Origin of the sequence: Corynebacterium sp. KPL4035, from assembly GCF_037908325.1 — a bacterium.
GTDB classification, from domain to species: Bacteria; Actinomycetota; Actinomycetes; order Mycobacteriales; family Mycobacteriaceae; genus Corynebacterium; species Corynebacterium kefirresidentii.
Genome location: NZ_JBBMGF010000003.1, coordinates 1 through 112,694, shown reverse-complemented (window position 1 = coordinate 112,694; position 112,694 = coordinate 1). Strand labels below are relative to the sequence as shown.

Sequence of the window (112,694 nt, the reverse complement as noted above, 5' to 3'; positions counted from 1 at the left end):
TCGCACCACCGACCCATACTTCCTCGGCCGGTTGGAAGATGACTCGAATACCCAGCGGCAGGGCGTGGACGCGCTGAAAATCCGCCAATGCGCAAGCCAAGCCGAGGGCCACGGTGGTGTGTACATCGTGGCCGCAAGCATGCATCTTGCCGGGCACCTCAGAGGTATATTCCAGGCCGGTGACCTCGGTAACTGGCAGGGCATCAATATCCGCGCGGAAAGCTAATCGGCCCAATTCCGTATCGGGGCCAATATCTACCATGAGGCCGGTCTGTGGGAAGCGCTGGGGCTCCAGACCGTAGTCCTGCAGGATAGAAGCTAGGAAGTTGGTGGTTTCTACCTCTTGATTCGCGGTTTCCGGGTGACGGTGGATATGGCGCCGCCACGCGATGACCTCCGCACGGTGGGCATTGAACCACTCGTTGATGAATTCCGAGATCATCCGCGTGCCTTCCCTGTTGTTGAAATACGTCTGGGTGCAAAGTCTACAACTAGACCATGCGGTTCAGTAACTCAGGTAGTGATGCGGGGTGCGTTAGGTCAAGGCCCCGTTCCACGTAGCGGCAAACCGCCGCCGGTCCACATAGCCCTGTGGGAAGGGCGCGACATCCTCGGCGGCCGCCACCGCGGAGTCAGCTAAGTGCCCTTCCACCACGTCCCCACCGGCTGGCAGCAATACCGCCGGCGGGATCTCTAGGGCTAGGGCCAGCTTATATACCGTAGAAAGCTGCGGGTCGGCCATGGCATGCACGCCATTTTCATTGCGCTCCAAATTGGAAATTTGGCTGCGGGAGACCCCAGAAATCTCCGCGAGCGCCTGTTGCGAAATCCCCCTACGTTTCCGCACCCGCCGCAATTGTTGTGAAAAACCGTGGCCATAACTCGACCACATTAAATGAATGAAACTCATATACTCCCCCTGGAAAGTGCGGTCGCCTTTCCAGGGAGAACACTACCTTAAAGGTCGATATTGCGCGGGCCGTAGAGGCGGTCGCCAGCATCGCCCAAGCCCGGCACGATATAAGCATCTTCGTTCAGGGAAGGATCGATGGCGGCGGTAACCAAACGTACCGGCAGGCCGGATTCGGCCAGCGCATCCACGCCCGGCTGTGCCGAGACCATGCAAATGGCGGTGATATCGGTGGCGCCGCGGTCAGCAAGTAGGCGCAATGCGTGCAGCAGAGAACCACCGGTAGCCAGCATCGGATCCACCACAAACACAGTGCGGCCGGTGAGATCTTCCGGCAGTGCTTCCAGGTACGGCACCGGTTCGTGCGTCTCTTCATTGCGGGCCATGCCGATAAAGCCGACCTGTGCATCCGGAATCATGGACAGGGCCGGATCCACCATGCCCAGCCCGGCGCGGATAATTGGCACGATAATGGGCGGGTCTTGTAGGCGGGTTCCCTGGGCGGTAGAAACCGGAGTAGCGCAGTCGAAGTTCTCCACGGCAAGGTCGCGGGATGCTTCGTACACGAGCATGGCGCCCAAGTCTTTTAAAGCGGCGCGGAAGGCGGAGTTATCGCTGCGCGCATCGCGCATGAGTGTCAGGCGGGCGGCGGCTAGCGGGTGGTCTACTACGTGGATGTCCATGACCACCACTTTAAACTTTTTGGGAACCAAATGGGCCATTGGGCAGTCCAATAGGGCATGAGACCTTTCACGATCGATACCGACTATGCCCGCCACCTTGCCCGCGACCTGCATGCCCAGTCCCAAGGGGAGAATCCGCCCCATCCCGTTTTGCCTGAAGATTCCGCTTTCACTGCTTTTAATGAGGCCGTGCATGCCGCGCTCGATAATGTGGGCGCGCGCATGAGCGTGCTGCGCAACGATATGGGGCAGGTAGCCCACTCCGGTTTCCGCATGTCGCGCGAGGCAGAAGATACCGATGCCGCGCTAGGCCAGCATCTTGGGGCGGCGATGTAGATGCTCGATACCGCGCTCAAGCAGATCGCCACCATGCAACCGGCGCAGCTTCCGGAGGTAGAGCTTCCCCGCGTGCCTGACCTTTCAGCCGCCGCGCCTTTGGCAGCCATCGCCCACGGCAATCCCGCTCCTTTACTCGAGTCAGCGAAAAACATCGACCTCGATAAGGAAACCATCTCGGCTGCGCTCGGCCAGGCCCGCACCTTAGTGACAGGCACCATCCGGGATCTGGTGGGCATCGCGACACAATTGCTGCGCCAGGGACTTCCCACCGCGCTGGGTCTTCTTTCGCTGGATCCGTCCACGCGTGCCGCCGCCATGGCCAAGCTGCGCGCGCTTGTCTCCCAGCACCTGGGCATGGCTACTGCTCGCGTGCAACGCCTGATTGGTGATCTCAGCGCCGCCGCTCAATCTTTACAACCGGTGGCGCAGCGGCCGGTGCACTCCGCGCTTGCCGACGCCCCCGCGCACCCCACCAGCTCCCCACATCCCACTACCCTTCCGGAACAACCTGCGGCAGGCGCTGGAGCCGACGCCACGGCACACGAAGCGCACTCTCCCTCGCCCACACCAGAGCCCGCGGCCGAAGGTGGTTCTGCCGCCGGTCAGGCTGCCGTCGCCGCCGCGAAGAGCCAAGTGGGCCAGCCCTATGTATGGGGAGGTACCGGAAACGGCGGCTTTGATTGTTCGGGGCTTACCCAATGGGCCTACTCCCAGGCCGGGGTGGAGTTACCGCGCACTGCGGACCAGCAAGCCATCGGTCAGCAGGTCAGCGCGGATCAATTGCAGCCCGGTGACCTGGTGGTCTGGGATGGGCACGTAGCAATGTATTCCGGCAATGGCGAAATAGTAGAGGCTGGAGATCCGGTGCAAACCAACCCGCTGCGCACTACAAATATGGGCATGCAATTCAAAGAATTTTGGCGCCCCACGGCCTAAGGCCGATGCGCTCTCGCGCGGTACTTGAGGCGTTGGGTAGACTAAAACGCCATGAGCACCCGCGCAATTGTACCTGTAAAGCTCTCGCTAACCGAGGGCGATTTTTATACCCTCTGGGCACCCAAGTGGCGCCAAAGTGGCTCCGAGTGGCAGGCCTTTCTAGGCGATGATGAGGCTGTCTTAGCTTTTAACTCGCCGGCCGAGCTGCTGTGCTTCGTGGAGTCTGGCACCAAGCACGATTTGCTGGATCACCCGCAGTGGGACCAGTTTGCCGGCCGCGATGCCGACCGCGTTACCCCAGCCGGGCGCGATGAGTATGACCTCATCGGCATGCCGGAGGCACTGGCTGGTCGCCCGAGCCACCAGAACGTGTCCACCGTGGCCCGCAACCTGGAGATTGCCTCCGCGCTTGCTGACGTCGCCGGTGCAGAACACACCACCATCTTCTTCGCTTCCCACTCCATTCTGCGCAATGTCTCCCGCGGCGCCGACCACTACTCCGGCGAGCAGGGCATGAGCGAGTGGTCCGGCGTGGGCCACGTCATCGCCGGCAATTGGAAGGGAGTCATCGAGGATCTGGATCAGCACGTTCGCGTGGTCTCCACCGATGACTTTGACGCGGCCAAGGTTTCCGATGCCAAGGAGCGCATCTCTTCTGCTGCCGCCGCCTCCGCCGCTGCGGCCAAGGAAGCCGAGGAAAAGCGCAAGGCCGCCGCCGAGGCAGCCGACCCGTACGATAATTCCCCGTGGGCCGCCGCCGGCATCGATCCCATCAAGATCACCGCACAATCCAAGTCCGTCTACACCTTGCGCACCTACCTGGACGGCAAGCCCATTTTCTTGGGCAAGTGGGGAGAGATCTTCACCTTCGATTCCCCGAAGACCTTGGTGCGCTGGATCATGGACAACGATGACCACGACCTAGCCCGCGTATCCACCTGGGAAGAGGTTGTCTCCGCTGCCAACGCCGGCGAATTGGAGGTACAGGTCCACCCGGATAACCAGTACTCTTTCAATGGCATTGTGCGCGATATCGAAAAGGGCCCAGAGGCCGTCGATTCTGATCAGATGGCGCGTTGCTACGAAGTATGCGCCGATGCCGCCGACTGGGCGGGCGACGATTCCATTAACTCCTATATGCTGGCCAACCCCCGCCTGCAGGACTACTTGGGCTACATGCTCGGCTCTACCGAGCACGCCGGCTATGTGCCGTCCAAGCCATACAACGAGCACGCCGAGTCCTGGAAGGGCTTGGAAGACATGCTCATCAAGCGCTTCTCCAAGTTCTAAACCAGCACGGTCTGCGCCGCCTTATCTTTCCCGCATCTCATAGCAGGTAGGAGGAGAAAGGGCGGCCTTTCTGCGTTTAGTGGCCCCGTACTTCTTTTTCTTGGCGTCGGCTCCGGTCGCGCATGTATTTATCGAAAAGCAACCATGCGATAAACGAGCCGAGTCCGACGACGGACCGGCCTAGAGTTCCTATTCCAAAGACCCCGCCCAGTATCAGGCCGAGCACAATAAGGCTGGCAAAAAATACGACCCACGACACGTGCGTGTTGTAGTTCATCGCTTGACCTCCCCCAGTATGTGACTCTAAAGGTGGCGGCGGAGGTGGTCAATGAGGGCGTCGATAAGCTCACGCGATTGCGGGGCCTTGGGTTTAATTTGGTCAAACCCGTGGTAGGCGCCGGCCCACACGTCCAAAGTGGTTTCCACGCCAGCCGCGTCGAGGGCTCGAGCAAAGGCGACGGATTCATCGCAGAAGAGGTCGATGCCACCGACTCCGATCCAGGTCGGCGGCAGGCCGGAGAGATCGCCGCGCGTGGCCGGCGAAGCATAGCGCGGCAGGTCAACATCCAGGTGATCGTTTCCCAGGTACATGGACCACGCGCCGCGGTTCGAGCCGGCCGTCCAAATGAATTGGCCCACCGCGCCGGACTTATCCGTGGTGCGGTGATCGAGCATGGGATAGACCAATCCGAGCGCGCGGACCGGGTGCCCCTCGTCGAAGGCACGTTGAACCAAGCCTGCGGCGAGTCCGCCGCCTGCGCTATCACCGGCGACGGCGATGCGCGAGGTATCCCCGCCCAAGGTATCGCCGTGTTCTTGTACCCAACGCAGCGCGGCATAGCATTCATGATGGTCTGCTGGAAACGGCTCCTGGGTGGACTTGTGGTAGCGCGGGGCTACCACGATGGCGCCCAACTCGGCCGCCATGCGAGCATTTTGCGGGTCATACATAGCAGGCCCACCGATGAGATGGCCGCCGCCGTGCGTCCACACCACCACGGGGCGCGGTCCTGATGCGGCTGCCCCTGCGGTAGCGCCGCGTGGGGTAAGTACGCGGGCGCTAAAAGCGTGGCCATCGAAGGAGGCGGAAAACTCCGTAATGTCCACCGCATGCCGGATTGGTCGAGAAAAGTCGATGGTGGCGAAGAAGCGGCTGGCGTGGGCAAAGGTGGCGTCGGGAAGCACATGCATCGGCAGATATAAAACCGGGCTGCGCAACCCCGGTGCCACCTCGCGCAGGTACGGCCGGCGGCTTAGCCCATACGCCACCGCCCCCGCGGCCGCGGCAACCCCGGTTAGGGCTGCCCCGGCCTTGAGAACTCGCGGTATGTGCATTTAGAAGTCGCGCAGGATGCGCTGTGCCAACGGCTCGGAAGATGCCGGGTTCTGACCGGTATAGAGGTTGCGGTCCACAATCACGTTCGGGGACATGGGATCGGTTTCCTGGTAATCCGCGCCGAGCTCACGCAGGCGGGTCTCCAGCGCCCACTTAGCGGCGGCAACCATCTCCTCGCCTTCCTCTGCATTGCTAAAGGCGGTCATCTTGTAGCCCTTGAACGGCCAGTTCTCGTTATCCACTGCCAGCATCGCTGCCGGGGCATGGCAGACCAAGCCGAGGGCGCGGCCAGAATCCATGCGAGCCTGCAAGAGCTTAGCGGAATCCTGGTCATAGGCCAGATCCTCCATTGGACCGTGGCCACCTGGGTAGAAGATGAGGTCATAGTTTTCCTCATTGACATCGGCCAGGTTCATCGGGTTCTCAAGCGCTACGCCCAACTCTGCCAGGTAGTTCTCCTGTGCCTCACGCACGTTGTCTGGCAGTACCTCCAGGCTGTACTCGTCTACGACCGGAGCCTTCGCACCCGGGGTGGCGAAGTGGATATCCCAGCCCGCGCCCTGGAAGACGCGGTGCGGGGCAATAAGCTCCTCGGCCCAATAACCGGTCGGGCGCTTGGTGCCATCGGCCAGGGTCCATTCCTCAGCGGCGGTAACAACAAAAAGTACAGAAGTCATGTAATTCTCCTTTAATCGTTTCTACTCTTCAGCGGCGTCTGCCGCATCAGCGAGGGATTCCTCCGTGTCCGGGCCAGCAAGCTCCGGATCAGATAATTCCTCGTATGCTGGCAGGATAACCGTTTCTAGCAGATGCTGCCGTAATTCCTGGTCAGCGAAGGAATTCTCTACCGCTTTGACGGTGAGATCGAAAAATTCCTCCAGCCCATACCCGAAGGCCTCGCTTAGCGTGAGGAACTGCTTGGTCAGCGTGGTATCACCAGAGGAAATGGTGCAGGTAAAGCCCAGTTGCTGCAGCAGTGGCAGCGGGTGGTCATTGAGGTCCTCGGTTTCCTCAAGGGGAGTAAAGACGAGCGGGATGTGACGGTCGCGGATGTATCCAGAGGCCTGGCCGGGCACAATGCCCTCAATATTCGCGCTGAAGTCATCGATCATATTGACCGGATGGATCAGGCGATTCACGCCTGCCTGGGCGGCACGTTCTACTTCTGCGAAGTCTTCTCCCACCTGGATCTGGGTGGGCAGGTAAGCCGCACGAAAATCTGCGGCCCCGCTCGCTTGGCCCTGCGGCAGGCTATAACCCACCACGGGGGCATCATCAGGCACTGCTTCCTCTGGGGCCGAGCCAGCGAGGACAAGGCGGGAGTCAAGACCAGCGATGCAGGCGGCTGCGGCGGCCTCCACCACAGCGGCAGCGTCGAGGCCAAGCTCTGCGGGGTCTAGGTGCACCTCTGCGTAGACTACGCCGTCGGCAGCCAAAGCTTCATAGCGCGCACGGAGAGCGGCTGTGAGTTCTTCCGGCGAACCAGCCGGGGCGGTAATGGTTTCAAAAAGGGATACCTTAGGCAGCTGCGCCACCACGTCGGCGGCGGAGTCCTTATTTTCTGGGCTAATTAAAGGCGCGTCATGCATGCGTCCCATCGTAGGCACGGGCCTAAGATGTGTCATGTCATGAAAAGAATTCTCGCTAGTTCTCTCACCGCCGTCTTGCTGAGCGGCCCACCGCTCGCGCTGGCGGAAGCGCCGACTACTCCTACCACCACGCGAACCACTGCCCCGGATACCGATAGGTGCCCCCACGCCGAGCGGCCGGAAAAGGCCACTACCACCTCGGAGCGGCTCGCCCCCGGGCAAGCCTCTCCCACCCCGCTGCCGCCGGTGGATAGCGATGAGGCCTGTGGCACTACCCTGCCTGCGGGGTTCCATGTGGACAAGGATGTAGTGGCCGCAGCATGGATGGTCTCCGATATCGATACCGGCGAGATTATCGCGATGAAGGACCCTAACGGCCGTTACCGGCCGGCCTCTATCATTAAGGCGCTGCTGGCGCTCGTGGTCATCGACGAACTGGATCTGCACAAGAAAGTCGAGGTAGGCGAAGAATCTGCACAGATTGACGGCTCTGCGGTGGGCATCGGTCCCGGTGGCAAGTACACGGTGGAGCAGCTCCTTGAGGGCTTGCTCATGGCTTCCGGCAACGATGCCGCGCACGCGCTGGCACAGGAATTGGGCGGCGACGAGGTCACTTTGCGCAAGGTCAATGACAAGGCGGCCGAGATTGGCACGAATTCCACCTTTGCGGCCAGCTATTCCGGGCTCGACGCCCCGGGGATGTCTACCTCGGCCGAGGATATTTCCCGCATTTACCGCGCGGCCTTCCATAACCCGACCTTTGCGCGCATTGTCGATACGGAGTCCGTGGATTTTCCCGGCTGGGGCGACTTTGATGGCTACCAATTAGGAAACGATAACGGTCTTTTCCTCAACGATCCGGACGGCATTGGTGGCAAGACGGGTTTTACCGATGATGCGCACCATACCTTCGTCGGTGCGCTCGATCGCCATGGTCGGCGCTTGCAGGCGGTCCTGCTCGATACCACCGTGGAGCACGGCCCGCGTGCCTGGGAACAGGCCCAAAAGCTTTTGTACGAGGCCTATAAGGTTTCCCCTGGGGATGGCGTAGGCCAGCTGCTTGCCGACGCCGACTCTCCTGCCTCCCCCGCACCCACACCTGCGCCCGATACCCAGGCACAATCTGCAAACTCCTCTTTAGCTGGGGTGCAGGGGTGGCTTGGCTGGGTCATCGCTGGCGCTGTAGCTTTGCTGGCTATTTGCGTGGGTGCTTTTTCACTACTTCGGCGTTAGCCCACTCATCGTGGGAGCCGCGGCGGTTATTTTTCTCCGTAATGGTGAAGGTGTGCACGCCGGCACCCACCCAGCTGGCGAAGGTACCAGGTCCCGGCACAATATTGACTAGGCGCCACCACTGACGCTTTGCGGACTGGGTGAGGCTAAGCCGCTCTTTGGTATCGACATCGCGCACTGTGTAGCCCATCAGCAGCTTGGCCGGGCTGGCGCCGAGCCAACACTCAGTGCCCAAAACGTAGAGCAGCAAAATGATGGCACCACCGATAAACGTCGAGAGCTCATCCACACCACCAGAAAGCAGCGCGCCGCCGAAGCTACCGCTGATGAGTGAGAAAAAGAATAGGTCCAAAATGGCCATTCCGATGCGCGCATCTTGACCGGCGCGCTGACTGATTTCAGGCGCTGGGTGTTGTAGCAGCGGTGCGGGGACGGCCGCGTTCGCCGTTGCCGGCGGGAATGGATTGTGCTGCGGGGCAAAGGGGTTGCGTGAATACGGCGACCCGTAAGGGCTAGCAGTCTGCGCAAATCGTGGTTCTTGGTGCGCTTGGTACCCCGGTCCTGCCGCCTGACCAGACTGAAAAAACTGAGCCTGCTGCGACTGCTGCGGCTGCTGCTGTTGCTGCGGCCGCGGGCTCCACTGGCCTATCGCGCCCAGCTGTCCCAAGTCACCCCACGTGGGGCGCAGACCCGCCTCACACGCCTTATCGTATTCCGCGCGCTTCGCAGCAGACCCCAAGACGCTGGCGGCGATGCGGAGCTGCGCACGCCGCGGGTCCTCGATGTCTTGACCTTGCTGCTCTAGCGACAAATCCTTGGACTCCAGTAAAACTAAGAGTTCCCGCTCGCCATCGCGGCGGTCTAGTCCCCACTCTTCATAAAGATTCGGTGCGATGTCATTGGCGTTCATAATGTTCTATCTTAAAGCCGAATAGCAGCGGCGTCCTCACCCCTTAGGAGGAGATTTACTTGCGGCGCAGCAAGCTAAACGCACCCACGGCCGCAGCACCCAAAGCAGCACCAATGCCAAAGGTCGCGCCTGCCGGTGCGCCCTCCTTGACCTCATTGCGCACGCGAATAACGGCTGGCTCTGGGACGGGCGGGTGCGCAAACTTCAGGGACTCGGCGGTGGTGGCGGTCCACGCAGAGATATACAGCACCACGCGCCAAATCAGGTACATGACCACCATGAGCACGATGACCGGACCGAAGACCGCGCCGGCCGGGCTGCCGGTAGCAGAAGACATGATGACCGTAGACAGCTGCTTGAGCAGCTCGAAAGCCACCGCACCGATGGCCGCACCGATGAGGCCAGATTTTTTCGGCACCTTGGTGCGCGGCAGGATCATAATCATCCACCACATGACGATGAAGTTAGCCAAGAGGCCCACTGCCAAGCCGACAAAGAAAATCACAAAATCCATGCCCGGGAAGGACTCGATGCCGACCTTCTCAAAAATCTTCTGGGTAAGACCAGAGGAACCGGCGGCAGTCACGCCAAAGGCGATGAGGAACGCCAGGATCAGGCCGATGAGACCTACCAAGTCAGAAAGCTTCTTCTTCAGGAAGGAACCGCCTTCGTTGGCGTCGATGCCCCACATAGCCGAGATGCCGATGCGCAGGTTATTCATCCAGCCCAGTCCGGACCACAGGGTGGTCAAACCACCGATACCAAACATGGCCCCGCGCTGCTCAATGGCCGTATCGAGAATCTCGTTGACCGTATCGCCCATATCGCCATCTAGCGAGCTGGTGATCTGGGACTGCAAGTCATTGAGCAAGTCCTCGCGATTAGCCAAGACGGCGGCGACGGTAGCCACGATCAGCATCGCGAGCGGGAAGATAGACAGCACCGAGTAATAGGTGATGCCGGCGGCAAATTGGTTTCCGCCTTCTGCACCATAGCGCTCGTTCATGCGCATCAGATGATCAACGAATCCGGACTTGGCGCGGATCTTATCTACCGCACCGGGATCGTCGGCATTGGCGCGTTCGATGCCGTAGTGGTCCGTCTTCTTCGAGGAGGATTGCGTGGTGGTAGGCACGTGCTTCCCTTCTTGCTCGCACAGTATTTATCCCACCTAGAGTAACTGGCAAATGCCCTGTTGTCCCTTTGTGGGGTGGAGCGCGGGGGAAGCAGCCTCCGGCTACTTGCGCCGGCGGGGAAGGAAGCCGACCTTTTCATAGACGTCGTCGACAAGCGGCTGGGCAATTTCTTGCGCCGTCTCTGCGCCCTTGGCCAGGATGCGCTCGAGCTCGCCGCGATCCGCCATCAGCTCATCAAAGCGTGCCTTGAGCGGAGTGGTAAATTCCTGCAGCGCATCTGCGGTATCGACCTTGAGGTGGCCATAGCCCTGGTCGGCGTACTTCTCCACCAAGGAATCGATGGATTCACCGGTCAGCGCGGACTGGATGACCAATAGGTTAGACACACCCGGCTGATTTTCGCGGTCAAAGGCTACCGAACCCAAGTCATCCGTCACGGCGGACTTAATGCGCTTAGCCGAGGTCTTCGGCGCATCCAAGAGGTTGACCAAACCCTTGGGGTTGGCTCCGGACTTAGACATCTTGGAGGTCGGCTCCTGCAGGTCATAAATCTTGGCCGCGCCCTCTGGGATAAACGGCTCGGGCACCTTGAAGGTATCGCCGTACTTATTGTTGAAGCGCTCGGCCAGGTTGCGGGTCAACTCCAGGTGCTGGCGCTGGTCTTCGCCCACGGGCACATAATCCGGCGAGTAGAGCAAAATATCTGCGGCCATGAGGATCGGGTAGGTAAATAGGCCCACCGAGGTGCGGTCCGATCCCTGCTTGGCGGACTTATCCTTGAACTGGGTCATGCGGGAGGCTTCACCAAAACCGGTCAGGCACTGAAAGACCCAGGTCAACTCCGTGTGCGCAGGCACGTGCGACTGGACAAAGAGCGTGGACTTGTCCGGGTCAATGCCTAGGGCAATAAGCTGGGCGGCACCCGCGATGGTGCGGTTGCGCAGCTCCTCGGGATTTTGCTCTACGGTTATCGCGTGCAGGTCAGGGATGAAGTAGAAGGCATCATAGCCGTCCTGCAGGTCAATCCACTGCTTCAGCGCTCCCAGGTAATTACCCAGGTGATAGGAATCAGCGGTGGGTTGGATACCGGACAGGACGCGGGAAACGGTGGATTTGTCTGCAGTCATGGTGCTTTATCCTACCCCCTAGCTCCGGCGCGCGGTCCACACCCTTCCCCCAGTAGTGTCCCTCCCGGATCGAAAAATTCCCCCCGCCCGGAGGGCAGAGGGAATGCGACGCAAAGATTTTAAATCTTGCGGGAGGTGGGGCTGACCACATCCATCAGGATGGCCCAACCGGAAACCATCAGCGCGCCGCCCACGCCCATGAGCACGATGGGGCCGAGGAAAGCGAAGGACGGACCAACAACGGTCCACCACCAGATGCTCAGGCCGAGGATTACAGCGCCGAGGACGAAAGAAATAATTGCGCGAGCCATGAACTTTCTCCGTTGCAGATTACTGATTTTTTGACCTGCCTATGGTAGCACTACTGCTTGTGTTTAGGCGCCTTGCGCTTGCCGACGTCCCCCTTATTGAAGCTCCACTGCTGCTCCACGTTTACTCCCCTCGCCCCTGGCGAGTGCCGGCCACTCGGCCGGGTAATCGATTGTTGCTTCGGGCGGCGCGCGATGCGGTTGCTGGAAATATCGTCGTAGTCCGCCCCCTCTGCCGCAGTAGAAAAAGCTCGTGTCTTGTTCTTAAACGGGCGGCTTAAAGGCCTAGTCAACGGACGCGTGATGGGGCTGGCGTATCGCGTGGCCGCGCCTGCCTTGCGCTTGGCCTTGCGGGCGCCATCGCGCACGATGCGCGCGGACAACCGCAAACGCGGGTCCATCTGCTGTTCGGCATCACGATATTCAAAGACGGGCAAGCCCTTCTTGAAGTAGATCGCGGCCAAGCGGGCAATAAAGCACACGGAGGCGGTGATGATCGCGGCCGGTTCTTCGGCCAAGCCGCCATGGTAGAGCGCCATAAAAAGCGCCGCGGCCAGCAGGGAAATGGCGGCATAATATTCGCCGGAAAAGACCAGCGGAATGCGATCTGAAAGCAGGTCACGCAGCACGCCACCAAAAACGCCGGAAATCACCGCAGACACCGAGGCAATAATGAACCCGTGGCCCAGGTGGACTGCGATTTGGGTGCCCAGCACCGAAAAGACCGCGAGCCCTAGGGCATCCAAGATGAGGAAGAGATGGCGGAAGTAGTGCATAAGGAAGGACATGCCCACCGTCACCACGGCCGCCACGATGACAATCACCAAATAAATGGGGTGCTCTACCCAGGTAAATGGAGGATCATCGAGGATCATATCGCGCACCGTGCCGCCGCCGAGCGCCGTCATGGAGGCGATCATGGTGACACCAAATAGGTCGAGTTTTTGGCGTCCAGCGGATAATGCGGCGGTCATAGACTCGGCGGTAATGCCGACTACGTAAAGGACGCTAAATAATGGCGTCATCAGCTGTACTCCACCACTAGTGGGGAATGGTCGGACCAGCGCTGCTCCACGGTGGGGGCCTTTTCCACCCAGGTGCGCTGCGCGCGCTCCAGCATCGGACGGGTAGCCGCCTGATAATCGATGCGCCACCCAGCGTTGTTATTAAAGGCCTGGCCGCGGTAGGTCCACCAGGTATAGGGGCCGTCTTCGTCCGGATGGAGGCGACGGGCTACGTCGAACCACTGTGGCTCTGTGGTTGGGGCCCACGGCTCGCCGCCGGCGTAGTCGACAACGCCCTGCCACTGCCCCAGGTTCTTCTTTTCCTGCGGCTCATCATCCGGGAACGCACCAAAGACGTGGTCCATGAAGGCGCGCTCTTCGGGCAGGTGGCCGGCCTTCTTTTCATTGGCCCTATTATTCTTCAGGTCCTGGGCGCGGTGGCAGATATTCCAATCGCCGCCTATCACCATCTCGGCCGGGCTGCCATCGGGGTTCGTGCGCGCTGAGTTATCCGCCAGAATGTCTTGGAACTCGTCCAAGAAGCGGTACTTTTCATCCAATTTCGGCGAACCCGTATCACCGGAAGGCAGGTACAGAGAAGCGACGCGAATATCGCGGGTGGTAGCGGCAATCCAGCGGCCGGCGTCGCTAAAGGAGCCGAAGCCCACTTCGACGTCGGCAAGCGGGGTGCGAGACAAGATGCCCACGCCGGCGCGGCCCTTTGCGGCGGCGTCGGCAAGAGCCAAATGCCAGCCCGCCTCCAGGGCCGGGGCCAAGGCTTTTTCGGCCTGCTGCGGGGTAGCGCGCACCTCTTGCATGAGCACGATATCGGCCGAAGTCGCCTCTAACCAGGCATTCATGCCGGGATTATTTTCATTGCGCTGCTTACACGCAGCGCGGATTCCGTTGACGTTAACGCTCGCGATGGTAAGGGTCATGCAACCAGCATATCGGTCCGTTTATGAATGGCGAGCAAGGCGCTTTTTATCCCACATCGTCGCAGCCCACACCAGGCAACCCGCAGCCGCCAGGCCGGCACCCGCCAGTGCCGGAGCGGAGTAGCCCCAGCCGGCACCCACCACGGCGCCACCAATGGTCGCACCCGCTGCATTCGCAATGTTCAACGCGGACTGGTTGAGTGCGGCGGCCAAAGTCTGGGCGTCGCCAGCCACATGCACCAAGCGCAGCTGCAGCGAAGGCACCAAGGTGGAGCCCATAAACGCTACGCAGCCAAAGCAAATCGTGGCCGGGATGGCGTGTCCGGAGAGGAAATAAAAGGCCGTCAAAATAACGATCAGGCAGGCCAAGGCAAAAATGATGCCAAACTCCAGGTTGCGGTCCGCCAGCCAGCCGCCGAAGGCATTGCCGATGGTCATGCCGATGCCATAGGCCATGAGCACGACCCAGATGAGGCTCTGATCCATGCCGGCAACCTCGGTCATGGTCCAAGAAATATAGGTATAGACGGAGAACATGCCGCCAAAGCCCACCACGCCCATGATGACGGTGAACCACACCTGGCTATTTTTAAACGCCCCAAACTCCGTGCGGATATCGGTCTGTTTCATCTCCGTCATGTGCGGCATCAGGAAAAACAACGCAATGGCGGTGATAATGCCCAGCGCCACAACCACAAGGTAGGCCGCCTGCCAGCCTAACGCGGAGCCAAGCGCCTGCGCGGCCGGCACCCCAATGACCGTGGCGATGGCCAGACCCATGCCTACGTAGGCCATGGCCTTGCCGCGGCCGCCTGGAGGCGCCATGGATGCGGCCGAAAGGTTCGCCACGGAGAAATAAGCACCGTGCGGCATACCCGCAATGAAGCGCGCCACCATGAGGATGGCGTAATTCGGTGCCACCACCGATAGCAGGTTTCCCACCACGAGGAATCCAATGAGCAGCAGGATCAAGCGACGGCGTGGGAGCTTGCCGGTAAAGGCCGCAATCAGCGGGGCACCGACCACCACGCCCATCGCGTAAATGGTGATGAGAGTCGAGGCGTTTTCTTCCGAAATGCCAAAATCATCCGCGATAAGCGGCAGCAGGCCCATCGACACGAACTCCGTAGTGCCAATGGCAAAGGCACCAAGCGCCATCGCCACCATGACAATAGCGCGGCGACCAGCGGTAATCTCCGTTTGTAAAGGCAACGGACGACGCCGAATGCGGGGTTCATGGGCGCTGCGCGGGCTTAGCTCGTCGATGATTTTCATGGAGAGTGAGGGTACACCCCGCGTTTATCTGCAGCATGCCCGCAGCGGGCGGCCGTGAATATCTCCACCCCGCCAGCCAGTGGGTGATGCTAACCACGCAACCCTTTTCAAGGGGCGCAAATGGGGGATCACTATCAGCAAACTGGCCCACATGCCGCCCACAAAATCGGTACTCTGGGCACTTGAGCAATTTTCCAACGTTAATTAGGAGAATCATGGCAAAGATTACGTGGACCCGTACCGATGAGGCGCCGCTGCTGGCGACCTACTCCCTCAAGCCCATCGTGGAGGCCTTCGCTTCTACTGCGGGCATTGACGTAGAAACCCGAGATATTTCGCTGGCCGCCCGCATCGCCGCGCAGTTCCCAGAGCGCCTGACCGAAGAGCAGAAGGTCGAAGACGCCTTGGCAGAGCTGGGCAAGATGGCCAAGACTCCGGAAGCAAATATCATCAAGCTGCCGAATATTTCCGCTTCCCTGGTGCAGCTGAAGAAGGCCATCGCGGAGCTGCAGGCTGCCGGCTACGACCTGCCTGATTACCCGGATAACCCTTCCACCGAGGAAGAAAAGGACATCGCTACCCGCTACGATTCCGTCAAGGGCTCCGCTGTTAACCCGGTGCTGCGTGAGGGCAACTCCGACCGCCGCGCACCGGAGGCCGTGAAGAACTTTGTCAAGAAGCACCCGCACCGCATGGGTGAGTGGTCCAAGGACTCCAAGACCAACGTTGCCACCATGGCGGACAACGACTTCCGCCACAATGAAAAGTCCGTCATCCTGGAAAACGAGGACACCTTGTCCATCGTCCTTAAGACCGCCGACGGCGAGCAGACCCTGCTGCCGGAGTTGCCGGTTCTCAAGGGCGAGGTCATCGACGGCACCTTCATGTCCGCCAAGGCTCTGGATGAGTTCCTCATCGCACAGGTCAAGCGCGCCAAGGAAGAGGGCGTGCTCTTTTCCACCCATCTGAAGGCCACCATGATGAAGGTCTCTGACCCCATCCTCTTCGGCCACGTCGTCCGCGCTTTCTTTGCTGATGTATATGACAAGTATGGCGAGGAGCTGCTGGCTGCCGGCCTCAACGGCGAGAACGGCTTGGGCGCTATCTACGAGGGCCTGAAGAACCTGGACAATGGCGAAGAAATCAAGGCCGCTTTCGATGCCGCGCTTTCCGACGGCCCCGACCTTGCCATGGTCAACTCCCACAAGGGCATCACCAACCTGCACGTGCCTTCCGACGTCATTATTGACGCCTCCATGCCCGCCATGATCCGTACCTCCGGCCACATGTGGAATAAGAACGACGAGGAGCAGGACACCCTCGCCGTCATTCCGGATTCCTCCTACGCTGGCGTGTACCAGGCTGTTATCGAGGACTGCAAGGAAAATGGTGCCTTCGACCCGACCACCATGGGTACCGTGCCGAACGTTGGCCTGATGGCGCAGAAGGCCGAGGAGTACGGCTCCCACAATAAGACCTTCAAGATCCCGGCCGCGGGCACTGTTGAGGTTCGCAACTCCCAGGGCGAGGTCCTCATCTCCCACGACGTGGAGGAAGGCGATATCTGGCGCGCCTGCCAGACCAAGGATGCCCCGATCCAGGACTGGGTCAAGCTCGCCGTCAACCGCGCTCGCCTGTCCGGCATGAAGACCATCTTCTGGCTCGACCCAGAGCGCGGCCACGACCGCAACATCAAGTCCCTAGTGGAGAAGTACCTTAAGGACCACGACACCGAGGGCCTAGACATCTCCATCGAGGACCCGGTAACCGCTACCAAGACCTCCATCGAGCGCATCCGCCGCGGCGAGGACACCATCTCCGTTACCGGCAACGTGCTGCGTGACTACAACACGGACCTCTTCCCCATCCTCGAGCTGGGCACCTCCGCCAAGATGCTATCTGTGGTTCCACTCATGGCAGGTGGCGGCCTCTTCGAGACCGGTGCCGGCGGCTCCGCCCCGAAGCACGTCCAGCAGGTAGAAGAAGAAAACCACCTGCGCTGGGATTCCCTCGGCGAGTTCCTGGCCCTGGCCGAGTCCTTCCGCCACGAAAAGCAGACCAACGGCAACGAGAAAGCCGGCGTCCTAGCCGCTACCTTGGACAAGGCCACCGAGCGCCTACTCAATGAGGGCAAGTCCCCGTCCCGCAAGGTAGGCGAAATCGACAACCGCGGTTCCCACTTCTTCCTGGCCACCTTCTGGGCCGAAGAGCTGGCTAACCAGACCGATGATGCAGATCTCGCCGCAGCCTTCAAGGACGTGGCTTCCCAGCTGTCCTCCCAGGCAGACGAGATCGCCCAGGCGCTTGTCGACGCCCAGGGCAACCCCGCCGACCTCGGCGGCTACTACTGGCCAAATGACGAGAAGACCTCTGCCGTCATGCGCCCAGTTGCTAGGTTCAACGAGATCATTGACGGACTGAAGAAGTAATTCTTCCCAGGCAAAAGCCGCCCCGCAGCGTTCATCAATTCGCTGCGGGGCGGCTTTGGTATGCGCGCAGATTTAGAAGTTATCGAGCCAGGCGGCGTGCACGCGAGCGTCGCCATTTTCTTCTGGGTGAAAGCTCAGCGCCGTCACGCGGCCTTGGCGCACGCCAACCACCGCATCACCGTTTTCACCCGGCGCCGTCGCGATGACCTCGACGCCCTCGCCTACGCGGGTGACCAGCGGTGCGCGGATAAAGCTCGCCTCAATCGGCAGCGACTGGTCTTTAGCAACGACCACGTCCACTGTCCGCTCGGCGGAAAAACGCTGGTTGCCAAAGGCATTGCGCCGCACCGTCACATCCAGCAGGCCCAAGGTCTGCTGGCCCGGCGCGGGGTTATCGAGCTCGCGGGCACAGTAGATGAGCCCAGCGCAGGTCGCGAGCACGGGCAGGCCTGCAGCTGCGGCGTCGCGCAGCGGCTTGGCCAGATCGAAGCTGCGCGCCAGCTTGTCGATGACACTCGACTCGCCGCCCGGAATCACCAGCCCGTCGAGCCCGTCCAGGTCCCGCGGCACCCGCACCCGGCGAGTAGCAACACCGAGCTCATCAAGAATGCGCAGGTGCTCCTCGACGCCGCCCTGCAGCGCCAGCACCCCAACGGTGGCTACCATCCGCGCTCAGCCAGGCGGTGCGGCGCGGGCACGTCGTTGACATTGATGCCCACCATGGCCTCGCCCAGGCCGCGGGAAAGCTTGGCTAGTTCGGCCGGCTGGTCGTAGAGGGTCGCCGCCTTGACGATGGCCTCCGCACGCTTGGCGGGCTCGCCGGACTTGAAGATGCCGGAGCCGACGAAGACGCCTTCGGCGCCCATCTGGCGGACAAGGGCGGCGTCGGCAGGCGTGGCCACGCCACCGGCGACAAAAAGCACAACCGGGAGCTTGCCGGTCTCCGCAACCTCTGCGACCAGGTCGTACGGTGCCTGCAGCTCCTTGGCCGCGACGTAGAGCTCATCGCGATCCAGGTGGCGCAGGCGGGCAATCTCGGCCTTAATCGTGCGCAGGTGCTTCACGGCCTCCGAGACATCGCCCGTGCCGGCCTCGCCCTTGGAACGAATCATGGCCGCACCCTCGGTGATGCGGCGCAGCGCCTCACCCAGGTTGGTCGCGCCACACACGAATGGCACGTCGAAGTCCCACTTATTGATGTGGTTGACATAATCGGCCGGGCTGAGCACCTCGGACTCATCGATGAAGTCCACGCCCAGCTCGCCGAGGATCTGAGCCTCCACAAAGTGGCCGATGCGGGCCTTGGCCATGACCGGGATGTCCACCGCTTCGACGATGCCCTCAATTAGCTCTGGATCCGACATGCGGGCCACCCCGCCCTGCGCACGAATATCGGCCGGCACACGCTCCAACGCCATAACTGCCGACGCACCCGCGTCCTCCGCAATGCGCGCCTGCTCCGGCGTGACGACGTCCATAATGACGCCGCCTTTCAACATATCGGCTAGTCCTCGCTTCACGCGCGTAGTGGCGCGTCCTTGTTCATTTACCTGTTCAGTCATAGGTCACATAGTGGCCCACACAATTGGTACAAGACAAGAGCCATTTTCAGCGTGTTGGATTAGACCACTTATGATGAAGGAGTGCCTCTCCGCCTCGATCCCTCTGATACGCGGCCGCTGCCCGTGCAAATCGCCGCGGCCCTGCGCACCCAGGTTGCCGCCGGCGTCCTCCTGCCCGGCGAGCGCGTTGCCTCCACCCGTACCTTAGCCACCCAGCTCGGCGTTTCCCGAGGCAGCGTAGTCACCGCCTACGAGCAACTCACGGCCGAGGGATACCTTACGGCCGAGGTTGGCTCCGGCACCGTCATCAACCCGCTGCTCCCCCACGCCCGGGCCCCGCGCCCGGAGCCGGCCCCCACACCGGCCGCCGAGCCCGAGCTGGTGTCACTGACGCCCGGACTGCCCGACACCGCGGGAATCCTCACCCCTGAATGGAGGGCCGCGTGGCGCGCTGCGGCCGTCGACCCCTCCGGCGACCTTCCCAGCGAGGTCGCCGCGCACCTGCGCCACATGCGCGGGCTTAACGTCGACCCAACCCGCATCCTCATCACGGCCGGTGCCCGCGATGGCCTTTCGGTACTCCTGCGCGCCCTCGGCCGCCCGCTGCGCGTGGGCGTGGAATCACCCGGCTACCCCAGCCTGCGCCGAGTCCCCCAGGCCCTCGGCCACACGCTGCTGGAAATCCCCACCGGCCGCGACGGCGTCACTGTTCCCACCGCCGACCTCGACGCCCTCATCGTCACCCCCAGCCATCAATATCCCTACGGCGGCTCCCTGCCTGCAGCCCGGCGCGCAGAGCTCGTCGAATGGGCCCGCGCACATGACGCCCTCCTCATCGAGGACGACTTCGACTCCGAGCTGCGCTACGTCGGCCAGCCACTTCCCGCCCTGGCCGCGCTCGCCCCAGAACACACCGTGCTACTCGGGACTTTTTCCTCCGTCATTTCCCCCTCGATTGCATGCGGTTACCTCGTCCTCCCGCCACGCTTGCGCCCGGCCGTGGACCGTGTGCGCGATATCTTCGGCCAACCCGTCGGCTCCATCCCCCAGGCCGCGCTCGCCCACTACCTTGCCAGCGGCGCTTTACGACGCCACACCGGCCGCATGCGCCGCACCTATAAACGCCGCCGCAACCTAGTGGCCGAAGCGCTTGGCTCCATCGATGGCACCCAGCTCCTTCCCATCCACGGTGGACTCCACGCGGTCCTACTGTGCGACCCGGCCGTTGTCCCCCGCGCCGCCGCCCGCGGCATCAAACTCACCCCGCTGCGCGATTATTGGGGCGGGGCCGAAGCTGAAGACGGCGTCGTACTCGGCTTCGGCCACCTCAGCGATACCGAGCTACGCGAAAGCCTTTCTGCAGTCGCGGCGGCTTTACAGGGGTGATACCGTAAAGCCCACGTTTATAAACGAAAGGTAATAGATGTCTTTAGGTCCGATTGAGCTCCTTCTCATCCTCGTTTTCGTCCTTATCCTCGCTGGAATTATCGCCCTCGTGGTCAAGCTCGTGCGCAATAGCAATGACACCCGCGCGAATACTAGCCGCATTGCTAATCAGCTCGAGGAGCACGACCGCCGCCACTAAGAAAGACACCCCACCAGACCAAGCGCCACACCGACCGCTTGGTCTATTTTTATTCTCACGGCTGCCAGCGCGTTTCTACAAAATCGTTCGCTATATATACCGCTTGGTCTAGTCTTGCCAAGCATGACGACGAAATACGATAACTCCAATTCCAACTGGTCCTTCGCTACCCGCTCTGTACACGCAGGCCAAAACCTCGACGGGCACCACAACGCCCGCAATGTGCCGATTTACCAGACCACCTCTTACGTTTTTAACGACGCCGAGCACGCGGCCAACCGCTTTAATCTTTCCGACGCCGGCCCCATCTACACCCGCCTGACCAACCCCACCCAGGACGCGCTGGAAGAACGCCTCGCTTCCCTCGAGGGCGGCGTCGCGGCCGTTGCCTTCGCTTCCGGCCAGGCCGCCGAAACCGCGGCCATTTTGAACCTCGCCTCGGCCGGCGACCACATCGTGACTTCCCCGCGTCTCTACGGCGGCACCTCTACCCTCTTTACCGTCACGCTCAAGCGCCTAGGCATCGACGTCACCCTCGTCGAGGACCCGGACGACCCGGCCTCCTGGCAAGATGCCGTACAACCAAATACCAAGGCATTCTATGGCGAGACCTTCGGCAACCCCGTGGCTGATGTCCTTGATATCCCGGCCATCGCCGAGGTTGCCCACAATAACCAGGTCCCGCTCATCGTGGATAACACCATCGCCACCGCCGCCCTCGCCCGGCCGCTGGACCTCGGCGCAGATATCGTCGTGGTCTCCACTACCAAGTTCTATACCGGCAATGGCTCGGCCGTCGGCGGCGCGATTATCGACGGCGGCTCCTTCGACTGGACCGTCACCCGCAACGGCGAGCCCGTATTCCCCTATTTCGTCACCCCGGATGAGGCCTACCACGGACTCAAATACGCCGACCTCGGCGCTTCGGCCTTCGCGCTCAAGGCCCGCGCTGGCCTGCTGCGCGATACCGGCGCCGCCATCTCCCCCTTCAACGCCTGGCTGACGCTGAATGGAATTGAGACGGTGGGACTGCGCGTCGAAAAGCACAATGCCAACGCCCAAGCCGTCGCCGAGTACCTGGAAGGCCACGCCAAGGTCACCAAGGTCAACTACGCCGGCCTCGACTCCTCGCCGTATAAGGCCACCAAGGAAAAGCTCGGCTATGCCTATACCGGCTCCGTGCTCTCCTTCGACATCGACGGCGGCCGCGAAGAAGCCTGGGCGTTTATCGACGCCCTCAAGCTCCACTCCAACCTCGCCAATATCGGCGATACCCGCTCCCTGGCCGTACATCCGGCAACCACCACGCACTCGCAATCCGATGAACCTGCGCTGGCAGCGGCCGGCATTACTCAATCCACTATCCGCCTGTCCGTGGGCATCGAGCACATCGATGACATCATCGCGGACCTCGAGCTGGGCTTTAACGCGCTGGCATGAAGCTAGTTAGCATCGGCGATTTTCACACCGAAGCCGGCGCCACGCTTGCCGACGCCCACATTGCCTACCACCGCTTCGGCCACCTTCTCGGCGATCCCCATGGCGCCAATAACGTCATCCTGGTCGAACACGCGCTAACCGGGGACTCGAATGTGGCCGAGTGGTGGGCCGACCTAGTAGGCCCCGGCAAGGCGCTGGATACGACGAAGTGGTGCATTATCGCTACCAATGCACTGGGCGGCTGCGCAGGCTCTACCGGCCCGGCTTCTCCGCACCCAGACGATGGCCGTGCTTGGGGTTCGCGTTTTCCCGCGCTTTCCGTGCGCGACCTCGTTGCGGCCGAGCGTGCCGCTTTGCATGAACTTGGCATCACCCACGTGCATGCCGTCATCGGCGGCTCAATGGGTGGCGCGCGCACGCTGGAGTGGACACTGATGCACCCCGATTTCCTCGACGCGGCCTGCGTCATCGCCGTATCGGCCCGCGCCTCCGCCTGGCAGATTGGCATCCAGTCGGCGCAGATCGCGGCCATCGAGCAAGATTCCTTCTGGCACGGCGGGGACTATTACGCATCCGCCCAGCGTCCGCGCGAGGGGCTGGCGGCCGCGCGCCGCATTGCGCACCTGACCTACCGCGGCGAACAAGAAATTGACGAGCGCTTCGGCGTTCAGGCACAGACCGGCGAGAACCCGCTCGGGCCTTACCGCCGCCGCGATAATCGCTTTGCCGTTAACTCCTACCTGGATTACCAAGGAATCAAGCTGGCCGACCGCTTCGATGCCGGCTCCTATGTCACTCTCACCGAGGCGCTCAACCGCCACGATATCGGCCGTGACCGCGGTGGGCTCAACCGCGCGCTGGGATCATCCAAGGTACCTACAATGGTCGTAGGAGTAGACACGGACATCTTGTACCCGTATCACCAGCAAGAACATATCTCGCGCAATCTGGGAAATCTATTGGCTATGGCCAAGGTGGTCTCCCCGGTAGGCCACGACGCCTTCCTTACCGAGTCACGCCAAATGGATCGCATACTGCGCAACTTCCTTAGACTTTCCCAGCCGGACCCACGCATTGATGCAGCGGCAGGCGATCCCACCGAGTACTCGATTTAAAAAACTCGCGGCAGCAAGGATCGCCAAAGCCGCGCAGCGCGCACTATGCGCTGCGCTGGGGCGGCGAAGGGACGAAGCGGCTCAGCGATCGTCGGGTGGCTTCGCCCAAGGCGGGCGCCACACGATGCCTTCTCTAGGACGGCGCTCGAGCCGGCCGCGACGCGGCGGCGCATTCGGGTCATCGTCGTTCACAGCATTGTGATACTTGCACGCGATGGTGAGGTTTTCGGGATTCGTATCGCCGCCGAGCAGCCACGGGGTGAGATGGTGGACCTGGCATTCATCCGCCGGCGTGTGGCAGTCGGGCCACGGGCACACCGGGTTTTCTGCCATCGCCATTTGGCGTTGCTTCCAAGTAGCCAAGCGTCGCGATTGATAGAGGTTTACGGGACCGGTGACGGGGTGGATGAGGGTGATAAAGCCGACGTCGGCAAGCGCGCGGCGGACAAGATCCGCACCAGATATCTGCGCGCCATTGGTCAGCTGCAAGGTGACGTCCTCGCCGTGGGTGACCTTCACCATCTCATTCAGGTTAAGCACCACATTGGTGGTGATTGTGGAGGTAGAGGCGCCTTCGGCGAAGACGCGACGGGCATCGGCGACGGTGGAGACGTGGTTATTAATTTCTGCAACCAACTCGGACTCGGCGGTAATTGTCAGGGTCCACAGGTCATCGCGGCGGCGGGTTAAGCGCACGCCTTCGGAGCGCTTGGTGGTGCGCTCCTCGCGCACCATGCGGCGGGCGCACTTTTCAATCTCGCTGGTGGAAAGGCGCAGGGCGCAAAGTGCCTCGCGCAGTGCCCAAGCCGCCCGCTGGGTTTTCATCTTCTGCGCGAAGTGCTCGATAATTTTCAGCGCGTCGAGCGGCAGCGAAGTGCGGCGGGCGGCGCGCTGTTTAGCGCCAAAGGAGGTGCGGCCGAAGTAAGTATCGGCCAGGCGGGCAAACTCGGCGGCCTCGCGATCACTAAAGCCCTTATCGACGAGCTCTTCTACCGACAGCCCAACGCACTCCCCGATGAGCACCATCGGGGAGTTCACGGCAGCCAGGTAGTTCGAAATCATGGCCCCGAGCCTAAACCGGCCGCGCAACCCAGCGCGCGGAGGCGGGCGGTTACCTGTGGATAACCGGCCGAACCACATCCTTTCAGGCCGAAATAGGTGAAGGCTCTACGAAAAACCTGTGGATAACTAGCTACCGAGCGAGTCCACAGAAAAGGCCAGAAAGGCCATCACGGCGCCGACTAAGCCGGTGAAGCAGGCGTCAAAGCGGCGCGAGCGTACGGCCAGCACGCCGACGCGGCTGGAATCACACGTCAGTCGGACCACGGTGAGCCACAGCAAGGCCAGGCCGAGGAGGAACGTGGCCCGGCGCCAGTATTCGAAGACAGCATAGCCGCCGGAGATAACCACGCCGGCCACGAAGATGCCAATTGCTGCCCACTGCGCGGTAGGCGGCAGTGGGGAGGGCGCGAGCTCGGCGTCGTGCGGATTATCTAGATTCACGCCAACTTTTCCGCGCGTTCGACGATATTGCGTACCAGGAAGGCACGGGTCAGCGGGCCGACGCCACCTGGGTTCGGAGAGACGAACCCGGCCTTATCCCAGCAATCTGGGTGAATGTCGCCGGTGAGCTTGCCGTCGACGCGGGAGACTCCGACGTCGAGAAGCGCGGCGCCTTCCTTAATCATGTCCGCGGTGAGCATGTGGGGCTGGCCGGCGGCGGCAATGACGATATCGGCCTCGCGGGTCTCAGCGGCCAAGTCCTTGGTGCCGGTGTGGCACAGCGTGACGGTGGAGTTCTCGCTGCGGCGGGTAAGCATCAGGCCGATGGGGCGGCCTACGGTAACACCACGGCCGATGACCACGGTCTTGGCGCCGTTGAGCTCGACGCCGAAGCGGCGCAGCAGATGCAGGCAGCCGTTCGGGGTGCACGGCAAGGGCGCCTCCTCGTTGAGCACGAGCTTGCCCAGGTTGACTGGGTGCAGGCCATCGGCATCCTTGGCGGGGTCAATGCGCTCGAGGATGGCGTTTTCATCCAGGTGCTTAGGCAGCGGCAACTGGACGATGTAGCCGGTGCAGGCATCATCGGCGTTGAGCTCATCGATGACGGCTTCTAGTTCTTCCTGGGTGATATCGGCCGGCAGGTCCTTGCGGATGGAGTTGATGCCAAGCTTTTCACAGTCACGATGTTTCATCTTCACATAGGATTGGGAGCCCGGATCCTCACCTACGAGGACGGTCGCCAGGCCAGGGGTAATCCCCTTCTCCTTCAGCGCGGACACGCGCTGGGCAAGGTCGGAAAAAATCTCGTCGCGGTACAGTGTGCCATCTAGTTTGGTAGCGCTCATAGCCACCATCCTAGACTGAAGGCATGAGCCAGCTGCACATTGTCTTTGATAACCCAGTCATCCCTACTAATACGGGCAACGCGATTCGCACGGCCGCGGTGACGGGTGCGAGCCTGCACCTGATTGAGCCACTGGGTTTCAATTTCGACGATAAGCACTTAAAGCGCGCCGGTCTGGATTATCACGATTTGGCCGATGTGCAGATTCACAAGGACTTCCAGGCCTGCATGGATGCGCTGCCGGGCGCGCGCGTCTTCGCGTTTACCACGCATACGGATAAGTGGTTTACGGATATCGAATACCAAGAAGGCGATGTCCTACTCTTTGGCACGGAGCCGACCGGCCTGCCGGAGGAGCATATTAACCATCCGCGCATAACGGACCGCGTGCGCATTCCGATGGTGCCTGCCAGGCGCTCGATGAACCTGTCGAATTCGGCGTCGACGGCCGTATTCGAGGCTTGGCGCCAGCTGGGCTTTAACGGGGCGGTTTAAGTCCCGGCAGTTGGCGGGAGCGCAGCTGGGTAAGGAGTGTGGCGGCGTCGGCAAGCGTGAGGTTGCGCGCGTCCATGCGCACGGGGCCCTGGACTAGGTCGAGGCCGACGGTGGCTAGGCCGAGCGCCTGGGAAATCGGCCCGCGGCGGTAGGTCAGCTCCTGGATATGGGAGGTGTGGATGGCCTTGACGCGGCGATTGAGCCGGCCGTTGCGCACTATGACGTAGCCGTCGGTAAGCGCCACGGTTTGTTGACGGTAGTCCAGCGGGGAAACCCACTTGGCACGGGCCGGCGAGGCGTAGGTGGGCGCGGCGTCGGCCGGCAGGAATTGCCGGGCTTGGGCGAGGGTGCCCACCGGCAGGATGCGGGTGGAACCAGAAGCCTTTCCGCTTGCCGACGCCCCATACCCCGCCACCGAGACCCGTACCTCGTACCAGCCCAGCGGCCGCCAGAGGAACGGCTGGGTTATCTGTACGGCGTGGATGCGGTCGAGGCGAATGCTTTGGCGGCGGCGATCGGCCAGGCCGTAGGTGATGTTGAGGACCTCGCCGTCGGTGCGGGCGGTATAACGCCAGGAAGAATCGAGCACGTTCCAGGCATTGGGCAGCGCGCCGACGAGGATGGGCAGCGCGGTCGAGAGCGGCAGCCGCGTAACCACAACGAGGATAAGGAAGCCGACGAGGAAAAGCGTGGACGTGCGCAACGCGGCAGCAATAAGGGAGCGGGCGATGGGGATCTCGGGCACGAGAGCTGGTTCCTCGGCCGTTTCTTCAGCCGATTCCTCGGCCGGCGCCTCGGTTTGGGAGGTGGGAGCGCCGTGAACGCGGGCGAGGATGTCATCACGGAGGGCCTCGGCGTCAGACTTTTTGAGGTAGGCGATTTCGATGACAGATGATTGGCCGCCTGCGGTTTCCACCCGCACGGCCGCAAGACGAAAGAGGCGGGCGATGACGGGTTCCACGACGTCAACGGCCTGGGTGCGGTCATAGCGCGCGGTGCGCAATTGGACAGATAAGAGGCCGCGGCGCAGGGAAAGCTCTTCCGCGCCGAGCTGATAACCCATGCGGCGCCACCATAGGCCGGAGGCGAGCCACACCACCGCGCAGACCGCGATGAAACCGGCGAGGGCAAGGGCGGTATCACGCAAGGCCTCGCCGCGGTGTTCGCCGGTAATAAAGGCAAAGATATCGCGCAGGGCCTCCATGTTGGCGTTGAGGGCGAAGCCCGCGATGAGGGCCAGGATGACCGACCACAGACGCAACAGTGGGGTAAGGCGGTGGACGCGACGGAAGCTCGGCTGGGGGCTCATAGGCTGCTCATCCGTTCGCGGGCTTGGTGGGCAAGGCGGGTGCGGAGGGCGTCGGCAAGCGGGGCTTCTAGGCCTTTGATGGTGGCATCCGTGCTGGCCGAAGCCGTGTGGAGCTGCAGCTTTTTCAGCCCGAGGGCGCGATCGATGGGCCCGGAGGTGACGTCGACGAATTGGATGCGGCCGTAGGGCACGACGGTGAAGGTGTACCAGAGCTTGCCGCGGGTGATAAGCAGCTCGTCGTCGGTTTCGAGCCAACCCATATTGCGCACTTGAGCGGGAATGAGCCAGAGCAGCCAGAAGAAAAGACCGACGAAGATACCGGCCGCCCAGTAGAACCACGGGGTCCACCAAAACCCCGCTGCAGCGGCGGCCGCGGCGAGCAGAAACATCCAGCTCAAATGGTGGATATAGCGCGAGGTCACCAGCCGCGGCGAGACGGGATTCATTTCTTCGCTCATAGTTATTGACAGTAACAATCAGGAGAAGCCCTTGGGCAACTTACCGTTTCCTTAACGGAAAACCATTGGTACCCTCGTCAGCTCGGCATCGATTGGTGGGCCATCCAGCGCGGCATCACTCCAGTTAATCTCTCCGTTCTGAAGAATAATCGGGCCAAGGCCGTACGCTTTAGCACTCTGGCAGCATTATGCGCGGCGCTGGACTGCCAGCCAGGGGATATCTTCGGCGTCGAGTAGCAACCCTTGCCAGGGTGTTAGGTTTATGCAATACTTTGACTTATGTCCCCAAAGAAGAAGCCCTCCGCACCCATTTATAACCGGGTTCGTGTGCTGCGCGCCGAGCGGGACATGTCGCGCGCACAGTTGGCCGAGGCCATCGACGTCAACCCTCAGACCGTCGGCGCGCTTGAGCGCGGCGACCACTCGCCCAGCCTGGACTTAGCCTTCCGCGTCTGTGAGGTCTTTGACCTCCCCGTGGAGGCTATTTTTTCCCGCCAGGAATTTTCCCCCATGTCCACTGAAATCTACAGGAAGAATTCCTAATGGCTAACACGATTCCCGCCTCCGTTTCTCGCCGCAAGCGCCTTGTCCTGGCCGGCGATATTTTCCTCGGCCTGGCTATCGTGGCTGCGGCCCTGCACTTCTTCACGCTCAGCTTGTCTAACTTGCTATGGCCGATTGCCGGTATCGCGGCCACCATCTACACCACGTCGCTCCGGCAGTCCATCCGTCGCCTCGATGAACCCACCACGGAGATGGATGAGTACGAACTGCGCCTGCATACCGACGCCCGCGACACAGGGCTTAAGACCGCAGTGGTTATTTCTATAGTGCTCTTCCTCGTCGCCGTCACCACCGCATTCGGCCTGCGCTTTCTCGGGGCGGAGCAGGTTGCAGTGGAGGAGGCGACCTCGGGGGCTAGTATCGCCATCTTCTTTGCCAAGCTCATCTACACCCAACTGCTGTGGATCCCTTTTGCGGTAGCCAAAGAATTGGCCAATAAACTCAACGCAGACGAGCTGCGCAGCGGAGGCAACTAGCGGAAATCGCGGGAGCCGCGGGAGAGGAATTCGCCAAAGTCCAGCGGCTCGAGCTTGTCCGCGACCACGCTGACCGCCCCGGTGGCGTTTTGCACGATGCCGCGGATGATCATTGCGCGGGCGGTGCGGGCCAGGACCCTATGCCGCGACCACAATCCGGGCGAAACCATCACGTTCATCAGGCCGGTTTCATCCTCCACGCCCAAAAAGGTCAAGCCAGACGCAGTACGCGGGCGCTGGCGGTGGGTAATAATGCCGGCGATGCGCACGCGGGTGCCATCGGGAACATGGGGAAGTTGGGAAGCAGGCAGGACGTCGGCAAGCGAGGCACGCACCAGCTCCATGGGCTGCTGGTTATGGGTCACGCCGGTGGAAGCGACGTCGGTAGCCATAAGCTCGAAGGCGGACATACCGGGCAGGTGCGGTGCAGCCAGCGCGGAAGTGCCAGGCAGCATGCCTTCGCGCTCGGTGGCGGCAACGCCGGCCTGCCACAGCGCTTGCCGACGATCCAACCCCAGACACTCCAATGCCCCAGCCGTGGCCAGCGCTTCCACCTGCTCCACGCTGAGATCCGCCCGGCGCGAAAGATCGGACACGCTAGTAAAAGGCGCGGCCGCCTCCACGCGCTCGGCGGCGGACTCCCCCAGCCCCTTGATGAGGTTCAGGCCCAACCGAATCTCGCCCGACCTTGTCGCCCGGGCCTGCGCACCAGAATCATTGATACTCACCGGCAGCACCCGCACACCGTGGCGCCGGGCATCTTGGATGAGCGACTGCGGGGAATAAAAGCCCATCGGCTGCGCGCGCAGCAGGCCCACGCAGAATTCCGCCGGGTAGTGGTATTTAAACCACGCAGAGAAATACACCAGCGAGGCAAAGGACTGCGAGTGCGATTCGGGGAAGCCATAGGCGGCAAAGGCCACGATTTTGGTCCAGAGCTTATCGGCTACCTCGCCCTCGATGCCATTGGTCTCGCGCAGACCAGCATAGAAGCGGCTGCGCAGCGCGTCCATCTTTTCCGGGGAACGTTTCGACCCCATGGCGCGGCGTAGGTCATCGGCCTCGGCGCCGGAAAAACCTGCCGCGTCTACGGCAATCTGCATCAGCTGTTCTTGGAAAAGCGGGATGCCCAGGGTTTTGCCCAGGGATTTCTCCAACACGGGATGGTCATAGGTGACCTCCTCCAAGCCATCGCGGCGGCGCAGGTAGGGATGCACGGATCCGCCTTGGATGGGGCCGGGGCGGATGAGTGCGACCTCCACCACGAGATCAAAAAAGCGGCGCGGCTTCAGGCGCGGCAACGTGGCTAGTTGCGCGCGAGATTCCACCTGGAAGACACCCACCGCATCGGCGCGGCAGAGCATGTCATAGACTTCCGGCTCGGCGAGGTCGAGCTCCCACAAGTGCACCTCGCGGCCGGTGGTAGCGCGCACGGCGTCAATCATGTGGTGCAGCGCCTCCAACATGCCAAGGCCGAGCAGGTCGAATTTCACTAGGCCGGCGGCCGCACAATCGTCCTTATCCCATTGCAGCACGGAGCGGTTTTCCATGCGGGCCCATTCCATCGGCACGACGTCCGCGATGGGGCGGTCACACAGCACCATGCCGCCGGAGTGGATTCCTAGGTGGCGGGGCTGGCCGAGGAATTGCTCAGCCAGTGAGGAAACATCGGCAGGCGGCTCGGAGGTACCCTTCGACCACGCATCGGCCGAGCCCTGCGGATACCCCAGCGCGCGGGCGGCATCGCGGGTCGCGCCCTTGCGGCGATAGGTAATGACATTGGCCACCTGTGCTGCGCGTTCCCGGCCGTGGGTGCGATAGACATACTGGATTACCTCCTCGCGGCGGCCGGACTCAATATCAATATCAATATCGGGCGGGCCATCGCGGTCCGGGGAAAGGAAGCGCTCAAAAAGCAGCTGCGCGGAGATAGGCTCGGCGTTGGTAATGCCCAGCGCGAAGCACACCGCAGAGTTAGCGGCCGAGCCGCGGCCCTGGCACAAAATATTCTCGCGCCGGCAAAAATCCACCAGGTCGCACACAATCAGGAAGTAGCCGGGAAAGCCCAGCTGCTTGATGACGCCCAACTCATGCCTAATCTGCTTCCTGGCCGCCTGCCTAATCTCGGCCGGGCGCGAGGCATAACGCTCCTTGGCACGGCGCCAGACCTCGCGTTCTAGCCAGCTCATCTCGGTGTGCCCCTCCGGAACGGGAAAGTGCGGCAGGTTCGGGGCAAGCGCGTCCCAGGTAAAGGAACATTCGCGGGCCAGTGCCACGGTCTCGGCGATAAGCTCCGGCCGGTCAGGTAAAAGTTGTGCCATCTGCTCACCGGATCGTAGCCAGCCGGCGCCCATGGGGTGGGCGTGCGGCGCAGCGGCCGCGAGGGATTCGCGCCGGGCTAGGGCTCGTTTGGCGGCGGCGAGCCGAGCCTGATCACGGGTCGCCGCCGCAGGCCGTGCGGTTGCGATGGCCCGCAAGTTATTGTATTTATCGAGGAAACGGTGCCGATCCGCGTCTTCAGGGGACATGCTGCACGAATATTCGAGAACTATGCTGTCTATTTTTATTCTTTCGAGCAGGTTATCGATTTCTGCTAACGCTTCCGACCCCACCAGGAAGAAGCACTCCCCTTCCAGCTCGCGCGCCACCTCATCTAGTGGCGGATAATCCACCCGATCCTTCTCCCCAGCCTCCATCCGGGCGCGCGCAATAAGGCGCGACAACCGGCGATAGCCTTCCGGGGTGCGCGCCAGCACGGTCACCGGCGCTTCCGCGAGCGATAGTTCCGCGCCATATACGGCCGGGAGATTCGCTTTAGCAGCAGCTTCAGCGAATTTCATCAGCCCATAAAAGCCATCGCGGTCCACAATGGCCAGCCCCTCGAGCCCCAGCTCCATAGCCCGGCCAACCAGCTCTTCCGGCTCAGCAGCACCGTCAAGAAAACTATACGAACTTACCGCGTGCAACTCCGCAAAAGGGACGGCGGAATGGCCGCGCTGAGCAGAATCGGCTGGCCCATGAAGGTGATTAACCGGCACGGGTACGGCAGATTCGCGACCGGAGAGGATGCGCTCCACCCGCGACCACGACAGTGCTTTTCCGCCATTAAATTCCACTCCACACAGCGTAATATCGAATTATTGTTCTATACAAGCCCGTAAGACGTGATGCCGACAATAGACAAAGCGGTTCGCCGATTGCTAAGTTGCTAAACAGACAAATTATTTCAACTCCTACAAGAAGGGGAATCCCCATGCAGATCCGTCGCGTAGTGGCTGCTACTGCCGCTGTAACCATCGCTGCCACCAGCTTGGTGGCCTGCTCCTCCGATGATTCCAAGTCCATCAAGGTGGGCACCACCGACGACGCCAAGAAGGCGTGGGTAGCATTCGAGCAGGAAGCGAAGAACGCTGGCTATGACATTGAAATCCAGCCATTCGCGGACTACAACACCCCGAACCAGGCTCTGGACCAGGGCGAGCTGGATACCAATAACTTCCAGCACCTGAAGTTCCTAGCGGAGTACAACCACGGCAATGACACCAACCTGGTGCCTATCGTGGCCACCGAAATCGTGCCGCTAGCACTGTTTTGGAAGGACCACGACTCCCTCGACGGCATCGAGGGCGAAGAGGTCGCCATCCCGAATGACTCCACCAACCAGGCCCGCGCCATCAACGTACTGGTCCAGGCCGGCCTTATTACTTTGAAGGATAAGGACAACTTGGAGCCCACCCCGCTGGATATTGATGAAAAGAAGTCCAAGGTCAAGGTCACCCCGGTAGACGCCGCGCAGACCACGTCCGCGCACGGCGAGGGCACCCCGGCGATTATCAATAACTCCTTCCTGGAGCGTGCCGGCATCGATCCGAAGACTGCCATCTTCCAAGACGATCCGAATTCTGAAGAAGCAGAACCGTACATCAATGTCTTCGCCGTTCGCGAGGAGGACGCCGATAACGAAGACATCAAGAAGCTTGCCGAGCTATGGCACTCCGACGCCGTCCAGGAGGGCGTCGATGAAGACTCCGCCGGCACCTCCGTCGAGGTGGAGCGCAGCCAGGAGGATCTGCAGAAGATCCTAGATAAGCTCGAAGCAGATCTGGACTAATCACCCTTGCTTTTACCCCGCCGGAACCCCCGGCGGGGTTTGGCACTTTCCTAACTAAGGACGCAAACACGTGGCAGATTCCACTCAACGCGGCACCCGCATCGAGTTCCGCGAGATCACCAAGATCTTTAAGCAGAAAAAGGCGCGAGTTAAGGCACTCGACCATGTCTCCATGACCATTGAGCCCGGCGAAATTGTCGGCATCATTGGCTACTCCGGCGCCGGCAAGTCCACCCTTGTACGCATGATCAACGGCTTGGACACCCCGTCCGCGGGAGAGCTGCTGCTTGATGACACCAATATCGTTGGCATGTCCGAGAAGAAGCTGCGCGGCATTCGCCGCAATATCGGCATGATTTTCCAACAGTTCAACCTGATGAACTCGCGCACCGCGGCCGGCAATATTGAATACCCGCTGCAGCTGCAGGGCGTCGGCAAGCAGGAGCGCGCCAAGCGCGTGCAAGAGCTGCTGGATTTCGTCGGCCTAGGAGACAAGGGCAAGAGCTACCCAGAGCAGCTTTCCGGCGGCCAGAAGCAGCGCGTCGGCATTGCCCGTGCGCTGGCCACCAACCCTTCGCTGCTGCTTGCCGACGAAGCAACTTCCGCCCTCGACCCCACCACCACGCAGGAAGTCCTCGACCTACTGCGTCAGGTAAACAAGGAATTTGGCATCACCATCGTGGTTATTACCCACGAGATGGAAGTCGTACGCTCCATCGCCGATAAGGTCGCCGTGATGGAAAACGGCCGCGTCGTGGAACAAGGCAGCGTCTACGAGGTCTTCTCCAACCCACAGACCTCCGTGGCCGCCAAGTTCGTAGCCACCTCGCTGCGCAACGAGCCCGACGTCGTTGAAACCGACGACCTGCTCGCACACGAAGGCCGCCTATTTACCATCAACCTCACCGAGGAATCCGGCTTTTTCACCGCCGCCGCCCGCCTTAAGGAAGCCGGCGTATCCATCGCCGTCGTCCACGGCGGCATCACCACGCTGCAGCAGCATTCCTTTGGCAAACTGACCGTACGGCTCAGCGGCGACAATAACGCCATCGAAGAGTTCTACCGCACGCTTTCTACCACCACCCAGATTGAGGAGATTGCACGATGACCGTCACCACCCTCGCCCAAGCCAACTGGGACCGCCTCGGCCCTTCACTGGCCGATGCCATCGTCGATACCCTCATCATGGTCTCGACTACCCTCATCGTTTCCGGCATCCTCGGCCTTGGCCTAGGCATGCTGCTCTATACCACCCGCACGGGCGGCATCCTGCAAAACCGGTTCGTCTATTTCATTGTCAACCTGCTGGTTAACTTCGTCCGCCCCATCCCGTTCATCATTTTGCTGGCTTTTGCCCAGCCACTGACCGTCATAGTGATGGGCGGGTCCATCGGCCGCGGACCGGCCACCTTCGTCATGGTCATCGCCGCGACCTTCTCCGTAGCCCGCGTGGTGGAACAAAACCTCGTGTCCATCGACCCCGGCGTTATCGAGGCCGCCCGCTCCATGGGTGCCTCGCCGTGGAAGATCATTACCTCCGTTATCGTCCCGGAGGCCCTCGGCCCACTGATTTTGGGCTACACCTTCCTGTTTATCGCCATCGTGGACATGTCCGCTATGGCCGGCTACGTCGGCGGCGGCGGCTTGGGTGACTTTGCCATCGTCTACGGCTACCGCGCCTTCGAATGGGAAGTCACCGTCGTGGCCACGCTCATCATCATCGTGCTGGTGCAGGCCGCCCAGTTCTTCGGCAACTGGCTCTCCTCCAAGGTCATGCGCCGCTAGCCCCCGCTTGCCGACGGCGCCCTACCCCGCGACCGGCTCCACGCCGGTCGCTACGATGGCTTGGCCCGTCTTCGGGGCGTCACCACACGAAGAAACCACACCTTCTACCTCGCGCTCCTCGAGCGTCACGCGCCAGCGCCGGCCGTCAATGTGGCTGACCTCGCCGCTATCAGTGGCGGTGAGCTGGCCGTAGGAGAGCTCCTCGCCGGCGTCGATAAGCGCTCGGGCCACCGCCAACTCCGCCACCTGGCCGCGCGGGCCGAAAATACCGCGCCCGCGATTTACCGGGTAAAAATACTTTCCCCGCGCCGCCGCCGCAATCATCTGCGCGGCGGCTTCTTTATTCATTCGTCCAAAGGAATAGCCCCACGGCATGAGCATGACCGATGGCGCGAACCGGTGTCCCTTCGTGTGCGAGGTCTCCCAGACCATATCCGGGTAATCCTCCACCAGCTCCGCGGCCAACGGCCGCCCCTTGACCGCACAGCAGGTATCGCGCTTCGCGTGCGTACACACCAAAACCAGCGGTGTTTCCACTGCGCCGCCTCCATTGCGTCTAGGCCCTGTCAGATCCAGATCGAGGATTTTCTCCGGCCCCGTCAGCAGCACGAGTTCCATCACTCCCCGCTCGGCCCACACCAGGTAGCAGCGGTGCATCTTGCCTACCTGGCGGCCGTCGCGGCCCGGTCGGCGGATAAGCTGCAGCCCCGCCACGCCCTTCAGCTTGGCCTTGAGCTGCGCCGTGAGCTCCGGCCCAAAGGTATCGCCATCGAGCACGTCTCGCGACCATCCGCCCGGCCACTCAAAAAGCACATAGACGGATTCCTTCTTCGCCGTGCCTGGCAGCGGCTCTACCTGGATATCTGAACAGAACTCGGTCATATACCTAAGCCTAACCTTTCTGCATTTCAGCTCACACCCTTGGCCACAATTCGGCCACGAAATACCCCCTCGGCTATACAGTTCACGGCCGAAACTATAACCTAGGGGGCATGCTAAAAGTCCGTCTCGCCGCAACACTCCTCGTCGCTGCTTCCCTCAGCGGCTGCGCCGCCCAAGAGACGGACCGCACCACCATGGCTGCATCTGCGGATAATTCCCGGCTCAATCCACTAGGCCAGGCCAATATGGAAATGAAAACCCTCCGGCCGCAGGCCCCCTCCGAGCTCACGGTGACCAACGTGCGCATCGGCCAGCACGAGGGTTTTGAACGCGTTGTCTTTGAACTCGACGGCAGCGGCTCTCCCGGCTGGTTCGTAGACTATGCCGACACGCCCACGCAGCAGGGTTCTGGCAAGACTATTGACCACTCCGGCGAGACCGCACTCAATGTCAATATCGACGGCGTGGTCTACCCCTTCGAGGCGGGGAAGGACGATCCCCACATCGGCGTGGTGGATGCCCCCGTAGAGGGAGTCGTCACCCAGGTGGTCAATGGCGGTACCTACGAGGGCCGCTGCCAATTCGTCATCGGCATGACCTCGCGCAAGCCCTATTCCGTGCAGGTGCTCGATAACCCCACCCGCCTCGTAGTCGATATTCGCGATTAATAGGTCGCCTCCACCCGCCAGCGCCCGCCGGACCATACCAAAAGCCAGGCCCGCTGGTGCTCTTCGTGGTCGGCTTGGCCCACCACCTGCAGGCGCGCTACGTGCTGCGGGTTACTAGTCCACCACTGCGTATCCACCGGCCAGGGACCGGCCCAGCCCAGCACGCGGAAGCGATGAGCGCCCCAGCTCAATGCCACCGGCGCCCCCGAAAGGAGAGCCTCGGCGGTGACGAATACTTCGCGACGAGCGGCGTCGATAAGCCGGATGCGCGCGGCCGGATGATTAGGCCCACCGCCCAGCCGCGCAGGCAGGGGTGCCGGAATACGGCCAGGCCACTCGCCTTGTGGCGGTGCGTCGCGCTGCTCGCCATAGGGCACGTACTCGATGCGCTCGGCCACCCCACGGCCGCCCACCGCCCGCGGCTGCAGCACGCGGTCAACCCCCAGCTGCGATTGCACGCGAGCGATCACACGTTTGACCTGCTCCTGAGATCCCTCTCCGCCCCAGAGCCCGGTGGCGGACGGGGTGGCCACCTCCACCGGCTCCAGTGCGAGGCGGCGGATAGCCGCGCCCCCACCAGTGGCACGCGAGAGCCAGCCATCGAGCTGCCAGCGCACGCGGTCCGCGGTGGCCTGCTCCGTCAGCGCTTCCTGTGTGCGCCACACCCGCGCCAACTCCTCGCCGGTGCCAAACTCCGCCACCACGCGCAGCCGCAGGCAGACCTTGCCGGCCTCTTCCAAGCGGGCATGCAGCCGGGACGCTAGCTGACGGGCCGCGAAGGCCGCCGCGTCCACGCGCTCGATGCGCTCTTCCATTTCCACGGCCAGGTCTGGGCGCGCCATTTCTGGAGCTACGCGCCTATCCGCACGGGCTTGGGCCAACTCGTGCGCGCGACGCCCGGTCTCACCGAAACGGGTGGCTACCTGCTTAAACGGCAGCGCCGCTAAGTCACCCAGGCGCCGCACACCCAACTTATCGAGCTGCGCAACAAACCCAACATCAAAGCCCAAGGCCTCATCGGCGGCGAGCACTCCTATGGGCTGGGTGGCCAAAAACTCTCGCGAGCCGCCCTCTGGCACCACCGCGCCCATGCCACGGTGCCGGGCCGCGATAACGGCCGTAGCAATCTCATCGGCGACGCCGAGGGTGGAATCGAAGCCGGCGTACGAAGAGGCGTCGACAAGCATCTCTAATGCTTTCTCCTCGTGGTAGCGCAGCGCCGCGCCCGCGTCCACAATGGCCAAACCAGGGCGCAGCACCTCCACCGAGGACGCCACCGCATCCAAACCGGCCGCAACCTCCGCAAACGCCGCACCATCCCGATCCGGATTGGCCTCCACCACCGTCGCCTCGGGGCACAGCGCTTGGGCTTGACGCAGGCGCATCCCACGCCGCACCCCCGCCCGGCGCGCCGTCCTATCGCATACCGCAACCGCGTGATTGCGCGCAATGACCATAGGGCCCTGCCCGCCGACGGCCTGGATGGGCCAATCCGGAAACCACACGGCCGCTACCCTCATACGGCCTCCAGTCTGCGGTGTTGGCCCACCGTGAGCACCCCATGCACGCTAGCCTGCTTCGAGGTCACCTCAACGTCCATGTCCACGCCGCGAATGCGCCCACTGCCCTTGCCGACGCCCCGATAGGCACTCACCTGCGCCCCTATCTCCACCGCCGTGCCGGGCAAGCGCGTGCCCACCGTCAGCACCGCCGCGCGCCCGCCGCGCACCTTCGCCAGCACCGGCCGGGCCTTGGTTGGGCTCACCTCACCGGGCGGCCCATGATGGATGACTAGGTCCAGTCCTTCCGCCAATACCCCTGTCACCATCCAGGAATCCACGCCCGGATCTGGGACGGTTACCACACGTTCGATAACACCTTCCTCGGCCACTTGTGTGAGTAGAAGATCTGGCCACCCCACTACACCCACATGCCCACCGCGGGCCGTGAGGTGACAGATAAGCTCCACCACAAGCGCTGGACAGTTAGTACAGTGCACCACGTGCCGGCGCGCCAAGCCGCCCGCAGGAAGCAGACGTGCCAGGCCAGGAAGCGTATCTACCAGCTCCTCTTCCGGGCCACGCTCCATAGCGCGCATGCGAGTACGCAGCATCGCCACACGGTCCGACCTACTTAGTCCGGCCACCGCTTTTTCTAGGCGAACGCTCGTTTGATTCACCCGAATAGTATGAACCCTCACCCGGACACATGCAAGTGTATGTTCGAATGGTAGCCTTAGCGGCATGAACTTCAACGCTGCCTACGGTGCCATGCGCGAGCACACCACCCCCATTCCCACTCCGCCATGGGTGCGTTTGGGTTCGTCCATCCTCATCGGTGCGGCCGTGGCGCTTTTGGCCAGCCGCGCACATATTTTTGCTGCACTAATCGGGGCGCTCGTGTGCCTCGTGGCGGCTTTCGTTCTCGTCTTTGCCCACCCCTACCGCCACGCGATGCGCGATTATGCCACCAAGCGCAATGTCACTCTGGTTCCTAGCATCGCACAGCTCGTGCCGCTGATGATTCTGTGGCTTATGGTGATGCTCGCCCCCATCGTGGCCCTACCCGCGTGGGGCGCCGGCCTGGTATGGCTGGTGGTTTTTGGCCTGAGCTTTCTCGTCTTCCCCCACGTGGATGGCACGCGACGGCTCGCGTTTGCCTAATCTATACGACACTTTTCGGGGTTATCCACAGCTTTTCCGCCCCGCCTCGGGTATGTAGGCCGGGTTATCCACACAACTGGCCGCAGCGGTTGCGCCGGCCGTGCGCCGGTGTAGGTGCGCGTCGTAGCGTTGCAGGCATGAACGCACTCGAGACCTACCTCACTGCCTTAGGCCCCGGCATGGACATCATCGCCGGGTGCCAGGGCATGTCCGGGTCCGAGCTTATGGACCACGGCGCGCCCGATGCCATCGCGGCCGATCTGCTTCTTTTGTGTGAGAGCTACTTTGGCCGCACCAAATTTACCCGGCTACAGCGCCGTGCTATTGCCGACGCCCGTCGCAACACCCATTCTATCGCCACACTCACCGCCCTAGAGCGCATTGTTAACCGCGCCCCGAGCAAGAAACAGGCCTGGGAGCTACGCGCGGAGTGCTGCGCAATGACCGGCGCGATGAGCCATATTCTCAAGCACGCCCGCCGGCGCCTGCACGAGATGAAAGACAACACCGTTACTCCAGGTGTGCGCACTTACCGACGCCCCAATGACTACTGGACGCTTGCCATCACCGGAACCTCTAGTTTCATCGCGGATCTCAACGCCGCGCTGGCCGCGACCGGGAAGCAATCGCTCGAGGCGGTAGAAAAAATTCTCTTTGACCAGGCAGCGGCCGCGCGGGCAGAGGTGATAACCAATGCCATCGTGCCATTAGACAAATTCATTCGCATCCGCGACGGCCACGGCGACGATATCGAGCTCGACCTGACCAATGGCGCCACCATTACCGGCACCGAATATCTGCGGCGCGTACTCAACGACGTCGGCTTTTCTGGCGATAGAGAAACCGGCTACGTCACGCTCGTGCACCCCGAAGAAGGGCCGGTCAACCTCTACCGCACGGCGCGCGTGGCCAATGACAAACAGCGCATCATGGCCGCTGCAGAAAACCCACGCTGCGCCTGGCCGGGCTGCAACCAACCGGCCGATCTCTCCCAGGTCCACCACCTCAAGGCGTGGAGTAACGGTGGGGAGACGAATATGAAAAACCTGGTCATGTGCTGCGCCTACCATAACGGCGTCAACGATGATGACTCCAACGCTCCGCCCCGGCGCGGCCGCCTCGAGCGGGTGGGCGGGCGCATTGTGTGGCGTCCACCGTTTACCCCGCGCGAGTAAACACGCTCCTCAAACGCGCGAAAAGGCGCTCAGAGATAGCCTGAGCGCCTTCTACGCATGCCGTTTTACTCCCACTCGATGGTTCCCGGTGGCTTGGAAGTGCAGTCCAAGACCACGCGGTTGACGTCCTTCACCTCATTGGTGATGCGGGTAGAAATTTTCTCCAGTACCTCGTATGGCAAGCGGGTCCAGTCCGCAGTCATGGCGTCCTCCGAGGACACTGGGCGTAGCACGATCGGGTGGCCATAGGTGCGGCCATCACCTTGCACACCAACGGAACGGACGTCGGCCAGCAGCACGACCGGGCACTGCCAAATCTGGTCATCCAGGCCGGCATTGGTCAGCTCGGTGCGGGCAATGAGGTCCGCCTCACGCAGCGTCTCCAAGCGCTCCTCGGTTACCTCACCGATAATGCGGATACCCAAACCTGGGCCTGGGAATGGCTGGCGGTTAACGATTTCTTCCGGCAATCCCAGTTCGCGGCCGACGGCGCGTACCTCGTCTTTAAACAGCAGACGCAGCGGCTCAACCAGCTCGAACTCCACGTCATCTGGCAAACCGCCAACATTGTGGTGAGACTTAATATTCGCCGTGCCGTCGCCGCCGCCAGACTCGACCACGTCCGGGTACAGCGTGCCTTGGACGAGGTAGTCGACGGTGGAGCCTGCAGGGGCGTCGTCAAGCACGCCCGCAACCGCACGCTCAAAGGCACGGATAAACTCCGCGCCGATGGCCTTGCGCTTTGCTTCTGGGTCGTCAACGCCGGCCAATTTCTCCAAGAAGGCACTGCGCTCATCCGCAGTCACCAGCTTCGCGCCGGTGGAGGCGACAAAGTCCTTTTCCACCTGCTCCCGCTCGCCAGCACGCAGCAAGCCGTGGTCGACGAAGACACAGGTGAGGCGATCACCGATGGCACGTTGCACCAGTGCCGCCGCTACAGCGGAATCCACACCGCCGGATAGGCCACAGATGGCGCGGCCGTCCTCGCCCACCTGAGCGCGAACGTCCGCGATGAGCTGCTCGGCGATATTATCGGCCGTCCAGTTCTGCTCTAGGCCGGCAATCTCGGTCAGGAAGCGGGTAAGTACCTCTTGGCCGTGCGGCGAGTGCTGCACCTCAGGGTGGTACTGCACACCGGCCATCTTCTTTTCCAGGCACTCCATCGCTGCAACCGGGGCACCGGCCGAAGTGGCCGTAACTTCAAAGCCCTCGGGAGCGGCAGATACGGCATCACCGTGGGACATCCATACCTTATGGGTAGTCTCCAGGCCAGCGTGCAGTACGCCGCCCTTAACGTTCATATCGGTGCGGCCGTACTCACGCTCGCCAGTCGACGACACAGTGCCACCAAGAGCGTGGTTCATGGCCTGGAAGCCATAGCAGATGCCGAAGACAGGAATGCCGAGCTCAAGCAGCTCCGGCTTCAGGGCCGGGGCACCGTCAGCATAGACGGAGGACGGGCCACCCGACAGGATAAGCGCGGCGGGATCTTTAGCTTTGATTTCCTCCACAGACGCGGAGTGAGGGACAACCTCGGAGTAAATCTTGGCCTCGCGCACGCGACGGGCAATAAGCTGCGCGTACTGAGCGCCAAAGTCCACAACGAGGACGGGGCGCGGGGTAGTGTTTGGCTTAGTCACGCCCCATAGTCTAACCCACTAAACTGATAGCTTATGAAGCGCTTGGCTATTGTGCTCACCACCGGGCTATTGTTATGCGGTTGTGACGCTACCCCAACTACGGCCGAGGTGACGTCTGCGCTGGATGAACAAGGTCCACAACGGGTAACACTCCCAGCCGCAGAAGTCTTTGGAAGCAAGTGGGACGAGTGGGCTCCCTTATGCGGCACTCAGCAGGCAGAGCGCATGGGATACCCAGAAGTAGCGCATAATTCGGTAGTGCTGCGCGCGAAAGAGGAAAAGAAGGTTGTAGAACTCAATCCTGCGGGAATACGCGTGTGCCCAGTCCACGATGCAGGACAATGGCGGCCGATGTCGCGCGAGACCACATGGAGGAGGGAAGGCGGTTGGCAGTTGGTTTCCTGACCACCCTCCTTCTCCGCCACGCTCTGCCTCTCCAGAGGAAAAGAAAGCTTGAAGACAAAACGCGGCTGCGCCAAGAAAGCACAGCCGCGTTCGAGATTGCCGATTAGTGGCGGACGGCGAGCTCAACCTTCTGGAAGGACTTCAGGTCGGTGTAGCCGCACTTTGCCATGGAGCGGCGTAGCGCGCCGACCAAGTTGGTGCGGCCGAAGGGCTCGCTGGAGGGACCGTGCAACACCGTTTCAAGCGAAGGAGCGGCAGACTCTTCTGCAGCTTCGGCCGGGGTACCGGCGGTGAGGAAATCAACATCCAAGTCGGCATCAGCTCCGGAGAACTGGACGAAGCCGCGGGGGAAACGCGGGTGACCGGCCGTGGCGGGCCAGTACCAGCCTTTACCGCCGGCCTCGCGGGCCTGAGCAAGCAGTGGGCCGAGAGCGACACTGTCGGCGCCACAAGCAAAAGCCTTGGCAATATTGCCGGAGTTTTCAAACTCGGTATCGGCGATGATGTGCACGTAGCGGCCGCCAGTCTCGTCGAGGTAGTCGCGGCGGGCGGCAGCGGCGTCGGCAATAGCGGTGGCCATGGCCGAGTCGATACCAACGGTCTCGGCGTTGGTCGTCACGCCCGCGCCCACGATAACGCCGGCCGCGCCAGTGCGCATCAGGTGCAGCGCGGTGGTGTAGTCGGTAACTCCGCCCGCGATGACCGGCACATCCAGCGATCCGATGAACTCCTTGAGGTTCAACGGCTCGCCACCAGTAGCTACGTGCTCGGCCGAGACCAGGGTGCCCTGAATAAACAGCAGCTCGGCACCGGCCGCGATCACCTTCGGGGCCATCTCACGAGCATTTTGCGGAGAAACGCGCACAGCAACGGTGACGCCGGAGTCACGGACTTGGGAGATGCGTTCGGTAAGGAGGGCGTCGTCAAGCGGGGCGGCGTGCAACTCCTGAATGATGGAGTTATCGCCCGGCTGCGAGTAAATGCGAGCTAGAGCGCCTTCGAGATCCTCGTGGCGGCCCCACAACCCCTCAGCATTAATGACGCCCAGGCCACCTTGCTTGCCCATCTCGATGATGAACTCGGGCGTGGCGAGCGCATCGGTGGGGTGGGACACGAAAGGGATGTCGAAGGTATAGGCATCGATGTGCCAGGTGGTATCCACGTCCTTGGAGGAGCGGGTACGGCGTTGCGGCACGATGGATAGTTGCTCTAGATCAAAGGTGCGGCGGGCCTCGCGGCCGATGCCAATTTCGGCGTATTCACGCATGATATTCCTAGCGGTAGTTTGGTGCTTCTGCGATTTGCTGCAGGTGGTGCGGGTGGGATTCCTTCAGGCCCGCGGCGGTGATTTGAACGAAGCGCTTGGTCTTCAGCTCGGCCAGGGTGGCGGAGCCGGTATAGCCCATGGAAGCGCGCAGGCCGCCGATAATCTGGTGCACGATGGCATCGATATCGCCGCGGAAGGGCACTCGGCCCTCGACGCCTTCTGGAACCAGCTTGTCCTCGCTGCGAACATCGGCCTGGAAGTAGCGATCCTTGGAATAGGAGCGCTTTTCGCCGGAAAGTCCACGGCCCTGCATGGCACCCATGGAGCCCATGCCGCGGTAGCGCTTGTACTGCTTGCCCTGGTAGACCACGATGTCACCGGGCGCCTCAGTGGTCCCGGCAAACATGGAACCCAGCATGACGGTATCGGCGCCGGCCGCTAGGGCCTTGGCGACGTCGCCGGAGTACTGCATGCCGCCATCGCCGATCACCGGTACACCGGCCGGGCCAGCTACCGCGGCGGCTTCCATCAGGGCCGTAATCTGCGGCGCTCCCACGCCAGCGACGACGCGGGTGGTGCAAATGGAGCCCGGGCCAATGCCGACCTTGATGGCATCCGCGCCGGCATCAATCATTGCCTGGGCGGCCTCACGGGTGGCAAGGTTACCGCCGATGACATCGACCTTGGAGCCAAAGTCCTTTTGGACGCGGGAAACCATTTCCAACACGCGGTTGTTGTGGGCATGGGCGGAATCGACGACGAGGGCGTCCACGCCGGCGTCGACAAGCGCGGCGGCGCGCTGGTAGGACTCCTCGCCGGTACCGATGCCGGCCGCAACCAACAGGCGGCCGGCCGAGTCCTTCGACGCGTTAGGGTACTGCTCGGACTTTACAAAGTCCTTGACGGTAATCAGGCCGGTGAGCTTATTATCCGCATCGACGATGGGCAGCTTTTCCACCTTATTGGCCGACAACAGCTCGAGGGCTTCCTCCTTGGATACGCCCTCGCGCGCTACGACGAGCGGCATGGCCGTCATAACCTCGCTGACCTTGCGATCAAAGTCAGGCTCGAAGCGCATATCGCGGTTGGTGCAAATACCGACTAAAGTGCCGTCCTCATCTACCACCGGCAGGCCGGAGATACGGAAGCGGGCGCACAGCGCGTCTACCTCCCCAATGGTCATATCCGGGCGGGCAGTGATGGGGTCGGTGACCATGCCGGACTCGGAGCGCTTGACTATTTCTACCTGCTCGGCCTGGTCCTCGGTAGACAGGTTACGGTGCAGCACGCCGATGCCGCCCTGGCGCGCCATGGCAATGGCCATGCGGGCCTCAGTCACGGTATCCATGGCGGCCGAGGCAAGCGGGACGCCGAGGCGAATATTGCGGGTAAACTGCGCGCCGGTATCGACCTCGGAGGGCACGATATTGGATTCGGCGGGCAACAGAAGCACATCGTCAAAGGTCAGGCCGCGCAGGGCTACCTTGTTCGGGTCATCTCCACCAGTATGAATACGGTTCTCGCTCATCGAGGTCTCTCCTTAACAGGTTTAGCGGCTACCACAACTGTAGTGCTTTGCCGGCCGACGACACCATTTGGGCAGGGGTAAATTGCCTCGGGAGGGTAAGTTCAATAGGCTCGCAGGCGTGAACTTCTTCGCCAATATGCCCCGCGATCCTTTCGCCGATGACCCGAATGACCCCGCCTCCTTCTTGGAGGAGGACGAGCAGGTCATGCCGCTTACCGACGACGACCGAATCGCCATCATCCACGACCTCGCGCTGGTGCAGAAATTCGCGTCCATCCTCGGCCCGCGCGGCATCGACGGCATCTTCTTCCTCTGCGAGGATTGCCAGGAAAATCACTTTTATGAGTGGGATATCATGGCCGCAAATATGCGCGCCACGCTCGAAGGGGAGCTAGCGCCAGTGCATGAGCCAGGCGCCGAGCCGGATCCCTCCCGCTATGTTCCCTGGGACTACGCCCTGGGTTACTTGGATGGCCTAGAGGGCCGCTAGCTTCTACTGCTGCTGGCCCAACTCGATGGTGGTCGTCGGCTCATCCTCAACGTTGGGGTTGGGCTGCGGGTTTGGCTGCCCTTGTTCCGTGACCACCACGGTTTCGGTGGCGTACTGAGTTTCGGTCACGGTAACCTGCTCCGGCTGCTGTTCCGGTTGGGAAGCTTCTTCCGCCACGGTTTCGGTGGCGGTCTCCGTCACGGTGTGCGGGGCGGGCTTCGGGTGCGCAGAGCGCTTGTGTTCCGCCTCACTGTTGGCGGCGATGGCCTTTTCTTCCTTGCCTTCGGCCGCGTCCAGCTTGGCTCGGGCATCCCTCATCAGTTCCCGAGCACCTTCAATATCGCCTTCGGCCGCGCGAGATTCCATCTCTTCCAGCGTTCCGGCCAGCTCTACATTGCGGGTCTTATCCCCTTTATCAAAAGTTCCGGCATGCAGCATTGCGCCACCGGCTCCAGCAATGACTAGGGTTGCAGCGGCCGCGCCAATGAGACCATGCACGAAAGGCCCGCCGCGGCGACGCTTGCGCGCCTTACCAAGATCAATAACCTGAGGCTCCGCCTCAGCGCCTTCTACCAGCGGGGCCGGAGGCATGTGCTTGTCGACGTCCCCCTTTAACTCCAGCAGCAACCCCGCCAGGTCATCCTGACGGTCGGAAGGGTCGTTGCCTTTCGAAAGCTCAGTGAGGAATGCATCATCATCGACCAAGGGCTGGAGCTGGTCCGCTAGGTCGTCGTTATCGCCGTGGTGCTTAGAAGCCATGATGGTGTCTCTCCCCCTTCCTTTCTGTTATGAAATACCTGCTGTGAGATTGGGCCACAAGCCCCTTAGTGTGCAGTTTCCTGCGCGACTTGGAGGGTCTTTCGCAATTGAGCTAGTGCTCGGTGTTGTGCCACACGGACCGCGCCTGGAGTGGAACCCACAATTTCCGCAGTCTCTTCTGCTGACAAACCGTTGAACACGCGCAGAATAACGATGTTTTTCGCCTTATCACTTAATGTATCGAGCAAGGCGCGCATTCTGTTACTACCGTCGGCCTCTAGCGCCCACTCTTCAGGAGTGGCTTCACGCGCGGAGTCTTCCGGAATTTCTTCGGTAGGCGTGGACTTATCGCGGCCCATCGCGCGGTGAGCATCAGTGACCTTATTAAATGCGATGCCATAAACATAGGCCATAAAAGGACGGCCCTTGTCCTCATAGGAACCAATCGAGGTAGCCACTGCTAGGCAAATCTCTTGGGCCACATCTTCCGCGGTGGGTTGGCTGCCGCCCCCGATGCGGGCGCGGCAGTAACGCAGGACCTGCGGGTGAATGATCTGCAGGACTTTTTGCAGCGCTCGACGGCTGCCGTCGACGGCATGCGGAACGAGATCCGCTAGCTCCTGTTCCCTATCGCTCACGTATGCACCCTCTGAGATGTTTTCGACCGGTAACTAACCATATTGGCACACGGGGAGTTTATGCAAAGGCAACGCGCACCCCCATTACCTATGCAAGCTGAGCGGCAGAAAATTCACAAACCGTTAACCTTCGGCGTTTGCGCTGGTAAACCATGGTGCAGGAAGAGGAAGTGCGAGAATAATACTTAAAAGTCAAAAATCGGTAACCCACCGTTTACCCACGCGCGAAACACTACGTGAGGTTGCTTTCCGCGACGCTGCGGAAGCCACACAAGAATTCTCGCCCTTACAAAGGAGCTTAGTAACGTGTCTCAGCCTCATTTGCTTCCCGGTCCCACCGCTGACCTGTGGGATTGGCAGCTACAAGGCGCCTGCCGCGGAGAAAACTCGGACGTATTTTATCACCCGGATGGCGAGCGCGGCCGCGCCCGCGCCCAGCGCGAGAATCGCGCCAAAGCCATCTGCAATTCTTGCCCGGTCATTGATTTGTGCCGCGAGCATGCCTTGCAATCCGCCGAGCCCTACGGTGTCTGGGGCGGAATGAGCGAATCCGAACGCGTGGTAGAGCTTCGCCAGCGTCGCCGCGCCGCCGCGCCGGTCAACGCTTAAGGCAGGAAAGTTAGGGGGAGACGAGGGCGTCGGCAAAAACGCCCCGTCACCGAGTCACGCTGTTCGGCTAAGTCTGCTGGCGTGCCGCTAAAGACCGCCTGGCCGCCGGCCAAACCGGCTCCGAGGCCCAAATCGATGGCGTAGTCCGCGTGCGCGAGCACAGCCAGGTTGTGGTCGATACGGATGACGGTATGGCCGGAGTCCACCTGCTCATCACGCCCGGCTCCACGTAGACCACACCCGCGCCGTTGCGCTTGAGGCAGGCACCCTCGAAACTCGCGGAATAAGAGTGCGGGTTTGATGCCATTGGCCTTGGCGAAGGCCTTGCGAACGGGGTCGGTATCACCGGTGACCTTGATGTATTCCACGGCCCTAGTCCAGGTACAACAAAACCCGCCTCGCGGGAAGCGGGGCGGGTGATGTTGGTAGCCAGTTTAGTGCTGGTGGCCGTGACCGGTGTCAGCTGGCTGCTCTTCCTGTGGCTTTTCCACCACGGAGGCCTCGGTGGTAAGAACCATGCGGGCCACGGAAGTGGCGTTGACCACGGCCGAGTGGGTGACCTTGACTGGGTCAATGATGCCGTTATCAATGAGGTTTCCGTACTCCAGGGTATTGGCATTGAAGCCTTCGCCATTGGACATCTCGGCAACGCGGGAGACGACGACAGCACCGTCGAGACCGGCGTTTTCGGCGATCCAGAACGCCGGGCGGGTCAGCGCGCGGGCGACGGCGAGGACGCCGACCTTTGCTTCGCCCTCAAAGCCCTCAGCGAAGGACTCCAGCTCCTTAGAGATCTGGACCAGCACAGAGCCACCGCCGGCGATGACGCCTTCTTCAACGGCCGCGCGGGCCGCGTTGATGGCGTCTTCGACGCGCAGCTTGCGCTCGTTGACCTCGGTCTCGGTGGCGGCGCCGACGCGGATGACGGCCACGCCACCGGAGAGCTTAGCTAGGCGCTCCTCCAGCTTTTCCTTATCCCAGGTGGAGTCGGTGCGCTCGATTTCGCGGCGGATCTGCTCGCGGCGCTCCTCTACCGCTTCAGCGGTGCCGCCACCATCGACGATGACAGTGTCTTCCTTGGTGATGGTCACGCGGCGAGCGGAACCCAAAACGTCGAGGCCAGCCTCGTTGAGGTTAACGCCCACCTCTGGGTCGATGACGGTGGCGCCGGTAACGACAGCCAAGTCATCCATGAAGCCCTTGCGGCGCTCGCCAAAGTACGGGGCCTTCACGGCCGCGACCTTGAGCACCTTGCGGATGGAGTTGACGACGAGCGCCTGCAGCGGCTCGCCCTCAACGTCCTCTGCGATGATGAGGGTTGGGCGGTTGGTCTCGGCGATCTTCTCCAGCAGCGGCAGGAAGTCCGGCAGGGAGGAGATTTTATTGCGGACGAGGAGCACAGCGGCGTCGTCCAGCACGGCGTGGTAGGTCTCTTCCTCCGTAGCGAAGTACGGGGAAAGGTAGCCCTTGTCAAAGGAAATTCCCTCGGTGACATCGACGGCGGAGTCGATGGTCTGGGATTCTTCGACGGTGACAACGCCGTCCTTGCCCACCTTGTCCATAGCACCGGCAACCATCTCGCCGACCTCCGGGTCGCGGGAAGAGACGGTGGCTACCTGGGCAATCTCGGACGAGGAGTTGACCGCGGTGGCGCGAGCCTTGAGCTCCTCCACGGCCTTTTCGGCCGCCGCCGCGATGCCGCGGTTAAGCTCGATTGGGTTAGCGCCAGCTGCGACGTTGCGCAGGCCTTCGAAGATGAGTGCCTGGGCCAGCAAGGTGGCGGTAGTGGTGCCGTCACCTGCGATGTCGTTGGTCTTGACTGCAACGGACTTAACCAGCTGGGCGCCGAGGTTCTCGAATGGTTCCTCGATGTCGATATCGCGGGCGATGGTCACGCCATCATTGGTGACGGTGGGGCCGCCAAAAGCCTTGGACAACACGACGTTGCGGCCGCGCGGGCCGAGAGTGACCTTGACGGCATCAGCCAGCGTATCGACGCCGCGCTGAATTCCCTCGCGGGCTTCTTGGTCGAATGCAATAAGCTTTGCCATAGTGAGGCCTACTTCTCGATGACGGCGAGCAGGTCACGGGAGGACAGCAGCAGGTACTCCTCACCGTTGTACTTCAGCTCGGTGCCGCCGTACTTGGAAAAGACCACGGTATCGCCCTCGTTGACGCCTACCGGGGTGACCTCACCCTTGTCGTTGGTGCGGCCTGGGCCTACTGCAACGACGGTAGCTTCCTGCGGCTTTTCCTTAGCGGAATCCGGGATAACCAGGCCGGAAGCGGTGGTGGTTTCAGCTTCTACGATCTGTACGAGGACGCGGTCCTCGAGAGGCTTAATGTTTGCCATGATGTTTCCTCCGTAGTGTTCGTATGCGCGCCGGTATGGCACGCGCGTGCCGGTTGTGGATGTCCAGCACAGCCGTCGTCGCGGGTGAACAACTGTGGGTCAAACAACCTGATTAGCACTCTACCCTCGCGACTGCTAACCCTCAACAATGACCCGGCCCACATTCTTAAGCCCTCAGCGTTCCTTTCAGCGCTCCCGATTCCCCGCGCGTACAAAGCCGGCAAGCGCCAGCTTGACGACGCCCAGGGCGATAGACATCGCACCAAAAATTACGGCGAAGGCCGGCCACCACAGCTGCTCCACCAACGTCTGGCCGAAAGGAACCTGTGGGGTGAGCAGGTGGTGGAGTGGGAGGAGCGTCGCCAAGCACAGCGCCCAGACCACGCCGGCCGCAGTCAGGGTGAGGCAGGCCGCCTCCCCCACTTGTATGCGCGCCCAGGCCCCGGGGGTAGCGCCGGCGAGGGTGAGGCCGCGGATATCGGAGGCAATGCGCCCGTGCATGAGCAGCGAGGTGAGCACGGCACTCACGATGCTGGGGGCAAAGACAGGCCCTAAAAGGGCGACGAAGACCTGCCAGGACGATAGGGTGCCGCCGGCGCCTGCGGCGCTTTCAAAGCGCAGGCCAGAGCCTACGGCGACGATAAATCCGCCGACGAGGACCCACGGCACGATGTGCGGGGTAGAAAAGTTGCGACGCACGCGTACATTGGCCCCAGCGATGCCGGCCGCGCGGGTCCATTGGTCGATAGCGGGCATAAGCCAGGGCCAAAAGAGGGCGACGAGGATGACCAAGCCCATCTCGGCCGAGAGAAAGATCGCCGGGATCGGCAATGTGCAGGCACCCGTAAACCGTGCTGCCGATGGCCGCGGACGCGAGCAAGAATTTCACCACGGTCCAGGCCGGGTGTGCGGTGGTGCGCGGCCGGAAGACTCGGCGCAGTGGAGGCAGCGCGCCAACTAGCGCTGCGGACATGCAGACTATGACCGCAATGACCGTGACCTGGCCGGTAATGGCAAGGTCCGGCATGGGGATGCCATCGCTGCGTAGCGCGCGTACGCACGGAGCGAGCAGCGGGCCGGCCGGCAGTACTCCAAGGAGCCCTGCGGCCGCGCTGACTACGGCGACCTGGCCTAGAATGAAGGCAATAATCATCCACCCCGGCATGCCCACCATGCGCCAGGAACGGTAGACCGGCTCGCGCTCGGCGATGATAAGGCGCATTTGCGATAGCGTCACCAACACCACCACGCACAGGGCCATGCCGAGTACCGTGCCGCCCACCGGGCCGGCGGGGTTTTCTTCGGCCCCGGAGGAGGCGACCAGCATGGCTAGCGCCAGGGTGCACGAGGTGGAAGAGACCACCAACGTCAGCGCCACGGCCAGCCACGATAACCAATTGGACTGTAAGTCCTTAAGCCACACCAGCATGGGCTACCTCCTCAAGGGAAATAACGCGGTCGGCCGCTTCAGCGGCGAGGTGCGAGTGGGTCACCATAATCACGCTGGCGCCATCGCGGGCGGCGGTGCGCAGGTGGGAAAGGACGGTGGATGCGGTGGCGTCGTCAAGCGCGCCTGTGGGTTCGTCGGCGAAGATATAGGGCGCTTGAGCCAGCAGGGCCCGGGCTACAGCCACGCGTTGTTGCTGACCACCGGAAAGCTGTGCGGGCAGGCGGCGCTCCAGACCAGCAAGGCCGAGCGAATCAAAGACCTCCGCCACCCGGCTGCGTGACGGGCGCCGGCCGGAAAATCGCGCGGTCAAGGTGGCATTGCGCTGCGCATTGAGGGATTCCAAGAGGTTATAGTCCTGGAATACAAAGGCACGCTGCCTGCGCCCCGGCGCGTTGACTTGTCCGGAAGTGGGTTTATCCAGCCCGGATAGCAGGTTTAGGAGCGTGGTTTTACCGCTACCGGAAGGCCCCATGATGGCGACGAATTCGCCCGGGGCGATGGAAACAGTGACCCGCTTGAGCACAGTGCGGCGGCCGTAGCGCTTGGTGAGATTTTCTGCTTTTAACATGCCTTTGATTCCACTCGGCCGCGCAGAAGAAAGACATGGGGCGGGCTGCCCAGAAAATGGTAGAGCTAGCTCTACTGCTCCACGCCGGGTAAGGCGGCTAGGCTCTTGGGTTATGCGAACCCTCAAAGCCTGCGCGTGGAGCCTTGTCCTTGGCGCGCTATTTATCCCGGCGTTGGTGGTTTCGGTGCTGATGCTGCCGTGGGTTCCGCTGGTGGGACGCGCCGCGGAATTTGTCGGCCGGTTGGGTGCACGGTGGATGGGCGTGGAGATCCCTTCCCGGCGTGCGGGCCGGTGGTTTGATTGGCAGCAGTTTTATCACCTTATTATGCAGCTATTGCTTTCAGCTGCCTGCTTTGCCGCGTGGACTGCCTTGGGTTTTACGGCGGGTGTGCTGGTCATTGCGCCATTCGTGCCAAAGACCGAATTCTCCTTTGGCGAGTGGTCTACCACCAACCGGCCGCTCATTTTCTTTACCTGCTGGCTCACCGTGCCGTTGCTGGTGGCTTTATTGGTGGGGCTCAACCGCCTGTTGGTCTTGGCGTCGACCTCGTTGACTCGGCTGGCGTTGAGCCCCTCGGCCGAGGAGTTGGCGGCCTCGCGCGCCACGCTTATCGATGCCTTCTCCGGCGAGCGCCGCCGCATCGAGCGCGAGCTGCACGATGGACCGCAGCAGTACCTGACCGCGCTCAAGCTCAACTTGGCGGCGGCGAAGTTGCAGGCCCCGTCCGAGGCGCTGCCTGCTTTGGCCGATGCGGAACATAATGCTTCTTTGGCCCTGGCTTCCCTGCGCGCAACGGTGCGCGGCATTGCCCCGCAGGTGCTTTTCGACGCCGGGCTTATCCCCGCCCTCGACGAGCTACTCGCCCACTCCGGGCTGGAGACTGAACTGCACGTGGACGGGCCGGAACGCTCCGTGGACGAGACCACTGCCCTGCTGGCCTATCATGCGGTGGCCGAGGCACTTACCAATGCCTCCAAGCACGGCGCGGCCACCGAGGCGAAGGTAACGGTTACTTTCGGGGACATGCTGCGCCTGGACATCGTTGATAATGGCACCGGCCCCGACCTCAGCCCCACGGCCAAGGCGTCCACCACGGACGCGGCGACAGTCGCCACGTCGGGAGCCGGTACCGGCATAGCCGGGCTACGCGAGCGCGCCGCCGCACTGGGCGGCACGCTAAAACTTGCCGCGGCACACGAGACTGCCGCGGGCGAACGCGGCGGCCGACTACTAGTCGAGCTGCCGCTGAAGGAGGCGGAATGAAACTATTACTCGCGGAAGATTCCGCGCTGCTGCGCGCCGGGCTCGAGCAGCTACTCAGCTCTTTGGGCCATAGAGTTACAGCCGCCACGGATGCCGAAGAACTGCGCGCAATCGCTGGGCGAGAAGCCTTCGACCTCATTATCAGCGATGTGCGCATGCCGCCCACCATGACTGACGACGGCCTGCGAGCCGTCCATGACCTGCGAGCGCTAAACCCTACCCAACCAGTGGTGGTGCTAAGCCAATACGTAGCGGCAAGCTACCTCGACCGCCTCTTGGAGCACGGGGGATTTGGCTATCTGCTCAAAGAGCGCGTCTCTGATGTAGAGGAATTCGTGCGCACGCTCGACGAGGTCGCCCGCGGCGGCACCGTGGTGGACCCAGAGGTGGTTACGGCACTGCTGTCTGCAAAGCGCACTGGCCTCGCCCAACTCACCGCCCGCGAACGGGAGGTGCTGGGACTGATGGCGCAGGGGTTGAGCAATAAAGAAATTGAAGACACGCTCGTTCTTAGCGCTGGCGCGGTAAGCAAGCATGTCTCCAATGTTTTTACGAAGCTCGGGTTCCTGCCCGAGGATTCTAACCGACGGGTCAAGGCCGTGCTGGCGTGGCTGCGCCACACCGAGCGCTAATAACGCCGGCGACGCGAGCTACTTCTTGGAGCTGAGTCCACTCAAAGCATCGCTGGAGCTCAGGGAGCTGCCGCCTTCCGGATCCTGTGGCACCTCTGGGGTGTCGGGGTCGGTAGAGGCGTCGGCAGGCGCAGCGCCACGGTCCTTCTTCTTCAGCGAAACCTTGTCTACCAGGGTGTTATCGGCTTCGTTGAAGGTAGCGAAGGTGAGCTTGTCATCGGAGACATCCACGCGCATGTAGTCCTCGGTGTAGTCCTGGCGCCACATGGCGGTGGACTCATGGGCGAGCTTCGGATCGATGGTCTCCATGCGTGCGCCCTTGTGCTTCTGATTATTAACGTCAGTGAAGTCGTAGTACTTGCCGCCACCCGCGGTGGTGGTGGTCAGATACAAGGCCTCACCATCCTTGGGTTCGAGGACATCGCCGCGCTGCGGCTTCTTTTCTGGCAGGACTGGCTTGTTGTTTTTCATCAGGTGGCTGCGGGTGTAGATGTGGTCGTGGCCGGAGAGCACGGCATCCACGTTGAGCTCAGAGAGTACCGGGGTGAGCTTCTCGCGCAGGTTGGTGACGTCCTTATCAAAGTGGTGCGAGCCCTGTGAATACGGACCGTGGTGCATGCCAACTACGATCCAGTCATTATCCGCGCCACGAGATTCCACGGCCTCGCGCAGGAATTGCTCGTGGCGGGCAATATCGGCGTCGGAAGAAGCATTGGAGTCCAGGCCAATAAAGAGCACGTTATTGCGCTCGAAGTAGTGGTCGCGGATATCTTCGGCCTGGTGGGGGTTAGAGAAGTGCTCATCATGATGTTTCATGGTGAGGTTATAAGTCTCGTGGTTGCCCGGAACGGTATTGGTCGGGATGTGACGAATTTCCGGGGCGGAGAAGTAGGCATCGTACTGCGGCACTTGGGCGCCCCAGCCTTCTACTTGATCCCCTAGGGACCAGATCATGTTGGCATTGGGCACATGGGAAGCCGCGTGAGCGATGGTCTTGCGCCACTGCTCCGCTTGGTCATCTACCTTGAGGTCCACGCCGATTTGCGGGTCTGCAACGGTGAGGAAAGACCACTCATCGCCATTGGAGCCGGTGTTAAAGGTCTCTGGTTCGGACCAGCCGCCTTCCTCAGAGCCAACGCGGTAGGAGTACTCGGTATCCGGCTGCAGATCGGTGGCGGTGGCGAACTGGGATTTATAAAGCAGGGCGCCGTAATCGCGTTCCTCGGCGCGGAAAGTCTTGGTGCCTTCCGGGCCGGTAACCTCGAGGACTTCGTCGGCTTTGGACTTGGTGCGCCACGTAACCATTACCTGGGATTCATCCTCGCCCGGCTGCAGGATGGTGCGGTAGATGGGTGAATCAGCGGCCAGCGCCGGGGTGGCGGGCACGATGGTGGCGGCACCGCCCACGGCAAGGGCGGTAACGAAGGAGGCGACGAAGCGCGATGATCGAAGCATACAGTTTTCACCTTTTGGAGTCTTAGAAAAAGCAGTACGGCTCCCTAGGACACCATAAGAATGTGAACACCGTATTACGAGCGCGCGAAAAGCGCTTGAACCCTACCTGTGAGGGGCTAGGTTTAAAGGCTCTTGGTGGAATTGATAACGGCCGCGCGCCAGAGCGTGTACTCCTCTGGGTTATCTTCGCGGTAGTTCTTGACGGCGCGAATGCCCTGCTCCACGGACTCGATGACGGCGTCAATGGTTTTATCTTCGCCCTCGGCATCAACGAAGATGACCGGACCACAAATGGAGCGGATGGGGTCTTGCAAGAAAGCGGCATTGCCGGTGGCGGCGGCGTTGCGCGCCAAGGAGGCTACTGGGTTGGGTTCGGCGCCTTCGGCCTTGGCTTCGGGGTTGTAGAGCGCCGCATAGGTGGTGCCGTCTTCTTGGAATACTACGGAGACGCGGTCCTCAGTGGTGCCGCCCAAGAACTGGTTGGCGTGCTCCAGCTCGAATTCCAGCTTGCGGCGGGTGAGATCAGGGTTGACAAGGAAACCGACGGTCATGAGAGAAAGCTCCTTCACAAAGCCAAGAGGGCATGAACGCCTTTTAGGCGTACCGGCCCCGCACCCCGCCTGCAGAGCGAGAAAGAAGAACTTTAGGTTAACTGCGGCTCTTCCACATCCAGCTGGGTATCGGTGCCAACTCCGAGGCCAGAGGGCTGGGCACCTTCATGAATAAGCTGCGCACCAATGGCCGCGATCATCACGCCATTGTCGGTACACAGCGAAAAGCGCGGCACGCGCAGCTCGACCCCAGCGGCGGCACAGCGCTCGCTAGCCAGCTCGCGCAGGCGGGAATTAGCGGCCACGCCGCCTCCCAGTAGCAGCACCCGGGCGCCCGTGTCCTCGCAGGCACGCACGGCCTTGGCGGTCAGGACATCGGCCACGGCTTCCTGGAAGCTGGCGCAGACATCTTCCACGCTGATGGTTTCCCCTGCCTTTTCGGCGCGCTCCACGTAGCGGGCCACGGAGGTCTTGAGCCCAGAGAAGGAAAAATCGTGGCGGTGCGGGCCGCGCAGATCCTCGGCGCGGGACATGCCGCGCGGGAAATCGATGGTGGCTTCGCCGCGGGCGGCGAGCTTATCAATCACCGGGCCACCGGGGTAGCCCAAACCGAGGAGACGGGAGACTTTGTCGTAGGCTTCACCGGCGGCGTCGTCAAGCGTAGAGCCCAGCTCGCGCATGGGCTTGCCGACGGCCTCAACCTCCAACAGCTGCGTATGCCCGCCCGAGACCAAGAGGGCCGCCGAATGCGGCAGCTCTTCGCCTTCCAGGTTGGCCACGGCAACGTGGCCACCTAGGTGGTTAACGCCGTAGAAAGGCACGCCCCAAGCCGCGGCATAGGCCTTGGCGGCCGAGGCACCCACCAGCAAAGCACCGGCTAGCCCTGGCCCCACGGTGGCGGCGATGGCATCTGGCTTAGCGATGCCCGCCTCATTCAGCGCCGCCTGCATCACCTGCGGCATGGCCTCAAGGTGGGCACGGGAGGCGATCTCCGGGACGACGCCGCCGAAACGCGCGTGCTGCTCCATGGAGGAAGCGACAGCATTGGCGATGATTTCCATGTGGCCGTCCTCGCGAAGCTCGACGATGCCCACGCCGGTTTCATCGCAGGAGGACTCGATGCCCATGATCTTCATGACTGCTCCTTAATTATCTTTAACGCTCGGACTGGCGCGGGCGCACCATCACGTGCGCATCTGCTCCGGAGGGTTGGTAGTAATTCTCACGAATCCCCTGCTTGGCAAAGGCATAACCCTCATAAAGGCCGATAGCAGGTTCGTTGCCTACCCGTACCTCGAGGAAGACCGGGGCGTCTTTAAGATCCGCAATATGGCAAATATTGTCCATCATCATGCGAGCAACGCCGCGGCGCTGTGCGGCGGGGTCGACGCCGATGGTGTGGATTTCAAATTCTGGATCAGCCGCTGGCCCCATCATGCCGATTCCCGCATAACCTAGCAGCACTGTAGATTCGTGCGCGGGGTCGAGCGCGCCTTCTACCCCGAAATAGAAGTTGAAGGGCTGGGCCATTTCCTGGTGGAAAACTCCGCTGGACCATGGGGTCTCTCCGGGGAAAAGGACCTTTTCCAGCTCGGCGCATCGAGGCGCGTCGGCCGGGGTCAACTCGCGCAGCTTCACAGTTCAACCTTAGGAATGGCGGCCGACAGCTGTTGCTGCTTCGGCGGAACCGCATCCGGGCGGCGTAGGTAGAGCGGCACAACGGGGGCTGGTTCCGCAGTGAGGTCAGCTACGGCCACTAGGGCTGCTGCGGTGGGATGGGCCGCGCGGTGTGGCAACTCGGTCAGCTCCTCCGGTAGCTGTGCGGCGAGGCGCTCGGGGATGATGACCTCGGCCGTAGCGTTAAGTCCCACCTCAACTTCTGCCGGCTTAGTTACCTCAGGACCAGAGATGCGCTGCACACCAGAATCGGTGGCGCGGTAGGTGGCCCAATAGATCTCTTTGCGGCGTGCGTCGGTAGCCACCAAGGCGGTGGCCTCGCCACCCGCGTCTGCGGGGCTCGCGTGGAGGCCGGCAGCATAGGCGATTGCATCGTGGGTGCATACGCCGTGGAGGGGGATGGACAGGGCGTCGGCAAGCGCGGAGGCAGTCGCCATACCCACGCGCAACCCGGTAAACGGGCCTGGGCCCACGCCGGTGACCACCGCATCTAGGTCGGAATACTCCATACCTGCCTCTGCGAGGGCGTCAGTGATCGTAGGTATGAGCAGCTCATTATGAGCGCGGGTATCTTCCAATACGCGCTCGGTGGTCTGCCCAGTGGCGGTATCTACTACCCCGGTGACCAAGGCGGTAGTTGCCGTGTCGATCGCGAGGACGCGCATTAGCCAACCAGCTTCCAGGTTCCATCCTGACGCTGGAACGCCAAAGGCTGAGCGCCCTGGACCATCGGTACTCCGCCATCCAGGCTCTGGCCCTGCTGCTCCATGGCCTTGATTTGGGTATTGATCATTTCACAGACTTCGACCTTTTCCGGGTCCAGCTCTTCGATGAAGGGCTCAGTGCTCTGGGAGATGGCAACCGCGTAGCTCTTGCCCTCTGGGACCTTGCCATCTTCAAAAGTGATGTCCTTGGTATCGATCTGTGCCTCTTTGACCTTCTCTTCCTGCATGCCCGGGCAGATGAAGCCAATAGCGGCATAGTCCTTGCCGTAGACATCGGACGGAATAAGGCTCATCGCCTCCAGGTTTTTCGGCGTCTTAGACAGCGTGGAGCTGAGGTTTCCCTCCAATGGATTGTCCTCGCGCAAGGTAGACGAGGCGAGGAGAACCATCATGACAATAATAAAGATGGCGATAATGGCGGCGGTAAGGTTGCGAGCGAATTTAGTCATGGGGTGAGTAAAGCTCCTTGAAAAGTTTTAGATTTCAGGCGGTGGGCGGTTTATCTGGCAACCGATGCTACCTGGTTAGCCGCAACACAAAACCCACAGGGTAGTGCCTGCCAGTGTAGGCGGGCACCCCTGTGGGTGAGTAATTAACGCGATGTATTGACGCTATAGCAATAGCAAAAGCAGCACCTGCGAGGCGATAATCTTGCCGATGATTGTCGTGGGATACACCGTGGCCCAGCCACGACCGGCCAGCTCGGTGCCGGTTTGGTCGCGAATATAGGCAAAGACCGCCGGATTGGTGGTCATGCCAGCCGCACAGCCCATGGCCTCGTCCCACTTCAGCTTCAGCACCAGCATGCCGATGACGCCAATCAGGATAGCGGAGGTCAAGGTGATAATGAGACCCACGCCCATAATGGTCAGGGAGGACGGATCCGTTAGGGCATCGCGGAAGGAAGCGCCGGCCGAAGTACCCACGCCAGCGAGGAAGAGGGTCAGTCCCATATTAGAAATGGTTTCGCGCGTATGGAATGGCATCTGCCAGTTAAGCGGACCTGTCCGGTTGAGGTAGCCCAGCAGCAAGCCGACGACCACGGGGCCGCCACCGAAGCCTAGCTGCAAGGTGGAACCGCCTGGCATCGGAATCGGAATGAGGCCAAGCAACATGCCCAGCGTCAGGCCGATAGCCATGGACAGCAGGTCCGCGTTACCCAAAGCAGCTTCAGAGTCACCGAGATACTTGCGTACATAAGACAAGCGGCTCGGGCTGGTTACTACGCGAACACGATCCGAATAGTTAAGCACCGTATCTGGATGCGGGACGAGGTCCTTATCGCCCTTACGAATACGAGCGATGATAAAGCCGTGGTCTAGGGCCTTGATCTCGCGAACCGACTTACCTGCAATGTCCGGGTTAGACACGGTAACGCGGGCGTACTTTAGACCGGCTTCCTCGGTCAGCTCCACCGGGTATTCTTCACCCAAAATCTCAATGGCCTTATCGACGGCCTCTTCGGAGCCATTGAGGAGGTATGCTTCGCCCTCGCATAGCGGCATTTCTGGGACGGCGAGGCGGTGACGCTCTTCGTCAGAAACGATACGAGTAGCAACGACAGTCTGGCCGGTTACACGGTAGATATGACCAGCGGTATCATTAAAGTTCTTGGTCAAGCGCACGCCCTTGGCCACGAGCTCGGCGGGAATCATGCCCTCCGCGCGGGCATCTTCCTCATGGTTGACCTTAACCACCTTGGCGCCGATAGCTGCGACCAGAATCGCGCCGATAACCGCACCCGGGTAGGCCAGGGAGTAACCGACAACCGGGGTGGAATCGCCCACCATTTCCACCACGGCGGCCATACCCGGTGTGGAGGAAAGCGAACCGGCGAACATACCGGTAGCTTCTGGCACGCTCAGGCCAAAGGCGCGGATGAGGCCAAAGCCTACGGCGACCAGGATAACCAGCATTCCCAGCATGAATACCGTGAGCTTCCAGCCACGGGTCTTAAACTCGCGGACGAAGGAAGGCCCAAAGCTTAGGCCAATGGCATAAACGAAAATCGCCAGGCCAAATTGATAGACCAAAGGCGGGATTTGGATATCAGGATTAGCGGTAGATAGACCCAAAGCTACGAACATCGCAGCCGCGGCACCGAGGGAGATGCCGAAGATCTTGATCTTGCCAATCGCTAGACCCACCGCCATGATGACGAAGAGAGATAGCAAAGGACTAGAGGCGAGAAAATTCAACACCTCAATAGAATTACGTACTGGTTATACTCGGAGCAAGTTCTCCACCTAGGATATTCATCACTTATCCGCCCTTAAGGTGGGCATATGTGTTATAAACCTCCCCGCCACGACCATGTGAAGCGGCGAACATCCTCGTCTGCGCCCGCATATTCCGCCGGCTCGCGGTCGATGCTAATAAACAGGTAACGTTCCGCAATCTGCTCTACCAGTCCCCCGCCCCATTCGGCGATGACCACGGCGTCTTCTAGCTCCGTGTCCAAGTCCAAAGCATCGAGCTCCCCTAGCGGATCCCCGGAATTAGCGCCGCCTTCATCGAGCAAACGGTAGGCATCAACGTGAACGAGGACCGGCCCACCTACGGTTGAGCGGTGCACCCGGGCAATCACGAAGGTCGGCGAGGTTACCCGCCCCTTGACCTGCATGCCCTTGGCGACGCCCTGCGTTAGCGTCGTCTTTCCAGCCCCCAATGGCCCATCCAGGATCACCACATCGCCAGCCTCGAGCGCCGCGCCCAGCTCTTCGCCGAAAGCATAGGTTTCTTCCACCGTGGATAGGTCACGGCTGCCGGATTCCGGAAAGCTACTGCGCATCTTCTTCTCCTATGTATTCGCGTTCGGTGCGGCCATCGGGCAAGCAGACCACCTCGTAGTTGATGGTTCCTGCCGCCGCGGCGAGATCCGTAGCCGATACTCCCCCGTTGCCGAAAATCACGGCAGCTTGACCCGTGTCCACGCCATGGGGGTTGTCGCCCAAGTCCACCACAATCTGATCCATACAGATTCGGCCTACCTGTGGATACAGGTGCCCGCCGATGCCTACATGCAAGTCGCCTTGATAACCACGCGGTAGACCATCGGCGTATCCGCAATCCACGGTGGCCAAAAATCCCGGCTTATCCGCCTTCCAGGTCAGTCCATAACAGGTGCCTTCCCCTGGCTGAATCGGCTTTACGTTAAAAATCTGCCCGGACCAAGTCATGGCTGGGCGCAGACCATGCTCGCGGCCGTCAATAGGCTCCAAACCATAGCAGGCGGCGCCTACACGTACCTGCTCAAAATAGGAGGAAGGACGCGTCAGCACAGCTGGTGAATTGGCCAGGTGATTGACTGGGCACTCCAGCCCAATCTCGCGCGCGAGCCGCAGGGCCTTGCGGAACGCCTCCTCTTGGGCGTCGTTGTGTGGATTATCCGGCTCATCAGCACAGGCAAAGTGCGACATAAGGCCGAGGACCTTGATTTGTGGGGCGTCACGCAGCACCTTAAAAGTGTCCGCCCAATCCTCTTCATCCACACCGGAACGGTGCATGCCGGTTTCTACCTTGACATATATCTCAGCAGGAAAATCGGCTTTAACCAGCTTATGTGCCTGTTCAAGAGAGTTAACTGCTACCTCAATGCCGCAGGCGAGTGCCTCTTCGAGGATTTCGTCCGTCTGCCAAATCCACGCCACGATGGGTGCCTCCACACCCGCGCGGCGCAAATCCACCGCCTCCCGCAGAGTGGCCACGCCAAAGCTATCCGCGCCTGCACGCGCCATTACCGGCACGACTTTGGCCGCGCCGTGGCCATAGGCATCGGCCTTGACCACGCACATGAGCTTGACCTCAGGCCCTACCTTTTCCTTGATGAGGCGGACGTTGTGCGCGATGGCGGAGAGATCAATGGTGGTTTTCAGCATGTCCACCATTGTGCCACTGCTCACCCTTTTGCTGAATTCGGGCGGGTAGGGGCCGGTGAGCGAGCAACGTGCCTACACAAATTTGTACAAACAAAAAGGAAGCCCCCTTTCCTACCACGCAAGAAACGCGGCAGGTAAGGGGGCCTAACGGCGGACGCTTGGAGTGGATTACTCCACGGTCACGGACTTGGCCAGGTTGCGCGGCTGGTCCACGTCGTAGCCCTTGGACTTGGCTACGTGGGCGGCGAAGATCTGCAGTGGCACGGTAGCCAGCAGCGGCTGCATGAGGGTCGGGGCCTTCGGGATGCGGATGACGTGGTTTGCGTAATCCTCCACGGCGGTATCGCCTTCTTCCGCGATCACGATGGTGATGGCACCGCGGGCACGGATCTCCTGAATATTGGAGACGACCTTGGAGTGCAGGGAGTCGCGGCCACGTGGGGATGGCACGATAACGAAGACCGGCTGGCCCTCCTCAATAAGCGCAATTGGGCCGTGCTTGAGTTCACCTGCGGCAAAGCCCTCGGCGTGCAGATAAGCGATCTCCTTGAGCTTCAGCGCGCCCTCGAGAGCCACCGGGAAGCCGACGTGGCGGCCCAAGAAGAGCACGGATTCCGCGTCCTTCATGGAATTGGCCAGGTTGGCCACCTGGTCTTCCTCGTCGATGACGCTTTGGACCTTATCCGGCATGTGGCGCAGCTCAGCAAGAACGCCCTGGATCTCATCGGCGAACATATTGCCGCGCAGCTGAGCCAGGTAGAGGCCAAGCAGGTAGGTGGCGGTAATCTGCGCGAGGAAGGCCTTGGTGGAGGCCACGGCGATTTCCGGGCCGGCGTGGGTGTAGAGCGCGGCGTCGGATTCGCGCGGGATGGACGAGCCCTGGGTATTGCAGATGGCAATAACCTTGGCGCCCTGCTGGCGGGCGTGGCGCACGGCCATCAAGGTATCCATGGTCTCGCCGGACTGGGACAGCGCAACAACGAGGGTCTTCTCGTTCACGATCGGATCGCGGTAGCGGAACTCGTGGGCGAGCTCGACCTCGGTAGGAATGCGGCACCAGTGCTCGATGGCGTAGCGCGCCACGTGGCCGGCGTAGGCGGCGGTACCGCAGGCAATGACGATGATCTTGTCGATGGACTTCAGCACGGTCTCATCGATGCGCAGATCATCGAGGGTCAGTTGGCCTTGCTCATCGAAGCGGCCCAGCAGGGTATCGCGCACGGCGGAAGGCTGGTCGTGGATTTCCTTTTCCATGAAGGAATCAAAGCCGCCCTTTTCCGCAGCGGCGGCATCCCACTTGATTTCAAAAGGCTTGCCCTGTGCAGGGTTGCCCTCATAATCGGTAATTTCCACTTCGTCCGCGGTGATGGTCACAACCTGGTCGTTGTCCATCTCCACGGCAGACTTGGTGTAATCAATAAAGCCGGATACATCGGAGCCGAGGAAGTTCTCGCCCTCGCCCAAGCCGATAACCAGCGGGGAGTCGCGGCGAGCGGCAACAATGCGATCGGCCTGCTCGGCGTGGATGGCTAGCAGGGTAAACGCGCCCTCCAGGCGAGCGCAGGTTAGCTGCATAGCCTTGGTCAGGTCACCGGCTGCCTCGTTGTGGAAGACATCTCCCAGCAAGGTGGCAGCGACCTCGGTATCGGTCTCGGAAACAAAGTTATAGCCCTTGTGCAAAAGCTCGGACTTGAGCTCCGCAAAGTTCTCGATGATGCCGTTGTGTACCACTGCCAGCTTGCCGCCATCGACCACGTGCGGGTGTGCATTCAGGTCGGTGGGGCCACCATGGGTAGCCCAGCGGGTATGGCCGATACCCAGCACGGAGTCAGGCAACGGGCGGGCTGCAATCTCAGCATCCAGCGCAGCGACCTTACCGGCCTTCTTGCGCCAGCTGATATCTCCATCGGCGTACATTGCTACGCCAGCGGAGTCATAACCGCGGTATTCCAAACGGCGCAGCCCTTCTAGAACTACGTCGAGGGCGAAGTAATCACGGCCACCACCAGCGTGACCAATATATCCAACAATTCCACACATGGTTGCTGATTTTACAGCACAAGGGGCAAAGCTCTAGGCGGGCGGGGCGTCGGCAAGCAAGGCACGGCACCCCACCCGCTACTGTGCTGGGAAAACTAGCGCGATGCCTGTTCCAAAAGCTCCAAAATGTGGTGGTAATCCTCGCCGGTGGCTCGGGTGAGACCAAGCTCGCAAGTGCGGTTGGTCGAGGCGTGATACTGCGCTCCGATTGCCCTGACCTGTGCCGCTTCGGCGCGGGTGGCGGCAGCGGTAAGCTCCGGGTGAAGCATGCCGCGGTCGCCGGCATAGCCACAGCAATTCCACTCGGTGGGAATGTGTACCTCGGCCGCGGCGGCGCGGGCCACCTTTTCTACATCATCCATCATGCCCAGTTGGAAAGCAGAGCAGGTAGGGTGCACAGTCACGGAAGCCACTGGATTCTTTACTTCCAGCTGCGGCAGCAAGGTATCGGCCGTAAAGCTAATGGCGTCAATAACGGTGATACCCACCGACTCCAACATATCTTTAAAGCCAGCGGTGCAGCTGCTGGCGTCCACGATAACCGGCAGGCGCGCACCATCAGTAGCGTCCATGACGATATCGCGCACGCGCTGCTCCATTGCATCGTGGCCGGCCTGCATGCCCTTGGAAGACCATGGTGTACCACAGCAAAGCTTGTCGATGCCCTGCGGAACCTCCAGCGCGACCCCGGCGCGCTCCAAGAGTGCCACAAAGGAATCGGTAGCACCCTTGCCGCCGCCTTGCGGGCCGAACATGGTGTTCACGCAGGCGGGCAGATAGATTCCGGTGGTCTGGGCATAGCGATCACCTACGCGGCCGGCCAAGCGGCCGCGGGACTTGCCGCCCTTGCCCAACTCTGGCTGGTACTGCGGGAGATTATCGGCACCGATGAGACTGCGGCCCACATCGGTAACCTTTTTGACTAGCTCGGTGGGCAATAGGTGCGCGCCGGTAAGCGCTACCCCGGCGCCTTGGCTGACTACCTGCCAGTTCTTGGCGGCAGCACCCCACAGCTTTTGCTGCGCTGGCTGGGCTTCCTCGCGGCGCAAGCGCTTGATGAACTTGCCGGTATCGATGCCTACTGGGCAGGCAGTGCGGCACATCGAATCCACGGCGCAGGTCTCGACGCCCATGTACTCGTAGGCCCGATCTAGCTCAGCGACGAGTTGGCTATCGCCAGCTTCTTCCGCGCGCTTGCGGGCGCGGCGCACCACAATGCGTTGGCGTGGGGTAAGCGTGAGGTCGCGCGACGGGCAGACCGGCTCGCAGTAGCCGCACTCCACGCAGCGGTCTACTTCCTCTTCCACGGTGGGATTGAGCTTGATGTTTTTGATGTGTGCATCGGGGTCATCGTCCAAGATGACGCCGGGGTTCATCGTGTTGGTGGGATCGCAGGCCCGCTTGAGTTCCTGCATTACCTCATAGAGCTCATCGCCGTACTGGCGGCGCACATACGGCGCCATGGCGCGGCCGGTGCCGTGTTCCGCCTTGAGATTGCCCTCGGCCGAGAGGACCAAGTCCACCATGCCCTCGTTGAAACCGTTATAGCGACCGATGGCATCATCGCCTTCAAAGCGGTCCGTAAGCAGGAAGTGGATATTGCCGTCCTTGGCGTGGCCGAAAATGACGGCATCATCATATCCATAGCGGGCAAAGAGTTCCTGCAGCGAAGAACAAGTATCTGCCAGATCGCCGACGGGCACGACGATGTCTTCCAAAAGGGCCGTCGTGCCAGACGGGCGCGCCTCTGCTACCTGGGCGTACAGACCCTTGCGGAAATTCCAAGCGGTAGTGCGCGTTGTGGCATCAGCCGAGAAGGCTGCCGGGGACTGCAGCGGCAATTCGCGCAAGAGTTGCGATCCCTTGCTTTCTTTCTCCTGCAATTCCTCTTGGGCATCAGCGTGATACTCAATGAGCAACGCGGCCTGCTTATCCACATCGAAACCGGTAATGGCCTGCGGCACCTTATCAAAGCCTTGACCGACGCGAATAGAGGCAGAGTTCATCAGCTCCAGGGTGGCCGCTCCGGTCTCCAAAAGTGCCGGCAGGGACTTGGTGGCAGCGCTGAGATCATCAAATACGGCCACCGTGGTGGTGGTCAGCTTAGAAATCGGCACCGTGCGGAAAACCGCTTCCGCAATGAAGGCCAGGGTTCCTTCCGAACCGATAAGCAGGTGCTCAAAAAGCTTGACCGGGCTATCAAAGTCGAGGAAGGAATTGAGACCATAGCCCATCGTGTTTTTCAGCTGGAAGTGACGGCGGATAATATCCACGGATTCCTGGTTATCGCGCACACGGCGCTGCAGGCGGATAAGCGTGTCCACCAGCTCCGGTTCCTGCTCCTGGAACTGCCGGTCTGCATCCGGATCGGCGGTGTTAATTACGGTGCCGGTAGGCAGCACAAAGGTCAGCGATTCCAGAGTGTTATACGTATTGAGCTCAGTGCCGCAGGCCATGCCGGAGGAGTTATTAGCCACCACGCCGCCGATGGTGCAGGCAGACTCGCTGGCCGGATCCGGCCCCAGTTTGCGGTTGCGCAGGCCTAGGCGGGCGTTGACCTGACGCACCGTCGCGCCGGGCTGGACGCACACGCGCTTGCCCTCATCAAGAACTTCTATACCGCGGAAGTGCTTGCGCACATCCACCAGGTATCCATCGCCGGAAGCCTGACCTGCCAGAGAGGTGCCACCGGAGCGCAGAGTTACCGGAACATTCTGCTGCCGGCCCGCACGGAAGATGGCCGCCACATGCTCGGCGGAGCGAGCCTCGATGACTGCCTTGGGGGTGTACAGGTAGTGCGAGGCATCGGAGGCATGTGCCACGCGGTCAATGACTTCGGTCTTTACCTCCATCCCATAGCGAGTAGAAAGTTCTTGCACATCAACGACGCCGGTAGTCATGTACCGCAGCCTGCCTTCCCAGAAAAAGAGTACGTAGTTGTTCACACATTGCACTCCCCTGCGCTTAGCGTCGCAAGTTAGGAGGGGCTTAGGAAAGCTCGCCGCCACACCCGCTCCTCGGCCGGATACTGCGTAGATTTTTCTCAGATAAACCCGCACCCTTTCCCGCCTAGCGGGTGATCTTCATCTATCCTGGAATGCGTGTCTGCGAATTTGAAAAAACATCTAGCAACGTTGTCGAAGCGTGGCCGCAACCGAGTTTTGGTTGGCGACCTTGACTATGCCGGAATCACCGGCAAGGTTTATACCCCCGCGGAGGGCCAGAGCCTGCCCGCGGTGGCTTTTGGCCATGACTGGATGCACAAAATTAAGGATTACCACGCCACCCTGCGCCACCTGGCTAGCTGGGGCATCGTCGTGGTAGCCCCCGATTCTGAGACCGGCCCCTTCCCCGACCACCGCAACCTAGCTGCGGATATGGAATCCGCGTTGCAGATTGCCGCCGGGGTAAAGCTAGGCTCCGGAAACATTACGGTCTCCCCGGGCAAGCTCGGCATGATTGGCCACGGCATGGGCGGTGGCACCGCCGTGCTTGGGGCCTTGGACAATAAGAAAGTCGCCGCCGTCGCCGCTATTTACCCCTCGGTCACCTCCCCCTCTGCGGTGCAGGCTGCCCGCCGCATTGACACCCCGGGCCTAGTCATCGGTTCCGGCCAAGAAGACATCTTCAATGCTGGCAACCCCGCCAAGCTGGCCTATAACTGGCGTGGCCCGGTGTGCTTCCGCGCCATCGACAAGGGTAGCCAGGCTGGTTTTACCGAGGATCGCCTGCGCAAGTTGGCCATCGGAACGGCTGCTTTCCAGTCCGGCCCTACCGAAATCACCCGCGGTTTGCTCACCGGCTTCCTGCTGGCCACCCTAAATGATGATTCCACCTACGCCGCCTTTGCAGATCCAGAGGCAAGCGCGAAGAAGGTAGAAAGCCTGGTAGGCGAAGACCTGGCCGAGCGCGCCGGCGTAACCCGCGACGCCTAAGGCTTTAGCCCCGCCGCAGCACTGATTGCACCTGCCCCGACGCGTTTCGTGAACGCGCCGGGGCAGCGCCATATCGGGGCCTGGGCGCCGCTGCTTGTCGACGCCCCACTTGCCCCTTCTCCCTCCGTGCCTCCTGCATGGCCTTATCCGCGGATTTTTCAAGCTCGTCTTGCGCTTTCGCCAGCGTTTTTTCAAATTCCAGCAAGCGTTTAGCCGTCCTTTCTCGAAAGCCCTGCGCAAACTCTGCGAAATCATTATTCATTACCACTGCCCTGCCTTTCGTGCCTTAATGGATGGTTCTTCTGGCGCGGGTGCCGCCTCCTGCTGTGGCGCTGGCGCTGGATCCGGTACAGGTGCTGGGTCCGGTGCCTGGCTCGGTGCTGGGCCCTGCTCAGGTGCTGGCTCAGAAGCCGGTGCCGGGGCCTCCGCTGGACCGGCGGCTTGGAGGTGCGCCACCTTTTCCGGTGGCGGCGTTGGCTCCTCTACCTGAGACAGCTCTGGGGGCGGTGTTATGACTCCGTCATCACCAGTCGGTTCAGGTTCAGGGCAAGGCTCCGGTTCGGGCTCTGGCTTAGGCTCAGGGCAGGGATCAGGCTCCGGCTCATCTACAGTCTCGGGTTCGGGTTCTTGCACCGGACAATCCAGTTCGGACATGTTCTCCAAGCACTGTGCAGCGCCTTCCACAATGAGGCCCACGCCCACCAATGCGATTCCGGCTCCGACCAGGCCGAGGCTACCGCTACAGGAGGATTCGATCTCACAGCCTCCTGAGCTGGCTTGGCTCTTATCCACGCATTCTTCAGTACTCTCCGCGGTATTGTCTGGGCACAGAGGTTCCTCGCTTGTGCCCGGTTCAGAAGCGGGTTCGGTATCCATTTCTGGCTTGAGCTTCGGCTCTGGATTAGCTTCTGGCTCGGGACATGGCTCTTCTACCCGCTCCGGCTGTTCTGGCGGCTCCTGCGGCGGAATGATCTCCGCCTGTGCTGGCTTAGTGGTCCCTACTTCGCACTCCGGCTGTACTGTCCGCTCGGTGTTTGACTGCTCGGTGCACTCACAGCAGTGGCACCCAGCACCATGCTCTGATGAGGTCTCCGTGTGCATTTCCGTCTCGGCTGCAGGCTCCGGTGCAGGGCATGCCTCAGGTGGAGTAGGCGTTAGTGAAAGAGGCGTCGGTTGTGGCGGCTTGGAAGTGGCATGGTGTGATTCCGGCTTGGAGTCAGGCTCTGGCATGGGCTTGGACTCTGGTGGGCACTCCACTTGGGCAGGCTCGGTGGACTGCGGAGGCGGGCACTCTTCCTTCGGCATCGGCTTGGTGGGAGCTGGGGTATCCGGGCACTTTTCTACTGGTGCGGGGCAGGCATCATCTGTAGGCTTCGCCGGCTTCGGAGATTCTTCTGGCAATGGGCGCTCACAGACGCACTCACAGCGCGATTCGAACTCGCTATAACAGGATTCGATCGCATCATCGCGGTCGCGGCAGGTGCTGGCGATATTGTGATTTGTCTCCTCAATAATTTGCCCCCCGATCGTGGAAAGAATCGGGATGATGAACCTGGCTAAAGGGTGTTTGGTGGCGACCATGGACAAAATATTTAACAGTGGGATGACCGCAGAGACGAGCTCGGTAAGGGCCGTGTCAGAGACATCAACGACGTCAGCAATAGCGCCTGAGCACTGCTCCGCCGAGCTAGTCAGATGTGCGGCATCTTGGCGGTCAATGTCGAAGTCTTCCTGCACGCCGCACAGGTGCTCACGCATGGCGCCCTGAGCAACCTCGGAATCATCCTGCTGCAAATAGCCCGCTAGTCCAGCACCGCCTCCCTTCGGGCGATTGCCGCCCACGGCCGCAACGGTATTTTTCACCAAATTTTCGGGCGCAATGCCATCAACCGCACCGACTAACTCTCCTAGTAGATTCATCGGCATGCTGGGGCCCGAGTAGCTGCCCAGGCAGGCGAATTGGAATTGAGAAATAGCGTTAGAGTAGTCCCCCAACAGGGATTTTGTCAGCGTACTCACTTGCTGCCAGCCTCCCTACCGCGTGCAAAGGAGCTGCCAAAGGACTCATCAAAAACGGCTAAGGCGCGCACCTGTTCATGAGCGGCGTGGGCGGTGGCGGATAAATTATCCAACCTCTGCCCGCCGCGCTCATGGATGCGCGCCAAGACATCACGAATGCGCTCACCGTGGCCGCCAAAATTGCGTCCAGCCGCGGCCACCGGAAAATCCGGTACCTCGGCCCGGTGGGCATCGCGTTGCTCGTCGTTATCGGCTACGACCTGCCGTAGTGCGGACATCGCCTCCAAGGGGCGAAGAAAAACCTCAGACACTTGTGTATTCCCCCAAATCCATATGCGGTAAAAGTTCTCACCTTCATTGGACTGGGGATTGCGCCAAATGGTTCCCTCGGATTATAAAAATCTTCCACACTAAGCGGTGACTCTAGACCGAAGAAACGATGGCGGAAAGCCTCCCTGCAACCTTGCGGGCCTGCTCCTTGTCCGCAGCCTCTACCATGACGCGGAAAACTTCCTCGGTGCCGGAAGGTCGCAGCAGGACGCGGCCGGTCTCGCCGAGTTCTTCCTCGGCCTGAGCGATGGCTTCTTGTACTTCGGGGGCATCCATGATGACGCCCTTATCAGAAACCGGCACGTTGATGAGCACCTGCGGTAGCACGGTCATTACCGATGCTAATTCCTTTAGGGACTTCCCGGACTTGGCCATGCGCGCCATGATAGACAGGCCGGTAAGGGTGCCGTCGCCGGTCGTGCAATCATCCGTCAACACCACGTGGCCGGACTGCTCGCCGCCCAAGGAGAAATCGCCGCGGTTGAGCTCTTCTAGAACATAGCGGTCGCCTACTGCGGTGTGACGCACCTCGATGCCTTGTTCCTGCATCGCCAGCTTCAGGCCTAGGTTGGACATCACGGTTGCTACCAAGGTGTTATAGCGCAGGTCATTATCATCCTTCATGCCCACGGCCAACAGCGCCATAATCTGGTCGCCGTCAATCACATTGCCCTCGGCGTCCACAGCCAAGCAACGGTCGGCGTCACCATCGTGGGCCAGGCCCAAATCGGCGCCATGCTCGACGACGGCCGCCTGTGCCTTTTCAATATGCGTCGAACCGCAGTCCTCATTGATATTAAAGGCGTTCGGCTCATTGTGGATAGCAATAACCTCAGCCCCGGCCGCCTCATAGGCGATGGGAGCAACCTTGGAGGCCGCACCATTGGCGGTATCTACGACCACCTTGATGCCGCTCAAATCCGTGGAGACCACTTCCTTTAAATGGTTGAGGTAGCGCTCGCGTCCGTCTGGCGCCTCCGAAATGATGCGCCCCAACTTGGTGCCAGTCGGGCCGTCTTCAGTGAGGTTTTCCATAGTGGCCTGAATCTTGTCTTCTATTTCGTCCGGTAGCTTCTTGCCGCCGGCGGAGAAGAACTTAATGCCGTTATCCGGCATAGGGTTGTGGGAGGCAGAAATCATTACGCCGAGATCCGCGCCATAATCATCCGTCAGGTAGGCAATCGCCGGGGTCGGCAACACGCCCACGCGCACCACGTCAACGCCGCGGGAGGCCAAACCGGAGGCAATCGCCGCATCCAGCATCTCGCCGGAAACGCGCGGGTCGCGACCAATAATGGCCAACGGCCGACGCTCATAGGATTCCCGCTGGGCGGTGAATACCTCCGCAGCGGCCTGGCCTAGTTGCAAGGCCAGAATCGGAGTCAGCTTCTTGTTCGCGAGGCCGCGAACGCCATCGGTTCCAAAAAGTCGAGTCATGCAGTCAATTATGCATGCCTGTGCCCAGCGATTGCATGTTGGGGCAGTTTAGGCGAAATCAAGCTTTTGGTTTATCGACAGGTTGAGCAATATTCCTTCCACCCGCGCTTCCATAAAACGACGAAAGCCGCCTCCTCCAAAAGGGAAGCAGCGGCATTCTCGGCGTTTGCGCGCGCAGTAGAAGCGAGATTAACGCTTGGAGTACTGCGGTGCGCGACGTGCCTTGTGCAGACCAGCCTTCTTACGCTCAACTGCACGAGCATCACGGGTGAGCAGACCAGCCTTCTTGAGGGCGGTGCGGTCACCTGGGTTGTAGATGTTCAGTGCACGAGCGATAGCCAGACGCAGGGCGCCAGCCTGACCGGTTGGGCCGCCGCCGTTGACGGTGACCTTGAGGTCGAACTGGTTCTCGCGCTCCAGCAGGGTAAGCGGCAACAGGATGTCCTGCTGGTGCAGCTTGTTCGGGAAGTACTCGCCGAACTCGCGGCCGTTAACCACGATCTGGCCGGAGCCAGCAACGAGGCGAACACGAGCGACGGCGCGCTTACGGCGTCCGACGGTCTGGATCGGGCCCTCGTGTACCGGAGCGGCAGCCTCAACCTCTTCGGTCTCGGCCGGTGCGATGGAATCACCGATGGTGTTGGTGAACTCTTCGGTAGCGGCGCTTGCTGCAGCGATGTCAGCAGCGTCGGCTACGTTGTTGTCGATGTTCTGCTCAGACATTACTGTGCCACCTGCTTAAACTCGAAGGTTTCCGGCTTCTGGCCGGCGTACGGGTGCTCTTCGCCTGCGAAGACGTGCAGCTTCTTGATGGAAGCGCGGGAGAGCTTGTTGTGCGGCATCATGCCGGCAACGGCTTCTTCGATAACGCGAACCGGGTTGGCGTCCAAAGACTGACCCAGGGTCATGGACTTCAGGCCGCCCGGGTAGCCGGAGTGACGGTAGCGCATCTCGCGGCCGCGCTTAACGGAAGAAACGTGGATCTTGTCAGCGTTGAGGATGATGACGTGGTCACCAGCGTCAACGTTCGGTGCGAACTGTGGCTTGTGCTTGCCGCGCAGCAGGTCTGCAACGGTGGAAGCGAGCTTGCCCAGCACCACATCAGTAGCGTCGATGACGTACCACTTGCGGGTGATGTCACCGCTCTTTGGGTGGAAAGTAGACAATTTGACTCCTTGAAAGTCTGTCTCGGAACTGCCGGCCAGCGCTAAGCATCCATCCACTCCCGTACAGCGGCCGGTGGAGACCTGCAGGGAGCGCTTCGCCAGCTGCTAGCCGACGAGCGAACACATAGGTCTCCTACCCTACTTGCTCACCTGCTCGAAAACCAAAACGCCGAAACCGGTACCTTCCGCGGCTCAAACGGAAGGTACCGGCTCGTGGGTGTGGACTAGAAAGGTACGACTTGAAAAGGTGGAAGAGAGGAAAAGAGGTATTGGTCAAAAAGTGCTCACGCTGCAATCTTTTGCCAAGACTGCGGCTGCGTCCGCCTCCTGCCACTCGGGTGTGGTCAGTGGCACCGCAGGCTCGGCCAAGACAGCCTGAAATAGTGCAGGCGGGGCGCGGATTTAACCCCAGCTTGCGGCGGCGCGACGATTAACGTCACTCATTGCATCATTGCCCTGGGAGACGGTCTTGGAGATGGTCGCGAGCACGGTATTGAGTTCCTGAGATGCCTTGTCCCACTTGGCCTGTGCCTGGTTATAAGCCACTGCGGACTCGCCCTCCCAAGTGCTCACCATCGGCTGCAGCCGCGCCTTCAGGTCTGCCAAGGTGCTGTTGATGCGACCTGAGGTGGCGTTGATATCAGCTGCGGCGGAAGAAATGGCACCGAATTCGTACTTGATCTCGGACATGTGGTGGTGGATTCCCTTCTGTGAATCTATAGGTTTTGGTCAGTGGACTAGAGAACTGTGCAGTGCGGTTTAGAGGGCGAGGCCGCCACCAACATTGGAGAATGCCTGGGCGTTTTCTGCTTCCACGTTGTCGAAGTTGTGGGCGTTGCTGCGGATATTGTCAGAGATAGAGGCCAATGCCTCGCGCAGCTGTTGTGCAGAGGTGTTGTAACGCTGCATCAGGTCATCGAAGGAGACCTGGGCTTGGCCTACCCAGCTTCCGCGCACAGAGTCGACGACTCCCTGCAGGCGGGTGAGCTCGCCTTGGACTTCATCATTGGTGTTATCGACTTTGCCGGCGGTGGCAACCATGACATCGGCTTGTGTCTTGAAAGTCTGAGACATAAGAGTGCGCCCTCCTTAGGGCGGATGAGATTGTGTATATTCCCCCGAAAAAGCATCTGTGCTTTCTCACCTTTATTGGACTGAACTTTCTGCCAAACGGTTCCCGTCTGGGACAAAGTTTTTAAGACTATTTTTTGACCAGGCTTTCCGTAGCCATGCGGCAGGCTGCCTTTTGGACAGCATTGGAATTGTGGCGGGTATGGCACCCCACAGACATCTGATGCCCACGGTCTTCCCAGGTAGTCCACTCCACCAAAGAGCCGTCCCCTGGGTCTTCGGTATAGCTCAGGCGCCCGGCCTTATCGGTAGCATCGCGTAGCGCCGGGTCTTCGTCGACCTGCGCGCGGATTTCTTTAAAAAGTGCATCCGCCGGAACGTTAAACATTTCATCCGCCGCCAATAGGATACGCAGGTTCGGATCCTCCCCGGTGGCGGTAACCAACCCATCTTCTACCTTGGTATGAAACCCGGTGGGAACGACCACAGACATTCCCTCAATATCTAAGCGCTTTTCTCCCGGATGTAATTCATCACCACCCGGTTCTGCAGCACCCGTGGCACCAGACTCTGGCGAGTTGGGTACGGATTCCACCGCGGTATCGCGGCTCGGCTCTGCAGCGCGTGGTTGTGGGCGGGAATCACCTGAGGCGGCATCACTGTCTGCTGAATCTCGTGCGCCGATAGCCCACCAGGAAGCTCCGGCAACGGCAATACTGACCACTGCAATTGCGAGGTGGAAGATATCAATAGCCCCGAGCCAACCGCGCAGCCGGTCGGACCAGCTTGGTGTTACTGGCTCATCATAGGCTGGCGCTTCCATCACTCTGGTGGGAGAAGCTGGTTCCGCAATCTCCGTAGCCGGATGAGTAGGGGTTCCAAATGAGGTTGACGTAGCTAACGAGGAGATAGCTGGTTCTGGGTCAATGAGCCGCACCCCGGTGACTTCCAATTGCCGGCTGACGATGGTGGTGGCTTCCTGCGCAATGTCCGTGCCGGACGAGTCTGCCACCACGCAAGCTTCCACGTCGGGCCAGGACGGTCCGGCCAACTTTGAAATCTGATCCATGACCTGGCCCAAAGCCCAACCTTCCACGATGCCGGTACCCGGCAGGTCGTAGCGGTATACCGAATCAGGCCCTTCAAAAATGGTGACCGCGTCCAGGATCGTGACGGTAATTGGTACGGCGTTAGTCTCCCCACCGTCAGTGATTGGGGCGTCGGTGTGCGAATTCGCGCTGAGGTTGGTGGTCATTTACTTCTCTCCTTCTGGGTACACCACTTGGGCGACACCAAGGTTTTCACCGCGGATGCTCCACTGACCGCGACCGGGTGGTTGTTGGCTGGGTTTAAGGCCAAAGATGGTGCCTTCGTCCCGGTCGGCGTCGAAAAGCAGCAACGCTGGTTGAAGATCGCGCACTGCAGAGAAGAATTGGCCGAAAAGGGCGCGGCCAATGCCACCAGACTTGCGAGCGACGATGAGATGCAAGCCAATGTCGCGGGCGTGCGGGAGTAGCTCCAGGAGCGGTGAAAGGGCAATATCGCTCAGCAGGTCCGCATCGTCGATGACTAAGTAGATATCTGGGCCCTCCCACCAGTCTCGTGCGGCGAGCTGCGCTGGGGTAATATCCGGGCCCGGCAGGCGGGATTCCAGTGTCCGGACAGTATCGAGAATGGTCTCTTGTGCACTTGTCTGCGTTGCGGCATAAGCGGCAACCATGTCTTGGTTCAAGGTTCCTAAGTGAGCCCGCCGCTGGTCGATGACCACAAGGCGAGCGTCTTCCCGCGCGAAGGCGCTGATGCCGCGCATTATCTGCGCCAAGAAGGTGGACTTGCCGCAACCCTGCGCTCCTATGGCCACTAGATGCGGCTCGCGCGATGGATTCCACGTCAGCGGATCGAGATCCCGTCCGCCGATACCCCAGGCGATCTCGCCGTCGGGAACGTTCCCTTGAGTAGCAAGGGCAGACGGGGTGAGTACCGCGGGCAGCATCTTGAGTTGCGGAACTGGATCGGCTGCGGCATGAACGCGGCAAATGTGGGCGATGTCCTGGTTTGATGTGCGAGCCAAAAGCAAATTCTCTCCGGCCAAGGTAAGCCCGCGGCCCGGCGCGCTGGGTAGCTTCTGCTGCAACTTGCGGTCAATTAGCGAATCCAAGGACTCACCAAGACGCAGCTCAAGTCGGTTGGCTATGAGATCGCGAATGGCGGGGCGCATCGTGGTCCACCGCGAGGTGGCAATGATGACATGTACGTGGGCAGAGGCGCCATCGGCGACGATCTCTGTAACTTTCTCCGCTATGTCTTCAAACTCTGCATTGGAGGTGCCAATGTGGTGCCAGCCATCGATAACGAGGAAGGTTGCGCACTGTTCCGGGCGGCGAATAAAGCCGGCTACTTCGTCCACGATTCGCCGCACCTTTTCCCCTTCATCTCGCCCAGCAACTCCGGCAACGTGGGGAAGTCTCTCCAAAGACGCTAGCTGACCGCCACCCAAATCGATGACGTAGAAGCGTGCCGCCTTGGGGCTATGCCGTAGCGCCAGAGCCGAGACGATGGTGCGCAGCGCACTTGATTTTCCTGACTGCGGGCCGCCGCATAGGGCCATGTGCCCGCCGTGCTGGTGGAAATCAATTATCAGTTCATCTTGACGTTGATAATACGGCCTATCGATAATGCCGACGGGAGCCAGCAGCGTCCCGTTACCTGCAACAAACGACGAGGCGCCCACGTCCGCTCCGCTAGACAGTCCGGGTAATGCAGATAGCTCAATGACCGGTGGTAGCGGCGGCAGCCAGATACGGTGCGCCGATTGATCACGCAATCGGGCTTCTTCTGCCGCGGCACGCACGACCTCGCTAAGCACAGTGGTGGTGTCATCGAGAACAACCACAGGGCTAGTGCTTTCTTCCTCCTCTGCCCAACCTCGAAAGAACTGCACGCGGCCGCGGGCTGCGGCGGGTCCGTCCCCATGAGCTTCAGCTATCGCCCGGCGCGGCACGGGCCCAGAAACATAGGAGGCTTGGAAACGAATCAACGCCTCGGCATCAGACTTGAGGTAGCCCGCGCCGGGTTGGCCGGGCAAATGGTAGGCATCGGTCACGCCCAATACTTGACGGGATTCCGCCGAAGAGAAGGTTTTTAGCCCGATTCGGTAGGACAGGTGGGAATCCAGCCCCCGCAACCGGCCTTCTTCAAGTCTTTGAGAGGCTAAAAGCAGGTGCACGTGGAGACTGCGCCCCAAGCGGCCAACGGCAACGAAAAGTTCCGCAAAATCAGGGTGCTGGCCCAAAAGCTCCGAGAACTCGTCAACAACAATGACCAAGGCGGGCAGTGGCCCGTGCTCGCGTACTGCGGCGGCGGAGGCGTTGTACTCGCTGACGTTGGCGAAGTTTCCGGCGGTGCGCAACAACTCCTGGCGGCGGTTCATCTCGCCGGAGATGGCATCGTACATGCGCTCTACCAGCGTAGATTCCTCTTCCAAGTTAGTAATCACCGCAGAGGTATGCGGCAGGTGGTCACATCCTAAGAAAGTAGCACCGCCTTTAAAATCCACCAGTACGAGGTTCAGCTCGTCCGGGCTATGGGTAGCCGCAAGCGCGGTGACGAGGGTGCGTAGGAGCTCTGACTTGCCGCTGCCGGTAGCCCCAATGCACAAGCCATGCGGGCCCATGCCGCCGTGCGCAGATTCCTTAAGATCCACCGTGACGGGTTGGCCGACCGTATCGATGCCGATGGGCACCATGAGGCGCGCCGAGCCTTCTCGGCCATGCCACATGCCGCTGGCCGCTAGCTCCTCCACATCGCGATAGCCTAAAAGGCCCATGAGGTCACTTCCATGGCGGCCAGAGGTGCTATCGGGCCGGCGAAAGGAAGCCATGCTGCGCGCAAGCAATGTCGCAGCGGCCACGCTCATTCCATCGGGAGCCCCTAGTTCTTCCACCCCGGCTGCGGTGACTACCTGCAAGTGGTCCCCTGCCACCAGGCTTAGGCCTTCGTGCTCGGCACGTACCCCCAGCGCCGAAGACGGCGCCCCTGCGACCTCGATGATGGTGGTGTAGGAATCATCGTGGAAAAAATCCTCGGTTCCCGTTGTCAGCACGCCGTCGACAATGAGAATGCGAAAGCGTGCCTTCTCCGGCGTGCGAGCGTGGGGCAGCCACTTTAGCCATTCCCACTGCCCACCACGAGCTTCAATGCCGCAAGCTTCTGGGCCATGCGCCAATGCCATCTGGAGGACCATAGCGCGCACCATATCGCGGGCGGGATCCGCAGGCTCTTCACCTCGCGTCGACGCCGTACCGGAAACAGAAAGAAAGCGAAAAGCCTGCAATTGAATAACCACCGGCATATCGGGCACGGTACCCACCGCTTTGATGGTCTGGCGCATGCTCACTGCGCACACTGGGTCTAAGTCCTCGGTGGCTCCAGAATCCGGCACGTTGATGGGAGTGCACAGCGTGGTAGGCCCAGTTCCTACGCGTACCTCGAGGGCGTCTGAGTCATCGGGGCCGCGCTCCCACATGCGACGCGAGCCTATCAGTGCACTTAGCTCTTCCGGTGCGGGGTGGCGATAGTTCTCATGTGCGCGCTGCGCAGAAGCGTTGCATAGGGCCTTTTCCCGTAAGGCTTTGATGTGGCGCAGGTAGGTGCGTCGGGTTTCATCAGGATCCTGCCCGCTGTTATTGGGCCCAAACATCATGGCCATGCTCGCCAGCATCATCAGCGGAAACATCAAGGCCATCGGGCTTATCTGCCGGGAATCTCCCGCACCAAGCACCATAAGGGCGACCATGCCAAGCATCGCCGCAATCATCACCACCGGAAGAAGCAGCCGCACCAGCGGTACCGGTTGTGGGCGTACTGCCTCTGGGACCTCCTCGGCCTCAATGCTCCCGGCAGGCAGCGGCGGTGCAGCATCCCGCAATGGCATGGTCAACGGCTCAATTACACGGGTATCCCCGATCCCAAGCATGCTTAGGTAACCTCCCCCGAGCCACGCGCCAGCGCCCTTAGCCCCCTGCCAAGATTCCCCGCGCTGCGGTGGACACGTCGCCACTAGTAAGCCACAATATGTGGCATTGGGCAAGGGGGACGCCCACAATCCATTGACTTTCGGGGGAATAATGACTACTGCTACAGCGCACCACCTGCGCCTTACCATCCGCATTCACGCCGGTACATTCCACAAAGAGGCGGACGTGGCACTACCGTTGAGTTCCAGCGTGGGCGAGCTTTTGGCTGAAATCACGGACTTAGTGGATGCGCCCACGATTTCCGAGCCCTGGCGCGCCAGTACTGTTTCTGGCCGCGCTATCGATCTCACCGCCCCGCTGGCCGCCACTCCACTTACCGAAGGCGCCATCCTGGTTATTAGTCCGCGCGAGCGCCGCCCTGCGCCGGTGATTCGAGATGCAGCAGAATCGCTTGCCGCCGCGGCCGAGGAGGATACTACCGCTGCCCTTCCTGTTGTTTGGGCGTGGGGAGGGCTACTTGCCGCCTTCGCTTTGCTCTGGGTTAGCACCCTTCCCCTTACGGCGTGGGCGGCGCTGGCCGCAGGAGCGCTTTTGCTCGCCCTGTGGATCCGTGTCCTGTCGCTGGTGCACCTTAGCTTGGTGGCCAGCATGGCGTGCGGCTGGGTGATAATTTCGCCCTCGCTGGATGAGGCGCCGTTTGCCGCATTTACCGCCTGTTTCACCCTGCTCATCGTGCTACTTGCTTGCCACGTCACCGGGTTAAGCACGGTTCGCACCAGCTCTGCGGCACTCACTGTCTCGGCTCTCATCTTCATCGCGGCATTGGGGTATCTGCTGCCCGGACCAAGGGCAGGGCTACACGCCAGCCACGGTACGGCGGCCGCTGCCTGTGTCATCATCGCCGGCATTATTATGCTGGCCACTGCCCCTGCATTGAGCATTGCTACTGCTGGCCTCGAGGTTCCGCAGCTGCCCACGGCCGGCCAAGATCTTGCGGTATCCGATGCTAGCCAGCCGGATGTCGATAGCCGCGCGTGCCGCGCCAGCAGCGCCTACGAGGGAATGTGCTGCGGCCTGTCACTCTGTCTTATTCCGGCGCTCATCGCTCTCTCGTTTACAGGCAGTGGTCCGGCTCTATCACCGACCCATGGCGCGCCTGATTCTCTCACCGAGTACATTTCGGTGCTTTTTGGAACAGAGGGCTCCGGCGCGGGCTTCGTCCAAGCACTCTGTGTTACTTCCGCGGGTGCCGTAATGATGCACGCCTCCCGGCACGGTCGTGCGCTAGCCAGTTGGGCACTCATGGTTTTGGCAATTGCCGCGTGCCTGGCTACTTGTCTCTGTGCCACCCACGCGATAGTAGATTCCGGGCTTGCACATGCTTGGGCACCGGCCTTGATTTCCAGTCTCGTTCTCATCGCTATGATTAGCGCCCCGCTGTGGGCGTCCAAGGTGGCGGGGCTAGAGCCCACCACCATCGCTTGGTTTGAGCGCATCGAGTCCCTAGCTATTGCCGCCAGCTTGCCACTCGCCGCCCACCTAACCGGCGTTTTCATGCTCATCAGGGGTATCGGATGATGCGCAGTCTACCTACTACATTGTGGATAAGCCCGGCGCTTCTTGCTTGCGTAGCTGTGGCAATACTTCCCGTTACCTTAGGTGCTGCGGCATTAGTAACCGCTCCCGATGCGACCGCGCGTGAACCGGACCGCGAATGCGCAATCGCGCATTCCTCACCGCTTTCGCCCCAACCTAGCGAGGATCAGCTCAACTACCGCGCCCGTCTGCACTCCTTTGCCACCGGGGAGGGCGTAAAGGTTGCCGTTATCGATACCGGCGTGGCTACCCACGATCAGCTGCGGCACCTCAGCGGTGGCGCGGACCTTATCGCGCCGGAGGAACCGGAGCCGCACCGCGACTGCGACCTGCACGGCACCGTCGTAGCCGGTATCATCGCCGGCCACGATATCGGTATCGCGCCACGGGCGGAAATCTACGCTGTGCGCCAAACCAGCGCGCATTATCGCCAAGAGCGAGAAGACAATACCACCGGCTCGCTAGATACCTTGGCCCAAGCGATTGATGACGCCGCCGATGCCGGCGCCCGCATCATCAATATCTCCGTTGTTTCTTGCGTCCCGCCGGATGTGGCCGCCCAGGTGGATACTTCCCGGTTGGACGGTGCTTTAGCACATGCGGAAGAATCTGGATCCGTGGTAATTGCCGCATCCGGCAACGCTTCTTCCGGTAGCTGCGAGATGGGTGACCGAGTATTTCCAGCGGATTCGCCCACAGTGCTCTCAGTAAGCGCCCAAGCGGATTCGCACGAGCTCGCTGACTACTCTCTGACTTCGGCGGATGGCCCACAACTGGCCGCGCAAGGATTTGTACCACTCGCGCTCAATCCCGCCGGCGGATGGGCCGACGGCAAAGAGGGTACGGGCGGCACGTCACAATTTCACGGCACCTCCTTTGCCGCGCCGGTAGTCAGCGGCACGGCGGCCCTACTGGCGCAGCGTTTCCCCGATGACAGCCCGGCCGCCCTGCGTAAACGCTTAGAAGACGCCGCGGAGCCGGGACACGGATTCGTCGACCCGCTCACGGTGCTCACCCACGTGGAATCATCCACGCTCGGAGATACCCGAGCAATGGCTATCCGCCCCGCCGAAAAGAGCACATCACGCGCACCTATGCACAGTGCATGGGTACTCGGCGGGTTGGCGTTGGCGCTAGCCGCGTGGGCAACGTGGCGCGGGCTGTGGTCTAAGAGCTGACCTGCAGCGCCTGCTCCCGGCTAAGCGCCGAGCCTTCCGGCAGCAAACGCAGAATCTCCCAGGGCACCCGCGCGCCTACACCAGTGCCCAGCGCCTCTAAGGTCTCTTTATCCTTGACCTCGTGCCGCTGACCCGTCGGTGCAACCACGTGGTAGCCATGACCGCTATCTACTCCTACGCCTCCGCCGTTGAGACCACCAAAGCGCTGCGCCACCGTCTCACCAGCCAAGGCTACGGTACCCGCTTGGGCAGGTACCACTTCCCCGCCGCCCTCATTACTCGCACACATCCAACCATCGTCTGGGCTCACAAAGCGGAAAGTGGTGGAGGGAAGGTTGAGGTTTAAGGGGACGTCGGCAAGCGCAGCAATCTCCTGGGCCGTGGATGTCGCCGTCTTGGCGCCTAATCCAATAAGCATCTGCGCCTGCGTGGGCGTAAGCTCGGCGACGCCATCGGGTGTGCGCGCCCATAGGCCCTGGCCTGTGTCTACGACCTCCGGCGGCTGCGCCGGAAAATTCAGCGGAGGCAACTCCGCAAAAGCATTGAGCAGCTCAGGCGGCATGGGCCAGGCGTGGGTGCCGTCGTCCACACCAATCGCGCGACGCACCACACGCCCCTGGGTGCTAGAGGGATCAGGCAACGCCACCCGGCCGTCCTGAGTAATAAGCCACTGCGTGCCTTCGGTCTCCACCAATGCGGCGCGCTCCGGCCCCAGGCCTTCCTGGTCGGGCTCGGCAAGCACGATGACCTCTTGTGCAGCAACCTGGTGGCCGCCGATGCTAGTCGGGTTTTCCGCCCCTGAGGACTCCTCTTTACCTGCCAAACAGGCCGCCCAGCGCTGCTGCGGAGTCTCGCTGGCAGCCGCAAGGTACCCCGGGGCATCCGCGATCCCTACCGGGACCCCAGAAGCGCGTCGTGCAGGTGTTCATCCCCTATCGCCTGAGCCTCGGCAGCCTGACCAGCGATAATGCGCGCAGACGCCAGGTTAAAGACTGGGTGGTAGGTATCATTGACATCCACAAATAGCTGGCCCTGCTCCGAGCGCACTATGGGCGCATCGCCCGGTTGCGGGCTCGGTTGCAGCCATGCGAGCATGCCAGAGCCCACCGCGAGGAAGGCTATGCCCACTCCGCCGAAAAGCAGGGCCTTGCGCCGCCTTGCCAAAGGATCATGAATCATCCTGATATCGCCCAATACGAGCCCGTGCTCGACGCGGCGGCGCAGAAATTTATGCCCCGAAACTTGGGCCTTAGTAGTAGGCAGCGGACGTGCCATGATTTTCCCCCGAAAAGTCTGTGTACACCCAGCACACAGGCTATCCCAGGTGGGCTCCCACCGCCACCTGGAAAGCTAGTCGGCGCTGCGCCGTTCCCGAGTAGCCTCGGCGCGGGCGGCCATCTGATCCGCCGCCGGGTAATCTACGGCCACCAGAGAAAGCCCTTTCGCCGGAGCCACGGGGATGCTGGAGGAGCGTTTGGTCTCGTGGAGCAGCGCTGCGGCGAAGTCGGCATCGCGGCGCCCCTCCCCTACACGCAGGCAGCACCCCACCAAGGACCTAACCATCGACCAGCAAAACGCATCGGCGCTCACGCGCGCCTCGAAGAGCTCTGGTTCCTCAGGCGTTGAAATATCCCGCCAGGAGAACTCTTGCAGCTCACGAATGGTCGTGGCATTCGGCTTAGCTTTGCAGAAGGCCGCGAAGTCATGCAGGCCTACCAACGCGGTGGCGGCCTCCTGCATGGCATCGATATCCACTGGCTTTATCCACTCGGCGGTATCCCGCGCACGCGTCGGCAAAGCGCCCCGCGCGCTGGTAGTAATCCGGTATACATAATGCCTGCGCAACGCCGAGAAACGCGCATCAAAGCCCGCGGGCGCAAACTCGCAGCTATGTACCCGCACGTCTTCAGGCAAAAGCTTTGCTAACCGACGCACCAGCTTCCCCGGTTCCCCCGCCACTGAGCGCTGCTCCAGCATCTCTTTGGGAACGTCCACGTGGGCAACCTGGCCACGCGCATGGACCCCGGCGTCCGTCCGGCCGGCGACCGTTAGCGGTACCTTTGCGCGGGCAATCATCGCGAGTGTTTCTTCCAGCACGCCTTGCACGGTGCGCAGACCGCCTTTTTGCTTCGCCCAGCCGTGGAAATCCGTTCCGTCATAGGCCAAGTCCAAGCGCAGGCGCACGAACCCGTCTGCCGGCCCTTCTGCGGTGGTAGATGCTGCAACAGTCATGGTGGGACTCATGCTACCGGAGGCACTTTCCTCGACCAGAGCCGGGCCCAGCTCCCCGTGCACCGTTCGGAAGAGTCCAGAAATAAAAAGCCGCCGCCCTCCCACAAGTGGGAAAGGCGGCGGCAAAGCGCTAAGGCCGAAGGGGAACTACTTCTCCTCGGACTCCTCAGCTGCGGTCTCCTCAGCAGGTGCCTCGGTTTCTGCAGCCTCGTCTGCCTTAGCTTCCTCAGCCTCGGCGGCCTTAGAAGCGGCAGCGCGGGTAGCGCGGTTAGCCTCGGAGGTCACGGTCTCCTCAAGAACGAGGGAGATCTGGGACATCGGGGCATTGTCACCGGTGCGGTTGTCCAGCTTGATGGTGCGGGTGTAGCCACCCTCACGGTTCTCAAACTTCGGTGCGACCTCGTCGAACAGGTAGGAAACGACATCCTTGCGTGGGATGAGCTTCAGCACTGCGCGGCGGTCAGCAACGGTGCCGGACTTAGCCTTGGTGATGATCTTTTCGATGTACGGGCGAAGAACCTTCGCCTTAGCATCGGTGGTCTTGATAGCGCCGTGCTCGATCAGGCTGGCTGCCAGGTTGCTCAGCATGTGAGCCTGCTGCTTGGCGGAGCCGCCGAGACGGGCACCCTTCTTAGGGGTTGGCATTGTGTACTCCTCGTATGCGGTAAAAGTTGAGCGCGCGGCAATTAGGTAATTGCCGCAAGTCAGCGGGGTTCTTTACTCGGAATCCTCAGCAGCCGGGTCCTTGAAGTCACCGGTTTCTGCGTCGTAGCCCTCGAGCTGGGTCGGGTCAAAGTCCTCAGGGGTGTCCTTGAGAGCCAGGCCCAGGTTAGCCAGCTTGATCTTTACCTCATTGATCGACTTCTGGCCGAAGTTGCGGATATCCAGCAGGTCGGACTCGGTGCATTCAGCGAGCTCGCCCACGGTGTGGATCTCCTGACGCTTCAGGCAGTTATAAGAGCGGACGGAGAAGTTCAGGTCCTCGATCGGCATGCCATAAGCAGCGATGTACTCGGTCTCCTGCGGGGAGGGTCCGATCTCGATGCCTTCGGCAGCGTTGTTCAGCTCGCGAGCCAAGCCGAAAAGCTCAACCAGGGTGCCACCGGCGGAAGCCAGTGCATCGCGTGCGGAGATCGAGTTCTTGGTTTCGACGTCGATGGTCAGCTTGTCAAAGTCGGTGCGCTGCTCAACACGAGTTGCCTCGACCTTATAAGAGACCTTCAGAACCGGGGAGTAAATCTGGTCGACCGGGATACGGCCGATCTCACCGGAGGTAGGAGCGGCTGGGACGTAACCACGGCCGCGCTCGACGACGAGCTCAATGTCCAGCTTGGCGGTGTCATTCAGGGAAGCGATGTGCAGATCCGGGTTGTGGATCTCCACGCCAGCCGGCGGCTGGATATCGCCCGCGGTGACATCGCCCGGGCCCTCCTTGCTCAGGTACATAACTACCGGCTCATCAGAGTCGGAAGAAAGCACCATGCTCTTGATGTTCAAGATGATCTCAGAAACGTCTTCTTTCACACCGTTGATGGTGGTGAACTCGTGGAGAACACCATCGATCTTGATGGAGGTTACTGCTGCACCCGGAATGGAAGACAGCAGGGTACGACGCAGCGAGTTACCGAGGGTGTAGCCAAAGCCCGGCTCGAGCGGTTCGATGACGAACTTGGAACGAGACGAGTCGATGAATTCCTCGGTGAGTTGAGGACGCTGGGAAATGAGCATTGCAATTCTCCTTTTCGGCGACCGCTATTTGACGCCGGTAGAGGGGTAAAAATCTTCGGGTTCGAAGATTCCTGGTTCTCCGCCAGGCCATTAAAGGCCTCGCGGAATAACAGTTTACTTCGAGTAAAGCTCGACGATGAGCTGCTCCTGCAGCGGAATGTCGATCTGAGCGCGCTCGGGCAGCTGGTGCACGAGGATGCGCAGGGTATCAGGAACAACCTGCAGCCATGCCGGTACGTTGGCATCGATGAGGGCGTCCTGAGCATCTTCGAACCATTCCATCTTCTTGGAGCGGTCACGGACATCGATGATGTCGTACTGGGTGACCTTGTAGGAAGGAACGTTGATGTTCTTGCCGTTCACGGTGAAGTGACCGTGGGAGACAAGCTGGCGAGCCTGGCGGCGGGTGCGTGCCAGACCTGCACGGTAAACTACGTTGTCCAGGCGGGACTCGAGCAGGATAACCAGGTTATCGCCGGTCTTGCCCGGGAGGCGGTTAGCCTCTGCGTAGTAGCGACGGAACTGACGCTCCAGCACACCGTAGGTGTACTTTGCCTTCTGCTTCTCCTGGAGCTGCAGCAGGTACTCAGATTCCTTGATGCGGTTGCGGCCAGCCTGTCCCGGTGGGTACGGGCGGCGCTCGAATGCCATATCTCCGCCGACCAAGTCGACGCGAAGACGGCGGGATACGCGGGTAGCGGGGCCAGTGTAACGAGCCATTTTCTTACCTCTTCCTTTCCCTTAAACCTTGCGGCGCTTGGTCGGACGGCAGCCGTTGTGCGGCTGTGGGGTGGCATCCGTGATCGAGGAAACCTCGAGGCCTGCGGCCTGCAGGGAACGGATGGCGGTCTCACGGCCGGAGCCCGGACCCTTGACGAATACGTCAACCTTCTTCATGCCGTGATCCATTGCCTTGCGTGCAGCGTTCTCAGCTGCCATCTGAGCGGCGAACGGAGTGGACTTACGGGAACCCTTGAAGCCAACGTGGCCGGAGGATGCCCAGGAAATAACAGCACCGGTCTGATCGGTGATCGAGACGATGGTGTTATTGAAGGTGGACTTGATATATGCGTGGCCGAGAGCCACATTCTTCTTTACGACGCGACGGCCGGAACGGCGCGCGCCGGAACGAGTCTTTGGAGGCATGAATTACTTCTTCTTTCCTGCGATCGTCTTCTTCGGACCCTTACGAGTGCGCGCATTGGTCTTGGTGCGCTGGCCACGTACAGGCAGGCCACGACGGTGGCGCAGACCCTTGTAGCTACCGATTTCAATCTTGCGGCGGATATCAGCCTGAACCTGACGGCGGAGGTCACCCTCAACCTTCCAGGTAGCCTCAATTGCGTCACGGAGCGCCGACAGCTGGTCATCATCCAGGTTGTCAGTGCGCAGGTCAGGAGAAATGCCAGTCTTTTCTAGCAGTTCCTTGGCACGGGTTGGACCGATGCCGTAGATGTAGGTGAGAGCGACCTCCATACGCTTATTGCGTGGGAGGTCAACACCAGCTAGACGTGCCATATGGCGTGTCCTTTCGGGTTGTTACGGCGGTTTTCTCCCCATCCGTCCCACTCCATGCAACGCTTCGCCCGGACCGTGCCGGGAATCCTTGGGTTACTTACCAGTGTGGGCTCAGGCCACCGTAGCCTGAGGTGGACAGGGTGAACCTACAGGTCCACCCTTGGGTGAGGAGGCTTACAGTTTTTACTTGTAGCGGTAGACGATGCGTCCACGGGTCAGGTCATAAGGAGACAGCTCTACAACCACGCGGTCCTCTGGGAGGATGCGAATGTAGTGCTGACGCATCTTGCCAGAAATATGTGCAAGAACCTTGTGTCCATTGTCGAGCTCGACACGGAACATTGCGTTGGGCAAAGGCTCGATAATGCGGCCTTCTACCTCGATTGCGCCTTCCTTAGCCATAACCTCTACTTTTCTGGCGACGGACAAGTGCGCCGTCACCTGCATGTTTGTTGTCTACTGCGGTGGCGTATCCGCGCCAGCCTCACTGACGCTATACACCGACTTAACAGCATACGCTGCAGGGACACGTTTTCCAAACTGCTGCGCTTTCCGACGTCCCATAATGGACTTCCCCGCTGCCCTACCCTTGTGCCCACGGTCAGAGTTCTTAAGACTTGCAGATCAAAGAAATCCCCCAACACCGGCCCCCTTCTCGGGGAACCAGCGCGGGGGAATCAATAAGCGCAGTGGCGGGAGGCTTTAGTAAATGAATACCTTATCGCCGACCTGCACGTTATCCCAGTAACGCTTTGCAGCGTCCGGCGGCAGGTGTACGCAACCATTGGAGTCAACGGCCGGGTCATCCAAGTGGAAAGCGTGGCCATTGTTGGTGAAGTAGATGGAGTACGGCATCGGCGCGTTATTGAACTCGCGGGAGATTTCGTGCTCTACCTTGCGGGTGACGTGGAAGGTGCCGCGTGGGGTTTCCTGACCTTGCATGCCAGCCGACATTGCCGGGGAGACATAGGAGACCTTGCCACCGTCCTGCAGCCAGGTGCGGCGACCGTTCAAGTCAACACAAACCTTGGCGTCCGCAGGGCACGGACCACGGTCAAACTCGTTGGCGCGGCGCTGCGCTTCCGCCTTACGTGCGGCAGCCTCGGAGCGAGCCTTCTCAGCGGCAACGCGCTCGGCATTAGCGCGGGCCGCAGCCTCACGAGCCTTGCGTGCTTCCTCATTCTTCTGAGCAATCAGACCCGGGAAGAGGAATTCAACGGCGCCATCCACCGCAGTCTGAACGCTAGGAGCCAGCTCAGGAGAGAACTTCTCCGCCTGGTCCAAAATCTGGTTGCGGGTGTTCCACGCCTGCTCGCGGGTCTGGCCGTAAAAATTATCCAGCTGTGCCTTTGCATCAGCGGTGAGCCTATCTAGGCCGGACTGAGAAGAGAGCTGTGCGAGGTCAGAGTTTGCCTTGGAGCGGAGCTGATCCAGGTTAGGAACCTCCTGGGCAGTAGCGGCAGGAGCCGCAACGGTGGCACTCAAGGCCATCACGCTAGCGACTGCGGGCGCTGCGACCGTGGCACGGAACTTGCGGAAGCTGAATTTAGACATAGCTGTGAGTATAACCTTTCGGGGGGTATCTGCCTAGTACAACAGGCAATATTGGGGAATATATGTCAGTAGCGACGGGTGAGAATACGGGGACCATCGGCGGTGGCGGCCACCGTATGCTCCCAGTGGGCGGCAAAGGAACCATCGAGGGTAACGACCGTCCAGTCATCCTCCAAGACGGCGGAATCCTCTGTGCCCAAAGTTAGCATGGGTTCGATGGCCAGTACGGAACCTTCCTGAATCAGCGGGCCGCGTCCGGGCCGGCCTTCGTTAGCTAGGTAGGGATCCTCATGCATGGTGCGGCCAATTCCGTGTCCGCCGTAGCCATCGACGATAAAAAGCTCCACACCGAACTTCTCCTCGGCACGGCGGGTGGCTTGCTCTAAGGCATGGGAGACATCGGTAAGCAGATTGCCCGGAACCATAGCTTGCATGCCTTCCATAAGGACCCACTCGGTGGCCTTATTGAGGGCTTCGACATCTGGATCGAGCTTGCCCACGGCGAAGGACCATGCGCTATCGCCGACCCAGCCGTCGAGCGTGGCCCCACAATCAATGGAAACTAGGTCACCTTCGGCGAGGACGGTTTCCTGGTCTGGGATTCCGTGGACGATGACATCATTAACCGAAGCGCAAATGGAGCCCGGGAAGCCCTCGTAGCCCTTAAAAGTGGGATATGCCCCGGCATCGCGAATGGTCTGCTCGGCCACTGCATCTAGCTCGAGGGTAGATACGCCAGACGCCGCAGCAGCGCGGACTTCCTGCAGTGCCTTGCCGACGATCTCGCCGGCGGCCTGCATGGCGTCTAGCTCACCCGGGGTGCGGGCGGGGATGCGCTTACTGCGGCGTCGAAAAGCCATGCTTACTTACCCAGTGCTTCCATCGCACGGGCGTTGATTTCCTCCACGGTACCTTCGGCCTTGATGGGGATAATGGCATCGCCGTAGTGCTCAATAAGCGGGAAGGTTTCCTCACGGTACACGCCGAGACGGGTACGGATGGTTTCCTCGTTATCGTCGGCACGGCCGCGGGCCATCATGCGCTCGACAACTACGTCCTCAGATACTTCGAAGTTGAGCACGCCGTCGAGCTTTTCGCCCTTCTTGGACAGCAGCTCTTCCAGGATGTCTGCTTGCTCGGTAGTACGAGGGAAACCGTCCAGCAGGAAGCCATTCTTGGCATCGTCCTGGTTGAGGCGATCCTCGACCATACGAGCGGTGACGTCGGTAGGTACCAGCTTGCCTGCGTCGATATAAGACTTTGCTTCCACACCCAGCGGGGTGCCCTCGCCCATATTGGCGCGGAAGAGATCGCCGGTGGAGATATGCGGAACGTTCAGCTTCTCGCTGAGGATAGCTGCCTGGGTGCCCTTGCCGGCACCGGGAGGTCCTAGAAGTACAAGACGCATTACTTAAGTAGTCCTTCGTAGTTGGATTGCAGTAGCTGGGACTCGATCTGCTTGACCGTAGTCAAAGCGACAGAGACCATAATCAGGATGGCCGTACCGCCAAAGGCGGAGGTACCGCTGGCAGAAGCGCGGCCCACACCGAGATCCAAGAGGATATTCGGCAAAATGGCGATAACAGCCAAGTACAGGGCACCCACGCACAGCAGACGGTTCATCACATAACCAAGGTACTCCGCGGTCGGGCGGCCCGGGCGGATACCCGGAATGAAGCCACCATACTTCTTCATATTATCCGCCTGCTCTGCCGGATCGTACTGAACCGAAACGTAGAAATAAGCGAAGAAGATAGTCAGCACGAAGTACAGCACGATGTACTGCCAGGACGATGGCGCCTGCAGGTGTGCGATGACATTGCGCTGCCACCAGTTATCGGGGGTACCGGCGGAGCCAGAGTTCACGATCTGGGTAATGAGCACCGGCATGTAGATAAGGGAGGAGGCAAAGATGACCGGAATAACGCCGGCCTGGTTGACCTTCAGCGGCAGGTAGGTAGAGGAACCACCGTACTGACGGCGGCCAACCATGCGCTTGGCGTACTGGACCGGGATACGGCGCTGGCCCTGCTCGATGAAGGTGATGCCCACAACGAGGACAACCAAGCCAGCAACGACCATGGCAAAGACGAGTGCGCCGTTGTTCTGCATGATGCTCACGCCATCGGTAGGCAGGCGGGTAGCAATGCCGGCAAAGATGAGCAGAGACATACCGTTACCAATGCCCTTTTCGGTGATGAGCTCGCCCATCCACATCACCAGCACGGCGCCCGACGTCATGGTGATTACCAAGACGATGAGGGTAAAGAAGTTACGGTCTTCTGCCAAGACCTGTACGCCCTGGCCCAGCAGCTGCTCGCGGTCTGCCAGTGCGACGATGCCGGAGGATTGTAGCAACGCCAACGCCAAGGTCAGGTAGCGAGTGTATTGGGTCATCTTGGCCTGACCGGACTGGCCTTCCTTCTTCAATTCCTCGAAGCGGGGAATGACCACGGTCAACAGCTGCACGATAATCGAGGCCGTAATGTACGGCATGATGCCGATGGCGAAGATCGACAGCTGCAGCAACGCGCCACCCGAGAAGAGGTTAATGACGGAGTAAAGGTCTCCGGACTGCTCGGTCAGCTGGCGCAAGCGGCCAGCAATTGACGCATAGTCAACACCCGGGGACGGGATCTGTGCGCCGACGCGGTACGCAATGACCATCACGATGGTGAAGATGATCTTCTTACGTAGGTCGGCATCCTTAAAAGCCTGGATAATGGCGGACACTACAAAATCCTCCTGGCCTACCGCTGCCGAACGCGAAATCTAGGGAGGGTTTCGCGCTCATACACGGAGGTGGAAACTCATCTGCCCCTAGGAAACCGCACCCCTTAAGCTGGACAGCTAAGGGGAATTTTAGGCTTCTTTCAGGGACGGTTGAACACTTATGACCCCACAACCCTACCAGCCTTGTCCCCCATAGCCACATTAATACCCAATAGTGTGACCATCATTGCTTGTTCTTTCGCACGTTTTGCCTACGGGGTTTACCATGAGGGGGTATTGCACACATGCAATCCCCTAGTAAAGTCTCCGACCTCACAGCCCCATGAGCCACGAGGCCGTTATTGGTGTGAACCAACTATTTTCGAAAGAAGTACTTATGAAAAAGAAATTCACGCCGATGACCGTAGCTGAGATCATCGACGTATTTGTCCCTAGCCCCAATCCCTTCCGCTGGGAAGCCTTCGACGGATCCGCGACCGGACCGGAGGATGCCCAGTACAAGGTGACTATTAACAGCCTTGAAGGCTTGTCTTTTATAGCCACCCATCCCGGCGATGTGGGATTCGCCCGCGCCTATGTCACCGACGGCATCACGGTCCACGGCGATCACCCAGCCCACCCCTATGGCATCTTCGACGCCCTACATGCCATGTACGACAAGTTTGAAAAGCCGGATGCGAAGACACTGGCGCGCGTGGTGCGCTCGCTGGCGTCCATGGGCGCCTTCCAGATCCAGCCTGTTCCCGAGGTAGAGCGTGCCTCTTGGCTGCGCCGCAAGCTACACGACGGCCTATCCAAGCACTCGAAGCAGCGCGATGCTGATGTCATTTCTGATCACTACGACGTGGGCAATGACTTTTATGAGCTCTTCTTGGGCGATTCGATGACCTATACCTGCGCCTACTACCCTTCCCCAGACGCCACTTTGGAGGAAGCGCAGGAGAATAAGTACCGCCTCATCTTTGACAAGCTGCGCCTCCAGGAGGGCGACCGCCACTTGGACGTGGGCTGTGGCTGGGGCGGCATGGTGCGCTACGCGGCGCGCCGCGGCGTGAAGTCCATTGGCGTCACCCTATCCAAGGAACAGGCCGAGTGGGGCCAGCGCAAGATTGAGGAGGAAGGCCTCCAAGACTTGGCGGAAGTACGCTTCATGGATTACCGCGATATCACCGAAGAGGGCTTCGATGCTATCTCCGCCATCGGCATTATCGAGCACATCGGTGTAAAGAATTACGATGACTTCTTCAAGTTCCTCCATGGCAAGTTGAAGGTGGGCGGCCTGATGCTCAACCACAACATCACCTACCCGGATAACCACAAGACGCCCAAGGGCGGCTTCATTGACCGCTATATCTTCCCGGACGGCGAGCTCACCGGCTCCGGCAATGTCACCAAGGCGATGCAAGATAATGGCTTCGAAGTCATCCACACCGAGTCCCTCCGGTTTGATTACATGCGCACGCTGCATGACTGGTGCGAGAACCTGAAGGACAATTGGGACGAGGCCTGCGCAACCGTGGGCCTACCCACCGCTCGCCTCTACGGCATTTATATGGCCGGATCCGAATGGGGCTTTGAGCGCAATATCATCAACCTTTATCACTTCCTCGGCGTCAAGCTGGGCGAGGCCGGCTCCCGCGCCGGTGTGCCTGAGCGCCGCTGGTGGGAAGATAGCCGCTTTAAGGAGGGGTGCCATGACTCTCATTGATAATCTGCGCGAACGCCTCGCCGCTGCCCAACCGCGACCGGTGGATGCCATGCCCATTGAGCCGGTGGGATGGACGGCGCACCAAGAGGGCGTCGACAAGCTGCTGGCGAGTTTCCGTGCTGTCCCGGCCGGAAAGCGCGTGCGCCTAGCCAAGAAGACCTCCAATCTCTTCCGTAGCCGCAGCGAGGCGCAGGAAGGCCTCGACGTATCCGGCCTTAGCGGCGTCATTGAGGTCGATCCAGTTGCCCGCACGGCCGATGTGCAGGGCATGTGCACCTATGAGGACCTCGTGGATGCCACCCTGGCCCATGGCCTCATGCCCTTCGTCGTACCGCAGCTTAAGACCATTACTTTGGGCGGTGCGGTTACTGGCATGGGCGTGGAATCCACGAGCTTTCGCAATGGCTTGCCGCACGAGTCCGTCCTCGAGATGGACGTGCTTACCGGCACGGGTGAGATCCTTACCTGCTCCCGCGAGCAGAATGTGGATCTCTTCCGTCTCTTCCCCAACTCCTATGGCTCGCTGGGCTATGCGGTGCGCCTGAAGATCGAGTTAGAGCCCGTGCCCGCCTATGTGGAATTGCGCGAGGAGCGTTTCCACACCGTGGAGGAGGCGAGCCGCGTGCTTGCCGACGTCGCCTCTTCCCACACGCACCGCGGCGAGCCCGTCCATGGCCTCGACGGCGTGGTCTTCTCCGAGGACGAGGCCTACCTCGTCTTCGCCCGCTTTACCGACGAGGAGGGCCCAACCTCCGATTACACGCGGGACAAGATTTACTACCGCAGCCTCCAGCACGCCTCTGACATCCGGCGCGACCGCCTGACCATCCGCGACTATATCTGGCGCTGGGATACCGACTGGTTCTGGTGCTCGCGCGCCTTTGGCGCGCAGAACCCGAAGGTGCGCAAGGTGTGGCCGCGCGAATTGCGCCGCAGTTCTTTTTATTGGAAATTGGTCCGGCTCGACCGCAAATACGAGCTGGAATATAACTTCATCAAAAAGCCCCACGGCAAGCCACGTGCTGAACGCGTGGTCCAAGATATCGAGGTCACTCCAGAAAACCTGCCGGAATTCCTCCATTGGTTCTTTAATGCTTCCGATATCCAGCCGGTGTGGCTCTGTCCAATCCGACTTCGCGATGGCGTGGAAGAGCTAGTAGGCACCGGCGACCTCGCCTCTAACTCGAGCGACCCCTGGCCGCTCTACCCGCTTCACCCCGGGCAGACCTGGGTCAATGTTGGCTTTTGGTCCGGCGTAGAAGGCGACCACGTCGACCCTTCCGCCCCGAATAATGGCGCTTTCAACCGCGTCATTGAATCCAAGGTCAACGAGCTTGGCGGACACAAGTCCCTCTACTCCGAAGCCTTCTATTCCCGGGAAAAATTCGAAGAACTCTACGGTGGCAACCTTCCCGCCACCATCAAAGCGGTTACCGATCCGGATGACCGCTTCCCTGGCCTGTACGAAAAAACCGTAGACGAGGCCTAGGCCTTCCCTCCCCCCGCGCCTACCCTAGTTGGAAGAGCATAAAGGGTGGAACGCCCTCACCGAGCGTTCCACCCTCTTTTTTCGTCCCGAAGTCTTGGGACACTCGCGCTTTAGTAGGCCGCGGTGATGTTGTCGTAGCCGTTGATCTTCAGGGCGTCCATGACGCGCTGCACAGCTGCCTCATCCTTCTCCGGGTTATAGGTCTCCGGGAAGGTCAGGTGAGCAGAGTGGTCATCCTTAAACTCGATGTTCATGAACTCGTGGCCGGCCTCCTGGGTAGCTAGGGCCAGCTCACGCTGCACGGCCAGCTTACCGCTCTGCAGGTTGCCACCGTTGAACCCTGGATCGACCTCTTCGGCACCCTCTGCGTCACCGTTGATGACGTCTTCCTTGTCACCGGTGATACGGCCCTTCTCAGCGTGAGCGCCGGGCTGCTGGTCCTGAGCGTTCTGCTCGCCAACTTCGGCAGGCGCGGTCTGAGTGGTCTCAGCAGGATCCGGCTGGGAGAGCTGTTCCTGGGCGTCGACTGGGCCGGTAGAGCCGGCAAATGGCATGATGGCAGCGACTGCGGTTGCGAGCAGCGAAGAAATAGACGACATAAGAGTCTCCTTAACGGTAGATGATTTTCAACTAAGACTGACTTTAACACTCATGAATATATATCGCCATACCGGCAACCTTATTTATTAATAAAGGTTTCCTGTCAGCTATTTCCAGCACCAATTGTGTCCATAACCAAGGTACTGCGCTCTATACCGGCACCAGGGCGCTTACCAAACGAAATCATCCCCCTGCTCCGCTGGTGCGGAGAGGGGGACGAAAATCTACTTGAAAGAGATTACTTGGTGTTGGCAGATCCGCCAGCAGCCTCGATCTTCTCAACAGCAGACTTGGAGAACTTGTCAGCGGTGACGTTCAACTTAACGTTGATGTCGCCGTTGCCCAGAACCTTGACCGGCTTATTAGCGCGGACCAGGCCAGCAGCTGCGATGTCAGCAACGGTGATGTCGCCGCCATCTGCGAACTTCTCAGCCAAGTCAGCAACGTTAACTACCTGGTACTCAACATGGTTCGGGTTCTTGAAGCCCTTCAACTTAGGCAGACGCATGTGGATCGGCATCTGGCCACCCTCGAAAGCAGCGGAAACCTGCTTACGAGCACCGGTACCCTTGGTACCGCGACCAGCGGTCTTACCCTTGGATGCCTCACCGCGGCCGACGCGGGTCTTAGGCTTGTTTGCTCCTGCGGTTGGGCGCAGGTCGTGCAGCTTGATGATATCAGCCATGGTTTACTCCCCTGCCACTTCTTCGACGGTGACCAGGTGGCGAACCTTGTGAACCATACCGCGAACGATCGGGGTGTCCTGCTTAACTACGGACTGACCGATGCGCTTGAGGCCAAGAGCCTCAATGTTCTTGCGGTGGTTCGGCTTGGTGCCCACCAGGCCCTTTACCTGTGTAATCTTCAGAGCCATTGCTTATGCCTCCTGACCTGCGCGCTTGCGCAGCATACGGGCCGGGGTGACCTCTTCGATGGACTTGCCACGACGTGCGGCAACCTCTTCAGGGCGGACCAGCTGCTTGAGGCCGTCCACGGTAGCGCGGACGACGTTGAGTGCATTGTCGGAGCCCAGGGACTTCGACAGGATGTCCTGCACGCCAGCGCATTCAAGCACTGGACGAGCAGCACCACCGGCGATAACACCGGTACCAGGTGCGGCAGGCTTCATCATAACGATGCCAGCTGCGTCGCGACCCTCAACCGGGTGGGTGATGGTGCCGGCAATCATCGGAACGCGGAAGAAGTTCTTGCGAGCCTCTTCAGCACCCTTCTGGATTGCGGCCGGGACTTCCTTGGCCTTGCCGTAGCCAACGCCAACCTGACCCTGGCCGTCACCAACGACGACGAGAGCGGTGAAGGACATGTTGCGGCCACCCTTAACGGTCTTGGAGACGCGGTTGATGGTCACAACGCGCTCGATGTACTTATCGCGCTCGTTGTCCTGGTGGTTACGACGATCGTTGCGGCGGCCGTTGCCACCGCGGTTGTTCTTGTTGTTCTCGGCGGAGCGTCCGCCGTCACGCTGTTCACGGTCCGACATTAGGCGTTCCTTCCGTTGATGTTTCCGTTGACGATGATCATTAGAACTTCAGACCACCTTCACGTGCGGCGTCAGCCAGCGCAGCGACGCGGCCGTGGTACTTGTAGCCTGCGCGGTCAAATACGACGTGCTCGATGCCAGCAGCCTTTGCGCGCTCGGCAACCAGCTCGCCTACCTTGGCAGCCTTGGCCTTCTTATCGCCCTCGAGTGCACGAACGTCCGCCTCCATGGAGGATGCGGAGACCAGGGTGTGGCCTGCCAGGTCATCAATGACCTGGACGTGCATGTGACGGGAGGAGCGGTGAAGAACCAGACGCGGTGCCTCAGGGGTGCCGCGCAGGGTCTTACGGATACGGAAGTGACGGCGTGCGCGTGCTTCGCGACGACGGGAGGAGATGTCCTTGCCGACTGGAGTGCGCTTGGTGTTTTCAGTGTTTGCCATTGCTTACTTACCCGTCTTTCCGACCTTGCGACGGATCTGCTCGCCTTCGTAGCGAATACCCTTGCCCTTATAAGGATCGTCCTTACGCAGACGACGGATATTAGCGGCGATCTGTCCGACTAGTTGCTTGTCAATACCGGTAATGGACAGCTTGGTTGCGCCGTCCACTGCGAAGGTAATTCCCTCCGGAGCCTCGATGAGGATCGGGTGGGAGTAGCCCAGGCTGAATTCCAGGTCCTTGCCCTTCTGCTGGACACGGTAGCCGACACCGAAGATTTCCATCTTGATGGTGTAGCCCTCGGTCACGCCGATAACAGCGTTGTTCAGCAGGGAGCGGGACAGACCGTGCAGAGCACGGTTCTTGCGGTGGTCATCAGGGCGGGAGACGGACAGTACGCCGTCTTCCAGGTTGATGGCGATAGGCTCTGGAACGTTAACGCTCTGGGCGCCCTTTGGGCCCTTAACCTCAACGTCTTGGCCGTTGATCTTGATTTCGACGCCGTTTGGTACGGCGATTGGTGCTAGACCGACTCGAGACATGTGTCAAACCTCCCTTTACCAGACGTAGGCGAGAACTTCTCCGCCTACGCCCTTCTCCTCAGCCTGACGGTCAGTCAGCACGCCGTGGGACGTGGAAATAATAGCCACGCCCAGGCCGCCCAAAACCTGCGGCAATTCGGTGGACTTTGCGTACACACGCAGACCCGGCTTAGACACGCGACGCAGGCCAGACAGGGAGCGCTCGCGGTTGTTGTACTTCAGCTCGAGGGACAGGGTGTGGCCCTCGACGGTGTAGTCAGCGATGTAGCCTTCCTGCTTCAAGATGTCGGCAATATTTGCCTTCAGCTTGGAGGTAGGCATCGACACGGTGTCATGGTGCGCATTACTTGCGTTGCGCACGCGCGACAGCATGTCGGCAATAGGATCAGTCATAGTCATATGAGTGACCGTGTACCTTTCTCGTTGCGGTTCCCGTGCTCACCAAAGCGTTCTCCGTGTGATTTCGGGCTACTCACGCTCCCCACGGTCAGTACCGTGAGGCGCTCGCCACCCTTTAATTCAGACAACGGTCCGCTATCTACGGCGAGGGGCCTACAACAAAGTTGAAATGAAATTCTTGAATTGCGGGTACTCATCCCCCATGTGAGCTGCATAAACAGCGTGCGGGCACGAGTCCGAGCATTTACATTACACGTCGACCTGACCTTTTCCAAAATTCTCCCTGCTTATCGGCAAGCTTGCCGGCATGACCCCAAACGTTACAGTTTCTCGTGCCAATCCCGTCGCTAACCGCTTCGACAACCCACGCATCGGCCACCGCGTCACCGCGCCTGCAGGCGTGGGCGGCGTATACCACGCGATGGAGAAGGCAATCCCGAACCACGGCCTCGTGCCGCTGCTGAAAATGAACCAGCATGGAGGCGTTGACTGCCCCGGCTGCGCCTGGCCGGAGCCGGGGCAGGGCGACATCAACTTCGTCGAGTTCTGTGAGAACGGCGCCAAGGCCATCGCCCAGGAGACCACGTCCAAGCGCGTGTCCCGCGAGTTCTTCGCCAACACCACCGTCCGGCAGGTGCGCGAGATGCCGGACTAGGAGCTCAACCAGCTCGGCCGTCTCATCGAGCCCATGCTCTGCGACCGCTCGCTCGGCGACGAGAAGTACCACCCCGTCTCCTGGGACGAGGCCTACGACCTCATCGCGGAGCAGCTCAAGGCCACGGACCCGAACCGCGCCATCTTCTATACCTCCGGCACGGCCGTCAACGAGTCCGCCTTCATCTTCGGTGTGCTGGGCCGCCGCCACGGCTCCAATAACCTGCCGGACTGCGCGAACCTCTGTCACGACTCCACGGGTGTCGCGCTCGCCAAGACCGTGGGCGTGGGCAAGGGCTCCATCGTCATGCAAGACATATACAACACGGAACACATCATCTCCGTGGGCCAGAACCCGGGTATCAACCACCCGCGCTCGCTGACCGCCTTTAAGAAGCAGAAGGAAAACGGCGGCAGGTTCATCATTATCAATCCCATGCCGGAGACTGGTTTAATGAAGTTCAAGGAGCCGCAGTCCGTCAAGGGCGCCCTCGGCGTGGCCGACAAGATTAGCGACGAGTACGTCCAGGTTCGCCTCGACGACGACCGCGCGCTGTTCCAGCAGATCAACCGCGAGGTCATTCGCCGCGACTTGCTCGACCGCAAGTTCTTGGAGGAGTTCTGTTCCAACGTCGACGAGACCATCGCGCACCTTAATTCGCTTGACGATGCCGCCCTTTCCCGCGGATCCGGAGTCTCCCAGGCCGAGGTCAGGAACATCGTCGACTACGTGGAGAAGTCCGAGACGGTTGTTCTCGCGTGGACGCTGGGCGTGTCCCAGCACCGCAACGCGGTGGCCACCATCCAGGAAATGATGAACTTCCTACTGCTCACCGGCAACTACGGCAAGCCCGGCGCGGGCTCCGGCCCGTTCAGTGGCCACTCCAATGTCCAGGGTGACCGCACGATGGGCATCTCGTAGAAGATGCCGGAGTGGTTCCTGGCCAACATGGAAGAAAAATTTGGCTTCGACGTTCCGCGCGAGCACGGCGTTTCTTCCACTGGCGCGGGTATCCAGCTGCGCGAAAAGAACGTCGATTTCTTCCTGTCACTGGGCGGAAACTACATCCGCGCGATGTCGGACACGACGGCGCTTGAAGACGGCATTTCTGCCACCTAGCAGTCGGCCCACATGCTCACCAAGCTCAACCGCACGTGTGCGTGGCTGGGTGAGAAGTCGCTTATCCTGCCGGTGCGCTCCCGCACCGATGTCGACATTCAGGCCTCGGGCCCGCAGAAGGTCTCTGTCGAGGCATCGGACTCCAAGGTTTCCGCGTCCTTCCCGAAGCGCCGCGGAAACCGCGACCTGAATCTCCACTCCCAAATGCAGATCATCTGCGGCATCGGCGAGCGTGCATTCGGCGACGCCTTCTAGCGCCCGATGATGGACAACTACGATGTCATCCGTGATCACATCGCGAACGTCATCCCTGGTTTTGAGAACTACAACGAGCACCTCAAACGCCCCAGCGGCTTCATGCTCCCGCACGCGGCCCGCGAACGCATCTTCAACACCTCGGACGGCAAGGCCCAGCTGACCATCAATGCCACCGACACCATCGAGCTTGAGGGCGACCAGCTGCTGCTGACCACGGTGCGCAGCCACGACCAGTACAACACCATCTCCTATGGCCTGGTTGACCGCTACCGCGGTGTGCGCGGTGGACGCCGTGTCATCTTCATCCGCAAGAAGGACCTGGCCGAACGCGGGCTCAAGGACGGCGACATCGTCGACGTTGTCTCCGAGTACGCCTCGGGCCGCCGCGTCGCGCCGAACTTCCGCCTGGTCGAGTACGACATCGCCAAGGATTACGTGTGCGGCTACTTCCCTGAGCTCAACATCCTCGTGCCTGTGGAAGAGATGACTAAGGACTCCGAGACTCCCGTTTCCAAGTCCCTCATTGTCCGTCTGGAACCGACCGGCAAGAACGCGAACGACTTCTAAGTCGCCGCACCCCCGTTAGTCCCGTCGCGAGCGGGACTTTCGCGGTTGTAGGCAGGGCCGCGACTACAGTTGAGTTCATGACTGAAGACAAAGACCCCATCCAGACCGCGCACGAGTGGCTTGAAGAGGTCGCAACGACGCTGGATCTCGATCCGCACGACGCCACGGCGCTGGTGCGCGAGCTGCTCGATCTCACCAAGGACGTCGCGCACAATCGCTCCCGCCCGGCCGCCCCGCTCACCGCCTTCGTGGTCGGTCTGGCCAGCAAAGACGTCGAGGAAGCCCGCGCCAACATCGCCAAGCTCAAGGAAGCCGTGCAGTAGTGGCGGGCCGCACCACCTCCAAGTTCGCGGTCACCAAGGTCCGCCTCAACGAGGAGCGCACGCAGGTCACCCAGGTCGATACCCGCGCCGATACCGTCGCTGGCGAGGAGCCGCTCGAAATCCGCGTCGATGGCCAGACTCTCACCACGACCATGCGCACCCCGGGCCACGACGTTGAGCTCGCCCATGGATTCCTCCATTCCGAGGGCCACATCCAGGCCGCCCGCGACATCGAGTCCGCCAAGTACTGCGAGGGCACCACCCGCGACGGTGTCAACACCTACAACCTCCTCGACATTGAGATGCGCGACGACAACGTCATCTCGCTCAAAGAGCTGCGCCTAACACTCACCAACTCCGCGTGCGGCGTGTGCGGTACCTCGTCCATCGAGGAGCTAGCCAAGAAGACCCGTTACCCCATCCCCCACGTGCCGGTCGACCCGCTCGTTATCGCCCAGCTGCCGGATAGGCTGCGCGAGGGCCAGAAGCAGTTCCGCAAGACCGGCGGCATCCACGCCGCTGGCGCCTTCACGCTGGGTGGCGAGCCCATCGTCATCCGAGAAGACGTCGGCCGCCACAACGCCGCGGACAAGGTCATCGGCCACCTGCTCATGGAGGGCTTGCTTCCGGCCAGCGATCTCATCCTCGTGATGAGCTCGCGCGCCAGCTTCGAGCTCGTGCAGAAGGCTGCGATGGCGGGCTTCTGCCAGCTCGTGGCAGTATCGGCAGCCTCCTCGCTCGCCGTCGACACTGCCCGCAAAACCGGCATGGCACTCGTCGGTTTCGCACGCGGCGACCGCTTCAACCTTTACTCGGGAGACCTGAAATGAGCCTTATCGATTTCCTTGTCAACGTCGAGCTGGACACCCCGCGCCCCGACTACCGCGCGCTGCTCATCGCCGCACGCAACGTCACTTCCCCGGTTGCCGAAACCCCCGCCGCCCCGTCAGCATTCCAGCCCCATGTCGCCGCGTGGCGCACGGCGTGGCAGAACGCCGGGCTCGATCCCGCGCTTTTTGATCTGGGCGCCCAGCCTTCCGATGCCCCCATAGTTGCCCTCGGCAACGCCGTCGCCCGCCGTTTCGAGCTGCCTGTCACGGCGTTCGCCCTCGATGGCTTCGCGGGCCTAGTGCGCATCGAGGTAGGCACCGCTACGGTGCGCGATGCCGCGGGTAGTGCCGCGCGGCGCTTCCGGCCCGAGCACCGAGTCCAGCCCACGCCGGAGACCACCAGCGTGCTCTATATCCTCGAGGCCTTGGATCCGCTCACGGACGACGATCTGCGCCTGGCGGCAGATGACATCCTCGACGCCCTGCGCGCGGCGAACCCTGATGTCGAGGTCGCCCAGCGCATCCTGCGCCCCGAATAACTCCGCGCGCCGAGTAAGCGCTAGTGTGCAGCGCGCACGTCGAGGAAGCCGCGCAGCAGCGCATTGCGGCGGCGGGTGCCGGACTCGAAGGTCTCGGCGTAGTTGTCGTAGGGACATCGACTTGCGCGTACACCTCGTCGAGATGCGACATGTCGGGCACTCCGGCGACAGGCTCGGTCTCCCAGGCTCCCGCGATATGTTCGATAGTCGACTTGATGCCCTCGGGGCCGCCGCCCAAACGGTTGGACTCGAACGGGCCTGTGGCCGCGTAGCGCAGCCCCAGCGAGTTGCGCAAAATCGTGTCGAGGTCCTTCGCGTCAATGACCCCCTGTTGCACGAGTGAAATCGCCTCCCACATGTCGACCTTTTGAATGCGGTTGCCCACGAATCCGGGGATTTCCTTCTTCATCGCGCTGGGCTCGAAGCCGAGCTCTCGGTAGACCTCCAGCGCGCGTTCGACCGTCTCCGGCGCGGTCTCCGGTCCCGGCACGACTTCGAGAACCGGCATGAGTGCCGGCGGGTGAACGGGTGACCGATGACGATCCGCTCGGCTGCGGGATTGTCTGCCGCGCTCTTGGAAGGAAGGATGGCTGAGGTCGAGCTGGCGAGGATGGCGGCATCGGTAAGTCCCGCCAGCCGTGCGAAGATCTTGTGCTTGAACTCCAGCGACTCCAGCCCTGCTTCCTGGACGAAATCGACGCTGTCCGTGAGATCCTCCAGGTTTGTCGAGAACCGAACCTTGTCCCCGAACTCCTGCGCCACCGCGTCCGCGAGTTCTGCGCGCACGTCTGTCATGCGCACCTGCCACCCCGCGTCGACGAAGCGCTGGGCAAACGAGAAACCGATCAGGCCGCCACCTACAAGCAATGCTGTCTTCATGTTTTTTAGCCTGGGCCTTCTGGCTCGCGGCCACACGGTTTGTTGTATGGCCACCGCCACACAAAAGGTCTACAAGAATTGATTTATCCCGCCTCGGCCTTGTCCGAAGTGAAAGACGCTTTTCCACATCCCACCCTCGCCACGTCCTGCGCCCGCAACCAACCCGTAGAAATGCACCGCACGCCCATTCCTTCTACTCGCCCCTGTGCCGCTCCTGCTATGCCCGAGACCTCAGCCGTCGACCCCGCGCACTGCGCATCAGACCAGTGCTTTCGCACCCTTCCCCGAGCCGGTACAGCAAATACATCCCGCCGTGACCACGGATCACCGCAGCGTGCCCGCGCGCGGCACCACTTTCCATTAAATACTTTTACCGTAGCCTACTCCATGTTAGGGTATCCTAACATGCACAAAATTCGTCACGAGAGACCGGCCCCTTTCGTCGATTCCTACGTAAGAGCCGATCCGACTGCATTAAACACAATCATCCACCACAGCCAGCACACCCTCACGCAGTATCTCGCCGAGGACGACGCGCCACGCTCCGGTCGCAACGCCCATGAGACAGCAGCGGCCGTCACACGCGTTGACCTCGAGTACCCAATTGGTACATTCGACGCCGCGTTGGCTGAGCTTTGCGAACTCTGGCTCGACCACGCCGTGTGGTACCACCACCCGCGCTACATCGCCCACCTCAACTGTCCGATCACCGCCACCGCCGTGGGCGCGGATCTGCTCGCCACCACAGTTAACACCGCGGTCGAAAGCTGGGATCAGGCCTCGAGCGCCGCCGCAATCGAAGGCCACCTCCTCGAGTTCTTCGCGCGCAAGCTGCGCTGGCCGGAAGACCCGCATTCCCGCACCCGCGGGGTCTTTACGTCCGGTGGTACGCAATCCAATCTGCAGGCGCTCTACATTGCGCGCGAAAAGGCGCTGGGCGCCCAAGGCGTGCAGGGACTTTCCCAGTTGCGCCTCTACACCAGCAGCCACGCCCACTACTCCGTGTTGCGCGCCGCCCACCTCCTTGGGCTCGCGGACACCGCCGTCATCACTATCGAATCGGATGCCGAACACCGACTCGACGCGGCTGATCTCGCCCGGCGCATCGCGGCCGACGTGGCGGACGGCTACACGCCGATGGCCGTCGTGGCCACCGCTGGGGCAACCGACCGCGGCACCATCGATCCGCTAGAGAGCATCGCCAAGGTCTGCCGCCACGCAGGGGTGCACTTGCATGTCGACGCCGCGTACGGAGGCATCCTGCTGCTCTCACCCACGCAACGGCACCGTTTGCGCGGCATGGATGCGGCCGATAGCGTCACCGTCGACTTCCACAAGGGCTACTTCCAGCCGGTGGCCTGCAGCGCGATTCTTTTGCGCGATCCCGCCGACTGCGCCCTCGTGTCGTGGCACGCGGACTACCTCAACCCCGAAGACGCCACCGACCACAATCTCGCAGACTTCTCGCTCCAAACCACGCGTCGCTTCGACGCGCTCAAGCTCTGGATGACGCTGCGCACCCACGGCGCCGACGCCCTCGGGGAGGCCTTCGACGCCTGCTGCGCCGCGGCCCGCGATGCCGCCCGGCGCGTCGACGCCCATCCACGCTTTGCACTGCGCGCCACACCGGAGCTTTCCACAGTGCTGTTTACGCCTGCCGATGCCCCCGCCAGCCTCGTCCACATCGTCCGCCAGCGCTTGCTCGAGCGGGGCGACGTGATTGTCGCGACCACCACCTTCGAGGGCGCGCCGTGCTGGAAGTTCACCATTCTCGATCCGCAGCTGCGTGGCACAGATATCGACGCGATCCTCGGGCTCATCGAGCGCGAGATGGACGCCGTCGACCAAGCCAACGCTCAACCGAGCCCCAGCGCTCTCGCGGTACAACCCGCGCGCTAGACCACGACCCACAGAAACTTAAAACAGGAGTTTGTAATGTCTTCTTCCACCACCGCCCGCACTACCGCCGCCGCTGATGCCGAATCTAGCATTAAGCCCTATGACCTGGTGGGCATCGGGATCGGGCCGTTCAACCTGGGCCTGGCGGCGCTGAGCCAGCCGCTGGTTGACGGCGGCGCGCTGCGCGCGGCGTTCTTCGATTCGCGCGCGGAATTTTGCTGGCACCCCGGGATGATGATTCCTGGGACGACGATCCAGGTTCCGTTCATGGCCGATCTGGTCACCCTCGCCGACCCCACGAGCCCGTACAGTTTCCTCAACTACTGCAAGCAGCAAGGGCGCATCCACCAGTTCTACATCAAGGAGGATTTCAACCCGCTGCGCGAGGAATACTCCGATTACTGCACCTGGGTCTCCCAGCAGCTGAGCACGCTCGAGTGGAACTCCACGGTGACGTCGGTGCGCCGCGTCGACGATCTGTGGGAGGTCACCGTCAACGGGCCACGGGACACCTGCACGGTGCTCAGCCGCAACGTCGTGGTCGGAGTGGGCACCATACCGTTTATTCCCGCCGAGCTGCGGGCTGCGCCGGAAGCCGGGCTCGCCGTACACTCGGCGGACTATCTTGAGCACAAGGAGGAGTTGCTCGCCCAGGAGTCCGTCACCATCATCGGGTCGGGGCAGTCCGCGGCCGAGATTTACGCCAATCTCATGGAACCTGCCGCGTACCAAGGCACGCGGCTGGACTGGGTCACCCGCTCGGGGCGCTTCTTCCCCATGGAATACACCAAGCTCACCCTCGAGATGACTAGCCCCGAGTACGCGCAGTTCTTCCGCGGCCTGGACGCCGCGACGCGCGACCGGCTCAACCGCGAGCAGCGCAATCTTTACAAGGGAATCTCCGGCCAGCTCGTCAATCACATCTACGACACCTACTACCGGTTGTCCATCACGAAGGGCCTGCCGCGCCCATTCGCCTCGACGCTCCTAGCCGGCTGGAGCGCGGCGCTATGCGACGCAGACGCGTCCGCCCCGTTCCAGCTGACGTTGACCCACGGCGAGACCGGCGAAACCCGCACGCACGCGACAAACGCGCTGGTGCTCGCCACCGGCTACAAGGCCCCGCTCTTCCCCAGCTTCCTGGAGACCGCACGCGAAGAAGTCCAGTTCGACACGGCCGGGCGCCTGGCCATCGATCCCGAGTTCGCCATCGACGCCGCCCAGTCGCTCTTCGTCCAAAACGCCGAGGAACACCTTCATTCGCTCATCGCGCCGGATCTCGGGATGGGACCGTGGAGGAACTCCATTATTCTCAAGGCCATCACCGGCCGCGAGTACTATCCCATCGAGCGTTCCGTCGCCTTCCAGACCTTCGGGGGTCAGTAATGCTCAATACCGAACGTGACGAAATCTTCACTCCCCACGGCACGGTGCGCCTTCGCCCGCTCACCCCCGGCGACACCGAGCTCGTTCACGGGTGGCTCACCGATCCTCACTGCGCGTTCTGGGGCATGCAACAGGCCAGCGTCAACGACGTCGCCGTCGAATACGACCGGCTCCGCGCCTCCCCGCACGAAGAAGCCTGGATCCTCGAGCTGCGCCCGTACCCTGCCGCCCCGCGCAGACCGATGGGCATCGTCGAGGACTACGACCCGCGCCGCGTGGTTCTGGACTCGGTGTTGGCCGGGGCTGCTAGCTCGGAGGCTGCTGGTGTCAGGGAGTTGACGCTGGAAGAGCCAATACGCGGACTGCACTTCCTCGTCGCCCCGCCGGCCGGTGCCCACGTTTCTGGGCTAACCAGCAGCCTTTTCGCCGCGGTCATCCGCTGGCTCATCGACTGCCGGGGTTTCCGCGAACTCCTCGTGGAGCCCGACGTAGCCAATGGCGCAATTCACCGCAAGAACGCCGAGGCCGGCTTCCTTGATGTGCCGGGACTTAACGAGGTCCGCCTGCTTCAAGGCGGGCACACGAAGACGGCACGGGTGCAGCGTTGTACTGCCTCAGACTTCTATTCCTCAGCGGCTGCCGCGCGCGCCTCGCTGTCGCCGGTGGCGAATGCGCTGTGCGCGGCCGAGACCGCTGAGCGCCAGCTCATCGCCAAGGCCATCCGCGAATTTAGCCATGAAAGACTGCTGACGCCGAGCTTTCACCCGGACTCAGAACGATGGTCGGTCCACTTGGGGCCGCGGGAGCTGAGCTTTTCGGCCCACCAGTACGGGCTGGAGCATCTCGAAGTCGTCCCCGAAAGCATCGAAGCTGCCGATGCCGCCCCGCTGCACCTGGCCGAGCTCATCGCCGGGGCCGCAGAACAGCTGGGCATAGAAACGGGGTTCCTGCACACCTACATCGAAGAAATTCAGGCGACCCTCGCCGGCCGTGCCCGCGCCCTCGCGACTCGCCCCGCCGCGCAAAGCTTGCGCGCACCGCAGCTCGCCGCCAGCGCCCAGGAGCGCGCGAATGCCCAGGCGGACTATCTCGTCTCCGCTGAGTCAGCAATGTATGAGGGGCACCCCGGGTTCCTCGCGAATTCGGGGCGCGGCGGGATGAGCCTTACCGAGCTACGCGCCTACGCGCCGGAGGCGGGAGCCGACGTACACATCGTGTGGCTCGCCGCCAAGCGGGAGCACTGCGTGGTGGCGGCATCAGAAGACGTCGCGGACCTAGCCGGGTTCTTCGCCGAACAGCTCGGAGACCTCGAGCCGCGCTATGAGCAGGCGCTCGCAGAATTGGGCTGCGACCCGGATGACTATGTGCCGCTGCCGCTGCACCCGTGGCAGTGGGACAACTGCATCTCCACGATCTTTTTCGCCCAGCTCATTTCCCGGGATCTGGTGTACATCGGCACCAGCAGCGACCTATTTCGCCCCCAGCAGTCGCTGCGGACGTTCTTCAACCACTCGCGCCCGGCGCTGCCCTATGTCAAGACTGCCGTGGGCATTCGCAACATGGGGTTCGTCCGCGGGCTCTCGCCGGCGTACATGGAAACCACGCCCGCCATCAACGATTGGTTAGCCCAACAGCTCAATGTCGATCCGGAATTCCGGGCCTGCAACGTGCGTCTGCTCAAAGAAATCGTCGCCGTAGGCTACCGCGGCGACACCTACCACCGCCACCCGCTGCCCGCGGACTCAACAAGCGGGCGAGAGAAAATGCTCTCCGCGCTGTGGCGCGACTCGCCCGTGCCGCAGCTATCCGCCACGAGCGTGGCCGTGACCCTGGCGGGCTGCCTCTACGTCGACCCGGCAGGAGAGTCACTCGCCGCCGAGTGGATCGCGCAATCGAGTCTACCGCCGCAAGAATGGCTGCGTCAGCTGCTCGACGTGTACCTTGTCCCAGTCCTCCACGCGCTCGCCCAGTACGGAATCGTGTTCATGCCGCACAGCGAGAATGTCATCCTCGAGCTCGACAACGGCGCGCCCGTCGGCGCGTTTTTCAAGGACCTGGGGGAAGAGGCCGCGGTCGTTGACGCCCGCGTGGACATGCCTGCGGGACTAGAGCGCCTGCAGGTCGATCACGGCGACTTCACCGGTGCCCAGCGCGCGCTATCTATCCACACCGACGTCCTCGACGGCGTGCTGCGCCACCTCGCCGCGCTCTTCGACCGGGAGGGATTGCTCACTGAGACCGAATTTTGGCTCACCTGCCGTGAAGTCGTACTGGATTACGAACGCCGCTTCCCCGGCACGCTGGAGAAACTTCCGGTGCTCGCGCCGCAGTTCAAGCACTCGTGCCTCAACCGCTTGCAGTTACGCAACCCGTTATCGATGGTGAACTTGGGCGACCAGGAGTCCTCGCTCATCTACGCCGGGGACATGGACAACCCGTTGCATTCTCCAGAATCGACGGCGCGATAAGTAAAGGCCAACCCCGCTCGTGCGGGGTTGGCCTTCTCGCGTACTACGCCGCAGCTTAGTCGCGATACGCTTCCGGGCCAGAGTTAAGCCAGGCGTACACGCCACCAATTAGGAAGCCACCACCGATGAGGTTTCCTACCCACACGATGGACCAATTGGCCAACACCACCCAAAGGGTAAAACCTTCCGGTAGCGGGCTGGCGCAGAAGAAGGTCAGGGTCATCAGGCAGAAATTGGCGATGACGTGCTCGAGGCCCAAGCCCACGAAGCAGGCGATGATCGGCACGATGACGAAGAACTTGGAGGCAATGTCTTTGGCAAAGATAGCGCCGATAATCGCCATGTTGACCACGAAGTTGGCCAGTATGGCCTCCACGAACATGCCGCCTGGTCCTTTGAGGAGCTTGCCCATCGCGAGGTCGACGATAAGGTGATTTGGGTCGATGCCGCCGAGCTTGGCGGACATACCCATGGCTGCGGCGAAAAGCACGGCGCCAACTAGGTTGAATAGCGTGGTGACTGCGAGGAGCCACAGCGCCTTTCCCCAGCCCACCTGCTTCTTCACGGCGCCGTAGACCATGTACATCATGTTGCCGGTGGCTAGGTCCGCGCCCAGAATGACGATGGCAAAAAGGCCCAAACCGAACAGGCAGGCAAAGACCAGAGAACCGAGGCCTTCCACATGCTTCTCGACGCCCATACCCATCACCGCAGCAAATGCCGTACCGATCGCCAGGTACACGCCGGCCAAAGTAGAACGGACAGCAAAGCGGGAGAAAGATTGCTCTAGGAGCGTGACCTTCTTCGTCACGGCTGCTGCGGCAGCATCATTCAAGGACATCAAGTACCTCGTACGGTTCAGATTTCAGAGACCTTTGTATCGTACTCCGCCGCACGCACCGCAGGTGAATCCCTGATCTTCAGCAACCAATTGCAATCACTTTTCACTTAAGAAAAACTGGCGGGAATGACACCCTTCCTGTCTGTCCAGCACCTCAGCTACGGCTACTCCGCCCGCACTAAGGTTGTTCGCGATATATCCTTCGACCTCGCCCCAGGGCTCACCGTCCTTCTCGGCGCAAATGGCGCGGGGAAAAACACGCTCATGCAGCTCATCGCCGGTGAGCTACGCCCGCCAACAGGAACCATCTTCGTGGGCGGTGAAGACGTCCGCCGTTCCGACTCGTGGCGGCAACGTGTCGGCTGGGTTCCGCAACGCAGTGTGTTTGATCCGGCGCAACGCGCAGTGGATTTCGTAGCAGACGTTGGCTGGCTGCGCGGACTAGACCGCGCGACAGCACGCCAGCACGCGGTAAATGCCTTGCGGATAATTGGCTTGGAGGACCACAGCACTACCCGCCTGCGCGCGATGTCCGGTGGAATGCAGCGCCGCGCCATGGTCGCGGCGGGCCATTGTCCACGAGCCAGATTTACTGCTTCTCGACGAACCCACCGCAGGTCTCGACCCACACCAACGATCCTCACTCATCCGCGCACTGCGTGACATGGCCTCGAACGGCACCACTGTCCTCATGTCTACGCACGTCGCGGCTGATATGGACTCCGCCGATCGCACGCTCATTCTTCATCGTAGGTGCATCGCAGTCGATTCTTCTGTTGCAGATTTCATCGAAAGGTACGGCTCCGTAGAACAAGGATTCTGCGCCGTCACCGAACAAGCTACCGACGGGGCACGGGGAGGGGCTGCTTTGTGAGACACGTTCGCTTCATTCCTGTTGTACTCTTCACCGCACTGCTGAGTTTTGCCTCTGCGCGGGGCAGTAACGTCGCCGGTTCCTGGCCAGAGGCCACCGCAATCTGCGCGGTTGTCGCCGCGGCTACGGGCGTACTTCTCGAAAGTATTGCTGCATGGGACGCAGGAAGCCAGGACGCCACGTTTCTACGCTCCACATCCACCTCGCGCGCCCGCACAACAGTACTTCTCGTCGGCCTGGCGCTGGCATGGGGACTGGCCAGCATTCTTATCGACTTCATGATCCTGGCAGGGTTTGTCTATACCGCACCCGTGGGCAGCTCGCCATGGTTCCTCGTCATCATTAGCAGCCTTGTGTGGGTTGTGTTGTGTGCGGTTCTCGGTGCGGGTTTGGGTGTCTTTGTCCGGCGCCGGCTTCTCGCCGCGTTACTCGCAGCACTGCTCACGCTAGCTTTGTGCGTGGTATCGGCGTGTGCGGATTCCACGCCGGCTTCCCTACGCTTTCTTTTCTTCCCCGGCAATGGGTACGAGCTGATAGCACGGCAGCGACGGGTGGCTTCGGTCGCAATTTCTGCCGTCATGGTAGCGGCCTTAAGCGCCTGTGTCCTTGCCGCACTGACACGCCACCACCCTGCCCCGCGTTACACCGCGCTGACTCTCCTCGCCATCATCACCATCGCCGCTGTTGGCTCCGCCGCAGTGGGGCCCCAAGGTACGCGGGCACGGGACACCACGGAGGCGTCGGCAAGCTGCACCCGGGATGCGAACAAACAGCGATACTGCAGTTGGCCAGAAGATCACGAACTCGTCGTAGCCGCAGACGCGCACTGGCAGGAATTCACGCAGATGCTTGTCGACGCCGGCCTTCCTCCCCTCACCGGCACATACGGTCAACCCGGCTCCGATCACGCCACGGAGTTGTCCCACACAGTGGCCAGCCCAGCGGCCCTGTACACGCGGGTTTATGAGGCTCAAGCTGCGGCGCTGCGCGCTCAGCGCCCCCTGCGAAGAAACTTCTGCCTCTCGCAACGCACACCAGGTACTTTCGGACTGGGCCACGTATGCGTTCAGAGCGGAGGACGACAGGTTTACTACCCTCAGCGCACAAAGTTCAACTACTCCTGCGCGCGCCTGGATTGAAAACGAGCTTTCTCACCGTTCGCCCGCAGAGCAAGCCGTGGCTCTGGCTCCCTTTATTCACACCATGCAGACGTGCAGCTCCGAGCTACCACCGCTGGAGGTTGCACAATGAGTCCCTACCTGAGACTTCGCCGTTGGCCGGAGTTCTTTTTAATCCTCAGCCTTGGCGTGGTAGCGCAGTTCCTGGATAACTTGGCCGTTCCACAGCTCTTCGGAGCGCCACTGAACCGTCCCGTATTCGTTTTCAATCTGCTGCCACTGCTCGTCGCAGGCTCCATACTGGCGTTGCTGAATAGTTCATGGGATGAGAAATACGAGGCCACGAGCACGGCCCGTTCGCTACGCAAGGAGAAAACTGCCTTGTTGGGTGCAGCTACCGCAGCGTGGACCGCTGTGTTCGGATTCGGATTATTCATTGGGGTAGTACCTATTCATTCAGCATCCACGATCCTTTTCTGTCTCGCTGCGGTTGGCGTCGCGTTAACGCTGCGTAGCGCACTGGACTCGAAGGCATCTGCGGGAATTGCGCTCCCCCTGTCGTTGCTGGCGCTCCTTTTTCCCTGGTACTTGGGCGAAACCACGCCGTTGGGCAATTCCCTCGGCCAAAGTATGTCTCCCATCATTGCCATCGTGTGCGCCACTATCTTCCTTGTAGGCGCGGCTGCGTGGCTTCACCGACGGGGCAGATTCTAGTGGTCGTGGAAACACTTCCTATGTTTCGGTTGAGTTTATCAGTGCGGCCATTTTCTCGGCTGGTG

General features: G+C 61.2%; 115 protein-coding genes and 4 pseudogenes (1 of these 119 running past the window's edge). 40 read left to right on the top strand and 79 right to left on the bottom strand.

Annotated features, from left to right (window positions below):
• From WMP96_RS04140 to upp, 3 genes are all read right to left on the bottom strand, one after another.
• Positions 1-442 carry the beginning of a M20 family metallopeptidase gene (locus tag WMP96_RS04140; protein ID WP_049378010.1) on the bottom strand. Its footprint begins 749 nt before the window's first position, so 442 of the gene's 1,191 nt are visible here — the first part of the coding sequence; the start codon lies at positions 440-442; its stop codon lies off the left edge, out of view.
• A 93-nt stretch (positions 443-535) separates the two neighbouring features.
• Positions 536-847, bottom strand: coding sequence for a helix-turn-helix domain-containing protein (locus WMP96_RS04135; protein WP_436407008.1), 312 nt, complete (start codon positions 845-847; stop codon positions 536-538).
• A 110-nt stretch (positions 848-957) separates the two neighbouring features.
• Complete coding sequence (upp, locus tag WMP96_RS04130; protein ID WP_034656252.1) at positions 958-1,593, bottom strand: uracil phosphoribosyltransferase; 636 nt, start codon at positions 1,591-1,593, stop codon at positions 958-960.
• A 57-nt stretch (positions 1,594-1,650) separates the two neighbouring features.
• Here upp and WMP96_RS04125 point away from each other — a divergent pair, with 57 nt between their 5' ends.
• From WMP96_RS04125 to WMP96_RS04115, 3 genes are read left to right on the top strand one after another with little or no spacing between them, the layout of a single operon-like run.
• Positions 1,651-1,929 (top strand): hypothetical protein, encoded by a 279-nt coding sequence (locus tag WMP96_RS04125; RefSeq protein ID WP_049359619.1) that lies wholly within the window; start codon positions 1,651-1,653, stop codon positions 1,927-1,929.
• On the top strand, positions 1,930-2,868 hold the full coding sequence (locus tag WMP96_RS04120; protein WP_340432196.1) for a C40 family peptidase: 939 nt from the start codon (positions 1,930-1,932) through the stop codon (positions 2,866-2,868).
• Between the two features lie 51 nt (positions 2,869-2,919).
• Positions 2,920-4,158: a hypothetical protein gene (locus tag WMP96_RS04115; protein ID WP_301716114.1), complete on the top strand. Its 1,239-nt coding sequence runs from the start codon at positions 2,920-2,922 to the stop codon at positions 4,156-4,158.
• Positions 4,159-4,461: 303 nt separating this feature from the next.
• Here the strand turns inward: WMP96_RS04115 and WMP96_RS04110 are convergent, their stop codons facing one another.
• The 3 genes from WMP96_RS04110 to WMP96_RS04100 are packed head-to-tail and all read right to left on the bottom strand — an operon-like array spanning position 4,462 to position 7,083.
• Entirely contained in the window at positions 4,462-5,493 is a 1,032-nt protein-coding gene (locus WMP96_RS04110; protein WP_301716115.1) for an alpha/beta hydrolase, read from the bottom strand.
• Positions 5,494-6,171: a type 1 glutamine amidotransferase domain-containing protein gene (locus WMP96_RS04105; RefSeq protein ID WP_301732312.1), complete on the bottom strand. Its 678-nt coding sequence runs from the start codon at positions 6,169-6,171 to the stop codon at positions 5,494-5,496.
• Between the two features lie 21 nt (positions 6,172-6,192).
• Positions 6,193-7,083, bottom strand: a complete 891-nt coding sequence (locus WMP96_RS04100) for an adenosine deaminase (RefSeq protein ID WP_445292942.1) — start codon at positions 7,081-7,083, stop codon at positions 6,193-6,195.
• Positions 7,084-7,122: 39 nt separating this feature from the next.
• Between WMP96_RS04100 and WMP96_RS04095 the strand changes: the two genes are divergently transcribed.
• A complete protein-coding gene (locus WMP96_RS04095; RefSeq protein ID WP_239205843.1) occupies positions 7,123-8,316 on the top strand; it encodes a D-alanyl-D-alanine carboxypeptidase family protein in 1,194 nt (397 codons plus the stop codon).
• On the opposite strand, the gene WMP96_RS04090 is transcribed toward WMP96_RS04095, so the two are convergent.
• From WMP96_RS04090 to WMP96_RS04060, 7 genes are all read right to left on the bottom strand, one after another.
• Positions 8,279-9,226 (bottom strand): RDD family protein, encoded by a 948-nt coding sequence (locus WMP96_RS04090; RefSeq protein WP_301716118.1) that lies wholly within the window; start codon positions 9,224-9,226, stop codon positions 8,279-8,281. The genes WMP96_RS04095 and WMP96_RS04090 overlap by 38 nt on opposite strands.
• Before the next feature lie 55 nt (positions 9,227-9,281).
• Positions 9,282-10,361 carry a YhjD/YihY/BrkB family envelope integrity protein gene (locus tag WMP96_RS04085; protein ID WP_023020664.1) on the bottom strand — a complete coding sequence of 360 codons (1,080 nt, stop codon included), beginning with the start codon at positions 10,359-10,361 and terminating at the stop codon, positions 9,282-9,284.
• A 102-nt stretch (positions 10,362-10,463) separates the two neighbouring features.
• Positions 10,464-11,489: a tryptophan--tRNA ligase gene (trpS, locus tag WMP96_RS04080; protein ID WP_340432194.1), complete on the bottom strand. Its 1,026-nt coding sequence runs from the start codon at positions 11,487-11,489 to the stop codon at positions 10,464-10,466.
• Positions 11,490-11,608: 119 nt separating this feature from the next.
• A complete protein-coding gene (locus WMP96_RS04075; RefSeq protein WP_049383615.1) occupies positions 11,609-11,800 on the bottom strand; it encodes a hypothetical protein in 192 nt (63 codons plus the stop codon).
• A gap of 50 nt (positions 11,801-11,850) precedes the next feature.
• The gene (locus WMP96_RS04070) at positions 11,851-12,822 is read right to left on the bottom strand and encodes a trimeric intracellular cation channel family protein (RefSeq protein ID WP_049378072.1); all 972 of its coding nucleotides are present in this window, start codon (positions 12,820-12,822) and stop codon (positions 11,851-11,853) included.
• Positions 12,822-13,739: an exodeoxyribonuclease III gene (locus WMP96_RS04065; protein ID WP_200288214.1), complete on the bottom strand. Its 918-nt coding sequence runs from the start codon at positions 13,737-13,739 to the stop codon at positions 12,822-12,824. The genes WMP96_RS04070 and WMP96_RS04065 overlap by 1 nt, the downstream gene beginning before the upstream one ends.
• 21 nt (positions 13,740-13,760) lie before the next feature.
• Complete coding sequence (locus WMP96_RS04060; protein WP_200288216.1) at positions 13,761-15,014, bottom strand: MFS transporter; 1,254 nt, start codon at positions 15,012-15,014, stop codon at positions 13,761-13,763.
• Between the two features lie 215 nt (positions 15,015-15,229).
• On the opposite strand from WMP96_RS04060, the gene WMP96_RS04055 reads away from it, so the two are divergent.
• Entirely contained in the window at positions 15,230-17,443 is a 2,214-nt protein-coding gene (locus WMP96_RS04055; protein ID WP_340432193.1) for an NADP-dependent isocitrate dehydrogenase, read from the top strand.
• 72 nt (positions 17,444-17,515) lie between these two features.
• On the opposite strand, the gene pdxT is transcribed toward WMP96_RS04055, so the two are convergent.
• On the bottom strand, positions 17,516-18,109 hold the full coding sequence (pdxT, locus tag WMP96_RS04050; RefSeq protein WP_340432192.1) for a pyridoxal 5'-phosphate synthase glutaminase subunit PdxT: 594 nt from the start codon (positions 18,107-18,109) through the stop codon (positions 17,516-17,518).
• Positions 18,103-19,005, bottom strand: coding sequence for a pyridoxal 5'-phosphate synthase lyase subunit PdxS (gene pdxS / locus WMP96_RS04045; protein WP_023020656.1), 903 nt, complete (start codon positions 19,003-19,005; stop codon positions 18,103-18,105). The genes pdxT and pdxS overlap by 7 nt, the downstream gene beginning before the upstream one ends.
• 81 nt (positions 19,006-19,086) lie before the next feature.
• Here pdxS and pdxR point away from each other — a divergent pair, with 81 nt between their 5' ends.
• From pdxR to metX, 4 genes are all read left to right on the top strand, one after another.
• A complete protein-coding gene (gene pdxR / locus WMP96_RS04040; RefSeq protein WP_340432191.1) occupies positions 19,087-20,391 on the top strand; it encodes a MocR-like pyridoxine biosynthesis transcription factor PdxR in 1,305 nt (434 codons plus the stop codon).
• Between the two features lie 37 nt (positions 20,392-20,428).
• The gene (locus WMP96_RS04035; RefSeq protein WP_167371285.1) at positions 20,429-20,590 is read left to right on the top strand and encodes a hypothetical protein; all 162 of its coding nucleotides are present in this window, start codon (positions 20,429-20,431) and stop codon (positions 20,588-20,590) included.
• A gap of 123 nt (positions 20,591-20,713) precedes the next feature.
• Positions 20,714-22,030 (top strand): O-acetylhomoserine/O-acetylserine sulfhydrylase, encoded by a 1,317-nt coding sequence (locus tag WMP96_RS04030; protein WP_248099795.1) that lies wholly within the window; start codon positions 20,714-20,716, stop codon positions 22,028-22,030.
• A complete protein-coding gene (gene metX, locus WMP96_RS04025; protein WP_049383606.1) occupies positions 22,027-23,145 on the top strand; it encodes a homoserine O-acetyltransferase MetX in 1,119 nt (372 codons plus the stop codon). Before WMP96_RS04030 ends, metX begins: the two co-directional genes overlap by 4 nt.
• 81 nt (positions 23,146-23,226) lie before the next feature.
• Here the strand turns inward: metX and WMP96_RS04020 are convergent, their stop codons facing one another.
• The 3 genes from WMP96_RS04020 to WMP96_RS04010 all read right to left on the bottom strand — a co-directional run bounded on the left by WMP96_RS04020 (position 23,227) and on the right by WMP96_RS04010 (position 25,493).
• Positions 23,227-24,207: an HNH endonuclease signature motif containing protein gene (locus WMP96_RS04020; RefSeq protein ID WP_340432190.1), complete on the bottom strand. Its 981-nt coding sequence runs from the start codon at positions 24,205-24,207 to the stop codon at positions 23,227-23,229.
• 126 nt (positions 24,208-24,333) lie between these two features.
• Complete coding sequence (locus tag WMP96_RS04015) at positions 24,334-24,648, bottom strand: DUF3017 domain-containing protein (RefSeq protein WP_301716544.1); 315 nt, start codon at positions 24,646-24,648, stop codon at positions 24,334-24,336.
• Entirely contained in the window at positions 24,645-25,493 is an 849-nt protein-coding gene (locus WMP96_RS04010) for a bifunctional methylenetetrahydrofolate dehydrogenase/methenyltetrahydrofolate cyclohydrolase (RefSeq protein WP_023020649.1), read from the bottom strand. Before WMP96_RS04010 ends, WMP96_RS04015 begins: the two co-directional genes overlap by 4 nt.
• 23 nt (positions 25,494-25,516) lie before the next feature.
• Here WMP96_RS04010 and WMP96_RS04005 point away from each other — a divergent pair, with 23 nt between their 5' ends.
• Positions 25,517-25,987, top strand: coding sequence for a tRNA (cytidine(34)-2'-O)-methyltransferase (locus WMP96_RS04005; RefSeq protein WP_299136842.1), 471 nt, complete (start codon positions 25,517-25,519; stop codon positions 25,985-25,987).
• On the opposite strand, the gene WMP96_RS04000 is transcribed toward WMP96_RS04005, so the two are convergent.
• Both WMP96_RS04000 and WMP96_RS03995 read right to left on the bottom strand, forming a co-directional pair.
• Complete coding sequence (locus tag WMP96_RS04000; protein WP_301716543.1) at positions 25,971-27,296, bottom strand: PH domain-containing protein; 1,326 nt, start codon at positions 27,294-27,296, stop codon at positions 25,971-25,973. The two genes, WMP96_RS04005 and WMP96_RS04000, sit on opposite strands and share 17 nt — an antisense overlap.
• Complete coding sequence (locus tag WMP96_RS03995; protein ID WP_340432189.1) at positions 27,293-27,754, bottom strand: PH domain-containing protein; 462 nt, start codon at positions 27,752-27,754, stop codon at positions 27,293-27,295. The genes WMP96_RS04000 and WMP96_RS03995 overlap by 4 nt, the downstream gene beginning before the upstream one ends.
• 87 nt (positions 27,755-27,841) lie before the next feature.
• Here WMP96_RS03995 and WMP96_RS03990 point away from each other — a divergent pair, with 87 nt between their 5' ends.
• The 3 genes from WMP96_RS03990 to WMP96_RS03980 are packed head-to-tail and all read left to right on the top strand — an operon-like array spanning position 27,842 to position 28,794.
• Positions 27,842-27,991, top strand: coding sequence for a helix-turn-helix domain-containing protein (locus tag WMP96_RS03990; RefSeq protein ID WP_080972300.1), 150 nt, complete (start codon positions 27,842-27,844; stop codon positions 27,989-27,991).
• Between the two features lie 42 nt (positions 27,992-28,033).
• On the top strand, positions 28,034-28,297 hold the full coding sequence (locus tag WMP96_RS03985) for a helix-turn-helix transcriptional regulator (RefSeq protein ID WP_023020645.1): 264 nt from the start codon (positions 28,034-28,036) through the stop codon (positions 28,295-28,297).
• Positions 28,297-28,794 carry a hypothetical protein gene (locus tag WMP96_RS03980; RefSeq protein WP_301716541.1) on the top strand — a complete coding sequence of 166 codons (498 nt, stop codon included), beginning with the start codon at positions 28,297-28,299 and terminating at the stop codon, positions 28,792-28,794. The genes WMP96_RS03985 and WMP96_RS03980 overlap by 1 nt, the downstream gene beginning before the upstream one ends.
• Here the strand turns inward: WMP96_RS03980 and WMP96_RS03975 are convergent.
• A complete protein-coding gene (locus tag WMP96_RS03975; protein ID WP_340432188.1) occupies positions 28,791-31,910 on the bottom strand; it encodes an error-prone DNA polymerase in 3,120 nt (1,039 codons plus the stop codon). The genes WMP96_RS03980 and WMP96_RS03975 overlap by 4 nt on opposite strands.
• Positions 31,911-32,047: 137 nt before the next feature.
• Between WMP96_RS03975 and WMP96_RS03970 the strand changes: the two genes are divergently transcribed.
• The 3 genes from WMP96_RS03970 to WMP96_RS03960 all read left to right on the top strand — a co-directional run bounded on the left by WMP96_RS03970 (position 32,048) and on the right by WMP96_RS03960 (position 34,690).
• Positions 32,048-32,905: a MetQ/NlpA family ABC transporter substrate-binding protein gene (locus WMP96_RS03970; protein WP_200288235.1), complete on the top strand. Its 858-nt coding sequence runs from the start codon at positions 32,048-32,050 to the stop codon at positions 32,903-32,905.
• Between the two features lie 70 nt (positions 32,906-32,975).
• A complete protein-coding gene (locus WMP96_RS03965; RefSeq protein WP_023020641.1) occupies positions 32,976-34,013 on the top strand; it encodes a methionine ABC transporter ATP-binding protein in 1,038 nt (345 codons plus the stop codon).
• Positions 34,010-34,690, top strand: coding sequence for a methionine ABC transporter permease (locus WMP96_RS03960; RefSeq protein WP_023020640.1), 681 nt, complete (start codon positions 34,010-34,012; stop codon positions 34,688-34,690). The genes WMP96_RS03965 and WMP96_RS03960 overlap by 4 nt, the downstream gene beginning before the upstream one ends.
• Before the next feature lie 21 nt (positions 34,691-34,711).
• Here WMP96_RS03960 and WMP96_RS03955 read toward each other — a convergent pair whose 3' ends face one another.
• The gene (locus tag WMP96_RS03955; RefSeq protein WP_239205815.1) at positions 34,712-35,572 is read right to left on the bottom strand and encodes a sucrase ferredoxin; all 861 of its coding nucleotides are present in this window, start codon (positions 35,570-35,572) and stop codon (positions 34,712-34,714) included.
• A 110-nt stretch (positions 35,573-35,682) separates the two neighbouring features.
• Here WMP96_RS03955 and WMP96_RS03950 point away from each other — a divergent pair, with 110 nt between their 5' ends.
• Positions 35,683-36,240, top strand: a complete 558-nt coding sequence (locus WMP96_RS03950; protein WP_023020638.1) for an AMIN-like domain-containing (lipo)protein — start codon at positions 35,683-35,685, stop codon at positions 36,238-36,240.
• On the opposite strand, the gene WMP96_RS03945 is transcribed toward WMP96_RS03950, so the two are convergent.
• Positions 36,237-37,760 (bottom strand): DNA polymerase Y family protein, encoded by a 1,524-nt coding sequence (locus WMP96_RS03945; protein WP_340432187.1) that lies wholly within the window; start codon positions 37,758-37,760, stop codon positions 36,237-36,239. The two genes, WMP96_RS03950 and WMP96_RS03945, sit on opposite strands and share 4 nt — an antisense overlap.
• Entirely contained in the window at positions 37,757-38,353 is a 597-nt protein-coding gene (locus WMP96_RS03940; RefSeq protein WP_023020636.1) for a hypothetical protein, read from the bottom strand. Before WMP96_RS03940 ends, WMP96_RS03945 begins: the two co-directional genes overlap by 4 nt.
• 130 nt (positions 38,354-38,483) lie before the next feature.
• On the opposite strand from WMP96_RS03940, the gene WMP96_RS03935 reads away from it, so the two are divergent.
• Both WMP96_RS03935 and WMP96_RS03930 read left to right on the top strand, forming a co-directional pair.
• Positions 38,484-38,903, top strand: a complete 420-nt coding sequence (locus tag WMP96_RS03935; protein ID WP_239205811.1) for a hypothetical protein — start codon at positions 38,484-38,486, stop codon at positions 38,901-38,903.
• A gap of 137 nt (positions 38,904-39,040) precedes the next feature.
• On the top strand, positions 39,041-40,078 hold the full coding sequence (locus WMP96_RS03930; RefSeq protein WP_340432186.1) for an HNH endonuclease signature motif containing protein: 1,038 nt from the start codon (positions 39,041-39,043) through the stop codon (positions 40,076-40,078).
• Positions 40,079-40,143: 65 nt separating this feature from the next.
• On the opposite strand, the gene guaA is transcribed toward WMP96_RS03930, so the two are convergent.
• Entirely contained in the window at positions 40,144-41,718 is a 1,575-nt protein-coding gene (guaA, locus tag WMP96_RS03925; protein ID WP_023020633.1) for a glutamine-hydrolyzing GMP synthase, read from the bottom strand.
• Between the two features lie 33 nt (positions 41,719-41,751).
• Here guaA and WMP96_RS03920 point away from each other — a divergent pair, with 33 nt between their 5' ends.
• A complete protein-coding gene (locus WMP96_RS03920) occupies positions 41,752-42,123 on the top strand; it encodes a hypothetical protein (RefSeq protein WP_301716536.1) in 372 nt (123 codons plus the stop codon).
• A gap of 103 nt (positions 42,124-42,226) precedes the next feature.
• Here the strand turns inward: WMP96_RS03920 and WMP96_RS03915 are convergent, their stop codons facing one another.
• Entirely contained in the window at positions 42,227-43,390 is a 1,164-nt protein-coding gene (locus WMP96_RS03915; protein ID WP_239205805.1) for a GuaB3 family IMP dehydrogenase-related protein, read from the bottom strand.
• Positions 43,391-43,397: 7 nt separating this feature from the next.
• Complete coding sequence (guaB, locus tag WMP96_RS03910) at positions 43,398-44,918, bottom strand: IMP dehydrogenase (protein ID WP_301716535.1); 1,521 nt, start codon at positions 44,916-44,918, stop codon at positions 43,398-43,400.
• 118 nt (positions 44,919-45,036) lie between these two features.
• On the opposite strand from guaB, the gene WMP96_RS03905 reads away from it, so the two are divergent.
• Entirely contained in the window at positions 45,037-45,408 is a 372-nt protein-coding gene (locus WMP96_RS03905) for a DUF5319 domain-containing protein (RefSeq protein WP_005326826.1), read from the top strand.
• A gap of 3 nt (positions 45,409-45,411) precedes the next feature.
• Here WMP96_RS03905 and WMP96_RS03900 read toward each other — a convergent pair whose 3' ends face one another.
• Both WMP96_RS03900 and WMP96_RS03895 read right to left on the bottom strand, forming a co-directional pair.
• The gene (locus tag WMP96_RS03900; protein WP_023020629.1) at positions 45,412-46,167 is read right to left on the bottom strand and encodes a hypothetical protein; all 756 of its coding nucleotides are present in this window, start codon (positions 46,165-46,167) and stop codon (positions 45,412-45,414) included.
• Between the two features lie 65 nt (positions 46,168-46,232).
• Positions 46,233-46,805 (bottom strand): sigma-70 family RNA polymerase sigma factor, encoded by a 573-nt coding sequence (locus tag WMP96_RS03895; RefSeq protein ID WP_023020628.1) that lies wholly within the window; start codon positions 46,803-46,805, stop codon positions 46,233-46,235.
• A 306-nt stretch (positions 46,806-47,111) separates the two neighbouring features.
• Here WMP96_RS03895 and WMP96_RS03890 point away from each other — a divergent pair, with 306 nt between their 5' ends.
• Positions 47,112-47,414 (top strand): WhiB family transcriptional regulator, encoded by a 303-nt coding sequence (locus WMP96_RS03890; RefSeq protein WP_023020627.1) that lies wholly within the window; start codon positions 47,112-47,114, stop codon positions 47,412-47,414.
• On the opposite strand, the pseudogene WMP96_RS11725 reads toward WMP96_RS03890, so the two are convergent.
• From WMP96_RS11725 to WMP96_RS03860, 6 genes and pseudogenes are all read right to left on the bottom strand, one after another.
• Positions 47,411-47,764, bottom strand: a pseudogene (locus WMP96_RS11725) (hypothetical protein); the annotation flags it as partial. The gene WMP96_RS03890 and the pseudogene WMP96_RS11725 sit on opposite strands and share 4 nt — an antisense overlap.
• Positions 47,765-47,848: 84 nt before the next feature.
• A complete protein-coding gene (gene groL / locus WMP96_RS03880) occupies positions 47,849-49,465 on the bottom strand; it encodes a chaperonin GroEL (protein WP_023020625.1) in 1,617 nt (538 codons plus the stop codon).
• Positions 49,466-49,473: 8 nt separating this feature from the next.
• A complete protein-coding gene (gene groES / locus WMP96_RS03875; protein WP_005322702.1) occupies positions 49,474-49,767 on the bottom strand; it encodes a co-chaperone GroES in 294 nt (97 codons plus the stop codon).
• Positions 49,768-49,953: 186 nt separating this feature from the next.
• Positions 49,954-50,436, bottom strand: a complete 483-nt coding sequence (locus WMP96_RS03870) for a hypothetical protein (RefSeq protein ID WP_340432185.1) — start codon at positions 50,434-50,436, stop codon at positions 49,954-49,956.
• Positions 50,378-51,196: an FtsX-like permease family protein gene (locus tag WMP96_RS03865; RefSeq protein WP_340432184.1), complete on the bottom strand. Its 819-nt coding sequence runs from the start codon at positions 51,194-51,196 to the stop codon at positions 50,378-50,380. Before WMP96_RS03865 ends, WMP96_RS03870 begins: the two co-directional genes overlap by 59 nt.
• Positions 51,180-51,785 carry an ABC transporter ATP-binding protein gene (locus tag WMP96_RS03860; RefSeq protein WP_023020623.1) on the bottom strand — a complete coding sequence of 202 codons (606 nt, stop codon included), beginning with the start codon at positions 51,783-51,785 and terminating at the stop codon, positions 51,180-51,182. Before WMP96_RS03860 ends, WMP96_RS03865 begins: the two co-directional genes overlap by 17 nt.
• 112 nt (positions 51,786-51,897) lie before the next feature.
• Here WMP96_RS03860 and WMP96_RS03855 point away from each other — a divergent pair, with 112 nt between their 5' ends.
• Positions 51,898-53,049 carry a sensor histidine kinase gene (locus WMP96_RS03855; RefSeq protein WP_301716533.1) on the top strand — a complete coding sequence of 384 codons (1,152 nt, stop codon included), beginning with the start codon at positions 51,898-51,900 and terminating at the stop codon, positions 53,047-53,049.
• Complete coding sequence (locus tag WMP96_RS03850) at positions 53,046-53,681, top strand: response regulator transcription factor (protein ID WP_200288249.1); 636 nt, start codon at positions 53,046-53,048, stop codon at positions 53,679-53,681. The genes WMP96_RS03855 and WMP96_RS03850 overlap by 4 nt, the downstream gene beginning before the upstream one ends.
• A gap of 18 nt (positions 53,682-53,699) precedes the next feature.
• Here the strand turns inward: WMP96_RS03850 and WMP96_RS03845 are convergent, their stop codons facing one another.
• The 11 genes from WMP96_RS03845 to WMP96_RS03795 form a co-directional block, all read right to left on the bottom strand.
• Positions 53,700-55,136: a purple acid phosphatase family protein gene (locus WMP96_RS03845; protein ID WP_301716531.1), complete on the bottom strand. Its 1,437-nt coding sequence runs from the start codon at positions 55,134-55,136 to the stop codon at positions 53,700-53,702.
• A 122-nt stretch (positions 55,137-55,258) separates the two neighbouring features.
• Positions 55,259-55,687 (bottom strand): hypothetical protein, encoded by a 429-nt coding sequence (locus WMP96_RS03840; RefSeq protein ID WP_023020619.1) that lies wholly within the window; start codon positions 55,685-55,687, stop codon positions 55,259-55,261.
• 92 nt (positions 55,688-55,779) lie between these two features.
• A complete protein-coding gene (gene tsaD / locus WMP96_RS03835; RefSeq protein WP_340432183.1) occupies positions 55,780-56,823 on the bottom strand; it encodes a tRNA (adenosine(37)-N6)-threonylcarbamoyltransferase complex transferase subunit TsaD in 1,044 nt (347 codons plus the stop codon).
• Positions 56,824-56,842: 19 nt separating this feature from the next.
• Positions 56,843-57,325, bottom strand: coding sequence for a GNAT family N-acetyltransferase (locus WMP96_RS03830; RefSeq protein ID WP_239205789.1), 483 nt, complete (start codon positions 57,323-57,325; stop codon positions 56,843-56,845).
• Positions 57,322-58,029, bottom strand: coding sequence for a tRNA (adenosine(37)-N6)-threonylcarbamoyltransferase complex dimerization subunit type 1 TsaB (gene tsaB, locus WMP96_RS03825; protein ID WP_239205787.1), 708 nt, complete (start codon positions 58,027-58,029; stop codon positions 57,322-57,324). The genes WMP96_RS03830 and tsaB overlap by 4 nt, the downstream gene beginning before the upstream one ends.
• A complete protein-coding gene (locus WMP96_RS03820) occupies positions 58,029-58,538 on the bottom strand; it encodes a hypothetical protein (RefSeq protein ID WP_301716530.1) in 510 nt (169 codons plus the stop codon). The genes tsaB and WMP96_RS03820 overlap by 1 nt, the downstream gene beginning before the upstream one ends.
• A 162-nt stretch (positions 58,539-58,700) precedes the next feature.
• Complete coding sequence (locus WMP96_RS03815; protein WP_301716529.1) at positions 58,701-60,290, bottom strand: aspartate:alanine exchanger family transporter; 1,590 nt, start codon at positions 60,288-60,290, stop codon at positions 58,701-58,703.
• An 89-nt stretch (positions 60,291-60,379) separates the two neighbouring features.
• Positions 60,380-60,880 carry a tRNA (adenosine(37)-N6)-threonylcarbamoyltransferase complex ATPase subunit type 1 TsaE gene (gene tsaE / locus WMP96_RS03810; RefSeq protein WP_301716528.1) on the bottom strand — a complete coding sequence of 167 codons (501 nt, stop codon included), beginning with the start codon at positions 60,878-60,880 and terminating at the stop codon, positions 60,380-60,382.
• A complete protein-coding gene (gene alr, locus WMP96_RS03805) occupies positions 60,870-61,973 on the bottom strand; it encodes an alanine racemase (RefSeq protein WP_248099822.1) in 1,104 nt (367 codons plus the stop codon). Before alr ends, tsaE begins: the two co-directional genes overlap by 11 nt.
• A 162-nt stretch (positions 61,974-62,135) precedes the next feature.
• Complete coding sequence (glmS, locus tag WMP96_RS03800; protein ID WP_023020611.1) at positions 62,136-64,007, bottom strand: glutamine--fructose-6-phosphate transaminase (isomerizing); 1,872 nt, start codon at positions 64,005-64,007, stop codon at positions 62,136-62,138.
• Between the two features lie 95 nt (positions 64,008-64,102).
• Complete coding sequence (locus WMP96_RS03795) at positions 64,103-66,907, bottom strand: FAD-binding and (Fe-S)-binding domain-containing protein (protein WP_340432246.1); 2,805 nt, start codon at positions 66,905-66,907, stop codon at positions 64,103-64,105.
• 201 nt (positions 66,908-67,108) lie between these two features.
• Here WMP96_RS03795 and WMP96_RS03790 point away from each other — a divergent pair, with 201 nt between their 5' ends.
• The gene (locus WMP96_RS03790; protein WP_023020609.1) at positions 67,109-67,942 is read left to right on the top strand and encodes a dienelactone hydrolase family protein; all 834 of its coding nucleotides are present in this window, start codon (positions 67,109-67,111) and stop codon (positions 67,940-67,942) included.
• Positions 67,943-67,946: 4 nt separating this feature from the next.
• Here WMP96_RS03790 and WMP96_RS03785 read toward each other — a convergent pair whose 3' ends face one another.
• The 10 genes from WMP96_RS03785 to eccCa all read right to left on the bottom strand — a co-directional run bounded on the left by WMP96_RS03785 (position 67,947) and on the right by eccCa (position 78,940).
• Entirely contained in the window at positions 67,947-68,204 is a 258-nt protein-coding gene (locus WMP96_RS03785; protein WP_034655755.1) for a hypothetical protein, read from the bottom strand.
• Positions 68,204-69,961, bottom strand: a complete 1,758-nt coding sequence (locus tag WMP96_RS03780) for a hypothetical protein (protein WP_301716526.1) — start codon at positions 69,959-69,961, stop codon at positions 68,204-68,206. The genes WMP96_RS03785 and WMP96_RS03780 overlap by 1 nt, the downstream gene beginning before the upstream one ends.
• The gene (locus WMP96_RS03775; RefSeq protein ID WP_340432182.1) at positions 69,958-70,272 is read right to left on the bottom strand and encodes a hypothetical protein; all 315 of its coding nucleotides are present in this window, start codon (positions 70,270-70,272) and stop codon (positions 69,958-69,960) included. Before WMP96_RS03775 ends, WMP96_RS03780 begins: the two co-directional genes overlap by 4 nt.
• Before the next feature lie 112 nt (positions 70,273-70,384).
• Entirely contained in the window at positions 70,385-71,728 is a 1,344-nt protein-coding gene (glmM, locus tag WMP96_RS03770) for a phosphoglucosamine mutase (protein ID WP_023020606.1), read from the bottom strand.
• Positions 71,729-71,917: 189 nt separating this feature from the next.
• The gene (rpsI, locus tag WMP96_RS03765; protein ID WP_023020604.1) at positions 71,918-72,451 is read right to left on the bottom strand and encodes a 30S ribosomal protein S9; all 534 of its coding nucleotides are present in this window, start codon (positions 72,449-72,451) and stop codon (positions 71,918-71,920) included.
• The gene (rplM, locus tag WMP96_RS03760; protein ID WP_023020603.1) at positions 72,451-72,894 is read right to left on the bottom strand and encodes a 50S ribosomal protein L13; all 444 of its coding nucleotides are present in this window, start codon (positions 72,892-72,894) and stop codon (positions 72,451-72,453) included. Before rplM ends, rpsI begins: the two co-directional genes overlap by 1 nt.
• 402 nt (positions 72,895-73,296) lie before the next feature.
• Positions 73,297-73,584 (bottom strand): WXG100 family type VII secretion target, encoded by a 288-nt coding sequence (locus WMP96_RS03755; protein ID WP_005322746.1) that lies wholly within the window; start codon positions 73,582-73,584, stop codon positions 73,297-73,299.
• A 69-nt stretch (positions 73,585-73,653) separates the two neighbouring features.
• Positions 73,654-73,968 carry a WXG100 family type VII secretion target gene (locus WMP96_RS03750; protein WP_023020602.1) on the bottom strand — a complete coding sequence of 105 codons (315 nt, stop codon included), beginning with the start codon at positions 73,966-73,968 and terminating at the stop codon, positions 73,654-73,656.
• A 127-nt stretch (positions 73,969-74,095) separates the two neighbouring features.
• On the bottom strand, positions 74,096-75,220 hold the full coding sequence (locus tag WMP96_RS03745) for a type VII secretion-associated protein (RefSeq protein ID WP_301716524.1): 1,125 nt from the start codon (positions 75,218-75,220) through the stop codon (positions 74,096-74,098).
• The gene (eccCa, locus tag WMP96_RS03740; RefSeq protein WP_340432181.1) at positions 75,221-78,940 is read right to left on the bottom strand and encodes a type VII secretion protein EccCa; all 3,720 of its coding nucleotides are present in this window, start codon (positions 78,938-78,940) and stop codon (positions 75,221-75,223) included.
• A 151-nt stretch (positions 78,941-79,091) separates the two neighbouring features.
• On the opposite strand from eccCa, the gene eccD reads away from it, so the two are divergent.
• Together eccD and WMP96_RS03730 are read left to right on the top strand one after the other, a co-directional pair.
• A complete protein-coding gene (gene eccD / locus WMP96_RS03735) occupies positions 79,092-80,519 on the top strand; it encodes a type VII secretion integral membrane protein EccD (RefSeq protein ID WP_301716794.1) in 1,428 nt (475 codons plus the stop codon).
• 56 nt (positions 80,520-80,575) lie between these two features.
• Positions 80,576-81,715 (top strand): S8 family serine peptidase, encoded by a 1,140-nt coding sequence (locus WMP96_RS03730; RefSeq protein WP_340432180.1) that lies wholly within the window; start codon positions 80,576-80,578, stop codon positions 81,713-81,715.
• On the opposite strand, the gene WMP96_RS03725 is transcribed toward WMP96_RS03730, so the two are convergent.
• The 13 genes and pseudogenes from WMP96_RS03725 to secY all read right to left on the bottom strand — a co-directional run bounded on the left by WMP96_RS03725 (position 81,705) and on the right by secY (position 91,480).
• Positions 81,705-82,004, bottom strand: a complete 300-nt coding sequence (locus tag WMP96_RS03725; protein ID WP_340432245.1) for a type VII secretion protein EccB — start codon at positions 82,002-82,004, stop codon at positions 81,705-81,707. The genes WMP96_RS03730 and WMP96_RS03725 overlap by 11 nt on opposite strands.
• Before the next feature lie 276 nt (positions 82,005-82,280).
• Positions 82,281-82,990, bottom strand: a pseudogene (eccB, locus tag WMP96_RS03720) (type VII secretion protein EccB); the annotation flags it as partial.
• A 75-nt stretch (positions 82,991-83,065) separates the two neighbouring features.
• Positions 83,066-83,947 carry a tRNA pseudouridine(38-40) synthase TruA gene (truA, locus tag WMP96_RS03715; RefSeq protein ID WP_436407019.1) on the bottom strand — a complete coding sequence of 294 codons (882 nt, stop codon included), beginning with the start codon at positions 83,945-83,947 and terminating at the stop codon, positions 83,066-83,068.
• Between the two features lie 147 nt (positions 83,948-84,094).
• Positions 84,095-84,592: a 50S ribosomal protein L17 gene (gene rplQ, locus WMP96_RS03710; RefSeq protein ID WP_023020595.1), complete on the bottom strand. Its 498-nt coding sequence runs from the start codon at positions 84,590-84,592 to the stop codon at positions 84,095-84,097.
• 72 nt (positions 84,593-84,664) lie between these two features.
• Positions 84,665-85,675, bottom strand: coding sequence for a DNA-directed RNA polymerase subunit alpha (locus tag WMP96_RS03705; RefSeq protein ID WP_005322760.1), 1,011 nt, complete (start codon positions 85,673-85,675; stop codon positions 84,665-84,667).
• A gap of 114 nt (positions 85,676-85,789) precedes the next feature.
• Entirely contained in the window at positions 85,790-86,395 is a 606-nt protein-coding gene (gene rpsD / locus WMP96_RS03700; protein ID WP_005322762.1) for a 30S ribosomal protein S4, read from the bottom strand.
• A 21-nt stretch (positions 86,396-86,416) separates the two neighbouring features.
• Positions 86,417-86,821 carry a 30S ribosomal protein S11 gene (rpsK, locus tag WMP96_RS03695; RefSeq protein ID WP_005322764.1) on the bottom strand — a complete coding sequence of 135 codons (405 nt, stop codon included), beginning with the start codon at positions 86,819-86,821 and terminating at the stop codon, positions 86,417-86,419.
• A gap of 3 nt (positions 86,822-86,824) precedes the next feature.
• Positions 86,825-87,193 carry a 30S ribosomal protein S13 gene (gene rpsM, locus WMP96_RS03690; RefSeq protein WP_005322765.1) on the bottom strand — a complete coding sequence of 123 codons (369 nt, stop codon included), beginning with the start codon at positions 87,191-87,193 and terminating at the stop codon, positions 86,825-86,827.
• A 183-nt stretch (positions 87,194-87,376) separates the two neighbouring features.
• On the bottom strand, positions 87,377-87,595 hold the full coding sequence (gene infA / locus WMP96_RS03685) for a translation initiation factor IF-1 (protein ID WP_004566852.1): 219 nt from the start codon (positions 87,593-87,595) through the stop codon (positions 87,377-87,379).
• A gap of 300 nt (positions 87,596-87,895) precedes the next feature.
• Complete coding sequence (locus WMP96_RS03680; protein WP_238800316.1) at positions 87,896-88,747, bottom strand: L,D-transpeptidase; 852 nt, start codon at positions 88,745-88,747, stop codon at positions 87,896-87,898.
• Positions 88,748-88,812: 65 nt separating this feature from the next.
• Positions 88,813-89,607, bottom strand: a complete 795-nt coding sequence (gene map, locus WMP96_RS03675) for a type I methionyl aminopeptidase (protein ID WP_340432179.1) — start codon at positions 89,605-89,607, stop codon at positions 88,813-88,815.
• 2 nt (positions 89,608-89,609) lie between these two features.
• The gene (locus tag WMP96_RS03670; protein ID WP_301716781.1) at positions 89,610-90,155 is read right to left on the bottom strand and encodes an adenylate kinase; all 546 of its coding nucleotides are present in this window, start codon (positions 90,153-90,155) and stop codon (positions 89,610-89,612) included.
• Positions 90,155-91,480, bottom strand: coding sequence for a preprotein translocase subunit SecY (gene secY, locus WMP96_RS03665; RefSeq protein ID WP_284835566.1), 1,326 nt, complete (start codon positions 91,478-91,480; stop codon positions 90,155-90,157). The genes WMP96_RS03670 and secY overlap by 1 nt, the downstream gene beginning before the upstream one ends.
• Before the next feature lie 376 nt (positions 91,481-91,856).
• On the opposite strand from secY, the gene WMP96_RS03660 reads away from it, so the two are divergent.
• Positions 91,857-93,188: a class I SAM-dependent methyltransferase gene (locus WMP96_RS03660; protein WP_301716783.1), complete on the top strand. Its 1,332-nt coding sequence runs from the start codon at positions 91,857-91,859 to the stop codon at positions 93,186-93,188.
• Complete coding sequence (locus tag WMP96_RS03655; protein WP_239204631.1) at positions 93,175-94,677, top strand: FAD-binding oxidoreductase; 1,503 nt, start codon at positions 93,175-93,177, stop codon at positions 94,675-94,677. Before WMP96_RS03660 ends, WMP96_RS03655 begins: the two co-directional genes overlap by 14 nt.
• A 110-nt stretch (positions 94,678-94,787) precedes the next feature.
• On the opposite strand, the gene WMP96_RS03650 is transcribed toward WMP96_RS03655, so the two are convergent.
• The 7 genes from WMP96_RS03650 to rpsH all read right to left on the bottom strand — a co-directional run bounded on the left by WMP96_RS03650 (position 94,788) and on the right by rpsH (position 98,159).
• A complete protein-coding gene (locus tag WMP96_RS03650; RefSeq protein ID WP_023020588.1) occupies positions 94,788-95,276 on the bottom strand; it encodes a hypothetical protein in 489 nt (162 codons plus the stop codon).
• Positions 95,277-95,515: 239 nt separating this feature from the next.
• Entirely contained in the window at positions 95,516-95,962 is a 447-nt protein-coding gene (gene rplO, locus WMP96_RS03645) for a 50S ribosomal protein L15 (protein WP_005322777.1), read from the bottom strand.
• A gap of 3 nt (positions 95,963-95,965) precedes the next feature.
• Entirely contained in the window at positions 95,966-96,151 is a 186-nt protein-coding gene (gene rpmD / locus WMP96_RS03640) for a 50S ribosomal protein L30 (protein ID WP_023020587.1), read from the bottom strand.
• Between the two features lie 3 nt (positions 96,152-96,154).
• Entirely contained in the window at positions 96,155-96,778 is a 624-nt protein-coding gene (gene rpsE, locus WMP96_RS03635; RefSeq protein ID WP_023020586.1) for a 30S ribosomal protein S5, read from the bottom strand.
• Between the two features lie 40 nt (positions 96,779-96,818).
• Entirely contained in the window at positions 96,819-97,220 is a 402-nt protein-coding gene (gene rplR, locus WMP96_RS03630; protein ID WP_005322788.1) for a 50S ribosomal protein L18, read from the bottom strand.
• Positions 97,221-97,223: 3 nt separating this feature from the next.
• Entirely contained in the window at positions 97,224-97,760 is a 537-nt protein-coding gene (rplF, locus tag WMP96_RS03625) for a 50S ribosomal protein L6 (protein WP_239204633.1), read from the bottom strand.
• Between the two features lie 15 nt (positions 97,761-97,775).
• Positions 97,776-98,159 (bottom strand): 30S ribosomal protein S8, encoded by a 384-nt coding sequence (rpsH, locus tag WMP96_RS03620; protein WP_005322799.1) that lies wholly within the window; start codon positions 98,157-98,159, stop codon positions 97,776-97,778.
• A gap of 307 nt (positions 98,160-98,466) precedes the next feature.
• Between rpsH and WMP96_RS03615 the strand changes: the two are divergent.
• The 4 genes and pseudogenes from WMP96_RS03615 (at position 98,467) to WMP96_RS03600 (ending at position 102,450) form a co-directional block, all read left to right on the top strand.
• Positions 98,467-100,758, top strand: a pseudogene (locus tag WMP96_RS03615) (FdhF/YdeP family oxidoreductase).
• A gap of 77 nt (positions 100,759-100,835) precedes the next feature.
• Complete coding sequence (locus WMP96_RS03610; RefSeq protein WP_023020579.1) at positions 100,836-101,081, top strand: DUF6457 domain-containing protein; 246 nt, start codon at positions 100,836-100,838, stop codon at positions 101,079-101,081.
• Entirely contained in the window at positions 101,081-101,911 is an 831-nt protein-coding gene (gene fdhD / locus WMP96_RS03605) for a formate dehydrogenase accessory sulfurtransferase FdhD (RefSeq protein WP_023020578.1), read from the top strand. Before WMP96_RS03610 ends, fdhD begins: the two co-directional genes overlap by 1 nt.
• A complete protein-coding gene (locus WMP96_RS03600; protein ID WP_301716784.1) occupies positions 101,908-102,450 on the top strand; it encodes a hypothetical protein in 543 nt (180 codons plus the stop codon). The genes fdhD and WMP96_RS03600 overlap by 4 nt, the downstream gene beginning before the upstream one ends.
• Here WMP96_RS03600 and WMP96_RS03595 read toward each other — a convergent pair.
• Complete coding sequence (locus WMP96_RS03595; RefSeq protein WP_316349567.1) at positions 102,347-102,808, bottom strand: 3-hydroxyacyl-CoA dehydrogenase family protein; 462 nt, start codon at positions 102,806-102,808, stop codon at positions 102,347-102,349. The two genes, WMP96_RS03600 and WMP96_RS03595, sit on opposite strands and share 104 nt — an antisense overlap.
• Before the next feature lie 108 nt (positions 102,809-102,916).
• Positions 102,917-103,245, bottom strand: a pseudogene (locus tag WMP96_RS03590) (3-hydroxyacyl-CoA dehydrogenase NAD-binding domain-containing protein); the annotation flags it as partial.
• A gap of 489 nt (positions 103,246-103,734) precedes the next feature.
• Between WMP96_RS03590 and WMP96_RS03585 the strand changes: the two are divergent.
• The 3 genes from WMP96_RS03585 to WMP96_RS03575 are packed head-to-tail and all read left to right on the top strand — an operon-like array spanning position 103,735 to position 109,082.
• On the top strand, positions 103,735-105,228 hold the full coding sequence (locus WMP96_RS03585) for a pyridoxal phosphate-dependent decarboxylase family protein (RefSeq protein WP_340432178.1): 1,494 nt from the start codon (positions 103,735-103,737) through the stop codon (positions 105,226-105,228).
• A gap of 36 nt (positions 105,229-105,264) precedes the next feature.
• Positions 105,265-106,614: a lysine N(6)-hydroxylase/L-ornithine N(5)-oxygenase family protein gene (locus WMP96_RS03580; protein ID WP_301716786.1), complete on the top strand. Its 1,350-nt coding sequence runs from the start codon at positions 105,265-105,267 to the stop codon at positions 106,612-106,614.
• Positions 106,614-109,082, top strand: a complete 2,469-nt coding sequence (locus WMP96_RS03575; RefSeq protein WP_301716787.1) for a GNAT family N-acetyltransferase — start codon at positions 106,614-106,616, stop codon at positions 109,080-109,082. Before WMP96_RS03580 ends, WMP96_RS03575 begins: the two co-directional genes overlap by 1 nt.
• 55 nt (positions 109,083-109,137) lie before the next feature.
• On the opposite strand, the gene WMP96_RS03570 is transcribed toward WMP96_RS03575, so the two are convergent.
• Complete coding sequence (locus tag WMP96_RS03570) at positions 109,138-109,923, bottom strand: formate/nitrite transporter family protein (protein WP_023020572.1); 786 nt, start codon at positions 109,921-109,923, stop codon at positions 109,138-109,140.
• A 126-nt stretch (positions 109,924-110,049) separates the two neighbouring features.
• On the opposite strand from WMP96_RS03570, the gene WMP96_RS03565 reads away from it, so the two are divergent.
• The 4 genes from WMP96_RS03565 (at position 110,050) to WMP96_RS03550 (ending at position 112,629) form a co-directional block, all read left to right on the top strand.
• Positions 110,050-110,586 carry an ATP-binding cassette domain-containing protein gene (locus tag WMP96_RS03565; RefSeq protein ID WP_340432177.1) on the top strand — a complete coding sequence of 179 codons (537 nt, stop codon included), beginning with the start codon at positions 110,050-110,052 and terminating at the stop codon, positions 110,584-110,586.
• Positions 110,495-110,797, top strand: coding sequence for an AAA family ATPase (locus tag WMP96_RS03560; RefSeq protein WP_396335181.1), 303 nt, complete (start codon positions 110,495-110,497; stop codon positions 110,795-110,797). The genes WMP96_RS03565 and WMP96_RS03560 overlap by 92 nt, the downstream gene beginning before the upstream one ends.
• On the top strand, positions 110,794-111,936 hold the full coding sequence (locus WMP96_RS03555) for a hypothetical protein (RefSeq protein WP_340432176.1): 1,143 nt from the start codon (positions 110,794-110,796) through the stop codon (positions 111,934-111,936). Before WMP96_RS03560 ends, WMP96_RS03555 begins: the two co-directional genes overlap by 4 nt.
• Before the next feature lie 108 nt (positions 111,937-112,044).
• Positions 112,045-112,629: a hypothetical protein gene (locus tag WMP96_RS03550; RefSeq protein WP_340432175.1), complete on the top strand. Its 585-nt coding sequence runs from the start codon at positions 112,045-112,047 to the stop codon at positions 112,627-112,629.
• Positions 112,630-112,694 lie beyond the last annotated feature (65 nt).

Bases quoted from the DNA above. Each gene is read 5' to 3' on its own strand.
- rpsK (WP_005322764.1), bottom strand. From the start codon at position 86,821: ATGCCTCCAAAGACTCGTTCCGGCGCGCGCCGTTCCGGCCGTCGCGTC.
- pdxS (WP_023020656.1), bottom strand. From the start codon at position 19,005: ATGACTGAACAGGTAAATGAACAAGGACGCGCCACTACGCGCGTGAAG.
- WMP96_RS04060 (WP_200288216.1), bottom strand. From the start codon at position 15,014: ATGAAAATCATCGACGAGCTAAGCCCGCGCAGCGCCCATGAACCCCGC.
- WMP96_RS03580 (WP_301716786.1), top strand. From the start codon at position 105,265: ATGTCTTCTTCCACCACCGCCCGCACTACCGCCGCCGCTGATGCCGAA.
- map (WP_340432179.1), bottom strand. From the start codon at position 89,607: ATGGCTTTTCGACGCCGCAGTAAGCGCATCCCCGCCCGCACCCCGGGT.
- rpsE (WP_023020586.1), bottom strand. From the start codon at position 96,778: ATGTCGGACCGTGAACAGCGTGACGGCGGACGCTCCGCCGAGAACAAC.
- WMP96_RS03550 (WP_340432175.1), top strand. From the start codon at position 112,045: ATGAGTCCCTACCTGAGACTTCGCCGTTGGCCGGAGTTCTTTTTAATC.
- rpsI (WP_023020604.1), bottom strand. From the start codon at position 72,451: ATGTCTGAGCAGAACATCGACAACAACGTAGCCGACGCTGCTGACATC.
- WMP96_RS03845 (WP_301716531.1), bottom strand. From the start codon at position 55,136: ATGCTTCGATCATCGCGCTTCGTCGCCTCCTTCGTTACCGCCCTTGCC.
- WMP96_RS04105 (WP_301732312.1), bottom strand. From the start codon at position 6,171: ATGACTTCTGTACTTTTTGTTGTTACCGCCGCTGAGGAATGGACCCTG.
- WMP96_RS03840 (WP_023020619.1), bottom strand. From the start codon at position 55,687: ATGACCGTCGGTTTCCTTGTCAACCCTGATCTCACCCGCCGCAAGCTG.
- WMP96_RS03855 (WP_301716533.1), top strand. From the start codon at position 51,898: ATGCGAACCCTCAAAGCCTGCGCGTGGAGCCTTGTCCTTGGCGCGCTA.
- trpS (WP_340432194.1), bottom strand. From the start codon at position 11,489: ATGACTGCAGACAAATCCACCGTTTCCCGCGTCCTGTCCGGTATCCAA.
- WMP96_RS03705 (WP_005322760.1), bottom strand. From the start codon at position 85,675: ATGCTCATTTCCCAGCGTCCTCAACTCACCGAGGAATTCATCGACTCG.
- rpsM (WP_005322765.1), bottom strand. From the start codon at position 87,193: ATGGCACGTCTAGCTGGTGTTGACCTCCCACGCAATAAGCGTATGGAG.
- WMP96_RS03865 (WP_340432184.1), bottom strand. From the start codon at position 51,196: ATGCTGGTGTGGCTTAAGGACTTACAGTCCAATTGGTTATCGTGGCTG.
- WMP96_RS04110 (WP_301716115.1), bottom strand. From the start codon at position 5,493: ATGCACATACCGCGAGTTCTCAAGGCCGGGGCAGCCCTAACCGGGGTT.
- WMP96_RS03670 (WP_301716781.1), bottom strand. From the start codon at position 90,155: ATGCGTCTTGTACTTCTAGGACCTCCCGGTGCCGGCAAGGGCACCCAG.
- WMP96_RS03930 (WP_340432186.1), top strand. From the start codon at position 39,041: ATGAACGCACTCGAGACCTACCTCACTGCCTTAGGCCCCGGCATGGAC.
- WMP96_RS03920 (WP_301716536.1), top strand. From the start codon at position 41,752: ATGAAGCGCTTGGCTATTGTGCTCACCACCGGGCTATTGTTATGCGGT.
- WMP96_RS03820 (WP_301716530.1), bottom strand. From the start codon at position 58,538: ATGACTAAATTCGCTCGCAACCTTACCGCCGCCATTATCGCCATCTTT.
- rplQ (WP_023020595.1), bottom strand. From the start codon at position 84,592: ATGCCAACCCCTAAGAAGGGTGCCCGTCTCGGCGGCTCCGCCAAGCAG.
- WMP96_RS04030 (WP_248099795.1), top strand. From the start codon at position 20,714: ATGACGACGAAATACGATAACTCCAATTCCAACTGGTCCTTCGCTACC.
- WMP96_RS04075 (WP_049383615.1), bottom strand. From the start codon at position 11,800: ATGGCTCGCGCAATTATTTCTTTCGTCCTCGGCGCTGTAATCCTCGGC.
- WMP96_RS03575 (WP_301716787.1), top strand. From the start codon at position 106,614: ATGCTCAATACCGAACGTGACGAAATCTTCACTCCCCACGGCACGGTG.
- pdxT (WP_340432192.1), bottom strand. From the start codon at position 18,109: ATGGTAGCCACCGTTGGGGTGCTGGCGCTGCAGGGCGGCGTCGAGGAG.
- WMP96_RS03950 (WP_023020638.1), top strand. From the start codon at position 35,683: ATGCTAAAAGTCCGTCTCGCCGCAACACTCCTCGTCGCTGCTTCCCTC.
- WMP96_RS03915 (WP_239205805.1), bottom strand. From the start codon at position 43,390: ATGCGTGAATACGCCGAAATTGGCATCGGCCGCGAGGCCCGCCGCACC.
- WMP96_RS03970 (WP_200288235.1), top strand. From the start codon at position 32,048: ATGCAGATCCGTCGCGTAGTGGCTGCTACTGCCGCTGTAACCATCGCT.
- rpsD (WP_005322762.1), bottom strand. From the start codon at position 86,395: ATGGCTCGTTACACTGGCCCCGCTACCCGCGTATCCCGCCGTCTTCGC.
- groES (WP_005322702.1), bottom strand. From the start codon at position 49,767: ATGGCAAACATTAAGCCTCTCGAGGACCGCGTCCTCGTACAGATCGTA.
- WMP96_RS04065 (WP_200288214.1), bottom strand. From the start codon at position 13,739: ATGACCCTTACCATCGCGAGCGTTAACGTCAACGGAATCCGCGCTGCG.
- WMP96_RS04020 (WP_340432190.1), bottom strand. From the start codon at position 24,207: ATGATTTCGAACTACCTGGCTGCCGTGAACTCCCCGATGGTGCTCATC.
- WMP96_RS03935 (WP_239205811.1), top strand. From the start codon at position 38,484: ATGAACTTCAACGCTGCCTACGGTGCCATGCGCGAGCACACCACCCCC.
- WMP96_RS03660 (WP_301716783.1), top strand. From the start codon at position 91,857: ATGAAAAAGAAATTCACGCCGATGACCGTAGCTGAGATCATCGACGTA.
- WMP96_RS03650 (WP_023020588.1), bottom strand. From the start codon at position 95,276: ATGTCGTCTATTTCTTCGCTGCTCGCAACCGCAGTCGCTGCCATCATG.
- WMP96_RS03745 (WP_301716524.1), bottom strand. From the start codon at position 75,220: ATGACCACCAACCTCAGCGCGAATTCGCACACCGACGCCCCAATCACT.
- guaB (WP_301716535.1), bottom strand. From the start codon at position 44,918: ATGAGCGAGAACCGTATTCATACTGGTGGAGATGACCCGAACAAGGTA.
- WMP96_RS04000 (WP_301716543.1), bottom strand. From the start codon at position 27,296: ATGAGCCCCCAGCCGAGCTTCCGTCGCGTCCACCGCCTTACCCCACTG.
- WMP96_RS03785 (WP_034655755.1), bottom strand. From the start codon at position 68,204: ATGAATAATGATTTCGCAGAGTTTGCGCAGGGCTTTCGAGAAAGGACG.
- infA (WP_004566852.1), bottom strand. From the start codon at position 87,595: ATGGCTAAGGAAGGCGCAATCGAGGTAGAAGGCCGCATTATCGAGCCT.
- tsaD (WP_340432183.1), bottom strand. From the start codon at position 56,823: ATGAAGATCATGGGCATCGAGTCCTCCTGCGATGAAACCGGCGTGGGC.
- WMP96_RS03985 (WP_023020645.1), top strand. From the start codon at position 28,034: ATGTCCCCAAAGAAGAAGCCCTCCGCACCCATTTATAACCGGGTTCGT.
- WMP96_RS03940 (WP_023020636.1), bottom strand. From the start codon at position 38,353: ATGCTGCGTACTCGCATGCGCGCTATGGAGCGTGGCCCGGAAGAGGAG.
- glmM (WP_023020606.1), bottom strand. From the start codon at position 71,728: ATGACTCGACTTTTTGGAACCGATGGCGTTCGCGGCCTCGCGAACAAG.
- WMP96_RS03680 (WP_238800316.1), bottom strand. From the start codon at position 88,747: ATGTCTAAATTCAGCTTCCGCAAGTTCCGTGCCACGGTCGCAGCGCCC.
- rpsH (WP_005322799.1), bottom strand. From the start codon at position 98,159: ATGACTATGACTGATCCTATTGCCGACATGCTGTCGCGCGTGCGCAAC.
- WMP96_RS03570 (WP_023020572.1), bottom strand. From the start codon at position 109,923: ATGTCCTTGAATGATGCTGCCGCAGCAGCCGTGACGAAGAAGGTCACG.
- rplO (WP_005322777.1), bottom strand. From the start codon at position 95,962: ATGGCTGATATCATCAAGCTGCACGACCTGCGCCCAACCGCAGGAGCA.
- WMP96_RS03955 (WP_239205815.1), bottom strand. From the start codon at position 35,572: ATGACCGAGTTCTGTTCAGATATCCAGGTAGAGCCGCTGCCAGGCACG.
- WMP96_RS03980 (WP_301716541.1), top strand. From the start codon at position 28,297: ATGGCTAACACGATTCCCGCCTCCGTTTCTCGCCGCAAGCGCCTTGTC.
- WMP96_RS04100 (WP_445292942.1), bottom strand. From the start codon at position 7,083: ATGCATGACGCGCCTTTAATTAGCCCAGAAAATAAGGACTCCGCCGCC.
- WMP96_RS03595 (WP_316349567.1), bottom strand. From the start codon at position 102,808: ATGTGGGAGGCGATTTCACTCGTGCAACAGGGGGTCATTGACGCGAAG.
- rpmD (WP_023020587.1), bottom strand. From the start codon at position 96,151: ATGGCTCTGAAGATTACACAGGTAAAGGGCCTGGTGGGCACCAAGCCG.
- WMP96_RS03960 (WP_023020640.1), top strand. From the start codon at position 34,010: ATGACCGTCACCACCCTCGCCCAAGCCAACTGGGACCGCCTCGGCCCT.
- WMP96_RS03900 (WP_023020629.1), bottom strand. From the start codon at position 46,167: ATGGCTTCTAAGCACCACGGCGATAACGACGACCTAGCGGACCAGCTC.
- metX (WP_049383606.1), top strand. From the start codon at position 22,027: ATGAAGCTAGTTAGCATCGGCGATTTTCACACCGAAGCCGGCGCCACG.
- WMP96_RS03610 (WP_023020579.1), top strand. From the start codon at position 100,836: ATGACTGAAGACAAAGACCCCATCCAGACCGCGCACGAGTGGCTTGAA.
- WMP96_RS03725 (WP_340432245.1), bottom strand. From the start codon at position 82,004: ATGTGTGCGAGTAATGAGGGCGGCGGGGAAGTGGTACCTGCCCAAGCG.
- WMP96_RS04005 (WP_299136842.1), top strand. From the start codon at position 25,517: ATGAGCCAGCTGCACATTGTCTTTGATAACCCAGTCATCCCTACTAAT.
- tsaB (WP_239205787.1), bottom strand. From the start codon at position 58,029: ATGCGCGTCCTCGCGATCGACACGGCAACTACCGCCTTGGTCACCGGG.
- upp (WP_034656252.1), bottom strand. From the start codon at position 1,593: ATGGACATCCACGTAGTAGACCACCCGCTAGCCGCCGCCCGCCTGACA.
- WMP96_RS03795 (WP_340432246.1), bottom strand. From the start codon at position 66,907: ATGACTACCGGCGTCGTTGATGTGCAAGAACTTTCTACTCGCTATGGG.
- WMP96_RS03585 (WP_340432178.1), top strand. From the start codon at position 103,735: ATGCACAAAATTCGTCACGAGAGACCGGCCCCTTTCGTCGATTCCTAC.
- tsaE (WP_301716528.1), bottom strand. From the start codon at position 60,880: ATGCGCAGTAGCTTTCCGGAATCCGGCAGCCGTGACCTATCCACGGTG.
- WMP96_RS04115 (WP_301716114.1), top strand. From the start codon at position 2,920: ATGAGCACCCGCGCAATTGTACCTGTAAAGCTCTCGCTAACCGAGGGC.
- WMP96_RS04010 (WP_023020649.1), bottom strand. From the start codon at position 25,493: ATGAGCGCTACCAAACTAGATGGCACACTGTACCGCGACGAGATTTTT.
- WMP96_RS03995 (WP_340432189.1), bottom strand. From the start codon at position 27,754: ATGAGCGAAGAAATGAATCCCGTCTCGCCGCGGCTGGTGACCTCGCGC.
- truA (WP_436407019.1), bottom strand. From the start codon at position 83,947: ATGACTGTTGCAGCATCTACCACCGCAGAAGGGCCGGCAGACGGGTTC.
- rplR (WP_005322788.1), bottom strand. From the start codon at position 97,220: ATGGCAAACACTGAAAACACCAAGCGCACTCCAGTCGGCAAGGACATC.
- WMP96_RS04120 (WP_340432196.1), top strand. From the start codon at position 1,930: ATGCTCGATACCGCGCTCAAGCAGATCGCCACCATGCAACCGGCGCAG.
- eccCa (WP_340432181.1), bottom strand. From the start codon at position 78,940: ATGCTTGGGATCGGGGATACCCGTGTAATTGAGCCGTTGACCATGCCA.
- WMP96_RS04035 (WP_167371285.1), top strand. From the start codon at position 20,429: ATGTCTTTAGGTCCGATTGAGCTCCTTCTCATCCTCGTTTTCGTCCTT.
- WMP96_RS04095 (WP_239205843.1), top strand. From the start codon at position 7,123: ATGAAAAGAATTCTCGCTAGTTCTCTCACCGCCGTCTTGCTGAGCGGC.
- WMP96_RS03945 (WP_340432187.1), bottom strand. From the start codon at position 37,760: ATGAGGGTAGCGGCCGTGTGGTTTCCGGATTGGCCCATCCAGGCCGTC.
- WMP96_RS03565 (WP_340432177.1), top strand. From the start codon at position 110,050: ATGACACCCTTCCTGTCTGTCCAGCACCTCAGCTACGGCTACTCCGCC.
- WMP96_RS04070 (WP_049378072.1), bottom strand. From the start codon at position 12,822: ATGACGCCATTATTTAGCGTCCTTTACGTAGTCGGCATTACCGCCGAG.
- WMP96_RS04090 (WP_301716118.1), bottom strand. From the start codon at position 9,226: ATGAACGCCAATGACATCGCACCGAATCTTTATGAAGAGTGGGGACTA.
- WMP96_RS03850 (WP_200288249.1), top strand. From the start codon at position 53,046: ATGAAACTATTACTCGCGGAAGATTCCGCGCTGCTGCGCGCCGGGCTC.
- WMP96_RS03600 (WP_301716784.1), top strand. From the start codon at position 101,908: ATGAGCCTTATCGATTTCCTTGTCAACGTCGAGCTGGACACCCCGCGC.
- WMP96_RS04055 (WP_340432193.1), top strand. From the start codon at position 15,230: ATGGCAAAGATTACGTGGACCCGTACCGATGAGGCGCCGCTGCTGGCG.
- WMP96_RS04125 (WP_049359619.1), top strand. From the start codon at position 1,651: ATGAGACCTTTCACGATCGATACCGACTATGCCCGCCACCTTGCCCGC.
- rplF (WP_239204633.1), bottom strand. From the start codon at position 97,760: ATGTCTCGAGTCGGTCTAGCACCAATCGCCGTACCAAACGGCGTCGAA.
- groL (WP_023020625.1), bottom strand. From the start codon at position 49,465: ATGGCAAAGCTTATTGCATTCGACCAAGAAGCCCGCGAGGGAATTCAG.
- WMP96_RS03750 (WP_023020602.1), bottom strand. From the start codon at position 73,968: ATGTCTCAGACTTTCAAGACACAAGCCGATGTCATGGTTGCCACCGCC.
- WMP96_RS03860 (WP_023020623.1), bottom strand. From the start codon at position 51,785: ATGTTAAAAGCAGAAAATCTCACCAAGCGCTACGGCCGCCGCACTGTG.
- WMP96_RS03655 (WP_239204631.1), top strand. From the start codon at position 93,175: ATGACTCTCATTGATAATCTGCGCGAACGCCTCGCCGCTGCCCAACCG.
- glmS (WP_023020611.1), bottom strand. From the start codon at position 64,007: ATGTGTGGAATTGTTGGATATATTGGTCACGCTGGTGGTGGCCGTGAT.
- WMP96_RS03755 (WP_005322746.1), bottom strand. From the start codon at position 73,584: ATGTCCGAGATCAAGTACGAATTCGGTGCCATTTCTTCCGCCGCAGCT.
- eccD (WP_301716794.1), top strand. From the start codon at position 79,092: ATGACTACTGCTACAGCGCACCACCTGCGCCTTACCATCCGCATTCAC.